Annotated in this window: 110 protein-coding genes, 1 pseudogene and 2 riboswitches (1 of these 113 running past the window's edge); of the genes and pseudogenes, 54 read left to right on the top strand and 57 right to left on the bottom strand. The window is 72.0% G+C overall.

The features are described from left to right. The 5 genes from QFW77_RS14165 to QFW77_RS14145 all read left to right on the top strand — a co-directional run. Positions 1-304 carry the 3' end of a Na/Pi cotransporter family protein gene (locus tag QFW77_RS14165; protein ID WP_280575419.1) on the top strand. It extends 1352 nt beyond the left edge of the window, so only the last 304 of its 1656 coding nucleotides appear in the window; its start codon lies off the left edge, out of view; it ends in the stop codon at positions 302-304. A 94-nt stretch (positions 305-398) separates the two neighbouring features. Continuing rightward, positions 399-761 carry a DUF1304 domain-containing protein gene (locus tag QFW77_RS14160; RefSeq protein ID WP_280575418.1) on the top strand — a complete coding sequence of 121 codons (363 nt, stop codon included), beginning with the start codon at positions 399-401 and terminating at the stop codon, positions 759-761. Between the two features lie 67 nt (positions 762-828). Further along, positions 829-1353 (top strand): SixA phosphatase family protein, encoded by a 525-nt coding sequence (locus QFW77_RS14155; protein WP_280575417.1) that lies wholly within the window; start codon positions 829-831, stop codon positions 1351-1353. A 175-nt stretch (positions 1354-1528) separates the two neighbouring features. After that, entirely contained in the window at positions 1529-1990 is a 462-nt protein-coding gene (locus QFW77_RS14150; RefSeq protein ID WP_280575416.1) for a hypothetical protein, read from the top strand. 117 nt (positions 1991-2107) lie between these two features. Next, positions 2108-3004 carry an MBL fold metallo-hydrolase gene (locus tag QFW77_RS14145; RefSeq protein ID WP_280575415.1) on the top strand — a complete coding sequence of 299 codons (897 nt, stop codon included), beginning with the start codon at positions 2108-2110 and terminating at the stop codon, positions 3002-3004. A gap of 15 nt (positions 3005-3019) precedes the next feature. On the opposite strand, the gene QFW77_RS14140 is transcribed toward QFW77_RS14145, so the two are convergent. The 3 genes from QFW77_RS14140 to QFW77_RS14130 form a co-directional block, all read right to left on the bottom strand. Further along, entirely contained in the window at positions 3020-3880 is an 861-nt protein-coding gene (locus QFW77_RS14140; RefSeq protein ID WP_280575414.1) for a pirin family protein, read from the bottom strand. A 91-nt stretch (positions 3881-3971) separates the two neighbouring features. Next, on the bottom strand, positions 3972-6314 hold the full coding sequence (gene rlmKL / locus QFW77_RS14135) for a bifunctional 23S rRNA (guanine(2069)-N(7))-methyltransferase RlmK/23S rRNA (guanine(2445)-N(2))-methyltransferase RlmL (protein ID WP_280575413.1): 2343 nt from the start codon (positions 6312-6314) through the stop codon (positions 3972-3974). 22 nt (positions 6315-6336) lie between these two features. After that, positions 6337-6867, bottom strand: coding sequence for an alpha/beta family hydrolase (locus QFW77_RS14130; protein ID WP_280575412.1), 531 nt, complete (start codon positions 6865-6867; stop codon positions 6337-6339). Positions 6868-6949: 82 nt separating this feature from the next. Between QFW77_RS14130 and QFW77_RS14125 the strand changes: the two genes are divergently transcribed. The 6 genes from QFW77_RS14125 (at position 6950) to QFW77_RS14100 (ending at position 11714) form a co-directional block, all read left to right on the top strand. After that, positions 6950-7528 (top strand): N-acetylmuramoyl-L-alanine amidase, encoded by a 579-nt coding sequence (locus tag QFW77_RS14125; RefSeq protein ID WP_280575411.1) that lies wholly within the window; start codon positions 6950-6952, stop codon positions 7526-7528. Positions 7529-7612: 84 nt separating this feature from the next. Next, positions 7613-8524, top strand: a complete 912-nt coding sequence (locus QFW77_RS14120) for an acyl-CoA thioesterase (protein WP_280575410.1) — start codon at positions 7613-7615, stop codon at positions 8522-8524. Next, positions 8521-8937 (top strand): putative signal transducing protein, encoded by a 417-nt coding sequence (locus tag QFW77_RS19170; RefSeq protein WP_425603336.1) that lies wholly within the window; start codon positions 8521-8523, stop codon positions 8935-8937. The genes QFW77_RS14120 and QFW77_RS19170 overlap by 4 nt, the downstream gene beginning before the upstream one ends. Before the next feature lie 158 nt (positions 8938-9095). Then, positions 9096-10259, top strand: coding sequence for an RNA polymerase sigma factor (locus QFW77_RS14110; RefSeq protein ID WP_280575408.1), 1164 nt, complete (start codon positions 9096-9098; stop codon positions 10257-10259). Between the two features lie 76 nt (positions 10260-10335). Continuing rightward, complete coding sequence (locus QFW77_RS14105) at positions 10336-10938, top strand: hypothetical protein (protein ID WP_280575406.1); 603 nt, start codon at positions 10336-10338, stop codon at positions 10936-10938. Then, positions 10935-11714 carry a hypothetical protein gene (locus tag QFW77_RS14100; protein ID WP_280575405.1) on the top strand — a complete coding sequence of 260 codons (780 nt, stop codon included), beginning with the start codon at positions 10935-10937 and terminating at the stop codon, positions 11712-11714. The genes QFW77_RS14105 and QFW77_RS14100 overlap by 4 nt, the downstream gene beginning before the upstream one ends. Before the next feature lie 87 nt (positions 11715-11801). On the opposite strand, the gene QFW77_RS14095 is transcribed toward QFW77_RS14100, so the two are convergent. Next, a complete protein-coding gene (locus tag QFW77_RS14095) occupies positions 11802-12506 on the bottom strand; it encodes an EF-hand domain-containing protein (protein WP_280575404.1) in 705 nt (234 codons plus the stop codon). Between the two features lie 139 nt (positions 12507-12645). On the opposite strand from QFW77_RS14095, the gene QFW77_RS14090 reads away from it, so the two are divergent. From QFW77_RS14090 to QFW77_RS14080, 3 genes are all read left to right on the top strand, one after another. After that, positions 12646-13224 carry a phosphatase PAP2 family protein gene (locus tag QFW77_RS14090; protein ID WP_280575403.1) on the top strand — a complete coding sequence of 193 codons (579 nt, stop codon included), beginning with the start codon at positions 12646-12648 and terminating at the stop codon, positions 13222-13224. Next, the gene (locus QFW77_RS14085) at positions 13221-13943 is read left to right on the top strand and encodes an arginyltransferase (RefSeq protein WP_280575402.1); all 723 of its coding nucleotides are present in this window, start codon (positions 13221-13223) and stop codon (positions 13941-13943) included. Before QFW77_RS14090 ends, QFW77_RS14085 begins: the two co-directional genes overlap by 4 nt. A gap of 64 nt (positions 13944-14007) precedes the next feature. Next, positions 14008-15258 (top strand): endonuclease/exonuclease/phosphatase family protein, encoded by a 1251-nt coding sequence (locus tag QFW77_RS14080; RefSeq protein ID WP_280575401.1) that lies wholly within the window; start codon positions 14008-14010, stop codon positions 15256-15258. Between the two features lie 51 nt (positions 15259-15309). Here the strand turns inward: QFW77_RS14080 and QFW77_RS14075 are convergent, their stop codons facing one another. Beyond that, positions 15310-15630 carry a hypothetical protein gene (locus tag QFW77_RS14075; RefSeq protein ID WP_280575400.1) on the bottom strand — a complete coding sequence of 107 codons (321 nt, stop codon included), beginning with the start codon at positions 15628-15630 and terminating at the stop codon, positions 15310-15312. 119 nt (positions 15631-15749) lie between these two features. Then, positions 15750-16949 carry a formate-dependent phosphoribosylglycinamide formyltransferase gene (gene purT, locus QFW77_RS14070; RefSeq protein ID WP_280575399.1) on the bottom strand — a complete coding sequence of 400 codons (1200 nt, stop codon included), beginning with the start codon at positions 16947-16949 and terminating at the stop codon, positions 15750-15752. Between the two features lie 135 nt (positions 16950-17084). Between purT and QFW77_RS14065 the strand changes: the two genes are divergently transcribed. From QFW77_RS14065 to QFW77_RS14040, 6 genes are all read left to right on the top strand, one after another. Then, the gene (locus QFW77_RS14065) at positions 17085-17954 is read left to right on the top strand and encodes an SPFH domain-containing protein (RefSeq protein WP_280575398.1); all 870 of its coding nucleotides are present in this window, start codon (positions 17085-17087) and stop codon (positions 17952-17954) included. 7 nt (positions 17955-17961) lie between these two features. Next, the gene (locus QFW77_RS14060) at positions 17962-18240 is read left to right on the top strand and encodes a hypothetical protein (RefSeq protein ID WP_280575396.1); all 279 of its coding nucleotides are present in this window, start codon (positions 17962-17964) and stop codon (positions 18238-18240) included. Continuing rightward, positions 18237-18422 (top strand): type II toxin-antitoxin system antitoxin, encoded by a 186-nt coding sequence (locus QFW77_RS14055; RefSeq protein ID WP_280575395.1) that lies wholly within the window; start codon positions 18237-18239, stop codon positions 18420-18422. Before QFW77_RS14060 ends, QFW77_RS14055 begins: the two co-directional genes overlap by 4 nt. A 101-nt stretch (positions 18423-18523) precedes the next feature. Then, positions 18524-18655, top strand: a complete 132-nt coding sequence (locus QFW77_RS14050; protein ID WP_280575394.1) for a hypothetical protein — start codon at positions 18524-18526, stop codon at positions 18653-18655. Then, entirely contained in the window at positions 18655-19236 is a 582-nt protein-coding gene (locus QFW77_RS14045) for a hypothetical protein (protein WP_280575393.1), read from the top strand. The genes QFW77_RS14050 and QFW77_RS14045 overlap by 1 nt, the downstream gene beginning before the upstream one ends. Positions 19237-19245: 9 nt before the next feature. After that, positions 19246-20040: a M15 family metallopeptidase gene (locus tag QFW77_RS14040; RefSeq protein WP_280575392.1), complete on the top strand. Its 795-nt coding sequence runs from the start codon at positions 19246-19248 to the stop codon at positions 20038-20040. Between the two features lie 26 nt (positions 20041-20066). On the opposite strand, the gene QFW77_RS14035 is transcribed toward QFW77_RS14040, so the two are convergent. The 5 genes from QFW77_RS14035 to QFW77_RS14015 all read right to left on the bottom strand — a co-directional run bounded on the left by QFW77_RS14035 (position 20067) and on the right by QFW77_RS14015 (position 24542). After that, positions 20067-20741 (bottom strand): DNA-3-methyladenine glycosylase family protein, encoded by a 675-nt coding sequence (locus tag QFW77_RS14035; RefSeq protein ID WP_280575391.1) that lies wholly within the window; start codon positions 20739-20741, stop codon positions 20067-20069. Next, on the bottom strand, positions 20741-21115 hold the full coding sequence (locus tag QFW77_RS14030) for a DUF423 domain-containing protein (RefSeq protein ID WP_280575390.1): 375 nt from the start codon (positions 21113-21115) through the stop codon (positions 20741-20743). Before QFW77_RS14030 ends, QFW77_RS14035 begins: the two co-directional genes overlap by 1 nt. Before the next feature lie 85 nt (positions 21116-21200). After that, the gene (locus QFW77_RS14025; protein WP_280575389.1) at positions 21201-22409 is read right to left on the bottom strand and encodes a polyketide cyclase; all 1209 of its coding nucleotides are present in this window, start codon (positions 22407-22409) and stop codon (positions 21201-21203) included. 254 nt (positions 22410-22663) lie between these two features. Further along, a complete protein-coding gene (locus QFW77_RS14020) occupies positions 22664-23305 on the bottom strand; it encodes a response regulator (protein ID WP_280575388.1) in 642 nt (213 codons plus the stop codon). A 37-nt stretch (positions 23306-23342) separates the two neighbouring features. Next, positions 23343-24542 (bottom strand): sensor histidine kinase, encoded by a 1200-nt coding sequence (locus QFW77_RS14015; protein ID WP_280575387.1) that lies wholly within the window; start codon positions 24540-24542, stop codon positions 23343-23345. Positions 24543-24790: 248 nt separating this feature from the next. Here QFW77_RS14015 and QFW77_RS14010 point away from each other — a divergent pair, with 248 nt between their 5' ends. The 6 genes from QFW77_RS14010 (at position 24791) to QFW77_RS13985 (ending at position 30065) form a co-directional block, all read left to right on the top strand. Further along, a complete protein-coding gene (locus tag QFW77_RS14010; protein ID WP_280575386.1) occupies positions 24791-25387 on the top strand; it encodes a GNAT family N-acetyltransferase in 597 nt (198 codons plus the stop codon). Positions 25388-25389: 2 nt separating this feature from the next. Further along, the gene (minC, locus tag QFW77_RS14005) at positions 25390-26163 is read left to right on the top strand and encodes a septum site-determining protein MinC (RefSeq protein WP_280575385.1); all 774 of its coding nucleotides are present in this window, start codon (positions 25390-25392) and stop codon (positions 26161-26163) included. A gap of 123 nt (positions 26164-26286) precedes the next feature. Continuing rightward, positions 26287-27096, top strand: coding sequence for a septum site-determining protein MinD (minD, locus tag QFW77_RS14000; RefSeq protein WP_280575384.1), 810 nt, complete (start codon positions 26287-26289; stop codon positions 27094-27096). A 4-nt stretch (positions 27097-27100) separates the two neighbouring features. Further along, positions 27101-27364: a cell division topological specificity factor MinE gene (gene minE / locus QFW77_RS13995; protein WP_280575383.1), complete on the top strand. Its 264-nt coding sequence runs from the start codon at positions 27101-27103 to the stop codon at positions 27362-27364. 160 nt (positions 27365-27524) lie between these two features. Beyond that, the gene (locus tag QFW77_RS13990; RefSeq protein ID WP_425603353.1) at positions 27525-27983 is read left to right on the top strand and encodes a hypothetical protein; all 459 of its coding nucleotides are present in this window, start codon (positions 27525-27527) and stop codon (positions 27981-27983) included. A gap of 132 nt (positions 27984-28115) precedes the next feature. Beyond that, the gene (locus QFW77_RS13985; protein ID WP_280575597.1) at positions 28116-30065 is read left to right on the top strand and encodes a M2 family metallopeptidase; all 1950 of its coding nucleotides are present in this window, start codon (positions 28116-28118) and stop codon (positions 30063-30065) included. A gap of 184 nt (positions 30066-30249) precedes the next feature. On the opposite strand, the gene QFW77_RS13980 is transcribed toward QFW77_RS13985, so the two are convergent. From QFW77_RS13980 to QFW77_RS13970, 3 genes are all read right to left on the bottom strand, one after another. Next, positions 30250-31509 carry a multidrug effflux MFS transporter gene (locus tag QFW77_RS13980; RefSeq protein WP_331487960.1) on the bottom strand — a complete coding sequence of 420 codons (1260 nt, stop codon included), beginning with the start codon at positions 31507-31509 and terminating at the stop codon, positions 30250-30252. Continuing rightward, entirely contained in the window at positions 31506-31628 is a 123-nt protein-coding gene (locus QFW77_RS13975) for a hypothetical protein (protein ID WP_280575382.1), read from the bottom strand. Before QFW77_RS13975 ends, QFW77_RS13980 begins: the two co-directional genes overlap by 4 nt. A 213-nt stretch (positions 31629-31841) precedes the next feature. Then, a complete protein-coding gene (locus tag QFW77_RS13970; protein ID WP_280575381.1) occupies positions 31842-33170 on the bottom strand; it encodes an alpha/beta hydrolase family protein in 1329 nt (442 codons plus the stop codon). 421 nt (positions 33171-33591) lie between these two features. Further along, positions 33592-33668, top strand: a riboswitch (glycine riboswitch). A 10-nt stretch (positions 33669-33678) separates the two neighbouring features. Continuing rightward, positions 33679-33770, top strand: a riboswitch (glycine riboswitch). A 52-nt stretch (positions 33771-33822) separates the two neighbouring features. On the opposite strand from QFW77_RS13970, the gene gcvP reads away from it, so the two are divergent. Continuing rightward, positions 33823-36708, top strand: coding sequence for an aminomethyl-transferring glycine dehydrogenase (gene gcvP / locus QFW77_RS13965; protein WP_280575380.1), 2886 nt, complete (start codon positions 33823-33825; stop codon positions 36706-36708). Between the two features lie 55 nt (positions 36709-36763). Here gcvP and QFW77_RS13960 read toward each other — a convergent pair whose 3' ends face one another. From QFW77_RS13960 to QFW77_RS13940, 5 genes are read right to left on the bottom strand one after another with little or no spacing between them, the layout of a single operon-like run. Further along, entirely contained in the window at positions 36764-37462 is a 699-nt protein-coding gene (locus QFW77_RS13960; RefSeq protein WP_280575379.1) for a glycosyltransferase family 2 protein, read from the bottom strand. Beyond that, on the bottom strand, positions 37459-38055 hold the full coding sequence (locus QFW77_RS13955; protein WP_280575378.1) for an SAM-dependent methyltransferase: 597 nt from the start codon (positions 38053-38055) through the stop codon (positions 37459-37461). Before QFW77_RS13955 ends, QFW77_RS13960 begins: the two co-directional genes overlap by 4 nt. After that, complete coding sequence (locus QFW77_RS13950; RefSeq protein WP_280575377.1) at positions 38052-38816, bottom strand: PIG-L deacetylase family protein; 765 nt, start codon at positions 38814-38816, stop codon at positions 38052-38054. Before QFW77_RS13950 ends, QFW77_RS13955 begins: the two co-directional genes overlap by 4 nt. Further along, complete coding sequence (locus QFW77_RS13945; protein WP_280575376.1) at positions 38804-39862, bottom strand: acyl-CoA dehydrogenase; 1059 nt, start codon at positions 39860-39862, stop codon at positions 38804-38806. The genes QFW77_RS13950 and QFW77_RS13945 overlap by 13 nt, the downstream gene beginning before the upstream one ends. A 37-nt stretch (positions 39863-39899) precedes the next feature. After that, positions 39900-40895 (bottom strand): helix-turn-helix transcriptional regulator, encoded by a 996-nt coding sequence (locus QFW77_RS13940; protein ID WP_280575375.1) that lies wholly within the window; start codon positions 40893-40895, stop codon positions 39900-39902. 119 nt (positions 40896-41014) lie between these two features. On the opposite strand from QFW77_RS13940, the gene QFW77_RS13935 reads away from it, so the two are divergent. Continuing rightward, positions 41015-41650 (top strand): glutathione S-transferase family protein, encoded by a 636-nt coding sequence (locus QFW77_RS13935; RefSeq protein WP_280575374.1) that lies wholly within the window; start codon positions 41015-41017, stop codon positions 41648-41650. A gap of 23 nt (positions 41651-41673) precedes the next feature. Here the strand turns inward: QFW77_RS13935 and QFW77_RS13930 are convergent, their stop codons facing one another. Then, on the bottom strand, positions 41674-42840 hold the full coding sequence (locus QFW77_RS13930; RefSeq protein WP_280575373.1) for a zinc-dependent alcohol dehydrogenase: 1167 nt from the start codon (positions 42838-42840) through the stop codon (positions 41674-41676). Positions 42841-42970: 130 nt separating this feature from the next. Between QFW77_RS13930 and QFW77_RS13925 the strand changes: the two genes are divergently transcribed. Further along, a complete protein-coding gene (locus QFW77_RS13925) occupies positions 42971-43522 on the top strand; it encodes an NADPH-dependent FMN reductase (protein ID WP_280575372.1) in 552 nt (183 codons plus the stop codon). 12 nt (positions 43523-43534) lie between these two features. Beyond that, positions 43535-44386, top strand: a pseudogene (gene xth / locus QFW77_RS13920) (exodeoxyribonuclease III); the annotation flags it as partial. A 190-nt stretch (positions 44387-44576) separates the two neighbouring features. On the opposite strand, the gene QFW77_RS13915 reads toward xth, so the two are convergent. Continuing rightward, positions 44577-46007, bottom strand: a complete 1431-nt coding sequence (locus QFW77_RS13915) for an MFS transporter (RefSeq protein ID WP_280575371.1) — start codon at positions 46005-46007, stop codon at positions 44577-44579. A gap of 154 nt (positions 46008-46161) precedes the next feature. Here QFW77_RS13915 and QFW77_RS13910 point away from each other — a divergent pair, with 154 nt between their 5' ends. Further along, a complete protein-coding gene (locus QFW77_RS13910; RefSeq protein WP_280575370.1) occupies positions 46162-46560 on the top strand; it encodes a hypothetical protein in 399 nt (132 codons plus the stop codon). Positions 46561-46573: 13 nt separating this feature from the next. Here the strand turns inward: QFW77_RS13910 and QFW77_RS13905 are convergent, their stop codons facing one another. From QFW77_RS13905 to ssb, 21 genes are all read right to left on the bottom strand, one after another. Next, positions 46574-46783 (bottom strand): hypothetical protein, encoded by a 210-nt coding sequence (locus QFW77_RS13905; protein WP_280575369.1) that lies wholly within the window; start codon positions 46781-46783, stop codon positions 46574-46576. A 77-nt stretch (positions 46784-46860) separates the two neighbouring features. Continuing rightward, positions 46861-47727 carry an Nmad3 family putative nucleotide modification protein gene (locus tag QFW77_RS13900; protein WP_280575368.1) on the bottom strand — a complete coding sequence of 289 codons (867 nt, stop codon included), beginning with the start codon at positions 47725-47727 and terminating at the stop codon, positions 46861-46863. An 85-nt stretch (positions 47728-47812) separates the two neighbouring features. Continuing rightward, positions 47813-48400, bottom strand: a complete 588-nt coding sequence (locus tag QFW77_RS13895; protein WP_280575596.1) for an alpha-ketoglutarate-dependent dioxygenase AlkB family protein — start codon at positions 48398-48400, stop codon at positions 47813-47815. A gap of 215 nt (positions 48401-48615) precedes the next feature. After that, complete coding sequence (locus QFW77_RS13890) at positions 48616-48786, bottom strand: hypothetical protein (protein WP_280575367.1); 171 nt, start codon at positions 48784-48786, stop codon at positions 48616-48618. Between the two features lie 63 nt (positions 48787-48849). After that, on the bottom strand, positions 48850-49461 hold the full coding sequence (locus QFW77_RS13885; protein ID WP_280575366.1) for a DUF1989 domain-containing protein: 612 nt from the start codon (positions 49459-49461) through the stop codon (positions 48850-48852). Beyond that, the gene (gene gntA, locus QFW77_RS13880; protein WP_280575365.1) at positions 49458-50216 is read right to left on the bottom strand and encodes a guanitoxin biosynthesis heme-dependent pre-guanitoxin N-hydroxylase GntA; all 759 of its coding nucleotides are present in this window, start codon (positions 50214-50216) and stop codon (positions 49458-49460) included. Before gntA ends, QFW77_RS13885 begins: the two co-directional genes overlap by 4 nt. A 129-nt stretch (positions 50217-50345) precedes the next feature. Then, positions 50346-51083, bottom strand: coding sequence for a hypothetical protein (locus QFW77_RS13875; protein WP_280575364.1), 738 nt, complete (start codon positions 51081-51083; stop codon positions 50346-50348). Positions 51084-51094: 11 nt separating this feature from the next. Then, positions 51095-52387, bottom strand: coding sequence for an adenylosuccinate synthase (locus QFW77_RS13870; RefSeq protein WP_280575363.1), 1293 nt, complete (start codon positions 52385-52387; stop codon positions 51095-51097). Positions 52388-52765: 378 nt separating this feature from the next. Next, positions 52766-52954, bottom strand: coding sequence for a DUF2065 domain-containing protein (locus QFW77_RS13865; RefSeq protein ID WP_280575362.1), 189 nt, complete (start codon positions 52952-52954; stop codon positions 52766-52768). After that, positions 52951-53817, bottom strand: coding sequence for a protease modulator HflC (hflC, locus tag QFW77_RS13860; RefSeq protein WP_280575361.1), 867 nt, complete (start codon positions 53815-53817; stop codon positions 52951-52953). The genes QFW77_RS13865 and hflC overlap by 4 nt, the downstream gene beginning before the upstream one ends. Beyond that, positions 53814-54938, bottom strand: a complete 1125-nt coding sequence (hflK, locus tag QFW77_RS13855) for an FtsH protease activity modulator HflK (RefSeq protein ID WP_280575360.1) — start codon at positions 54936-54938, stop codon at positions 53814-53816. Before hflK ends, hflC begins: the two co-directional genes overlap by 4 nt. Before the next feature lie 174 nt (positions 54939-55112). Then, positions 55113-56564 (bottom strand): ribosome rescue GTPase HflX, encoded by a 1452-nt coding sequence (gene hflX / locus QFW77_RS13850; protein WP_280575359.1) that lies wholly within the window; start codon positions 56562-56564, stop codon positions 55113-55115. A 118-nt stretch (positions 56565-56682) separates the two neighbouring features. Continuing rightward, positions 56683-56970, bottom strand: coding sequence for an RNA chaperone Hfq (hfq, locus tag QFW77_RS13845; RefSeq protein WP_180678215.1), 288 nt, complete (start codon positions 56968-56970; stop codon positions 56683-56685). A gap of 160 nt (positions 56971-57130) precedes the next feature. After that, positions 57131-58105: a tRNA (adenosine(37)-N6)-dimethylallyltransferase MiaA gene (miaA, locus tag QFW77_RS13840; RefSeq protein WP_280575358.1), complete on the bottom strand. Its 975-nt coding sequence runs from the start codon at positions 58103-58105 to the stop codon at positions 57131-57133. Positions 58106-58165: 60 nt separating this feature from the next. Further along, positions 58166-59710: an AbgT family transporter gene (locus QFW77_RS13835; protein WP_280575357.1), complete on the bottom strand. Its 1545-nt coding sequence runs from the start codon at positions 59708-59710 to the stop codon at positions 58166-58168. A gap of 179 nt (positions 59711-59889) precedes the next feature. Next, entirely contained in the window at positions 59890-60393 is a 504-nt protein-coding gene (locus QFW77_RS13830) for a DUF4019 domain-containing protein (protein WP_280575356.1), read from the bottom strand. Positions 60394-60498: 105 nt separating this feature from the next. Beyond that, complete coding sequence (gene rfbD / locus QFW77_RS13825; protein WP_280575355.1) at positions 60499-61419, bottom strand: dTDP-4-dehydrorhamnose reductase; 921 nt, start codon at positions 61417-61419, stop codon at positions 60499-60501. After that, positions 61416-62006 carry a dTDP-4-dehydrorhamnose 3,5-epimerase gene (gene rfbC / locus QFW77_RS13820; protein WP_280575354.1) on the bottom strand — a complete coding sequence of 197 codons (591 nt, stop codon included), beginning with the start codon at positions 62004-62006 and terminating at the stop codon, positions 61416-61418. The genes rfbD and rfbC overlap by 4 nt, the downstream gene beginning before the upstream one ends. Continuing rightward, positions 62003-62890: a glucose-1-phosphate thymidylyltransferase RfbA gene (gene rfbA, locus QFW77_RS13815; RefSeq protein ID WP_280575353.1), complete on the bottom strand. Its 888-nt coding sequence runs from the start codon at positions 62888-62890 to the stop codon at positions 62003-62005. Before rfbA ends, rfbC begins: the two co-directional genes overlap by 4 nt. After that, positions 62887-63942, bottom strand: a complete 1056-nt coding sequence (gene rfbB, locus QFW77_RS13810; protein WP_280575352.1) for a dTDP-glucose 4,6-dehydratase — start codon at positions 63940-63942, stop codon at positions 62887-62889. The genes rfbA and rfbB overlap by 4 nt, the downstream gene beginning before the upstream one ends. Positions 63943-63979: 37 nt before the next feature. Beyond that, positions 63980-64453: a single-stranded DNA-binding protein gene (gene ssb / locus QFW77_RS13805; RefSeq protein ID WP_280575351.1), complete on the bottom strand. Its 474-nt coding sequence runs from the start codon at positions 64451-64453 to the stop codon at positions 63980-63982. A gap of 170 nt (positions 64454-64623) precedes the next feature. Here ssb and QFW77_RS13800 point away from each other — a divergent pair, with 170 nt between their 5' ends. After that, on the top strand, positions 64624-65619 hold the full coding sequence (locus QFW77_RS13800; protein WP_280575350.1) for a polyprenyl synthetase family protein: 996 nt from the start codon (positions 64624-64626) through the stop codon (positions 65617-65619). 35 nt (positions 65620-65654) lie between these two features. On the opposite strand, the gene QFW77_RS13795 is transcribed toward QFW77_RS13800, so the two are convergent. The 4 genes from QFW77_RS13795 to QFW77_RS13780 all read right to left on the bottom strand — a co-directional run bounded on the left by QFW77_RS13795 (position 65655) and on the right by QFW77_RS13780 (position 71991). Beyond that, positions 65655-66467 carry a dienelactone hydrolase family protein gene (locus QFW77_RS13795; RefSeq protein WP_280575349.1) on the bottom strand — a complete coding sequence of 271 codons (813 nt, stop codon included), beginning with the start codon at positions 66465-66467 and terminating at the stop codon, positions 65655-65657. A 121-nt stretch (positions 66468-66588) separates the two neighbouring features. Further along, positions 66589-68010 (bottom strand): UDP-N-acetylmuramoyl-L-alanine--D-glutamate ligase, encoded by a 1422-nt coding sequence (murD, locus tag QFW77_RS13790; RefSeq protein WP_280575348.1) that lies wholly within the window; start codon positions 68008-68010, stop codon positions 66589-66591. Beyond that, the gene (murL, locus tag QFW77_RS13785; RefSeq protein ID WP_280575346.1) at positions 67991-69397 is read right to left on the bottom strand and encodes a UDP-N-acetyl-alpha-D-muramoyl-L-alanyl-L-glutamate epimerase; all 1407 of its coding nucleotides are present in this window, start codon (positions 69395-69397) and stop codon (positions 67991-67993) included. Before murL ends, murD begins: the two co-directional genes overlap by 20 nt. Then, complete coding sequence (locus QFW77_RS13780; protein ID WP_280575345.1) at positions 69394-71991, bottom strand: bifunctional aspartate kinase/diaminopimelate decarboxylase; 2598 nt, start codon at positions 71989-71991, stop codon at positions 69394-69396. Before QFW77_RS13780 ends, murL begins: the two co-directional genes overlap by 4 nt. A 243-nt stretch (positions 71992-72234) precedes the next feature. Between QFW77_RS13780 and QFW77_RS13775 the strand changes: the two genes are divergently transcribed. Then, on the top strand, positions 72235-73149 hold the full coding sequence (locus QFW77_RS13775; protein ID WP_280575344.1) for a PhzF family phenazine biosynthesis protein: 915 nt from the start codon (positions 72235-72237) through the stop codon (positions 73147-73149). On the opposite strand, the gene QFW77_RS13770 is transcribed toward QFW77_RS13775, so the two are convergent. Continuing rightward, positions 73134-74807, bottom strand: coding sequence for an amidohydrolase (locus tag QFW77_RS13770; protein WP_280575343.1), 1674 nt, complete (start codon positions 74805-74807; stop codon positions 73134-73136). The two genes, QFW77_RS13775 and QFW77_RS13770, sit on opposite strands and share 16 nt — an antisense overlap. A 127-nt stretch (positions 74808-74934) precedes the next feature. After that, on the bottom strand, positions 74935-75369 hold the full coding sequence (locus QFW77_RS13765; protein ID WP_280575342.1) for an OsmC family protein: 435 nt from the start codon (positions 75367-75369) through the stop codon (positions 74935-74937). A gap of 245 nt (positions 75370-75614) precedes the next feature. Here QFW77_RS13765 and fusA point away from each other — a divergent pair, with 245 nt between their 5' ends. Further along, the gene (gene fusA / locus QFW77_RS13760) at positions 75615-77678 is read left to right on the top strand and encodes an elongation factor G (protein ID WP_280575341.1); all 2064 of its coding nucleotides are present in this window, start codon (positions 75615-75617) and stop codon (positions 77676-77678) included. 19 nt (positions 77679-77697) lie between these two features. Here fusA and QFW77_RS13755 read toward each other — a convergent pair whose 3' ends face one another. After that, the gene (locus tag QFW77_RS13755; RefSeq protein WP_280575340.1) at positions 77698-80466 is read right to left on the bottom strand and encodes a putative bifunctional diguanylate cyclase/phosphodiesterase; all 2769 of its coding nucleotides are present in this window, start codon (positions 80464-80466) and stop codon (positions 77698-77700) included. Positions 80467-80494: 28 nt separating this feature from the next. Then, a complete protein-coding gene (locus tag QFW77_RS13750; protein ID WP_280575339.1) occupies positions 80495-80989 on the bottom strand; it encodes a hypothetical protein in 495 nt (164 codons plus the stop codon). 299 nt (positions 80990-81288) lie between these two features. Here QFW77_RS13750 and QFW77_RS13745 point away from each other — a divergent pair, with 299 nt between their 5' ends. From QFW77_RS13745 to QFW77_RS13720, 6 genes are all read left to right on the top strand, one after another. Next, positions 81289-81729: a DUF2784 domain-containing protein gene (locus tag QFW77_RS13745; RefSeq protein WP_280575338.1), complete on the top strand. Its 441-nt coding sequence runs from the start codon at positions 81289-81291 to the stop codon at positions 81727-81729. Between the two features lie 103 nt (positions 81730-81832). After that, on the top strand, positions 81833-82222 hold the full coding sequence (locus tag QFW77_RS13740) for an HU family DNA-binding protein (protein ID WP_280575336.1): 390 nt from the start codon (positions 81833-81835) through the stop codon (positions 82220-82222). Positions 82223-82356: 134 nt separating this feature from the next. Then, entirely contained in the window at positions 82357-82992 is a 636-nt protein-coding gene (locus QFW77_RS13735; RefSeq protein ID WP_280575335.1) for a tellurite resistance TerB family protein, read from the top strand. A gap of 98 nt (positions 82993-83090) precedes the next feature. Then, positions 83091-83654, top strand: coding sequence for a M23 family metallopeptidase (locus QFW77_RS13730; RefSeq protein WP_280575595.1), 564 nt, complete (start codon positions 83091-83093; stop codon positions 83652-83654). Positions 83655-83779: 125 nt separating this feature from the next. Continuing rightward, positions 83780-84220 carry a hypothetical protein gene (locus QFW77_RS13725; RefSeq protein WP_280575334.1) on the top strand — a complete coding sequence of 147 codons (441 nt, stop codon included), beginning with the start codon at positions 83780-83782 and terminating at the stop codon, positions 84218-84220. Between the two features lie 61 nt (positions 84221-84281). Continuing rightward, positions 84282-85037 carry a hypothetical protein gene (locus tag QFW77_RS13720; RefSeq protein ID WP_280575333.1) on the top strand — a complete coding sequence of 252 codons (756 nt, stop codon included), beginning with the start codon at positions 84282-84284 and terminating at the stop codon, positions 85035-85037. 39 nt (positions 85038-85076) lie between these two features. Here QFW77_RS13720 and QFW77_RS13715 read toward each other — a convergent pair whose 3' ends face one another. Next, a complete protein-coding gene (locus QFW77_RS13715; RefSeq protein WP_280575332.1) occupies positions 85077-87308 on the bottom strand; it encodes a DUF5916 domain-containing protein in 2232 nt (743 codons plus the stop codon). A gap of 162 nt (positions 87309-87470) precedes the next feature. After that, positions 87471-87956 (bottom strand): SET domain-containing protein, encoded by a 486-nt coding sequence (locus tag QFW77_RS13710; RefSeq protein ID WP_280575331.1) that lies wholly within the window; start codon positions 87954-87956, stop codon positions 87471-87473. An 869-nt stretch (positions 87957-88825) separates the two neighbouring features. Here QFW77_RS13710 and QFW77_RS13705 point away from each other — a divergent pair. From QFW77_RS13705 to QFW77_RS13675, 7 genes are all read left to right on the top strand, one after another. Further along, a complete protein-coding gene (locus tag QFW77_RS13705) occupies positions 88826-89293 on the top strand; it encodes an SUF system Fe-S cluster assembly regulator (RefSeq protein WP_280575330.1) in 468 nt (155 codons plus the stop codon). A 97-nt stretch (positions 89294-89390) separates the two neighbouring features. After that, complete coding sequence (sufB, locus tag QFW77_RS13700) at positions 89391-90851, top strand: Fe-S cluster assembly protein SufB (RefSeq protein WP_280575594.1); 1461 nt, start codon at positions 89391-89393, stop codon at positions 90849-90851. Positions 90852-90988: 137 nt separating this feature from the next. Then, positions 90989-91750, top strand: coding sequence for a Fe-S cluster assembly ATPase SufC (gene sufC, locus QFW77_RS13695; protein ID WP_280575329.1), 762 nt, complete (start codon positions 90989-90991; stop codon positions 91748-91750). Continuing rightward, positions 91747-92985 (top strand): Fe-S cluster assembly protein SufD, encoded by a 1239-nt coding sequence (gene sufD / locus QFW77_RS13690; RefSeq protein ID WP_280575328.1) that lies wholly within the window; start codon positions 91747-91749, stop codon positions 92983-92985. The genes sufC and sufD overlap by 4 nt, the downstream gene beginning before the upstream one ends. Then, positions 92982-94244, top strand: a complete 1263-nt coding sequence (locus tag QFW77_RS13685) for a cysteine desulfurase (RefSeq protein ID WP_280575327.1) — start codon at positions 92982-92984, stop codon at positions 94242-94244. The genes sufD and QFW77_RS13685 overlap by 4 nt, the downstream gene beginning before the upstream one ends. Before the next feature lie 15 nt (positions 94245-94259). Then, entirely contained in the window at positions 94260-94790 is a 531-nt protein-coding gene (locus QFW77_RS13680; RefSeq protein ID WP_280575326.1) for a GNAT family N-acetyltransferase, read from the top strand. Positions 94791-95188: 398 nt separating this feature from the next. Then, positions 95189-95524 carry a non-heme iron oxygenase ferredoxin subunit gene (locus QFW77_RS13675; protein ID WP_280575325.1) on the top strand — a complete coding sequence of 112 codons (336 nt, stop codon included), beginning with the start codon at positions 95189-95191 and terminating at the stop codon, positions 95522-95524. Positions 95525-95631: 107 nt separating this feature from the next. Here the strand turns inward: QFW77_RS13675 and QFW77_RS13670 are convergent, their stop codons facing one another. Both QFW77_RS13670 and QFW77_RS13665 read right to left on the bottom strand, forming a co-directional pair. Beyond that, a complete protein-coding gene (locus tag QFW77_RS13670; RefSeq protein WP_280575324.1) occupies positions 95632-96225 on the bottom strand; it encodes a HutD/Ves family protein in 594 nt (197 codons plus the stop codon). A gap of 191 nt (positions 96226-96416) precedes the next feature. Next, the gene (locus QFW77_RS13665; protein ID WP_280575323.1) at positions 96417-96752 is read right to left on the bottom strand and encodes a ComEA family DNA-binding protein; all 336 of its coding nucleotides are present in this window, start codon (positions 96750-96752) and stop codon (positions 96417-96419) included. 213 nt (positions 96753-96965) lie between these two features. On the opposite strand from QFW77_RS13665, the gene QFW77_RS13660 reads away from it, so the two are divergent. Beyond that, positions 96966-98423, top strand: a complete 1458-nt coding sequence (locus QFW77_RS13660) for a M20 family metallopeptidase (RefSeq protein ID WP_280575322.1) — start codon at positions 96966-96968, stop codon at positions 98421-98423. Between the two features lie 151 nt (positions 98424-98574). Beyond that, positions 98575-98838 carry a GlsB/YeaQ/YmgE family stress response membrane protein gene (locus QFW77_RS13655; protein WP_280575321.1) on the top strand — a complete coding sequence of 88 codons (264 nt, stop codon included), beginning with the start codon at positions 98575-98577 and terminating at the stop codon, positions 98836-98838. A gap of 39 nt (positions 98839-98877) precedes the next feature. On the opposite strand, the gene cysC is transcribed toward QFW77_RS13655, so the two are convergent. Further along, a complete protein-coding gene (gene cysC, locus QFW77_RS13650) occupies positions 98878-100794 on the bottom strand; it encodes an adenylyl-sulfate kinase (protein WP_280575320.1) in 1917 nt (638 codons plus the stop codon). A gap of 44 nt (positions 100795-100838) precedes the next feature. Beyond that, positions 100839-101750: a sulfate adenylyltransferase subunit CysD gene (cysD, locus tag QFW77_RS13645; RefSeq protein ID WP_280575319.1), complete on the bottom strand. Its 912-nt coding sequence runs from the start codon at positions 101748-101750 to the stop codon at positions 100839-100841. 170 nt (positions 101751-101920) lie between these two features. On the opposite strand from cysD, the gene QFW77_RS13640 reads away from it, so the two are divergent. From QFW77_RS13640 to QFW77_RS13630, 3 genes are read left to right on the top strand one after another with little or no spacing between them, the layout of a single operon-like run. Continuing rightward, positions 101921-103750, top strand: a complete 1830-nt coding sequence (locus QFW77_RS13640; protein WP_280575318.1) for an assimilatory sulfite reductase (NADPH) flavoprotein subunit — start codon at positions 101921-101923, stop codon at positions 103748-103750. Positions 103751-103778: 28 nt separating this feature from the next. Further along, entirely contained in the window at positions 103779-105530 is a 1752-nt protein-coding gene (gene cysI, locus QFW77_RS13635) for an assimilatory sulfite reductase (NADPH) hemoprotein subunit (protein WP_280575317.1), read from the top strand. Next, entirely contained in the window at positions 105527-106264 is a 738-nt protein-coding gene (locus QFW77_RS13630) for a phosphoadenylyl-sulfate reductase (RefSeq protein ID WP_280575316.1), read from the top strand. The genes cysI and QFW77_RS13630 overlap by 4 nt, the downstream gene beginning before the upstream one ends. A 12-nt stretch (positions 106265-106276) precedes the next feature. Here the strand turns inward: QFW77_RS13630 and QFW77_RS13625 are convergent, their stop codons facing one another. Next, positions 106277-107266, bottom strand: a complete 990-nt coding sequence (locus QFW77_RS13625) for a LysR family transcriptional regulator (RefSeq protein ID WP_280575315.1) — start codon at positions 107264-107266, stop codon at positions 106277-106279. 207 nt (positions 107267-107473) lie between these two features. Here QFW77_RS13625 and cysG point away from each other — a divergent pair, with 207 nt between their 5' ends. Both cysG and cysK read left to right on the top strand, forming a co-directional pair. After that, on the top strand, positions 107474-108982 hold the full coding sequence (gene cysG, locus QFW77_RS13620; protein ID WP_280575314.1) for a siroheme synthase CysG: 1509 nt from the start codon (positions 107474-107476) through the stop codon (positions 108980-108982). 157 nt (positions 108983-109139) lie between these two features. Continuing rightward, entirely contained in the window at positions 109140-110132 is a 993-nt protein-coding gene (gene cysK, locus QFW77_RS13615) for a cysteine synthase A (protein ID WP_280575313.1), read from the top strand. Positions 110133-110333: the final 201 nt, after the last annotated feature.

Here is a 110333-nt window from a genome sequence, read left to right as displayed (position 1 = left end):
GGCGGCGCTGGCCGATGCCGACCCCGGCGTAGCGCACGATGCCGACCATCTCGCCCTGTCGATCGACGCGTTCGAGGCCGCCTACCAGCACGCCAAGTCGGAGCTGCTGCGTGCGGGCAGCCGCGGCACGCTGCCGTCCACCGCGCTGGTCGGGGCGCTGGACCGTATCAGCATCCTGCGGCGGATCGTCGAGCAGGCGGGCAAGGCAGCGCGGTTCATCGCCCATCTGGCCCCGGCGTCCGTCCCGACCCCGCCCGCGGCGGCCGCCACCGACGCCGGCCCGCCCGACCGCTCCACGCCCTGACCGCAGTCTCCGGACCGCACGGCGCCCGCGCGGCCCCATCGCCCGGCCGGCCCTGCTAGGCTGGAATCCAATTCCGCACGGGAACGCACCTCCGGTGACCACCGCCGCCAATCTGCTGATCGCGTTGATCGCGCTGCTGCACATCTGGTTCCTGGTGCTGGAGATGTTCCTGTGGACGCGGCCGCTGGGGCGGCGCACCTTCGGCACCAGCGCGGAGTTCGCTGCTGCGTCGCGGGTGCTGGCCGCCAACCAGGGGCTGTACAACGGGTTCCTGGCGGCCGGGCTGGCCTGGGGGTTGTGGCCGGGCCCCGGGAGCGGCGCGGTGAAGCTGTTCTTCCTCGGCTGCGTGCTGGTGGCCGGGCTCTACGGCGGCGCCACGGTGGGCCGCCGGATCCTGTTGGTCCAGGCATTGCCGGCCGCGCTCGCCCTGCTCCTGCTGGCGTGGGGGCGTGGATGACCTCCGGCCCTTTTCGCGGCCGCCGCGGCTGCGCATGCTCCGTCTCCCACCGAACCCGGAGTGCCCGATGCGGATCACGATGACGGCGCTGCTGCTGCTGTTCCTGGCCGCCTGCAGCGGCGGCGCGCCCGAGCGCCGCGCCACGGCTCCCGAACCCATCGAGACCACCTTCATCGTGGTGCGGCACGCGGAGAAATCGGCGGAGGATCCGCGCGATCCGTCGCTCGACGCCAGCGGCGGGCGCCGCGCTTCGGCGCTGGCGGCGCAGTTGGCGGAGCGGCCGCTTTCCGCGATCTACGCCAGCACCACCCGCCGCGCACGCCAGACCGCGGCGCCGACCGCGGAGCGGCAAGGCCTGGAGATACGCCAGTACGACCCGGCCCGGCCGGTCTCGGAACTGGCCACGGTGCTGCATACCCGCCACGCCGGCGGCACGGTGCTGGTGGTCGGGCACAGCAATACCGTTCCCGGCATCGTGGCCGCGCTGTGCGCGTGCCAGGTGGCGCCGCTGGACGAGGACGACTACGGCGACCTCTACGAGGTCCGGATCGGCGCCGACGGCGGCGCGGAACTGCGCCACCTCGACTACTGAGGAGGATCGCCCGGGCTCGCCGGGTTGACCGCCATCGGCCGGGGCGCCGCCCTGCACGCCAAAAGAGTGACGAAGATCACAATTTGAAGTGGGCGCCACAGCTATCGTCGAAACCGGGAGGGCCATCGCGCGGTCCAAATGCGCGCCGCCACCGGACCTTAGGGGAATGTCGTCCATGAAACGCAGCAACCATCATCTGGCGCCATTGGCCGCGCTGGCATTGTCGCTTGCGGCCGTCGCGCCGGCCTGGGCGCAGACGATCGACGCCTGCCCGCGCCTGCCCGGCGATTCCACGCTGACCTGGACCGAACGAAGCAGCGACAGCTTCGTCATCTGCCGCGCCGTCACCGAGGATGGCCGGGAGGTCTTCGGCCTGTACCTGGCGGGCGACTCGCCGTTCCAGCCCCGACGCGCCAATCGCGAGGAAGCGGGTGTGATCAACGGCCAGGACATCCGCTGGTACCGCAGCGAGGTCGCGGGCGACCCGGACAAGCTGGTCCGCGAGACCCTGCTGGAGCTCGATCGCGATCGGGTGGTGCACATCTGGCTGCATGCCGACAGCGAAGACGAGATGCGCCAGAGCATGGGCATGGTCGAGGCGCTCCGCTTCGAGGAAACGCGCTTCAGCAGCAACTGAAGCGCGGCACGGCTGGGGCCGATCGCAGGATCGGCCCAACCCGGCGCCGCGGCCGGCCGAACTGGAACCGCGGCGTCCGCTCGGTCAAGCTGGGGGCAGCCTGCCAGGAGCTCCGCGATGAAGATCCACGAGCGCCCCGATGCCGTCGTCGCCTCGCTGTACGACGAGAAGACCGGCAGCTTCCAGTATGTCGTCTCCGATCCGGCCACCCGCGCCGCCGCGGTGATCGATCCGGTGCTCGACTTCGACGAGAAGGCGGCCGCCACCGCCACCGCGAACGCCGACCGGTTGCTCGACTACATCGCCGGCGAACGGCTCGACGTGGCCTGGGTGCTCGACACGCATCCCCATGCCGACCATTTCTCGGCGGCGCCGTACCTGGCGGACAAGCTCGGCGCGCGCACCGCGATCGGCGAGAAGGTCGTGGAGGTGCAGCAGCTCTGGAAGGACATCTACGGCCTGGAGGATTTCCCCGCCGACGGCCGGCAGTGGGACCGGCTGTTCGCCGATGGCGACGGCTTCCAGATCGGCCGGCTGCCGGTGCGGGTGATGTTCTCGCCCGGGCACACCCTCGCTTCGATCACCTACGCCGCCGGCAGCAGCGCCTTCGTCCACGACACGCTGATGATGCCCGACGCCGGAAGCTCGCGCGCCGACTTTCCCGGCGGCGACGCGCACCAGCTCTACCACAGCATCCGCGGCCTGCTCGCGCTGCCGCCCGACACCGCGCTGTTCGTCGGCCACGACTACGGCAAGGACGGCCGCGAACCGGCCTGCGTGGCGACCGTCGCCGAGCACCGCGCGTCCAACATCCACGTCAGGGACGGCCTGGACGAGGCGCATTACGTCGCCACGCGCGAGAAGCGCGACGCCACCCTGCCCCTGCCGATGCTGATGCTCTATGCCCTGCAGGTGAACATCCGCGGCGGCCGGCTGCCAGAACCCGATGCGGCCGGCCGGGTGTACTTCCGCATTCCCGCCAACCGCTTCGAGCCGCCCGCCGGCGTCGCCTAGGACCTGCCGACAGCCCTAGAAGCGGCCTTCTTGGAAATCGACGAAGGCCTGCATCAGTTCCTGGCGGGTGTTCATCACGAACGGACCGTGGCGCGCCACCGGCTCGCGGAGCGGACGCCCGGCCACCACCAGCACCCGGGCGCCGGCCTCGCCGGCGCGCAGGGCCAGCAGCTCGCCGCCGCCGATCACCGCCAGCTCGGGCGCCGCGAGCGCGCGCGCATCGGCGCCGTCGCCGATCCCGAGCGCGCCCTCGAATGCGTACACGAACGCGTTGTGGCCCTCGGTCAGCGCGTGGGTCCAGCCCGCGCCCGGCGCCAGGGCGACGTCCAGGTACAGCGGGTCGGTGGCGGGCTGGGCGATCGCCCCGCGCACCTCGCCTACGGCTCCTGCGATCACCTTGACCGTCACGCCCTTCGCCGGCGACACCACCGGAACCGCCTCCGGACCGAACTCCTGGTAGCGCGGCTCGGTCATCTTGTCCTTCGCCGGCAGGTTGACCCACAGCTGGAAGCCGCGCATCAGGCCCTGCTGCTGCTCGGGCATCTCCGAATGCACCAGGCCGCGCCCCGCGGTCATCCACTGCACCGCGCCGGGTACCAGCAGCCCTTCGTTGCCATGGTTGTCGCGGTGGCGCATGCGCCCGTCGAGCATGTAGGTGACGGTTTCGAACCCGCGGTGCGGGTGGTCCGGAAACCCGGCCAGGTAGTCCTCGGCGCGGTCCGTGCCGAATTCGTCCAGCAGCAGGAAAGGATCGAGATCGGGCAGCTCGCGACCGCCGATCACCCGGGTCAGGCGGACCCCGGCGCCGTCCGAGGCGGCGCTGCCGCGGACCTTGCGGACGACGTGGGCGCGGCGGGGCGGATCGATGGCGTTCATGGCGGTTCCTGCGGGAGTGTGATCCCTGGGTGGGGCCGCACGCAGCCCGGACGAGGTGCGCGGATGGAACGCAGGGTGTGAAAAACGGGGCCTACGCCTGCAGCCGCCAGGCGCGGTGGATGCGGGGGTTGCGGGCGAAGTCGGCGGGGATGGTGGCGGCGCCGATGTCCTCGCAGTGCGCGAACGCCGCCACGGCGTCGTCATCCAGGCGGAAGCGCCGGAAATTGTTGCTGAAATAGAGCACGCCGCCGGGCGCCAGCCTGGCAACCGCGGCGCGCAGCAGGCGCACGTGCTCGCGCTGCACGTCGAAATCCTTCGCCCGCGCCGAATTGGAGAAGGTCGGCGGATCGCAGAACACCACGTCGAACCGGCCGCGTTCGGCCTCCAGCCATTGCAGCGCGTCCGCCTGCACCAGGCGATGGGCGGTGCCGCCGATCGCGTTCTCGCGCAGGTTGTCGGCCAGCCACTGCAGATAGGTGGCCGAGAGGTCCACGCTGGTGGTGTGCGCCGCACCGCCCACCGCCGCGAGCACCGTCGCCGCACCGGTGTAGCAGAACAGGTTGAGAAACCGCGCGCCACGCGCCTCGGCGGCCATCCGTGCGCGCAGCGGACGATGGTCGAGGAACAGCCCGGTGTCGAGATGGTCGAACAGGTTGACCCGCAGCCGCGCCTGGCCCTCGCGCACCACCAGGAACTCGCCGCGCGTGGCAAGGCGCCCGTACTTGCTGCCGCCCTTGCCGCGGGTGCGGGTCTTGGTGGCGATCCGCTCCTGCGGGAGCGCGAAGGTCTCGCGCGCGGCGGCGAGCAGTTCGCCGAGCCGGCGCCGCGTTGTCGCTTCCGGGATCTCGGCCGGAGCCGCGTACTCCTGGACGTGCAGCCAGCGGCGCTCCGGGGCATCCGCCTCGGCGTAGACGTCGATCGCGGCGGCGTATTCCGGCAGGTCGGCATCGTAGGCGCGAAAGCACTCTACGCCTTCGCGCGCGAGCCAGGGCTTGAGCGCGCGAAGGTTCCGGCGCAGGCGGTTGGCGACCATCCGCGCGCCTTCCGACAGCGGCGGGGGCGTCGCGGCGGTCGCGGCGCGGGAGGGCGCGACCGGATCGCAGACGATCAGCGCGCACTCCAGCGCACCGTTGAACACCCGGTAGCGCTTGCGCGCGCGCAGCCCGGTGGCGAACGCCAGCTCGTCGCCGCCGCACAGCAGGCTGGCCCGCCAATCGGGCACGGTGGCCGCGAGCATCGCGCCGAGCGCGCGATACAGTGCCGGGTCGGCGGCCAGGCGCGCATCGTAGGGTGGATTGCAGACCACCAGGCCCGGCGGCTCCCGGCGCTCCGCGGCGGACCCGGTATCTGCGCCTTCGGCGGTGTCGGCCGGCACCGCCGCGCGGAGCTTCTCCGCGGCGCGCGCCCAGGGGTCTCCGGCAGGCGCCGCCTCCCGGGTCTGCTCGGACTCGGCAGCGCCCACGCGGCGCGCCGGTGCGGTCCGCAGCGCCGCGATGTCGGCCGTCTCCAGCACCACCGCATCGAGTACGCCGGCGGCGGCGGCGTTGGCGCGGGCCGCATCGATCGCAAGCGGATCGCGGTCGCTGCCGAAACATACCCGCGCCAGCGCAGCGCGGCCGCGCTGCCCGCGTTCCCGCGCCTCCCGCCACGATTCCGCCCAGGCCGCGCCATCGAACCCGCGCCAGCGCGTCGGCAGCGGGATCGATCCCTCGTCGTCCTCCGCGCCCGCTTCACCGCGCCCTGCGTCACCGGCTGCGCCGCGCAGCCGCTGCAGCCCCGGTGCGACGTCGGCCGCCATCAGCGCTCCCTCGATCAACAGGGTGCCGCTTCCGCACATCGGGTCCCAGAGCACACCACCCTCGGCATGCCGACGGGGCCAGCCGCCGCGCAGCAGCACCGCCGCGGCCAGGGTCTCCTTGAGCGGCGCCTCGCCCTGCGCGCGGCGCCAGCCGCGCCGGTGCAGCGGGCCCCCGCCGAGATCGACCGCCAGCAGCGCCCTGCCCTTGCGCACCACCAGGTTCAGGCGCAGGTCGGGTGCAGCGAGATCGACGTCCGGCCGGCCGCCGCCGTCGGCGCGCATCGTATCCACCACCGCGTCCTTGATGCGCTGCGCGGCGTAGCGGGCGTGGGTGATGGCCTCGCCCGAGACGTGGGCGTCGACCGCCAGGGTCATCGAGGCCTCCAGGTGGCTCGGCCAGGGAAGCCCGCGCGCGCCGGCGTACAGGGCGTGTTCGTCGGGACAGTCGTACTCGGCCAGCGGCCAGAGCACCCGGCTGGCCAGGCGCGACCACAGCACCGCCCGCTGCGCATCGCCCATCGTGCCCTCGGCGTTCGCCCCGGCCACCGCGGCGGTGACGCGCGCGCATCCGAGCGCGAGCAGCTCGTCGGCGAGCAGGTACTCGAGACCCTTGGCGCAGGAGACGAAGAACTTCATGCGCGACCCGGAGCCGGGCGGCTCAGAGGCTTTCCAGCAGCTGGGCGAACGCCTGCGCCGAGGCCTCCACGTGGCGGGAGAGCCGGTGCGAGTCGTCGACAAGCAGCAGCCGCGCCTTGCGCGCCTGCGCCCAGGCGACCACCTCGGCCGCCGGGATCAGTTCGTCGTCCCAGCCGTGCACCAGCGAGGTCGGGACCTGCGCCGCCTCCAACGGCGGGGCGCCGCGCATGCGGGTGGGCGGCGCCATCAGGAACAGCCCCGCAACCCCCACCTGCAGCGACACGTGCCCCGAGATCCACGCCCCGAGGCTGGAGCCGGCCAGCACCAGCGGCCCGCGCGCCGCGGCCTCGCGGGCGCGCACAAGCAGGCGCTGGACCCGGGCGGGCACGTCGCCGTGTCCGCCGACCTCGCGGCGCGCGTCCAGGTCGGTGTAGTCGGGGCGCTCGTGGCTCCAGCCCAGGCGCTCTGCGGCTTCCGCCAGCGCGGTGACCTTGGTGGCGTCGGGGCCGCTCTCGAAGCCGTGCGAGAGGATGCAGTGCCCGCGCGCGCTCATGCCGCCCGGCGCCCTGCAGGGGCGGGCTGAACCACGGATGCGGGCGAAGGCCGAGCCATCGGCGAATGCTAGCATCCGGCGCATGTCGCACGGCTCCGCCACCGCACCCCCGATCGCGTCGCAGCCGCTGGCGTACGTGGCCAGGCTGCCGTCGCGGCCGCTGACGGACATCGACCTGGTGGTGATCCACTGCACCGAGCTGCCGGACCTGGCGGCGGCGCGCCAGTACGGCGAACGCGTGCTCTATCCCGAGGCCGGCACCGGCGCCAGCGGCCACTGGTACGTCGACCGCGACGGGGCGATCGTCGAGTACGTGCCCGCCGAGCGGATCGCCCACCACGTGCGCGGCTGGAACCACCGCTCGGTCGGCATCGAACTGGTGAACCGCGGGCGTTTCCCGCACTGGTACGACTCCCGGCACCAGGCGATGGAGGAACCGTATCCCGCGGCGCAGCTCGACGCACTCGCGGAGTTGCTCCTGCACCTGCGGCGGTCGCTGCCGGCGCTCCGGCTGATCGCGGGACACGAGGACCTGGACACCGAGCGGGTCGCGGCCAGCGACGACCCGACCCTGGACGTGGCGCGCAAGTGCGATCCCGGCCCGCTGTTCCCCTGGGCGCGGCTCCTGGAGGCGGTACCGCTGGAACGCTACCGCCGTTGAGCTCCTGCCGGGCTGGCGGCGGCCCGGGCGGGCCGCGCCCACGTACCGTCTATAATCGGCCGTTCCCCGTCGCGTCGCGTTCCCATGCAATCGCCCGTTTCCGAATTGATCGAGCTGCTGTCGCTGGAGCGGCTTGAGCAGAACCTGTTCCGCGGCCAGAGCCGCGACATCGGCACCCGCTACGTGTTCGGCGGGCAGGTGCTGGGGCAGGCGCTGTCGGCGGCGCAGGCGACCATGAGCCATCCACGCGCGGCGCATTCGCTGCATGCCTACTTTCTGCGCGCGGGCGACGTCGACCACCCGATCGTCTACGAGGTCGACCGGACCCGCGACGGCGGCACCTTCTCGGTGCGCCGGGTCACCGCGGTGCAGCACGGCAAGGTGATCTTCTTCTGCGCGGCGTCGTTCCAGCAGGCCGAAACCGGCGCCGAGCACCAGCTGCCGATGCCCGAAGTGCCCGCGCCCGAGGACACGCCCGCGGCCGCGCCGGTGCCGGCGGACGTGCTGGCGACGCTGCCGACCAAGATCCAGCGGTGGCTGGACCGGACCGGGCCGTTCGAGTTCCGTCACGTCGGCAACACCGGCGGCGACTGGCGCGACAAGCTCCACCCGCCGCGGCGGTCGCCGCTGCAGCAGGTCTGGTTCCGGCTCGCCGAACGCGTCGGCGACGCGCCGGAACTGCACCGGGCGCTGCTCGCCTACGCCTCGGACTTCCACCTGCTCGGCACCGCCACCTTCCCCCACGGGATCAGCTACTACCAGCCGGACGTGCAGATGGCCTCGCTCGACCACGGGCTGTGGTTCCACCGTCCGTTCCGCGCCGACGAGTGGCTGCTCTACGCCATCGACAGTCCCAGCGCGCACGCGGCGCGCGGCCTCGCGCGCGGGCTGATCTACGATCGCCAGGGCCACCTGGTCGCCAGCACCTGCCAGGAGGGCCTGATCCGCACCGCCGCGACCGCGGGCGCCGCGCCGGCCACGGAGCACACGCCATGAGGCAGATCTTCAGCAGCCAGCGCCTCGAGAACGTCGAAAAGGTCGCACAACTGCTGCGCGAGGAGGGCATCGAGGTGCGCATCACCAACGGCCGCTCCTACAAGAGCGGCCGCCGCCGCACCTTCAGCTACCGCGAGGGCGCCAACAGCGGCCCCCAGCCGGCGGTCTGGGTCACCCACTCGGAAGACCAGCCGCGCGCACGCGAGCTCATGCGAGCCAGCGGCCTGAGCGGCCCGACCACCCGGCCGGTGACCGACAGCTATCTCGCCACGGCCTACACGCCCGGCCGGATCCCGGGCGCCCGTGCAACGCCCGCGCCGACCGGACAGAAGATCGTCCGCTACCGGCGGATGCTGCTGGTCGGCATCGCGGTGCTGGTGGCGCTGGTGCTGGCGCGCTCGTTGGGAACCTGAGGGCACGCCCCAGGCTTGCCGGCGAGGCACCGGCCGGGCCACCCCACCGAGCGCGCCGCGCCCGGGCGCGGTAGGCTCAGGATCGGGGCGCCCCTCCGGCCCGGTCACATCCACCGACCGGCGAGCGTCCTGACCGCAGACCCGCACCGGATACCGCCATGTCCGCAGTCCCCGCAGAGGCCCTGGAAGCGCCCATCGAGCGGCTGATCGGCCGCGAACTGCCGGCCGCCGCTTCCGGCTGCCCGCACGCCTACGGCCGCATCGTCGCGGCCAGCCAGAACACCGTCACCGCGGTGGCGCTGGCGATCACCCGCGACGTACCGGCCAGCGAGGACATCGCCCAGGAGGCGTTCCTGAAGGCGTGGCAGCAACTGGGCCGGCTCAACAGCCCGAGCAGCTTCCTGCCCTGGCTCCGGCAGATCACCCGCAATCTGGCGCACGACCATCTCCGGGCCAGCCGACGGCGCCCGCTCGATGGCGAGGTCGCGGAGCTGGCGATCTCGCGCGCCGCCGACCCGGCCGGTACCCCGGTGCGACAGCTGATCGATGCCGAGCGCCAGGCGGTCGCCGCGGAGCTGATCTCCGAGCTGCCCGAGGACAGCCGCGAGGTGCTGTTGCTGTACTACCGCGAGGGCCAGAACTCGCGCCAGGTCGCCGAGCTGCTGGGGCTGTCGGATGCCGCGGTGCGCAAGCGGCTGTCGCGGGCGCGGCGCTGCCTGCGCACCGAACTGGTGGAACGCTTCCGCGAGTTCGCCAGCGGCAGCGCTCCGGGCACCGCCTTCGCACTGACCGTGGTCGCCGCCCTGGGGGGCTTCACCAAGCCGGCCGCGGCCGCCGGGCTCACCACCGCCGGCTCTACCGTGGCCGGCGGCATCCTCGGCAAGCTGCTGCTGGGCGGCAGCGCCGCGGCCGCCGGCGGCGGGCTGCTGAGCGGCCTGCTCACCGCCTGGCTGTGCCGCCGGTTCCTGGCCCGCTACGCCGACAACGCGCAGGAGCGCCGGGCGATCCTGCGCTGCTACAACACCTATCTCTGGACCTGCCTGGCGATGCTCGCCGCGGCGGTGGCCCTGGCCTTCGCGTTCACCAGCCGCATTCCCGCCTACGCGGCGGTGCTGGCGACACTGGCGGTCGCTACCTATCAGCTGCTCGGTCCGCTGGCACGGTTGATGGCTCCGCTCGTGCGCCGCGACTCGGCGCGCAACCCCGACGGCGCGTGGAAGCGCGAACTCGCCTACCGGCTGACCTTCGGGCCCAGTGGTGCGGTGATCAGCAACCTCTGCGTGCTCGGCCTGCTGGCGATCATGCACCTCCAGGGCGCCTGAGCCGCCCCGGCCGGCGGCTGGCCACTTCGCGCCCGCAATCGCGTATGCCTGGGAGAAGCCACTGCCAGGAGGCGCCATGTCAACCCGTCCACTGCGCAGGCGTCCGCGCCGCGCGCCCGCACCGGCGCTCGCGCTCGCGCTGCTATCGATGGCAGCCTCCGCCCCGGCCCAGGACGGCGGCGCGCCGCGGGTGTTCCGCCTGCAGCCCGAGCCGATGCGCGGCGTCGACCACGGCCGCGTCGAGGTGGTGCGCGGCGAGGCGGTGCCGGAGGGTCACCGTTTCTTCCTCGACGGACTGAACGTGCTGACCCCGGTGTCGGTCACGCTGATGGGCGCCGACGCCGCCGCCCCCGTGGAGCTCCTGCTGACCAAGTACGCCTGGGACCAGCCGGTCCGGCGCGGCCGCACCGGCGACGACGGCGAGGGGCTGCTCAACTTCCGCTTCCGGACCGAGGGCGAGTTCCAGGCCACGGTGCGCGCCGACAGCGCGGGCGCGCCGTACCAGCTGGTGGTCTGGGTGGGCGAGGAGGTCGAGCCGCAGCTGCGCCCGGTGGTGGTGCCGGCCAGCGAGTACGCGGCCGCCCCTGGGCCGCGCTGGTGGCTGTGGTCCGGCCTGGTGCTGGCCCTGCTGGCGCTCGCGCTGACGGCAGCACTGGTGCTGCGGAGGAAACGGGCATGACCGCCTTGCGACCGGTGTTCGCCCTGATTCTGGCCGCCTGCTGGTGCGCGAGCGCCGGCGCCAATGGACCGACATCGCCGGCGGGGCTGGAGGCGAGCGATGTGGAGGACTGGCGCGAGTGGCGGCGCATGAACGACCGCAACGACCTGGAACGGGACACCCGCGGCCAGCGCGCGACCGACGACTCGAGGCGCCGCACCCGGGAAGCGGAGTACCGGACCGCCGTGGACAGGGGCGTGCAGGCAGGCGTCCGCAACGCCCTGTGGGCGCTCAAGACCTACGATTCCTACGTCGACTTCCGCCGCGCGTTCGACGCCCTGGACGATGGCGACGGCGCCTACGATCCCGATCTCGGCGAAGGGCCCACCGTGCCTTCGGGCTGCGCCGAATCGGACGAATGCAACGCCTGCTACGCGCGCGCCGTGGAACGCATCGACTTCAACCGGTTCTGGCTGCACCGCGCCTGGTCGATCACCCACTCTCACCTCACCATGGCGAAGAAAGCCACCGCCTTCGGCGACAGCGCCTCCGGGTTCCACGGCATGTCCGGCCTGGCCTGGCAACTGGGCGGCAAGCCGCAGATCGAGCAGGCCACCGGCAGCCTGCGCAACACCTACCGCAGCAAGTCGCGCGAATACCTCGACAACCTCGAAAGCGCGATGCGCCAGCTCGGCGAATGCGAGGCGGAACATTTCGACGAGCGCGACTGGTACGGGCGCTTCGGCTTCCTCTACGTCAGCTTCATGCGCGGCCGCTACGAGAGCGCGGACCCCTGAGCCAGGGCAAAAAAGAGCCCGCGTGCGACGAGCACGCGGGCGGAGACTGCCGACTTTAGACAACCATTTTCCTGCAACGCTCTCGATTCAACGCATCGGCTGCGGCTCCAGCTCCGCGCGCGAGAGAAAGCCGTCGCGGTCCTCGTCCATCCATGCGTAGCCCGCGGCCATCCGCGGCATCTTCTCCTCGACCTCGACGCGGCTGAGCTTGCCGTCGCCATTGAGATCGGCCGCCTTGAAGCGTTCGTCGAAGCGATTCGCCATGGCCGCATGGCGCTGCGGACGCTGCGCCCGGTGCCAGGCGCGCAGCTCGGAGCGCACGATGTGGCCATCGTTGTCGGCGTCGATGGCCGCGAAGTTCTGCAGCAGATGCTGCCGACCGCCATGGCCGCCATGGCCACGCGAACCGTCGGCTCCGGCAGCCGCGGGGGCCGTTTCGATCTCGGCGCGGCCGATGCGGCCGTCACCGTCGGTGTCCAGGCGAGCGATGCCTCCGCGGCCCATGCCGCCCATCCGGCCCGGATGCCCGCGCTCGCCACGCTTGCCGTTGCCTCGATGGGCCGGGCGCTCGCCCGCATCGAGGCGGCCGTCACCGTTGCGGTCGAGCTGGTCGAAACGGGCCGCCAGGCGCGGGTGCGCAGCCGCCTCGGTGCGGTCGATCGCGCCGTCGCCATTGGCGTCCGGCTTCATCCGCGCCTGGCCGGGCGCGTCAGTGGCGGCGTGCGCCGCGGCGGCGGCGCCGAACGCGGTCAGCGCCAGCAGGGTGGCCGTGAACAGGATGGTGGATTTCATCGGGGTCTCCGTGGCCGCGGCAGCGCGCCGCATGTGCAAGGGACAACGCCGGAGCCGTCCGAGCCGTTGACAGCCGGATGGTCCTGTTCAGGGGGCCGACAGTCGCGGCCGCCGCGATCGCCGGGGGTATGCTGGCGCGGTGAAGCACGCCCTCGCCCGTCCCGTCTCGATCCTCGGCCACCCCTTGCTGATGCTGCCCCTGGCGCTGCTGTTGCCGGCGGTCGCGAGCGGCATGCCGGGGGCCGCGACGACCGCGGCGGGCTTCGCCGCTGCGGCCGCGCTGGTCATGGGCTGGTCCTGGCGCAGAGTGCGCACCGGGCGCTGGGCCCACGTCGACGCCAGCGACACCGCGGAGCGACGTTCGTTGAACCTGTTCCTGCTGCCGGTGCTGGCGGTCGCCGCGCTGCTGGCACTGCACGCGGCGCCGAACGTGGCGCTGTACCTCGCGCTGTCGGCATCGATCGTCGCCGCGGCGATCCTGTCTTCGCGCTGGTGCAAGCTGTCGCTGCACGCGGCGTTCGCGGTGTTCTGCGGGGCGATGCTGCTGCGCTGGTCGGCCTGGGCGGGGGCCGCCGTGCTGGCGTTCGCCATCGCCGTGCTGTGGTCGCGGCTGGCACTGGCGCGCCACCTTCCCCGCGACCTGGTCGCAGGAGCCGCCGCGGGCGCCGCGGCCGCCGTACTTTCCTGGCCACTGGCTCCCGACTGGCCGGCGCCATGAGCATCGGCGACCCGGATTCCCTGCGGCTGTTCCACACCGGGTTGCACCCATGCGGCTACTGGCCCGACCGGGTCGCCCGCGACCTGGTGCTCGACCCGCGCGATCCGCGCCTTCCGCAGTTCTACCCGCAGGCGCTGCAGTGGGGCTTTCGCCGCTCCGGCGATATCGTCTACCGGCCGCACTGCCAGGGCTGCCGCGCCTGCGTCGCGGTGCGCATTCCGGTCGCGCGCTTCACCCCCGACCGCGGCCAGCGCCGCTGCCTGGCGCGCAACGCCGACGTCGAGGCGCGCGTGGTCCCGGCCGAACGCAGCGACGAGCGGCTGGCGCTGTACCGGCGCTACCTGCGCGCCCGCCATCCCGCTGGCGGCATGGACGACCATGGGGCGGCCGAATTCGACCAGTTCCTGCTCGGCAGCTGGACCAGTGGCCGCTTCCTCGAACTGCGCCTCGGCGGGCGGCTGCTCGCGCTGGCCGCTACCGACCTCGCCGGGGACGCGCTTTCGGCGGTCTACACCTTCTACGATCCCGACGAAGCCGCGCGCAGCCCCGGTACCCTGGCGATCCTGCAGCAGATCCAGTGGGCGCGGCGCGAGCGCATCGACCATCTTTACCTCGGCTACTGGATCGACGGCCATCGCAAGATGGACTACAAGCGCAGGTTCCGCCCGCTGGAGGCGTTCGACGGCCGCCGCTGGGCTCCGCTGGAGAGCGTTCCCTAGCGGTTCCGATCCGCGCCGCGCGACGGCCCGGCCGCCCCACCCCACTCCTCCCGCTTCCGTGCCCATGAACCCATCTTTCCGCCTGTGCGCCACCCTGATCGTCTCGGCCGCCCTGCTCGCCGGCGCCGGATGCCTGCGCGTCAAGGTGCACGGCGATCCCCACAGCTACCGCGAAGCCATGTCCGAACCCGAACTGCGCCTGGCCACCTACAACGTCTCGCTCTACTCCGAGCAGCCCGGCGGGCTGTTGCGCCGCCTGCAGGCGAACGACGCCGAGGCCCGCAAGGTGGCGGCGGTGCTGCAGCGGGTGCGCCCGGACGTGGTGCTGCTCAACGAGTTCGACCACGACGCCGAAGGGCGCGCCGCCGACCTGTTCCAGCGCGGCTACCTGGAGGCGCCGCAGCCGGGCGGCGGCGACCCGCTGCAGTACCGCTACCGGTACTTCGCCCCGGTCAACACCGGCGTGCCCAGCGGCCTGGACCTGGACGGCGACGGCGGGGTCGGCGCCGAGGGACGCGCCCGCGGCAACGACGCCTGGGGCTATGGGCTGCACCCCGGCCAGTACGGGATGCTGCTGCTGTCGAAGTATCCGATCGACCACGCCGCGGCCCGCACCTTCCAGCGCCTGCGCTGGGCCGCGATGCCCGGGGCGCGCCGGCCCGTCGATCCGGTGTCGGGCACGCCCTGGCACCCGGATGCGGTGTGGGCGCAGCTGCGGCTGTCGTCCAAGTCGCACTGGGACGTGCCGGTGCGGACCCCGGCGGGGCGGCTGCACGTGCTCGCCTCGCACCCCACCCCGCCGGTGTTCGACGGTCCGGAAGACCGCAACGGCGCGCGCAATGCCGACGAGATCCGGCTATGGAGCGAGTATCTCTCGCACGGCGAGCGGCCGTGGCTCTGCGACGATGCCGGGCGCTGCGGCGGGCTGGAGCAGGCTGCGCGCTTCGTGATCCTGGGCGATCTCAACAACGACCCGGCCGACGGCGACGGCCGCCACGAGGCGATCCTGGAGCTGCTGCGGCATCCGCGCGTTCTGCCCCACGCCGCGCCCTCCAGCGAGGGCGCCGTGGCGGCCGCGCGGAACGCCCCGGCAGTCGCCGGGATGCGCCGCGGCGATCCGGCCAGCGCGACCGGCGATTTCGGTCCGGTCGGCCCGCTGCGGCTCGACTACGTGCTGCCGTCGACCGGCTGGGCGGTGGTGCGCAGCGGGGTGTTCTGGCCCGCGCCCGGCGCGCCGGCAGCGGCGATCGTCGACGGCACCGACCACCGCCTGGTGTGGGTGGACGTCAGGCCGCTCGCGGTCGGGACGGACTAGCGCACAGCGCGCGACCGGCGGCGGCCGCCTTCAGTCCAAGCGCCCGGCCGGCTATGCCTCCCCGGCGGTCGGCGCCCCCGCGACGGCGGCTGGCGCGGCGGTGCGCGGCCCGAAGCCGAAGCTGCCGTCGCTCTGGGTGGAGACGATCATCCGCACCATGCTGCCGGGCACCATGAGCTCGACGGTGACTTCACCGCCCTGCTCTGTGCGCCCGCGCAGGGTCATCTCGATCATCGCGCCGCCGGTGTCGATCTCGTCGCAGGCCACGTGCGCGCCCATCCCGCTCTCGCGCAGGTAGGGTTTGATCGCCTCGCCCAGCGCTTCGAGCGCCTGCGGGTAGAAGAACACGGCATAGCCGTGGTGTGCGTTCATGCGAGCTCCCGGTTCGTGGTTCGATGCCGCCGGCGCGACGCCGCGCGCGCGATCGACGCAATGATGGCGTGGACGGGTCGCGCGGGCCGCGACCGCCGCCTGGCGGCTTGCGACACGCCCTAGCGCAGCGCGATCGAGATCGCCGCGGCGGCCTCGCGGGCGAGCCGACGAGCGTGGTCGATGTCGTCGCCGCGCGCCAGGGTCACGCCGACCCGGCGCTGGCCTTCGACCCGCGGCTTGCCGAACAGGCGCAGCGCCGAGTCCGGCGCGCGCAGCGCCGCCTCCACGTTGCCGAACACCGGCACCCCGCTGCCCTCGGCCAGCAGCGCGCAGGAGGCGGCGGGGCCGAGCTGGCGGATCGACGGCACCGGCAGGCCGAGGATCGCGCGCGCGTGCAGCGCGAACTGGCTCAGCTCCTGGGAGGCCAGGGTGACCAGGCCGGTGTCGTGCGGGCGCGGCGAGACCTCGGAGAACCAGACCTCGTCGCCGCCGACGAACAGCTCGACGCCGAACAGGCCCCAGCCGCCCAGGTCGTCGGTGATGCGGCGGGCGATCTCCTGGGCACGGGCCAGCGCCACGGCCGACATCGGCTGCGGCTGCCAGCTCTCGCGGTAGTCGCCATCGCGCTGCAGGTGGCCCACCGGTGCGCAGAAATCGGTGCCGCCGGCATGGCGCAGGGTGAGCAGGGTGATCTCGTAGTCGAAGTCGATGAAGCCCTCGACGATGGCGCGCCCCGCGCCGGCGCGGCCTCCGGTCTGGGCGTAGTCCCAGGCCCGGTCGACGTCGGCCTCGCCGCGGACCACCGACTGGCCCTTGCCTGAGGACGACATCACCGGCTTGACCACGCACGGCAGGCCGATCTCCCCCACCGCGGCGCGGTACTGCTCGCGGGTGTCGACGAACCGGTAGGGCGAGGTCGGCAGGCCGAGCGTTTCCGCCGCCAGCCGGCGGATGCCCTCGCGGTCCATGGTCAGCCAGGCCGCGCGCGCCGTGGGGATCACCCGGGTCCGGCTGCCGGCGGCGGCGAGCTCGCGCTCCAGCTCGACCAGGGTCGGGGTGTGGATGGCCTCGATCTCGGGGACCACCAGCGCCGGCCGCTCCTCGGCCACCAGCGCGCGCAGCGCGGCCCCGTCGAGCATGTCGAGCACGTGGCTGCGGTGCGCCACCTGCATGGCCGGGGCATCGGCGTAGCGGTCGGCGGCGATCACCTCCACGCCCAGGCGCTGCAGCTCGATCGCCACCTCCTTGCCCAACTCGCCCGAGCCCAGCAGCAGCACGCGGGTGGCGCCGGGGGACAGCGGGGTGCCGAGGTCGACCATGCGGGGCTCCGTCGCGAAGGGGCGGCCATTGTATTCGGGGTGGCCGCCCGGCCCCGGCTGCGCGCTGGGCACTTTACTGTCAGATATCATTCTGATATCAATATATCGACGCCCATGGGGGGCAGGAGAGTTCCGATGAAAGAGAACCCGATCCGTTCGCTGCCCGGCATCCCGGTGCTGCTGGCGCTGCTGGCCGTGCTGCTGGCGTGCGCCTATGCCATCTTCACCGTCGTGGTTCTCGGGGACGGCGGCGGACCCCGGGTCGCCGGCGCCGTCCTGGCCGGTGCGATCGCGGCGGCGTGCCTGGCCGGCCTGTACATGGTCGAGCCCAACCAGTCGGCCGTGCTGAGCCTGTTCGGCAAGTACGTGGGCACGGTGCACGACAACGGACTGCGCTGGAACAACCCCTTCTTCAGCAAGCGCAAGGTGTCGTTGCGGGTACGCAACTTCGAGAGCGGCAAGCTGAAGGTCAACGAGCTCGACGGCAGCCCGATCGAGATCGCCGCGGTGGTCGTGTGGAAGGTGGTCGATTCGGCCGAGGCGGTGTTCAACGTCGACGACTACGAGAGCTTCGTGCACATCCAGTCCGAAGCCGCGCTGAGGGCGATGGCGACCAGCTATCCCTACGACCAACACGAAGACGGCCAGATCTCGCTGCGCAGCCATCCGGCCGAGATCTCCGACCGCCTCAAGGAGCACCTGGACGAGCGCCTGACCTCGGCCGGGGTGGACGTGCTGGACGCGCGCATCAGCCACCTCGCCTACGCGCCGGAGATCGCCCACGCCATGCTGCAGCGGCAGCAGGCGAACGCGGTGGTCGCGGCGCGCGCGCGGATCGTCGCCGGCGCCTGCGGCATGGTCGAGATGGCGCTGGCCGAACTGCAGAAGAGCGGCGTGGTGGCGCTCGACGAGGAGCGCAAGGCGGCGATGGTCAGCAACCTGCTGGTGGTGCTGTGCGGAGACCGCGGCACCCAGCCGGTGGTCAACGCCGGATCGCTGTACTGAGCCGGCGATGCCCGACGGCCTGCTCCTGCCGATGATCGTCGCCGCCAGCAGCCTGCCGGCTTTCCTGGCCGCGCGTGCGTTCGGCGCCGACCGCCCGCGGCTCGCCAGGCTGATGCGGCTGGTCGGGGTGGCGATTCTCGCCGGGGCGGTCGGCCTGGCCTGGGCCGGCGGCGACCGCGGCCGGGTCGTGGCCGTCGCCGTGGTCCTGGCGCTGGCGGTCAATGGCCTCGGCCTGGCGGTGCTGGTCGACGCGCTGCGCTCCAGGCGGGGAGGCGGGCGGCATTGAGCCTGAAGAAGAGCTATCCGCTGCGCATCAACGCGGAGATCCTCGCGGCGGTGCAGCGCTGGTCCGACGACGAGCTGCGCAGCCTCAATGCACAGATCGAGTACGTGCTGCGCGAGGCGCTGCGCAGGGAAGGACGCCTGCCGCGCCCCTCGGAACCGGCCGACCCCGGCGACCGGCGCTGACGGTCGCTCGCCCGCCGCGGGACGGCCGCAGGGAAACCCGACCAAAGGAGCATCGAAATGACTCGTTGGGATCACCAAGCCATCGAGACGGAGGACGCCCCATGCTGCACATCGTTGCCCTGATCGAGCGGCGCTTTCCGCGCCACGCCCGGGCCATCGTCGCCTCGCTGCTGCTGGCCTGCGCGCTGGCGCTCGCCGCCGGCCTGCTGCTGGCGACGCAGGGCGCCGGCTGATGGACCCCGCCCTGCAGCTCGAACCGGCGTCGGCGCGCACCCGCCAATGGTGGAACGTCCTGGCGCTGGCGCTGCCGCTGGCGGCGATCGGGGTGGCGGTGGCCCTGGCCGCGACCGTCGATCCGCCCGAGCGGCTGATCGGCGGCAGCGTCCCGCTCACCGCGGCCCTGGTGGGCGGCGGGGCGGCGCTGGTCACCGTGGCGGTCTGGTGGGGGATCGGCCGAAGGCTGCGCCGCCATTGCCTGCGCGTGGGCCCGGATGGGCTGGAGATCCTCACCACGTTCTATCGACAGCACCTGGGCCTGGAGGAACTGGAACTCGAGCAGGCGCGCGTCGTGGACCTCGGGGAACGCGGCGAGTTCAGGCCGATGCTCAAGACCAATGGCACCGCCCTGCCCGGTTTCCAGAGCGGCTGGTTCCGGCTGCGCAACCGCGACAAGGCGTTCGTCGCGCGTGCGGGCGGGGGCCGCGTGCTGCTGCTCCCGACCACCCGCGGCCATGTCCTGCTGCTGCAGCCGCGCCAGCCCCGCGCGCTGCTGGAACGGCTGCGTGAACTGGCCGCCGGCGCCCGGCACGGATAGGCTGCGCCGATGCGCCCACCACCGGACCTGCTGCTCAACACCCCGGACATCGAGCTGTGGCCGGCGCGGCTGCTGCGCCCCGGCGACAGCCGCGAGGCGCGCATCCTCGCCCGCGCGCGCCGGGTGCTGCGCCGCAAGCGCGACGGCCGCCCCCTCGCCGCGGAGCTGGCGGAGGGCATGACCGGCCTGATGCCGGGCTGGCACCGCGAAGCGGGCGTCGCGCAGGCGCTGGCCGCGCTCGAGCCGGCGCCGCGCCGCGGCGGCGGCGCCGGGCGCGTCCCGACGCTGCCGATGCGCCGCCTGCGCGAGCGCCTGGCGCGGCTCGGCATCGATCCCGACGCCTACGCCACCCGCACCGGGCTGGAGCTGGTCGCGGAGCCCGCCTGGCTGCGGTTCGCCGGCCTCGACGGATTCCGCCGGCCGCTGTGGCTGCACGAGGCGGCGGCGCGCGCCNNNATGCGCGATGCGGCCAGGCGCGACGGGGTGGCGCTGGAGGCGATCTCCGGCTATCGCAGCCACGACTACCAGCTCGGCATCTTCGAGCGCAAGCGCGCCCGCGGGCAGCACGTGACTGAGATCCTGCGGGTCAACGCGGCGCCCGGCTACAGCGAGCACCATTCCGGGTTGGCCCTCGATCTCGGCACCCCGGGCGCGCCCCCGGCGGAGGAGTCGTTCGAGCGCACCGCGGCGTTCGCCTGGCTGCGTGCCCATGCCGCCGCCCATGGCTTCGCGATGAGCTACCCGCGCGACAACCCCCACGGCATCGTCTACGAACCCTGGCACTGGCGGCTGTTGCCGCCCTGACGCGCCCGCGGCCGCGGGTTCCGAGGCTACTCCTGGGAGCGTTTCGTCGGCGCGCCGGCACCGGCGGCCGAATCGGCGATCTTCCACAGGTACAGGCTGGCGTAGGTGCGGTACGGCGCCCAGCGTTCGCCGCGCGCCAGCAGTTCCTTCGGCGTCGGCATCGTTTCCCGACGGTCGACGATCTGCGCGCCCTTGCGCACGCCCAGGTCGTCGACCGGCAGCACGTCGGGGCGCCCGAGCCGGAACATCAGCATCATTTCCACGGTCCAACGGCCGATCCCGCGGACCGGCACCAGCGCGGCGACGATCTCGTCCTGGTGCAGCACCGACATCCGCCGCAGCGTGGGAATTTCCCCCCGCAGCTCGCGTGCCGCCAGGTCGCGCAGCGCGAGCGTCTTGTTGCCGGACACGCCGCAGGCGCGCAGCGTGGCGTCGTCGATCCCCGCCAGGGTGTCGGCGTGCAGGCGCCGGCTGCCGATCGCCGCCTCCACCCTGCCGACGATGGTCGCCGCGGCCTTGCCGCTCAGCTGCTGGTAGAGGATCGCGCGCGCCAGCGCATCGACCGGATCGAACGGCCGGCGCCAGCGCGGCTCGGGTTCGAGATAGCCGATCCTCTCCATCCAGCGTCCCAGCCGGCGGTCGCGCGCCGACAGGTGCGCGTGCGCGGCAGCGGTATCGAACCCGCGCCGATGGCGGGGCATCAGCCGGGACTCCGCTGGCGCAGGAAATCCGCGGCCAGCAGCAGCCAGCCGGCGATCATCAGCATGCCGCCCAACGGGGCGGCCGGGGTCGGCCAGCGAAACAGGACCGCTCCGGCCAGGCTGCCGCAGAACAGCGACACCCCGGCCAGCAGCAGCGCCAGCGCGGCGCTGCCGGCGCGCCCGCGCCGCCGCGGCGCGAGCGCCGCGAGCGCGACGCCGTGACCGAACGCGTACAGCGCCGCGGTCTGCATCCGTACCTGATCGGCCCCCTCCAGCCCGTGCGCCGCCCAGGCCGACAGGCCGACGGCCATCGCCGCGGCGGCGGCACCGGCGGCGGCGAGCGGAGATCGGCTGGCCGCGTGCACCCGGCTCATGGCGTCAGGAGCCCCAACGCGGCACGCCGCACCCCGGGGGTGCGGCGTGCCGTGGTCCGGAACGCAAGCGACGGCAAGCGCCGTCCTACTGCTTGAGGTTCCAGAACACCTCGTACTCGCCATCCTGGGTGAACGCCGCGTCGATGCCGTCGATGTAGATCTCGTAGGGACGGCCGACCGCCTCGTGGCCCTGGGTCATCGCCCAGGCCCGCAGCGCGTTGCGCACGTTCTCCAGCTCGGCCATGTAGCCGGTGTAGCGGCCCTTGGCGACTAGGCTCGGCTCGCTGCGAACGTACTCGACCGGGCCGAGCAGCTCCAGATCCTGCAGCTCCTCGCCCTCGGCGGCGACCACCGGGACCGGGGTGTTGTCGAGCACGCGCTCGCCCTCCGCCTCGCCGTCCTCGCTCTGCGCGGCGTCTTCATCGGCGGCCTCGTCGTCCTGGGTCTCGGCCTGGTCCTCGCCGTTCCCGTCGTCGCCATCGCGCTGGCGGCGCACCGGCTGCACCACGTCGAAGGTGTAGGTTTCGCGGCCGAGCTCGGTGGAGACGATCCGCATCGGACCGGCCGCCTCCAGGTCGTTGGCGGCCATGGTGCGGTTGATCCACTCCATGTTGGCTTCCATCGAATCCTGGATCTTCTGGTTGTTGCGCTCGATCGCGCCGGCCTTGACCACCAGCAGGTCCTCGGCGGGGCGCTCCTCGGTGGTCATCCCGCGCAGGGTGGTGCCCTCGGTCGCGTAGTCCACGTTGGGCACCGAGGCGAGCATGTTGGACAGCCGGCGCAGCCCCAGCTGCATGTTGTCGCCGACGTTGCGGCTGACGTACAGGCCGGCGTAGCGGCCGATCAGGTCCCAGCCGTACTCGACGTGGTAGGTCTGGGTGATCTCCATGTTGCGGCCGCCGCGCCCGGTGGGACGCAGGGTGAACACCGTTCTCTTGTCGCTGCCGCGGTGCTCGTCGGTGATGGCGATCTCGACGCGCTCGCGCGGCTCGGAGGCGACGATCTCCCAGCTGCCGTCGCCGATGTTGCGATTGTCCGAGCTGAAGTCGAGGCGGGCGCCCACGCCCTCGTCCGGGCCGGAGCGGTTGAGCTCGATGGCCGGGTCCTGGAGCACCATCGGATGCCAGTCGTCGAACCGGCGGAAGCTGTTGATCGTGTCGAAGACGATCGTCTGGCGGCGGTTGGTCTCCACCTGTTCCACCAGGTTGCGCTCGGACGGCAGCAGCACGCCGACCACCACGAAAAGCACCGCCACAATCACCAGCGAAATCAGAAGCTCAAGCAAACGGGTCATTCAGGGTTCTCCAGGACCGGACCCGACCTTGCCGGGCGCAGGTCGGCAATCGTAGCAACTTGTGCCGTCACGGGCGAGCAAGCCGCGCACGGTAGCACGGCCCACGCGAAGCGCCCATCCCCGCATGGCCCGATGACGCGGCGGTGACGGCGCACCGACGCATTCGCCGCGGCCCATCCGCCGTCCCGCCTGCGCTCGCGGCTCGCCCCGCCCCCGGCGATCCCGGGCGGCAGGTGTCCGCGGGACAATGCCGCTCAGACCAGCTTGAGCTCGAACGCCTTGAGCACCGCACGGGTCCGGTCGCGGACCCCGAGCTTGGACAGGATGTTCGACACGTGGTTCTTGATCGTGCCCTCGGCGACCCCGAGGGAATTGGCGATCTCCTTGTTGGAGAAGCCCCCCGCCATCAGCCGCAGGATCTCGGTCTCGCGGTCGGTCAGCGGATCCGGGCGGTCGAGGCTGACGAACTCGTTGCGCATGTGCTCCAGACCGGAGAGCAGCCGCTGGGTCATCGCCGGCTGCACCAGCGATCCGCCGCCGGCCACGGTGCGGATCGCCCCCACCAGCTGCTCCAGCGACACGTCCTTGAGCAGGTACCCCTTGGCCCCCGCCTTCAGCCCGGCCAGTACCAGCTGGTCGTCGTCGAAGGTGGTGAGGATGATGGTCGGCGGCAGCTGCCCGAGCCGCGACAGGTTCTGCAGCGCCTCCAGCCCCGACATCACCGGCATGCGCATGTCCATCAGCACCACGTCCGGCGCGGCCTGGGGTACGACCTCCATCGCCTGCTTGCCGTCGCCGGCTTCGGCCACCACCTCGATGCCGTCGTCGAGCGCCAGCAGCGAGCGGATGCCCTGCCGCACCAGCGTTTGGTCGTCCACCAGACATACGCGGATCATCGCCTTCTCCCGTTGCTCGTCACTCGCCTCGCGGCGTTCATTGTCCTGCCGCCAGCGCCAGCGGCTCGGCCGGCTCGCGTAGCGGCATCAGGATGTGCAGTGCGAAGCCCTGCCCCGGCGCGGTTTCTATCTCCACGCTGCCGCCATAGGCCGCGAGCCGCTCGCGCATGCCGCGCAGGCCGTTGCCGATGGCGGCGATCTCGGCGCCGCGCCCGTCGTCGCGCGCGTCCAGCCGCAGCATCCCGCGGGTCACACTGTAGCCGAGCCACAGCCGGCCGGCCTCGGCGTGGCGCACGGTGTTGGTGATGATCTCCTGGGTGCAGCGCAACAGCACGTGCGCGCGCTCGGCGTCGTCGATCAGGAACGGCTCCGGCAGATCCATGTCCACCCGCAGGCCCGGCACGTTCTCGGCCAGCGGGCGAAGCGTGGCCACCATGTCGATGGCGTCGTCGTCGCGCAGCTGGCTCACCGCCTCGCGAACGTCGCTGAGCAGCAGCTTGGCCAGGGTATGGGCCTGGCTCACGTGCTCCTGCGCCGCGCCGCCGGTCAGGTGGTTGGCGACTTCCAGGTTGAGGCTGAGCGCGGTCAGGTGGTGGCCCAGCAGGTCGTGCAGCTCGCGCGAGATGCGGGTGCGCTCGTTGACGCGGACGCTCTCGGCCAGCAGCGCGCGGGTGGCGCGCAGCTCCGAGTTGAGCCGGCGCTGCTCGTCGCGAGCCTGGGTCTGCTGCCTCGCCACCAGCCCGGTGACGAAGGCGAAGCCGGTGAAGCCGACGTACAGGCCGGCCTGCAGCACCGCTTCGCCCCAGGAGAAGTCGAAGCCGCGCACGTACACCGGCACGATCACCAGCTCGCACAGCACCAGCAGCGCGACCCCGGCCCACAGCGGCAGCAGCCACGGAAGCACGCAGGCCACCACCATCAGCAGGATGCTGCCCAGCCCGCTCTGGCTGTAATAGCTGATCGCGATCGCGCTGGCGGCGAGCAGCAGCACCAGGCCGTGGTCGACCGCGGTGATGCGGCGTTCGCCCAGGCTGCGGGTCAGCCAGGCGTAGCAGAAGCCGAACATGGCCCAGGCCACCCACACCCGCCAGCGCCCGATCGCCAGCGCCGACTCCTCCGCCACCGTCACCTGGTCCACCGGCAGCAGGGTCAGCATCACCAGCGGAAGCCCGATGACGCCCCAGGTGAACATGCCGGCGTAGCGCAGCAGACGGTTGTGGTTCAGGTGCGCGATCATGGCGGGGCGTGTGGAGACCTGGGCGGCGCGAACGCGGGACGGACCCCGGGGGGCCGGCACGGCAGGCTGCGCGCGCCGCCCCGATGGTAGGCGCAAATGCACCCTCGCGGGCCCACCAGAAGTCATGCCGGCAAGTCGCCGAGGCCCGCCCGGCATGCGATAATCCCCGTTCCGCAGGCGCGCCCGGACGGCCCGGCCGCGGCGAGCCGCGGCCACCCCCGTGTGCATGCAAGCGAGGAAGTCAGGCAATGTCGATCGTCATCCGCGACGTGCGCGAGCACGAGCTGGATTCCATCCTCGCCCTCAACAACGCCGCTGGCCCGACCATCCTGCCGCTGGACGCTTCCCGCCTGAAGCGTTTCTTCGATACCGCCGAGTACTTCAGGGTCGCCGAGCGCGACGGCAACCTGACCGGCTTCCTGGTCGGTTTCGGCTCCGATTCTAGCCACGACAGCAGCAATTTCCGCTGGTTCGCCCGCCAGTACGGGGCGTTCTTCTACATCGACCGCATCGTGGTCGCCAGCCGCCGCCGCGGCGGCGGCGTCGGCCGGGCGTTCTACGCCGACGTCCAGAGCTATGCCGAGGTGCGCTACCCGCTGCTGGCCTGCGAGGTCTTCATCGAGCACGACAACGATCCGGCGCGGCTGTTCCACGGCGCTTTCGGCTTCCACGAGGTCGGCCAGCACGTCATGCCCGAGACCGCCGTGCGCGCCTCGATGCTCACCAAGGAGCTGTGCAGCTACGCCTGGGTGCGCGAACGCTACGGCGATGCGCTTCCCGATACCCCCTGGCTGCGGCGCACCCGGCACCTGCCCGGTCCGGCGCAGCGCTCGACGGGGACCTGAGCGTGGCGGCCAGTCCGGATTACGAGCCCGCGGGGGAACTGAAGTTCGGCCAGGTCGGCATCGCCAACCTGCGGGTGCGCACCCTCGATCCCGACCGGCTGGCCGCGGAGATGCGCGACCGGGTCAGGCGCGCCCCCAACCTGTTCGCCCGGGCCGCGGTGGTGATCGACTTCGGCGGCCTGGCCGCCACTCCGGACGCCGCCAGCGCCCGCGCCCTGCTCGAGGCCCTGCGCGGAGCAGGGGTGCTGCCGGTGGCGCTCGCCTGGGGGAGCAACGACAACGGCCGCCTGGCCGAGGAGATCGGGCTGCCGCTGCTGGCCAAGTTCCGCGCCCAGTACGAGCGCGACGGCGGCGCCGCCCCGGCCCCTGCGCCCGAGCCCGCCCGCCCCGCAGCGTCAGCACCCGCCGCCCCGGGCCCGGTCGCGCCCGCCGCGGCGGGCACCCCGCAGCCGGGCCTGGTGCAGGCCGGCGCGGTCCGCTCCGGCCAGCAGATCTACGCCGACAGCCGCGACCTGACCGTGCTGGGCGCGGTCGGCGCCGGCGCCGAGGTGCTCGCCGACGGCTCGATCCACATCTACGGCCCGCTGCGCGGGCGCGCCCTGGCGGGCGCGCAGGGCAATCCCCGGGCGCGCATCTTCTGCCGCGTGTTCCAGGCCGAGCTGGTCGCCGTCGCCGGGCACTACAAGGTGCTCGAAGACATTCCCCGCGAACTGCACGGCAAGGCGGTGCAGGTCTGGCTGGAAGCCGAAGAACTCAGGATCGCCGCGCTGGACTGAAGGACGTGATTCGTGATTGGTGATTCGTGATTTGATGGAAGCCCAGCCTCCGCAGCGAATCGTCAGCTCCCGAGCCCAAGCTGCGAATCACCAATCACCAATCACGAATAACGGAGAAAGACATTGGCCGAAATCATCGTAGTCACGTCCGGCAAGGGCGGCGTCGGCAAGACCACCACCAGCGCCAGCCTCGCCAGCGGCCTCGCCCGGCGCGGCAAGAAGGTCGCGGTGATCGATTTCGACGTCGGGTTGCGCAACCTCGACCTGATCATGGGCTGCGAGCGCCGGGTGGTCTACGACTTCGTCAACGTCGTCACCGGCGAGGCTTCGCTGCGCCAGGCGCTGATCAAGGACAAGCGCTTCGACAACCTGCACGTGCTGGCCGCCTCGCAGACCCGCGACAAGGACGCGCTGACCAAGGAGGGCGTGGAGCGCGTGCTGAAGGAACTGGGCGACGACGGCTTCGACTACATCGTCTGCGACTCGCCGGCCGGCATCGAGAAGGGTGCGTTCCTGGCGATGTACTTCGCCGACCAGGCGGTGGTGGTGGTCAACCCCGAAGTGTCGTCGGTGCGCGATTCGGACCGGATCCTCGGCCTGCTGGCGTCGAAGACCCGCCGCGCCGAGAACGGCGAGCGGGTCAAGGAGTTCCTGCTGCTGACCCGCTACAGCCCATCCCGCGTGGGCACCGGCGAGATGCTCTCGATCGGCGACGTGGAGGAGGTGCTGGGCCTGAAGACCATCGGGGTGATTCCCGAATCGCCGGACGTGCTCAACGCCTCCAACAAGGGCGAGCCGGTGATCCTCGACATGGAATCCAACGCCGGCCAGGCCTACGACGACGCCGTCGCCCGGCTGATGGGCGAGGAACGCCCGATGCGCTTCACCCAGCCGGAAAAGAAGGGATTCTTCAACAAGATCTTCGGGGGCTGAGGGCATGGGGCTTTTCGACTTCCTCAAGACCAAGAAGAACACCGCGTCGATCGCCAAGGAGCGCTTGCGCATCATCGTCGCGCAGGAGCGCAGCAGCCGCGGCGCGCCCGACTACCTGCCGATGCTCCAGCGCGAGCTGCTCGAGGTGATCCGCAAGTACGTCAGCGTCGACGCCGAGGCGGTGAAGGTGGATCTGGTGAAGGACGGCGCCCACGACGTGCTCGACATCTCGGTGTCGCTGCCGGACGAACGCGCCTCCACGGCCTGAACGCGGCCGCCCCCGACCCGCGCCTCCCCGGACGCACCGCAACGTGACCATCGCGCATCGCATCCCGGCCGAAGCCGCGGACACCCCGGCCGCCGCGCCGCAGGCGAGTTCCGGTTCCGCCGTGCTGGCGAGCCGGTCCGAGGCGGCCCCGCCGGTACCGGTGCTGCGCCTGGCCGACCTCGGCTTCGAGGCCGCCGCGGCGCTGCTGCGGCGCCACGGGCTGGTCCTGCACCTCGTTGCCGACGGCGCTCCGATCCCGGGCAGCTACTGGGGCGAGCCGGAGGCCGGCGTGATCGCCAGCCAGGTCCACGCCCGCGCCGACACGCCGCTGCACTCGCTGCTGCACGAGGCCTGCCACCTGCTCGTGCTGCCGCCCGAACGCCGCGCCCTGGTGCACACCGACGCCACCGACTCGGTGGCCGAGGAGGACGCCGCCTGTTACCTGCAGATCCTGCTCGCCGACGCGCTGCCCGGTGTCGGGCGCGCGCGGCTGATGGCCGACATGGATGCCTGGGGATACAGCTTCCGCCTCGGCAGCGCGCGCGCCTGGTTCGAGCGGGACGCCGAGGACGCGCGCCTCTGGCTGCAACAGCGCGGCCTGCTGCCGGGAGCGGCCTGAGCGCAGCCGCGCACGGCTCCGCAAGGCGATCACAGGCGGGAAAGCAAGGGCCGCTGCGCACTTGCGGGCGCCACGGCAGCGCTCTAGCCTGCCCGTTCCGCCTCTCGCCGCCCCGTTCAGGAATTCGCCGTGCTGAATCCGCGCAGACTCTGGGTCCTCGCCATCGCCGCCTGCCTGGCGCTCTCCGCCTGCAAGCGCGAGGCCGCCCCCGCTACCGATCCGTCGGTCCCCGAGAACGAGACCGCCGACGAGTTCATCGCCCGGGTCAACGACGAGTTGCGCGCGATGTATCCGGAGTTGAGCGCGGCCCAGTGGCTCTCCTCCACGTACATCAACGACGACAGCCAGCTGCTCGCCGCCAAGGCCAACGAGCGCTGGCTGACCGCGCTCAACGGCTGGATCGCGCAGGCGCGGCGCTTCGAGGGCCAGGACATGTCGCCGGCCACCGCGCGCGCGATCAACCTGCTGAAGCTGAGCACCGCGATGCCGGCGCCGCGCGACCCGGAGCGGCTGGCCGAGCTGACCCGCATCGCCACCCGCATGGAGGGCATGTACGGCGCCGGTGCGTATTGCGTGGGCGAAGGCGAGGACGAGCGCTGCCGTCAGCTGGGCGAACTCGAGGAGGTGCTGCGCAGCAGCCGCGACCACGACGAGCAGCTGGACGCCTGGCGCGGCTGGCACTCGATCGCGCAGCCGATGCGCAAGGACTACGTGCGCTTCGTCGAACTGGTGAACGAGGGCGCACGCGACATGGGCTTCGCCGACGCCGGCGAGATGTGGCGCTCCGGTTACGACATGAGCCCGGGCGAGATCGCCGCCGAGACCGATCGCCTCTGGGGCCAGGTGAAGCCGCTCTACGAGCAGCTGCATTGCTACGCCCGCACCCGCCTGGAAGCCGAGTACCCGGATCGCGGCTCGATCGACGGACTGCTGCCGGCGCACCTGATGGGCAACATGTGGCAACAGGACTGGAGCAACCTCTGGGACATCCTGCAGCCTTACGGCAACGCCGGCAGCCTCGACGTGAGCGGCGCCCTGGACGCACGGTTCCGCGAGGGTCTGAACCGGCGCCTGGCGGCCGCGCAGGGGCTGCCGGACGCCGCCGCCCGGGTCGAGATCGACCGTCGCGCCCAGGCCGACATCGCCGCGTCCATGACCCGCCGCGCCGAGGACTTCTACACCTCGCTCGGGATGCCCGAACTGCCTGCCTCCTTCTGGGAGAAGAGCATGCTGATCAAGCCGCGCGACCGCGACGTGGTCTGCCATGCCAGCGCCTGGCCGATGGACATGGCCGACGACGTGCGCATCAAGATGTGCATCCAGCCCAACGAGGAGGACTTCACCACCGTCTACCACGAGCTGGGCCACGTCTATTACTACATGGCCTACAAGGACCAACCGCCGCTGTTCCAGAATGGCGCCCACGACGGTTTCCACGAGGCCATCGGCGACACCATCGTGCTGGCGATGACCCCGCAGTACCTGTCCACCATCGGCCTGGTCGAGGAGCAGCAGCAGAGCCAGGCCGCGCTGATCAACTCGCAGATGCGCATGGCGCTGTCGAAGGTGGCGTTCCTGCCGTTCGGGCTGATGATCGACCGCTGGCGCTGGGGCGTATTCGACGGCTCGATCCCCCCGGAGCACTACAATAGCGCCTGGTGGAACCTCAAGGCGCAGTACCAGGGCGTGGCCCCGATGGAGGCGCGCGGCGAGGAGTTCTTCGATCCGGGCGCCAAGTACCACGTGCCGGGCAACACCCCGTACACCCGCTATTTCCTCTCGCACATCCTGCAGTTCCAGTTCTACAAGGCGCTGTGCGACGCCTCCGGGTTCGACGGTCCGCTGTACGAGTGCAGCTTCTACGGCGACGAGGCCGCGGGGGAGAAGTTCTGGTCGATGCTGGGCAAGGGCGCCAGCCAGCCCTGGCAGCAGACGCTCGAGGAGCTGACCGGCACCCGTTCCATGGACGCCGCCGCGGTGCTCGAGTATTTCGCGCCGCTGCAGGCCTGGCTGGAATCGCAGAACGAGGGCCAGGCCTGCGGCTGGCCGGCTCCCGCGCCAGCGACCGCGCAAACCCCGTAGCGGGGCGCGCCGCGCGGCCCGGGGTCGGCCGGCGCGCCGGCAGGAGCGCCGGCCGCGGCCGCGAAGGCCGCGGGTCGCCCCGGCCGGCCGGCAGCGGTTCCCGGCGTGCCGAGCCCGCCGGCCTTCGCGTGCATGGCACGCTCCTGTGGCGCGCGGGCGTCGTCCCGAAGCGACTCCGCGCCGCCTACATGTGGTCGGTCGGCTCCAGGCCCGCGGGCGATTTCGCGCAGGCCGGGCGGGTCCGGTCGCGACGGAGCTCCCAGCGCCAGAACAGCCAGCCCACCGCCAGGAACAGCGCCGCGGTGAGCGCCAGCGACATGCCGCTGCCGCTCACCAGCGGCGACAGCATCCCGGCGACGATGGCGTTGAGCACCAGCCCGGTGAACGCCTGCAGCGACGAGGCCGAGCCGCGCTGGCGCGGGTACATGTCCAGGATCGCCAGGGTCACGATCGGGAACACCAGCGCGATGCCGAACGCATTGAGGATCATCGGCAGCACCGCCCAGGGGACGGTCGGCGCGTCCACCAGCATGTAGTAGCCGATGTTGGCGGCGATCGCCACGCCGCTGCAGGCGAAGCCGATGTTGGCCAGCCGGGTGCCGCTGATGCGCCCGGCCGCCCGCCCCGCCACCCACGACCCCACCAGCATGCCGCTGATCATCGGAATGAAGAACCAGCCGAACTGGTCCTCGCGCAGCCCCAGCAGGTCCATCACGAACGCCGGCGCCGAGGCGATGAACAGGAACAGCGCCGAGAAGTTGAACGCCCCCGCCGCCGCCAGCCGCTGGAAGCGCGGATTGGTGAAGATCGCCACATAGTCGCGCAGCAGCCGGCGCGGCACCAGCGTGCCGCGCGCCTCGCGCGGATGGGTCTCCGGCAGCCACGCCCAGGTCGCCGCCAGCAATGCCAGCGAGAACAGCACCAGGAACCAGAAGATCGCCGGCCAGCGCTCCCAGCCCAGGATCCAGCCGCCGATCACCGGCGCGATCGCCGGGGCGATGCTGAAGATCATCATCACCTGGCTCATCAGCCGCTGCGCGTCGTCGCCCTGGTAGACGTCGCGGATCACCGCCCTGCCGACGATCAGCCCCACCCCGGCCGACAGCCCCTGCAGCGCGCGAAACGCCAGCAGCGTGCCCAGGTCCGTGGCCAGCGCGCAGCCCACCGAGGCGCCCGTGAACACCACCAGCCCGCCAAGGATCACGCTGCGCCGGCCCACCGCGTCGGACAGCGGCCCATGCACGATGCTCATCAGCGCATACGCCACCAGGTAAACACTGATGGTCTGCTGCATCGCCAGCTTGTCGGCGCCGAAATCCCCGCCGATCTGCGCGAAGGCCGGGAAGATGGTGTCGATCGAGAACGGCCCGAACATCGCCAGCCCGGCCAGCAGCCAGGCCAGGCGGCGCCCCGGCCTGGACGGTTCGCGCGCGGCGCCGGTCACGCCGTCGCCCGCGGCGCGCGGGGCGAGCCCTTCGGCTCGACCGCCCGCATGCGCTCGGCCTGGCGCACGCGCACCACCACGCGGTCGCGGCGCAGGAGGTGAAGCGGCGGTGCGGTCATGGGCGACTCATCGTGCGGGCCGGAGTGGCGCAGTTTAAGCCTTGGGGTGCATGGACGCCGGATGGGCGCCGCCGCCGCCGGCGCTGCGCCATGTCCCAGCGGCCCATCGCGGCGAAAGCCTCGGCCGGGGCGCGCCGGCGATCGACCTCCCGCATCGTGCAGGACCGCGCCGGCCTTCGCGGCCTTCGCGTCCCTGGCTCCTGGGGGATCGTCTCACGGCGGCAGCGAGAGCTCCGCATTCCCGTACTGCGAGCGCAGCGGCCGGCCGAGGATGAAGTCCGCCATCAGTCGGAAATAGCCCGCAGGCTGGCGGGTCGACAGCCGCTCGCCGTCGGCGCCGGTCTCGAATTCGTACATCCCGTGGTCGGCGTGTGGAAACAGCGCGGTGACAATGGGCTTGCCGTCGCGCTGCAGCCGTGCCAGCCGGTGCAATGTCTCGCCGGGCGGCGCATCGCGGTCCTGGCCGCCCAGCGCCCAGAGTTGCGGAACGTCCAGCGTCTCCAGCACCGGCATGGGGTCGTACTGCGCGGGAATGCCGTACACCAGCTGCGGGGCTTGCCTGCGGACGGTGGCTTCGTCGTTGCCGAGCAGGTACCAGGTGAAGTTGCCGCGCACCGCCGGGTACCAGGATTCCTCGCCGTATTTCGCCTTCGCCGCTTCCAGCTGCTCGAAACCTTCGGTGAACCCACTCTCGATCACCCGCGCGGTGGCGTCGGCGACCTCCATGGCGCCGGCTGTGGCCTCGGGGCCGAAGCCGCCGCGTTGCATGTCGAAGGCGATCGCCTCGCGGTCCTCCTCGAGCGGCGAGACCGCCAGGCCGAAGCTGACGATGACGAAGTCCACCGGTTCGATGCGCGCCGCCAGCGGCGCCACCCAGCCGCCCTGGCTGCCGCCCTGGTAGCCGACGCGCCCGGCGCGCGCCCCGGCCAGGCGCCGCGCCTCGCGCATCGCGTGGATGGCGTCGATCGCCAGGGTCAGGTAGTCCTGCGTGTAGCGACCCTCCGAGGCACCGGTGCCGCGCTTGTCGTAGGCGAACACGCCGATGCCGGCGCTGGCGAATTCGCGCTGCAGGGAATAGCGCTGCAGTGCCGAGTCGCGCTCGGCGCCATGCACCAGTACCACCAGCGGCACCGTGTCCTCGCCGGGCGGTAGTGTCAGCCGTCCGGCGAGGGCGACGCCGCTGCCCCGGAAGCGGGTGTCGATGTGCTCCAGCGGTACCCGGTGCCCGGCCGTCTTGTCGAAACGGACGCCGCCGCGCTCGCAATCGCTGAACGACACGCGGTGTCCGTCCGGCCGCTCCGTCCACCCCAGGGTGCTGGTCCAGGTGCCATCGTCCTGCGGCGCGAGCGCGCCGGTGCGGCCGTCCGTGGTGCGCCACCGCAGCTGGCCCCCGGCGCCGGGGCCGATGTCGAGCATCTCGCCGTTGTCCAGCCGGTAGCTGCCCACTTCGCACTGCAGCGGCGGGTCCGAGGCCAGCGCCTGCGCGGCCAGCAGCGCGCCTGCGAGCGCGAGGGCGCCCAGCCATGATCCCGCCGAACGCATCCGTCCTTTCAAGTCCACAGCCTCTGCTTCAGTCGCGATGGCCGCAGCCTCGCATGCCTGCCGATACCGCACCACCGGCAGCCGACCAATGCCCCGGATGCGGCGCCGAAGCGCGACCAGGCGGGCGCGAACGCCGTGGACACGGTTCGCCGGCCGTGCATGCAAGACGCGGCGGCGCCGTTCGCCGAGAATCGAGCCGCCCGCGAAAGCGGTCCATGGCCGCCAAGGCCGCGGGTGGCTCCGGGCGAGATGGCGATGAGTCCGGGCATGGGTGGCCGCGCGGGCTTGCGCGTGCATGCCACGCTCCTCCCCGGGTACGCCCCTCGTTTTTCGGTTGCGGGGCAGCCGCTGAACACGGGGGCGGGAGAGCCGGCGCGGCGGGCGCCGGAACGCCTATAATCGTCCCCGCTACACCCCCCGACGGGAGAAGCGGGCCCCGCCCACCGGGCGCCCGCTGCCGAAGGCGCAACGCCCGTAATCGCTCAGGCCCACGTACCGCCGGCGGGGACAACTCTGGAGAGACCGGTCGAATCCGGCGCCGAAGGTGCATGGGAGGGGCTCGAAGCCCGTCCCGAACTCTCAGGCAAAAGGACAGAGGGGCGTCCTGCGTGCAGCCGCACGCGGCCCTTCCGCGCCCGCCAGAGTCCGAACCATGCCCGAAGCCACCTCCCTGCGCTCGCTCGAGCAGCACGACGCGTTCATCGCCCGCCACATCGGTCCCAACGATGCCGAGATCGCGCACATGCTCGGGGCGGTCGGCTTCGATTCGCTGGAGTCGCTCACCGACGCGATCGTGCCGGGCTCGATCCGCACCCGCGAGCCGCTGGATCTGCCCGAATCGGTGACCGAGGAGGAGGCGCTGGCGCGGATCCGCCAGCTGGCCTCGCGCAACCGGGTGTTCCGCAGCTTCATCGGCCAGGGCTACTACGGCACCCACGTGCCCAACGTCATCCTCCGCAACATTCTCGAAAACCCGGCCTGGTACACCGCCTACACCCCCTACCAGGCGGAGATCTCGCAGGGCCGGCTGGAGGCGCTGATCAATTTCCAGACCATGTGCGCGGACCTGACCGGCATGGAGATCGCCAACGCCTCGCTGCTGGACGAGGCGACCGCCGCGGCCGAGGCGATGACCCTGGCGCGGCGCATGTCGAAGGCGAAGTCGCAGCTGTTCTTCGTCTCGGCCGGGGTGCACCCGCAGACCATCGAGGTGCTGCGCACCCGCGCCGAGCCGCTCGGCATCGAGCTGCTGATCGGCGAGGACGACCGCGCCGTGGAGGCCGATGCCTTCGGCGTGCTGCTGCAGTACCCGGATACCCTCGGCCGCGCCGGCGACCATGCCGCCCTGGCCGAGGCCGTGCACGCGCGCCACGGGGTGGTCTGCGTCGCGGTGGACCTGCTGGCGCTCACCCTGCTCAGGCCGCCGGGCGAGTGGGGTGCAGACATCGTGGTCGGCAACACCCAGCGCTTCGGCGTGCCGTTCGGCTTCGGCGGGCCGCACGCGGCCTTCATGGCCTGCCGCGACGCCTACAAGCGCTCGATGCCCGGCCGGCTGATCGGCGTCTCGATCGACGCCGCGGGCAATCCGGCCTACCGCCTCGCCCTGCAGACCCGCGAGCAGCACATCCGCCGCGAGAAGGCCACCTCGAACATCTGTACCGCACAGGTGCTGCTGGCGGTGATGGCCTCGATGTACGCGGTCTACCACGGCCCGGACGGGCTGGTGCGCATCGCCCGCCGCGTGCACCGCTTCGCCGCCATCCTGGCCGCGGCGCTGCGCGAGGCCGGCGTCGCCGTCGGCGGCGACTTCTTCGACACCCTGCACGTGACCGGCATCGACGCCGGCCAGGTGCACGCGCGCGCCGCCGAGGGACACATCAACCTGCGCCACATCGACGCCGACAGCCTCGGCATCAGCCTGGACGAAACCACCACCCGCGAGGACCTCATCCGCCTGGCCGGACTGTTCGGGATCGAGCTGGGCGACCTGGACGCGCTGGACGCTGTCACCCCCGACGCGCTGCCGGCGGCGCTGCTGCGCAGCTCGGAATTCCTCGCCCACCCGGTCTTCAACACCCACCACTCCGAGCACGAGCTGCTGCGCTACCTGCGCATGCTGGCCGACCGCGACCTGGCGCTGGACCGCACCATGATCCCGCTCGGCTCGTGCACCATGAAGCTCAACGCCACCGCCGAGATGATCCCGGTCACCTGGCCGGAGTTCGCCGAGATCCACCCGCTGGCGCCGCCGGAGCAGGCCGAGGGCTACCGCGAGCTGATCGAGGGCCTGGAACAGATGCTGGTGGCCTGCACCGGCTACGACCACGTCAGCCTGCAGCCGAACTCCGGCGCGCAGGGCGAGTACGCCGGGCTGCTGGCGATCCGCGCCTGGCACCAGGCCCGCGGCGAGGACCAGCGCGACATCTGCCTGATCCCCGAATCCGCGCACGGCACCAACCCCGCCTCGGCGCAGCTGTGCGGCATGAAGGTGGTGGTGACCCGCTGCGACAAGGACGGCAACGTCGACGTCGAGGACATCCGCGCCAAGGCCGCGCAGTACGCCGACCGGCTGGCCGCGATCATGATGACCTACCCGTCCACGCACGGCGTGTTCGAGGAGGACGTGGTCGAGATCTGCGAGGTGGTTCACGCCCACGGCGGCCAGGTCTACACCGACGGCGCCAACCTCAACGCGATCCTCGGCCTGGCGCAGCCGGGGCGGTGGGGGTCCGACGTCAGCCATCTGAACCTGCACAAGACCTTCTGCATCCCGCACGGCGGCGGCGGCCCCGGGGTCGGGCCGTGCGCGGTGAAGTCGCACCTGGCGCCATACCTGCCTGGGGCGTTCGGCACCGCGGGCGCACGGACCGGCGGCGTGGGCAACGGTGGCATGGTCAGTGCGGCCACCTACGGCAGCGCCAGCATCCTGCCGATCAGCTGGATGTACATCACCATGATGGGCCGCGAGGGCCTGCGCAAGGCCAGCCAGGTGGCGATGCTCAACGCCAACTACGTGTCGCGGCGCCTGGCCGAGCACTACCCGACCCTCTACAGCGGCCGCAACGGCCTGGTCGCGCACGAGTGCATCCTCGACCTGCGCCCGATCAAGGACGCTACCGGTATCAGCGCCGAGGACGTGGCCAAGCGCCTGATCGACTTCGGCTTCCATGCCCCCACGCTGAGCTTCCCGGTGGCCGGCACGCTGATGGTCGAGCCGACCGAGAGCGAATCGCTTCACGAACTGGATCGCTTCTGCGACGCGATGATCGAGATCCGCGAGGAGATCCGCGCGATCGAGGACGGGCGCCTCGACCGCGACGACAACCCGCTCAAGCACGCCCCGCACACCGCCGCCATGGTGGCCGCCAGCGAGTGGACGCATGCGTATCCGCGCGAGCTGGCCGCGTTTCCTCTGGCGGTGCTGAGGCAGGTCAAGTACTGGCCGCCGGTGGCGCGCGTGGACAACGTGTACGGCGACAAGAACGTGATGTGCGCGTGCATTCCGGTGGACGCGTATCGCGAGGACGCCGAGGCCTGAGGACGCAGCGGAGGGGACGTTTCCGACTTCGGCCGCGCCCGCCAATCCGGAGGCGCTAGGACCTGGCGCCGGCCGCCAGCGGCCCGCCAGCGGCCCCGCACACCCGCCGTTCGAGCGCTCCGAGGTAGGCCGCGAATCCGCCCGCGGCGCGCGCCAGCCGGCGCGCGCTGGTCGCCACCGCCGGGGTGGCGCGACGGGCGATGCGCGCACCCTGGCGCGCCAGCGCATCCACCAACGCCACGTCCTCGTGCGCCGGTAGCGGGGGAAAGCCCCCGCAGCGCAGGTACAGGTCGGCACGCACCCCCAGGTTGGCGCCATGCACATGGGGGTGGTCGTCGCAACGCAGCTGGGCGCGTCCGAACGCGTCGGCCACGCCATCGGCATAGCCGCCCCAGTCGCGCACCTCCACCACCCCGCAGAACGCATCGCAGGCGAAACCGAGCTGGCGGTGCAGCCAGTCGGGCGGCACCACCGAATCGGCGTCCGTGGACGCTATCCAGCGCGCCCCGAGCGCGATCGCCGCGGCCGCGGCGGCACCCCGGGCGCGGCCGACGTTGCCGCGCTCGGGCACCACCGCATGGGCGCCATGGCGCGCCGCGATCGCCGCGCTGCCGTCGCTGCAGCGGTCCAACGCCACCACGATCCGCACCGGCTCGCCGCCGAGCGCCGGGTGCGCCGCCGCGCGCCGCACCGCGGCCAGGCACGCGTCGAGGTGCGCTTCCTCGTCGTGGACCGGCACGATCGCCCCGATCACCGCAGCCCCTCGCGCTGGGCCACCGAGCCAGGCGCCACGCTCCAGCCCTCGAGCAGCACGTCGCCGTCCTCGTAGCCGAACGAGGCCGCGCGGTCGAATCCGCGCGCGATGCGCGCGTGCACGCTGCGGCCATCCAGCGGCGCGGCATCGAACGGCGCCAGCCAGTGGCAGGCGATCAGCACACCGTCGTGGTCGAGGCTGTCGCGCAACCGGGCGACGGTGAGGTCGAGCGCCTCCGCGTCGAGGTAGTACCCGACCTCGCCGAACACGATCAGATCGAAACGCCCGGCCGGCCACTGCCTCGGGTGCGCGGCCTGGCGCACCTCGACCTGGGGCAGCGCGCCGGTGCGCACGCGTGCGGCCGCCACCGCGCGCGCGCTCAGGTCGGTGGCGAGCAGCGTCGCGCAACGCGGCGCCAGCGCCGCGGTCAGTTCGCCATTGGCGCAGCCGAGCTCCCAGCCCCGCGCGAACCGCTCTCGCGGGAGGCTCGCCAGCAGCAGCGCGCGCTTGCGCGCCTCGTACCAGCGACTGCGATAGCCCCAGGGGTCGTCGTGGGCGTGGAGCGCCTCGAAATAGGGCTGGGGCGTGCTCACCCGAGCACCACCTCGAAGGATCGAGCGAAACGGGCGAGCACATGCGGCGGCAGGACAGGTTCGGCGGTCCGCAGCTCGCCGGTTCCGGTCTGCGAGGCGAAGCACGCGAGCGCCGCCGCCTTGGCGCGGCGTGCCGCGCCCGACAGGCGCAGCCGCCGCGCCTGCCGCCGGGGCAACGCAGGGGTGGCGTGCGGATCCATCCAGTGCCAGGCCCAGACCGGGAATTCCCCCATCCGCGCGCCGCACCGCGCGGTCGCGAAGCGCACCGCGCGGGCGGTCGCCTCGTGGTCCGGGTGGCCGTCGCCGGACCAGGTGGTCAGCACCCGGTCGCCGCGGCCCAGCAGCGGCAGCAGGGCCCGGCACAGCGCGTCCTCGCGCCCTGCCAGGCGGCCGTCGCCGAGATCGAGATGGCGGATGTCGCCGGCCCCTACGCCCAGCGCCGCGGCGGCGCGCGCGAGTTCGGCGCGGCGCACCCGCCGCAGGCGCGCCGGCGACCAGCGCGGGTCGCCCGGGTAGCAGGCTTCGCCGTCGGTCGCCGCCACGATCGAGACCTCGATCGATGCCGCGCGCGCATGCGCGATCAGGCCGCCGCAGCCGAGCGCCTCGTCGTCTGGATGCGGCGACACCACCACCAGCCGGCTCGCACCGGACAGCCAGTCGTCTGCGCCTTCCCGGCGAAGCGCTGCCAGCCAAGGCGAGCGCCGCCATGCGGACTCGCTGGTGCCGCGGCCGTGGATCCGCGGACGCGCTACAGCGTCCATGCGCCATCCCGCTCCGCTGCCGCGCGCCCCAGCGCCGCCCAGTCGTGTTCGGCATGGCTCTGGCGGACGAACGTGGCCAGGTCGGCGCAGCGCAGGGCATGGGTGCGGTCGCCGCACAGGGGCGCGGGGCCGAGCGCGCGCCCGACCCGGTCGACGACCGCACCGCAGGCGCGCTCCACCACCGAGCGCGCCCGGATCGTGTCCTCAGCGTGCGCGAGCGCGGGCTCGGCATCGATGCGTGCGGCGAGTTCGCGCAGCAGCGCCGCCGCGCCGCCCAGCGCCATGTCCACCGCGCCCAGGTGCGCGGCGGCGTGCGCGTCGCCGGCGATCTTCGGATGGGTCCGCAGGGTCTGGCCGATCGCCGCCGCGCCGCCGTACCAGCACGCCGCGATCCCGGCGCCGCCGTGCCAGAAACCGGGGCGCGAAAGATAGTCGCCCGGCGCACCGAGCATCCGCGCCGGAACCGACTCGAAGCGCACCCGGCCGCTCGTCACCCGGCCCATGCCGACCGCCTGCCAGGCGGCGGGATCGTGGACGATGCCGCGCTGGCGCAGGTCCACGCGTACCAGGCAGCGCCGCCCGCCGCAGTGCGCGGTGACCAGCGCGGCATCGACCAGGTCCGCGCCCGAGCACCAGGCCTTTTCGCCGGACAGGGTGCCGCGCCCGTCTTCGCCGGCCTCGAATCCGAGCCGGGCATCGGGCGGCTCGGCCGCCCAGACCGCCAGCAGTTCACCGGCTGGCGGCGCCGACCCACCGAGCTCGGCGAGGATCGCGACCGCGTCGTAATGAGCTTCCATCACCTTCACCAGACACAGGTCGGTGGCGGCGATCGCGGCCAGCGCGCGCCAGCGCTGCAGGGTGCGGCCACTGCCCGGTAGCGGCAGCTCCGGCGCCGCCAGGGCGCGGCGCGCGGCGGCCGCGAGCGCGGCGGCGTCCGAACGGGCGTCGGCGCGGGGGACTGCCGGGGACAGGGCTGGACTGGAAATGGCGCGCGCTCCTGCGGATCTTCGACAGACGCTAGGCGTCGCGTCGTGAAGAACGCGCAAGCCGCCACGACCGCTCCGGCCGCGGCGCGCCTCGCCGCTAGCGCTTCGCTGCCGCTGGCGCCCGCTCCGGGATGGCCTGCGCGCGCGCCGCGCGCGTCAGCCGCCCGGCCATCGCGGCCACGTGAGCCATCAGTTCCGGCGGTTCCAGCACCTCGAACTCGACCCCGAGCATCGCCAGGTGATACGTCAGGGTTTCCGGCGACTGCGCACCCGCCTCGAGCAGGCAGCGGCCGTCGTCGAGCGGTTCCAGCCGCGCCACCAGCGGCGGAATCGCAGCCGTCATCCGCGCATGCGGCGCATGCAGCACCACGCGCGCGCGCATCGGGTACGGCGCCGACGCGATATTCCTCGACACGTAGGCGGCCAGGTCGCCGCCGGGGACCGGCCGCGGCAGGAAGCGCTGGCCGGTGGCGATCCGCGGGTCGATCCGGTCGACCCGGAAGGTGCGCCAGTCCTGTCGCTGCAGGTCCCAGCCGACCAGGTACCAGCGCCCGGACGCGCAGACCAGCCCCTGCGGCTCCACCTCGCGCGCGCTCGCCCTGCCCTGGTGGTCGCGATAGCGGAACTCGACCCGTTGCTCCCCGCGGCAGGCGCCACCCAGCATGGTCAGCACCTCCGGCTGCACCAGCGGACCGCCCATCGCCAGCGGCGCCACCGCCGAATGCAGTGCGCGCACCCGCCGCCGCAGGCGTGCAGGCAGCACCTGCTCCAGCTTGGTGAGCGCCCCGACCGCGCTCTCCTCCATGCCCGCCACGCTGCCGGTGGTGGCCATGCGCAAGCCCAGCGCCACCGCCAGGGCCTCGTCGTCTTCGAGCAGCAGCGGCGGCAGGGTGCTGCCGGCCCCCAGCTGATAGCCGCCGGCGACCCCGCCGCTAGAACGCACCGGGTAGCCGAGGCTGCGCAGCTTGTCGGCATCGCGGCGCACCGTGCGCGGCGTCACCCCCAGCCGTTCCGCCAGCGCAGGACCGCTCCAGAAGCGCCGCGCCTGCAGCAAGGAGAGCAGGCGCAGCAGGCGGGCCGAGGTTTCGAGCATGGCGCCATGATGCAGCAGATCGAGGACGAAAGCTGTCCTCGATGCCACGTAGCCTGATTGCACGGGCCGCAGGCACTCGCGCCGGGCCGGATTCCAGCCAACCCAGAAGGAGCCGAAGCATGTCCCTGACCCTGTATGCAGCCCCCATGTCCAGCGCCACCCCCGTGGTCCACGCCGTCGCCGAGCTCGGCGTTCCGCACGAGCTGGTGATGCTCGACCTGTCCGCCGGCGACCAGAAGCAGTCCGACTATCTCGCCATCAATCCGAACGGCGTGGTCCCCACCCTGGTGGTGGACGGCACCCCGCTGTTCGAGGCGGTGGCGATCATGCAGTGGCTGGGCGAGACCTACGGCGTCGAACGCGGCCTGTGGCCCGCCGCCGGCACGCCGGATCGCCTGCAGGCGCTGTCCTGGACCACCTGGGCCTACGTGACCTACGGCGGCGCGGTGCAGCGCCTCAACCTGGCGCAGAGCGACCGCGTCGACCCGGCGGTGCGCCACGCGCCGATGGCCGAGCACTGCCGCGGCGAACTGGACGCGATGCTGGCGATCCTGGACGCACGCCTGGCCGGTCGCCACTGGCTGCTCGGCGGGGAATTCTCGCTGGCCGACCTGATCGTCGCCAGCGTGGTGATCTACAGCAGCTACTGCGGGGTGCAGCTCGACGGCCATGCCAACGTCGCGGCCTGGGCCCGGCGCTTCCAGCAGCGCGAGGCGTTCGGCAAGACCTGGCACCAGGACGGCCAGCCCGGCTGAGCGGCCGCCCGTGCGCCCCGGCGTCAGTCCGGGGTCAGCACCACCTTGCGGCAGTCCTGCTCCTTCTGGTCGAAGATGCGGTAGCCCTCGGCGGCCTCGGCGAGCTTCATGCGATGGCTGATGATGACCGCAGGATCCAGGCGGCCCTCGCCGATGTGCTCGAGCAGTTCCGGCATGTACTTCTGCACGTGGGTCTGGCCCATCTTGAAGGTCAGGCCCTTGTCGAAGGCGTCGCCGAACATGAAGGCATGGATGAAGCCGGCGTACACCCCGGGCACGCTCACCGTGCCGCAGCGCCGGGTGGCGGCGATGCACTGGCGCAGCGCCTTGCCACTGCTGCCCTCGAGCTTGAGGTTGGTCATCACCGTTTCCACCGCGCTGCCCTTGGCCTCGAACCCCACCGCGTCGATGCTGGCGTCGACCCCGCGCCCGCGGGTCTGCTCGACGATCGTCTGGGCCGGATCGTCGTTCTCGTCGAAGTCGATCGGCACCGCGCCGTAGGTCCGGCGCGCGAATTCCAGCCGATACGGGTGGTGGTCGACCATGTAGATGGTCGACGCACCGAGCATCCGGCAGCAGGCCGCCGCCATCAGCCCCACCGGGCCGGCGCCGAAGATCGCGACCGTCGAGCCCTCGCCGACGCCGGCGTCGACCGCCGCCTGGTAGCCAGTCGGCAGGATGTCGGAGAGGAACAGGACCTGATCGTCGGGCAGTGCATCGGGCACCGCGATCGGGCCCACGTTGGCCTTCGGCACGCGCACGTACTCCGCCTGGCCGCCGGGCACGCCGCCGTAGAGCGCGCTGTAGCCGAACAGCGCCGCCGGGGGCTTCATGCCCTTGCGGTTCATCGCCGCGCCAGCGCCCGTGTTGGTGGTCTCGCAGGCCGAGTACTCGGCCAGCTGGCAGTGGAAGCACTGTCCGCAGGCGATCACGAAGGGGATCACCACGCGGTCGCCGCGCCTGATCCGGGTCACGCCGGCGCCGGCCTCCTCGACCACCCCCATGAACTCGTGGCCGAGGATGTCGCCATCGTTCATGCCGGGGATCTTGCCGCGGTACAGGTGCAGGTCGGAGCCGCAGATCGCGGTGGCGGTGACCCGCAGCAGGATGTCGTCTTCCTCCTGCAAGACCGGATCGGGGACTTCTTCCACGCGCACGTCGTGGGTGCCTTGCCAGGTGAGTGCTTTCATCGTCGCGGTCTTCGGGCGGGCGGCCAGTGATGCCACGCCCGGTGTGAGCCCGGCGCCAAGGAGGCCGCGACCGGCCGTTAACGCCCACGGCGCGACGATACCGCTCCACCCGCCGTCTCCGGAGGCCGCCATGGCCAGCCTCACCATCGCCGTGCTCGTCGGCAGCCTGCGCAAGGCATCCTTCAATGCCCGCCTCGCCGGCGCGATGGCGCGACTCGCGCCCGGTGACGTCGAATTCCAGCGTCAGCGCCTCGACGACCTGCCGCCCTACGACCAGGACGACGACGACGACCAGCCGGCACCGGCAAGACGCCTCAAGCAGGCGATCTCCGCCGCCGACGGCGTGCTGTTCGTCACGCCGGAATACAACCGCTCGGTTCCCGGCGTGCTGAAGAACGCGATCGACCACGCCTCCCGCCCTTACGGCAAGAGCGCATTCGCCGGCAAGCCCGCGGGCGTGCTGGGCGTCTCGATCGGCGCCATCGGCACCGCCTGCGCGCAGCAGCACCTGCGCACCATCCTCGCCTACCTCGACATGCCCACGCTCGGGCAGCCGGAGGTGTTCCTGAAGGCGGACGACGGCCTGTTCGACGACGACGGCGGCATCGGCGCCGACAGCCGCGAGTTCCTGCAGGGCTGGATGGACCGCTACCTGGCCTGGGTGCGCGCGCACGCCGCCTGAGCGCGGGCGCCCATGCCCAGCCACCTGAAGATCGCCAGCTTCAACGTCAACGGCATCCGCACCCGGCTGCCGCACCTGCTGCAGTGGCTGGAAAAGGAGAAGCCGGACGTGGCCTGCCTGCAGGAACTCAAGGCGGCTGACGAAGGATTCCCCGGAGACGAACTGGAGCGCGCCGGCTATGGCGCGCTCTGGGTGGGGCAGCGCTCGTGGAACGGCGTCGCGGTGCTGACGCGCGGCACCGAGCCGGTGGAAAGCCGCCGCTCGCTCCCCGGCGACCGCGCCGACCTCCAGAGCCGCTATCTGGAAGTCGCCGCGCACGGGGTGATGGTCGGCTGCCTGTACCTGCCCAACGGCAATCCGCAGCCGGGCCCGAAGTTCGACTACAAACTGCGCTGGTTCGAACGCCTGATCCGCCATGCCCGCGGCCTGCACGACAGCGGCCATCCGGTGGTGCTGGCCGGCGACTTCAACGTGGTGCCCACCGACGAGGACATCTACGACCCGAAACACTGGCGCAAGGACGCCCTGCTGCAGCCCGAGACGCGAGAGTGCTACCGGCGCCTGCTGGCGCAGGACTGGACCGACGCGCTGCGCGCCGCGCACCCGCAAGCGCGGATCTACACCTTCTGGGACTACTTCCGGCAGCACTGGCAGCGCGATGCCGGCCTGCGCATCGATCACCTGCTGCTCAATCCGCAGCTGCAGCCGCGCCTGGCCGATGCCGGCGTCGACCGCTGGGTCCGAGGCCTGGACAAGGCCAGCGACCACGCCCCGGTGTGGGTGAAGCTGCGCCGCGCGCCGGCGAAGACGACGACCAAAGCCAAGGCGAAGGCAACGGCACGATCTGCGAAGTCGGAACCCGGTTAGGCCGCGACCGGAAGCACGCCCGTCGTTTCAAGGACCCGCTCTTCGTCGGAGCGTGCCATGCGCGCGAAAGCCGGCACGCTCGCCCACGTCCGAGAACGCCGCCAACCCGAGCGGCGCCTCCCGCGGCTTTCGCGGCCATCGGCCGCTCCGAGGGAGGTGGGCCGCTCCTACGGGGTTGGCCGCGCCATCAGGTTCCCGGCCGCGCCATCGGCTTGGGTTCGGAGACCTCCTCGCCCGCGCGCGCGCGGCCCGACATCTCCGCGCCGGCATCGGGCGCCAGCCGCCACATCGCCACCACCGAGGTGGCCGAGATCAGCCCGACGGTCAGGAAGGCGAAGCCGAAATTCGTGACCGTCTCCAGCGGGTCGCCGGTGACGGCGCTGGCCAGGGTGAGCGCGTAGCCGCCGATGGTGATGCCGATCGCCAGCGAGACCTGCTGCGCCATCGCCGCCAGGCTGCTGGCCTGGCTCATCCGCTCCGGTTCCACGTCGGCGTAGACGATCGCGTTGAGGCTGGTGAACTGCAGCGAGCGGAAACAGCCGCTGACCAGCAGCACGCCCACCATCAGCGGATAGGGAGTATCGGCGCGGAACAGCCCGAACCCGCACAGCAGCACCGAGGCGATCAGCGCGTTGGCGATCAGTACCGGGCGGAAGCCGAAACGCTTCAGGATCCCCGCCGCCAGGGTCTTCATGAACATCGCGCCGGCCGCCGAGGTGAAGGTGATCAGGCCCGACTGCAGCGGGTTGAGCCCGAACCCCATCTGCAGCATCAGCGGCAGCAGAAACGGCGTGGCGCCGATGCCGATGCGGAACAGCGAGCCGCCGATCACGCCGTTGCGGAAGGTCGACAGCCGGAACAGGTCCAGCCGCAGCAGCGGATGCGGATGGCGCCCGGAATGCAGCCAGTACAGCGCCAGCAGCACGCTGCCCAGGAGCGTGCAGGCCAGCGCCAGCGGCGTGCTCACCAGGTGCCGGCCCATCGAGGCGAAGCCGAAGATGGTCAGCGCCAGTCCCACGCTGATCAGCGCGAACCCGCGCCAGTCCAGCGGCCCGACCGCCGAGCGCAGCAGCGGAATGTGGCGCCACGCCAGCCAGATCCCCAGCAGCCCCATCGGAATATTGATGAGGAAGATGAATCGCCAGTGGCCGTAGGTGGTGATCAGCCCGCCCAGCACCGGGCCGAGCATCGGACCGAGCAGTGCCGGGATGGTCAACCAGCTCAGCGCGCGCACCAGCTCGGACTTGGGCACGCTGCGCAGCAGCACCAGCCGCCCGACCGGGACCATCATCGCCCCGCCCGTGCCCTGCAGGAATCGCGCGGCCACCAGTTCCCCCAGCGAGCCCGAGGCCGCGCAGCCCAGCGAGCCGAGCAGGAACACCCCGATCGCCACCATGAAGGTCGGTCGCGCGCCAAACCGGTCCGCCACCCAGCCGCTGACCGGGATGAACACCGCCAGCGCCAGCATGTAGGTCGTCAGCGCCAGCTTCAGCGCCACCGGCTCCACCCCGAGGTCGGCGGCGATCTGCGGCAGCGAGGTCGCGATCGCGGTGGAATCCATGTTCTCGATGAACAGCGCGGTAGCGACGATCAGCGGCAGCAGGCGTTCGGGTCTCAAGGCGGGCTGGGTTCCGTGCGGGGTCGCCATTGTCGCCCAGCGGCCGTGCGCGCCATGGAGGGGCGCCGCGGGCGCGGCTCCACCTGCGCCGGCCGTCACGTCGTTATCCCCCGGCGGACCCCACGCTTCGCGCACTCTTGCCAACGAGCGCACCATGCCCCGCCGCCACCGCTCCACCCTGCATCAGCTGACCGCACTGTCGCTCGTGGCGCCCGGCGTGGCCGCCACCCGCCTGCTCGACATGGCCACCACCCTCGGTCCGCCCACGGCGGCGCAGCTTCGGGAGCACGGCCGCATGGGCATCGAGAAACTCGCTGCCACACAGGAAGGGTGGTTCGCAATGGGCACCACGCTGCTGCAGATCCAGCTGCGCCTCGCCGGCCAGGCGATGCGGTCGGCGTGGACTCCCTGGTGGCCGGCTGGCGGCTCGACAGCGTATCGGCCGCACCAGGCGCTGCGCGACGCCGACGCGGTGCTGGCAGCCGGCCTGGCCCCGGTGAGCCGTACCGTGGCCGCCAACGCCCGTCGCCAGAAGCGCGCGCGCCGCGGCTGACTCCAGCCCCGCCTCAGCCCCCGATCAGCCCGCCCCCGGCCGCACCCGGCAGCCCGGTGGGCGCCTTCCTGCGAATCTCCTCGGCGCCCTCGCGCGCCTCGTCATCGGCCGGCGGGGCGCCGCCGCCGGACCGACGGCCGCGGGGCGGTGCGGATGGCTTCCCCTTCTCCACCTCCTCGTTCGGCTCCTGCTGCGGTGCTTCGTTCTGCTGCTGACTGGTCATCACTCGTCTCCGCTGCGGCATCGACCGCCAGCCTGCCGCCACTGCCGTGAACTCCCGGCGATGGACCCTTCGCCAGTTCAGCAGGCGCCGGCGACCAGGTTCCGCAGCCACGTTTCCGCTTCGGACTCGCAGCCGCCCACGTCCATCACGAACTCCTGGCCCTTGGGCACGCTGTGCAGCCGGCACCCGGCGCCGGTGATGCGCCAGCGCGAGGGCCGGCCGTGGTAGCTCAGCGCGGCGCGCCCCGGCGCCGGGTGGAACCACGACGGCAGCGTCCAGATGCTGCGGCTCTCGCCTTCGGCGGTGAGGCGGAGCTCGGGCCGGTAGCGGGGAAACACGCCCCCGCCGGCCCGGCGCGGCGCCAGGCGCGAGCGCGCCCGCGCCACGTAGAGGGTGTTGCTGGGACTGGCATAGTGCTCCGGATTGGCCACGTGCGGGTGATCGGCGATCCACGGGTACCGCGCAAGGCAGGCCTCGCGCCGCAGCACCACCGGCAGAACCGCGCCGACTTCGAGCCAGCCGAACAGGACATGCAGGTCCGGCGCGCGCGGCACGAATCGCCATCCGCACGGCCCGTTCTCCACCTCGCGAAACCAGCCGAAGAACAGGAACACGTCGCCGGCCCCGACGCCCTGCGTCCGCAGGTGCGACTGCGCGCCGCCGGCCTGCCCCAGCGCCGGACGCCAGCCGGGCAGCCGCCGCCCCGGCGGCCGTGCGAGGTCCGGGTCCAGGTGGACCTGGGTCGCCAGGGTGATCCTGCCGCGGCTGAGTTCCGCCAGCAGCCTGGCGTGGTCCTCGCCCGCGCCCACCGCGTCGGCAAGCGTGAACGCGTCGTGCCGTCCCGGGATCGGCAGCGGCAGCAGCCGCCCGTCGGGCAGGATCGGACTCGGCATGCCGCCGTAGCCGGCATCGAAGCCCTTCCGCGACAGGATCAGGCGACGCATCGGCCACCGCACCCGTCCGGGTCCGCGGCGCCCGGCACCCGCTGAGCCGGCGCGCGGCACGGCTTCCGGGCGGCGCGGGCACCGCTCATCTTTCGTCCAGCTGCGCGAGGGGCCGCACCCGGAACACCACGCTCATGCGCGGCCCGACCGGCCTCGCGGTCTTGGGGATGCCGTGTTCGTGGGTCAGCTGGGAGGCGTGGCTCATGCTGAGCAGGCTGCCGTGGCCGAGCTCCACCGCGACGCGCCCGCGCTCGCCGGCCTTGGCGCGGATCAGCATGCGCCGCGGATGGCCGAGGCTGAGCAGGGCGATCGGATGGCCGGGCACGATGGTATGCAGCTTGTCGTTGTGCATCGCCACGCTGTCGGCGCCGTCGCGATAGAGATTGAGGCCCACCGCGTTGTAGGGGGCCGGCACCGTCGCCCGGACCCGGGCGAGGATGGCGGCCAGCGGCAGCTCCGGCGGCAGCGCGACGGTGCGGTAGGCCGCGAGCAGGCGCGGCACGTCGACCACGCGGTCGTACATCCGGCGCCGCGAGGTGGTCCAGCCCGCCAGGCGCTGCAGCTCGGCGAACCAGACGTCGGCCTCCCGGGATCCGGCGAAGCCGGGCCAGTAGCGGATCCCGCCCTCGGCGTCTTCCAGCAAGGTCTGGGGCGGGGAGTCGAACAGGTCCATGTGCCTGCACATGGGGGCGCTCGGGGCTCGCCTCCAGCGAGCGTGCGCCATCTTCCCGACTCTGTTCAACGCCCCTGGGCTGCGGTGGCGGGGCCTCTTCGACGCCTCGCATTGTCGGCACGGCCGGCCACCGTGCCGGCTGGACGGCCATGCGTCTGGGCGATGGCGCCCCCGGGCAGACGCCTGGCCGAACGGCGGCACCGCGGCCCCACGGCTCAGTAACCCTTGCCGACGCCCCCGGCGGTGCCGTCGTTTTTCTTCCCCGGCTTCTCCAGATCCGGGCGCACCCCGGAGGTGGGGCCGGGCTGTCCGTCGGTCTCGTTGCTCTTGCGCTCGGGATTGCCTTCTGGCTGGTTGGCTTCGGTGCGTTCGCGTTCGCCGATCATGGCGTACTCCTGTCGTGGGTGTGAGGAAGAGCCGGTTCCGGGCGGTGCTGCGCCAGCGCTCGCTCAGGCACTGCGCGCCCGGTCGATGCGGAAGTCGATGGGCTTGTATCGGAAGTTGTTGGACTGCCCGGCCGAACAGGCGGTCAGGGCAACCACCAGCGGCATTTCGGCGCGCAGCCGGATGCTGTCTCCCGGGACGCTGCGCGGCGGCAGCACCGCGATCGTTCCGGTCTCCGCATCCACCGAAACATGCATGAACACGTTGAAGGCGATCGGGATCCGGTCCACCCCGATCCCATACGGCGCCAGCGCCTGCGCCAGGTTGCCCTCGCATCCGGGCCGGCCGTCGGTCTCGCCGTAGATGATGGCGAAGGTGTCCTTGGAGCACGGCGTCAGTGTGAAGTCGTGCCGGCCGCAGCTGTCCTCGACGATGGTGAACATCGGTCTGCTGCGGTTGGAATACAGCTGGTCGCCTGCACTGAGCCAGAGTTTGGAGGCGTAGTCGATCGAGCGGCCGGACGACAGGTACTCGGCCAGGTCGTCGCGCGAGAACGCGACCAGGTCGCTGACCTGCTGGCCCTCCGGATCGATCACGACCAGCTCGTCTCCGCGCTCCAGCTCGAAGGCGCGCGCCGAGCACGGCGCGATGCGCTCGGTCTCCGCCGCAGCGCTCATGCCGCCCTCCGGGCATGGAACGGGCAGCGCCAATCCTGTTCCACCGCGCGGCCGCTGTACTGGCGCGCCTCCGAGGCCTCGCCGTAATCGCTGAGATTGGGATTGATCGAGCCCTGCAGTTTGCGATCGCGGGCCCGGGTGGCGCCCTGCATCTTCGCGAACCGGCCGTCGCCACGAAGCCGCTCGAACTGGCGATGCGAATTGAACACCAGCGTCGGCCAGGGGAAGCGCCGCGCGATCCGCGACGCGCCCGCGTGCAGGCCGATCACGAAGAACGGATGGCCGCCCAGGCTCATGCTGAACTTCGAACTGTCCGGATCGCTGCTGACATCGGGCGCCCACCGGCGGCCCCGATCCGCATCGAGCTCGTGCAGGCGCTGAAGCTGCCCCCACAGCAGCGCTTCGAAGCGCGGTTCGTCGGTGGCCGCCGGACCGCGGAACAGCGCGACGAGCGAATGCACGGCGGGGTCTTCGGGGTCGCCCGCATCCACCATCTCCGCGAACCGTTCCAGCCGGTCGAGCAATGGCGCATCGTTGCGCGCGCTGCCGAGCGTGCCGAGCTCGAGCGTGGCGATGGTGTCCTGCGCCAGCGCCAGCCGCGACCCCACGCAGGGAAAGCGGTCGCTGCCGATGAATTCCAGGAACTTCCCGGCCGGCCCGACGGCTGCGCCAGCGCCGTCGACGTCCTGTCGCCCTGCGGCCTGCAGCGGGCAGCCGTCGCGGGGATACCCGGGTGCCGCGTGTGAACCATCCATTCCTGCTCCACGGCGCGGATGCGCCTCCGATAGGATGGATCCACGGTATCGACGGGCCGCGCTACGCGATGTGGAGAAACCGCGATTCGCGGAGAGCTGGTTCAGGTTCCTGTCCCGGACGGGAGCGGTTCAGTCCGCCTCGACGGGCGGGCGGTATTCGAACCCGTTGCCGACCTCGCCGATGCAGACCACCGGATTGGGATCCAAGCGCGACCAGCGCCGCGGCCCGGCGGCGGCGTGTTCCATCGAGCCGGTCTCGACCCAGGCGCGTCCGGTCAGGTAGTTGACGCTGGTCTCGCGCCGCTCCATCGAGCCGCGGTGCATCTCGTGGTCGTCGTAGCCGACCAGGCGGAAGCACCCGTCCTGGTGGCGGAAGGTGAACCGCACCTGGCGGGTCTGCCAGGAGCCGGCGCTGGCCCAGCTGTGCAGGCGCACCGAGACCGAACGGTTCGGGTGGATCTCGATCGCGGCGGCCGGGTCATCCTGCAGGTAGTCGTCGAAGACCGGAACTTCGGGCCGCGGAATCAGGGCGTGGTCGACCAGCGCGCGGCGGTAGCCCCCCTCCACCGCGAACGCCGCCACCAGCATGCGCGGATTGGTGTCGAACCGGTCGGGGCCGAAACCTTCGTTCTGCACGATATTGCCGTGGTTCTCCATGCGCAGCACCAGCAGCGCGTCGTCACGGTCGTCGGCATCCAGGCGCCCGTGCGCGGCGTGCTCGAGGCGCCAACCCGCGGGCACGAAGTCCACGATCCGCTGCGCGACTTCCGGAATCGGCGGATAGGCCACCGGCGGCAGTCCGGGCGGCTGCGCGGAGGCGTCGGGCGCCAGGGCCGCAACCAGGACCAACACGGCGCAAGTCCTCATGCACCGCCTCCTCAGGCGAACGGATCCTGCAGCACGATGTTGGCGTCCCGGTCCGGGCCGGTGCTGACCATCGCCAGCGGGCTGCCGGACAGTTCCTCCAGCGCGCGCAGGTAGGCGCGCGCGGCGGGCGGGAGCTTGTCCCACTGGGTGATTCCGTGGGTGCTCTCCTGCCAGCCGGGAAACTCCAGGTACACCGGTTCGCACTCGTCCCAGCCGCCCGCGTCGAGCGGGGCGTATTCGGTCTCCTTGCCGCGGTAGCGGTAGGCGATGCAGACCTTCAGGCTGGGCAGGCCGTCGAGCACGTCGAGCTTGGTGATGCACAGGCCGCTGATGCCGTTGATGGCGACCGCGCGCTTGAGCGCGACCAGGTCGATCCAGCCGCAGCGGCGCGCCCGGCCGGTGGTGGCGCCGAACTCCTGGCCGCGTTCGGCGATCTTCTTGCCGGTGTCGTCGTGCAGTTCGGTCGGGAACGGCCCGCCGCCGACGCGGGTCGCGTAGGCCTTGGCGATGCCGAGCACGTAGTCGATCGCGTCCGCACCGACGCCGCTGCCGGCGAGCGCACCGCCGATGGTGGTGTTCGACGAGGTGACGTAGGGATAGGTGCCGTGGTCGATGTCGAGCAGCGAGCCCTGCGCACCCTCGAACAGCACGCGCTGGCCCTGCTTGCGCAGGTCGTGGAGGATGCCGGCGACATCGGACTTCATCGGCTGCACGTACTCGCCGAACTCCAGCGCCTCGTCCAGGGTCCGCTGGTAGTCCACCGCGTCCACGCCCAGGAACCTGGTGAGGACGAAGTTGTGGTAATCCATGGTCGTGCGCAGCTTCTCGGCCAGTTGCTCCGGATAGTGCAGGTCCGCCACGCGGATGCCGCGGCGCGCGGCCTTGTCCTCGTAGGCGGGGCCGATGCCGCGCCCGGTGGTACCGATGGCCGCGCCGCCGGCGGCCTTCTCGCGGGCCTGGTCCAGGGCGATGTGGTACGGCATGATCAGCGGCGTCGCCGGGCTGATCTTCAGCCGCGAGCGCACGTCCACGCCTTCGGCTTCCAGCTCGCCGATCTCCTTGCGCAGCGCAGCGGGGCTGAGCACCACGCCGTTGCCGATCAGGCACAGCGCGTCCTTGCGCAGGATGCCCGACGGGATCAGGTGCAGCACGGTCTTCTTGCCGCCGATGACCAGGGTGTGACCGGCGTTGTGGCCGCCCTGGAAGCGCACCACCGCGCCGATCCGCTCGGTGAGCAGATCGACGATCTTGCCCTTGCCCTCGTCGCCCCACTGGGCACCGAGAACGACGACTGACTGACCCATGGGGGAACTCCTGGCTGGCTGCAGTTGCGGACCATGCCGGCAACGGCGTGAACGGAAGGCGCGGGCGATTCGCGGTGGCGGCCGCGGCCCCGACTGCTGGCCGAGTCGCTGCGGACACGGAAAAAGCCGGCGGGCAAAGGGCCCGTCCGGCTTTTGTGCATTATCCGGGATTGGCGGGCGAATGCCAGCCTTGCGCACGCGGCTGCGCCGCTGGTGGCTCCGGCCGGGACGCGGCGATTCCGCGAGCGGTCGACCGCGCCGGCTTTCGCGTGCATGGCACGCGCCTACGCGAACCCGACGCCGGCGCCCCCCTGCAGGAGCGGCCCGTGGCCGCGAAAACCGCGGATGCCTCCGGCCACCGGCATCGGAAACCCCGGATCAACCACCGCGGACCAGGAACAGGGCCAGCGCGCCGGCCGCCAGCACGACGCCGCCGACGATCCGCAGCTGGCGGTCGGGCATCGCCAGCATCTGCTCGGCGGCGCGCTTCCAGCCGCGCGGCGCGACGAACAGCACCAGGCCCTCCAGCACCGCCACCAGGCAGAGGGCGGCCCACAGGTCGCTCATCGATCGCTGCGCATGTACTGCAGGAACGGATCGTCGCGCTCGAGCACGATCACCGCATTGCCGTCCTCGAAGGAGGCGCGGTACGCCTCCAGGCTGCGCTGGAAGGCGAAGAACGCCGGGTCGCGGTTGGCGGCCTCGCCGTAGATGCGGGTGGCCTCGGCATCGCCCTCGCCGCGCAGGGTCTGCGCGTCGCGCTCGGCCTCGGCCAGGATCACCGCCTGGTCGCGGTCGGCGGTGGCGCGGATCTGCCGCGCCTGTTCCTCGCCCTCGGCGCGCAGGCGCGCTGCCACCTGGTTGCGTTCGGCGCGCATGCGGTTGTAGACCTGGCTGATCACTTCGCTGTCGGTCGGCAGGTCGATCTGCTTGAGGCGGATGTCGATGATGCGCATGCCGAGGTTCTCGGCGCCCTTGTTGATCGACTCGAGCTGCCGGGCGATCACCTCGCTGCGGTCGCCCGAGACCAGCTGGGTCAGGGTGCGGGCATTGATCTCGTTGCGCAACGAGTCCTTGATGATCGGCGCCAGGCGGTCGCTGGCATTGGCCTCGTCGCCCGCGGTGGCGCGGTAGAAGTCGCCGACGTCCTCGATGTAGACGATCGCCACGAAGTCGACGCTGACGTCCTTGCGCTCCGAGGTCAGGTAGCGCTCGGGCGAGAAATCCAGGGCGTTGAAACGGCGGTCGAACACCCGCGCACTCTCGATCAGCGGCCATTTGAAATGCAGCCCCGGGCCGATGTCGGTGCGGGCGACGCGGCCCAGGTGCAGCACCAGGCCGACCTGGCCCTCGCGCACCACGTACACCGAACCCATCAGGCCCAGCAAGAGCAGGACGACCAGCACCGGAATCAGGGTGGCGGGTCTCATCGCGTACCTCCTTCGCCACGGGTGGGCCGCGGGGTCGTCTGGGTGCGGCTGGGCTGCTCGCGGGTGGCGCCGACGCTCGGCGAGAGCACCTCGGCAGGCAGCACCGGCGGGTTGCCGCCACCGTTGCCCTGCCCGGCCATGGGCACGTAGATCAGCTGGCGGCCGTCGCCGCCGACGACCTTGCGGTTGTCGGCCAGCACCTGCTCCAGCGTCTGCAGCCACAGGCGCTTGCGGGTCACCTCGGGCGCATTGCGGTATTCGTCCAGCAGCAGCGTGAAACGCGCGGCATCGCCGCTGGCGCGGGCGATCGACGCGGTCTTGTAGCCCTCGGCCACGGTGCGGGTGCGGGCGGCCTCGCCGCGCGCCTCCGGCACGATCTTGGCGGCGTAGGCGCGCGCCTCGTTGACCAGGCTCTCCTGCACCTGCTGGGCGCTGTTGACGGCGTCGAAGGCGGGCTTGACCTCCTCGGGCGGACGCGCGTCCTGGAGATTGAGCTCGGTGACGATCAGTCCGGTGCGGTAGATGTCCAGCGAATCCTGCAGCTGCTTCTTCGCGATCGCCGAAAGCGGGCCGCGGGCGCCGAGCACGGTGTCCAGGTCGGAGCGGCCGACCTGCTCGCGCACCACCCCCTGCGCCACCTGCTCGAGCACGCGCTCGGCGTCGCGGGTACCGAACAAGTACACCTCGGGATCGCCGACGCGGTACTGCACGTTGAGCGAGACCACCACGATGTTCTCGTCGCGGGTCAGCACCGGCACCGTGTTGCTGAAGGTGCGGATGCTGGTGGCGTTGACCTTGATCACCCGCTCGATCGGCCACGGCGCCTTGAAATTCGGACCGGGCTGCATCACCCGCGCGGCCTGGCCGAAGCGCAGCACCACACCGCGCTGCTGTTCGCCGATCAGCACGAAGGAGCTGAAGAGCAGCCACACCACCAGGGCGATGGCGATCCAGCGCAGCGGACCGCCGCCGCCACCGCCGGGCAGGCGCCGGAGCAGGTCGAGGATGCCGTCGAAGGCGCCGCCTCCGCCGCCGCGACCGCCGCCGGTCGGCTTCCAGGGACTGCGGCCGCCGCCGCCCGACCCACCGTTGTTCTTCTTGCCGGGAATGTTCCAGGCCATGCCTGCTCCAATCTGGGAATCGCCCCGCGCGGCGGCCGGGGCCGGCGTGGGGACGCACATTCTACAAGGTGCGGGCCGTGGTGCCCGAAGGCAAGCGCGCCGGGCCTCCGGGGTGGCGCTCGGCGGCGCATCCGCCTGCCGCGCCGGCCGGTGCGACGATGGCGCAGCCGGCGCTCAGGCAGGGGCGTCGAGGAGCGGGCGCAGCGGCGCCCCGTCGGCCTGCGCCGCCAGCCGCGCGGCATCGGCGTGCGCCAGATCGATGCGCAGCCGCCAGCCATGCTCGTCCTGGGTCTCGCCGCGCACCGCGTCCAGCTCGTGCAGGCGGGCGCGCAGACGCCCGGCACTGGAGGGTAGCGCCAGCTCGGCGACCAGCCGGCGCAGCCCGAGGTGCGCGGTCAGCGCGTCGCGCAACAGCTCCAGGCCTGCGCCGTCGCGGGCCGAGATCCAGACCCGTTCGCGGCCCGGCTCGTCCACGGCGGCACCGTGGGGGCGGTCGTGGCGCGGAGCCATGGAGCCGCCCTCGCCGTGCGGGCCGGCGTCCGTGGCGGCGGAGCCGGACGGCGCCTCGCCGGGACGCTCGACGGCGCGCGCTCGCTTCGCGACCGGTCCATCCCAGGGAGCGCCGTCGCCGGGGCCTCCGGCGCCGCCGCGCGCCACCGGCAGACGATCGATCTTGTTGTACACCAGCAGCTGGGGGATCTCCCCCGCGCCGATCTCGGCCAGGACCGCGTCGACCTGGCCGATGCGTTCCGAGCGCAGCGGGTCGGCGGCATCGACCACGTGCAGCAGCAGGTCGGCCTCGCGCGCCTCGGACAGGGTGGAGCGGAACGCCGCCACCAGTTCGTGCGGCAGGTCGCGGACGAAGCCGACCGTGTCGGCCAGCACCGCGTTGCCGCCGGGCAACGCGATCTTGCGCACGGTCGGGTCGAGGGTCGCGAACAGCTGGTCCGCGGCATAGGCGCCGGCGCCGGTCAGAGCGTTGAACAGCGTGGACTTGCCGGCATTGGTATAGCCGACCAGGGCCACCCGCGGCATCTCGCTGCGCACCCGCGCGCGGCGCATCTGGGTGCGCTGCACTTCGACCTTGTCGAGGCGCCGCTGGAGTTGCTCGACGCGCTTCTGCAGCAGCCGACGGTCGGTCTCGAGCTGGGTCTCGCCGGGCCCCCGCAGGCCGATCGAGCCGCCGCGCTGGCGCTCCAGGTGGGTCCAGCCGCGCACCAGGCGCGTGGACATGTGGCGCAGCTGCGCAAGCTCGACCTGCAGCTTGCCCTCGTGGCTGCGGGCGCGCATCGCGAAGATGTCGAGGATCAGGCCGGTCCTGTCGACCACCCGCCGCTCCAGCGCCTTCTCGAGGTTGCGCTCCTGCACCGGACTGAGCGGATGGTTGATGAGGACCAGGTCGGCGCCGCTGGCATCGGCCGCGGCCTTCACTTCCTCGAGCTTGCCGCTGCCGATCAGGGTGGCGGGGTTGGGCCTGTCGATGCGGGCGGTCATGAGGGTCGCCACGGCGGCGCCGGCCGAACGCGCCAGATCGGCGAATTCCTCCAGCGCGTCCTGGTCAGGCGGGCCACCGGCATGGGGTTGGATCAGCAGGGCGTGTTCGCCCTTGCGGCTGCGTTCGAACACGCGGCGGCGCCTCCTGCGGCACGATGTGAACCCTCGACATGCGGGCCGCAGGCGGAGTTATCAAGCAGCGGCGCGCGCCGGACGGGCGCCGCCGGGGGTCAGGCGCCGGCGGACGCGTTCAGGCGTCCGCTTCCTCGTCCTGTTCGGCCGGCTCGCCGTTGGCCGGCGTCGCCTGCACGTGGCCGCCGCCCGGCCCCACGCGCACGTTGCGCGCCGGCACCACGGTGGAGATGGCGTGCTTGTAGACCATCTGGCTGACGGTATTGCGCAGCAGCACCACGAACTGGTCGAAGGACTCGATGGTCCCCTGCAGCTTGATGCCGTTGACCAGGTAGATCGAAACCGGCACACGCTCGCGCCGCAACGCATTCAGGAAAGGATCCTGCAAGGACTGCCCCTTGGACATCGTGTTTCCCCAGCTTGGTTATTGTTGTGGGCGGCCCTGGGGGCCGCGTCGCCCGGCCCGTTTCCCCGTGGCGGCGACTTGCCGATGGTACACAAAACCGGCGCGCGCGCTGCGCGCGCCATGCGCAAAACCGTGGCGGCGTCGCGTTTTGGCGCGCAACTCAGCGGCACCGGCCGTGCTCGTGGCCCAGGAAGGCGGCGATCGCCCGCTGCAGCCGGCCCGCGTCCGCTTCCGGATCGAACCAGCGCAGGTCGAGCTGTCCCCGCAGCCAGGTGAACTGGCGCTTGGCCAGCTGGCGGGTGGCGAAGATCGCGCGATCGCGAAAAGCGGCGCGATCGGCGGCGCCGTCGAGGTGCTCCCAGGCCTGGCGATAGCCGACCGCACGCAGCGCCGGCAACTCGAGGGGCGCCGGATGCGCCTGGAGTTCGGGCAGCGCGCGCAGCCGCCTCACTTCTTCCAGGAAGCCCGCGGCGAGCATGGCATCGAAGCGCTGCTCGATGCGAGCGTGCAGCAGCCGGCGCTCGCGCGGCGCGATCGCGAGCTTCAGGACCCTGCAGGGCAGCCGCACCCGCGGCCGCGGCTGGCGTTGCCAGTCGCTGATGCCGCGCCCGCTGATCCGGTGGACCTCCAACGCCCGCTGGACGCGTTGGGCGTCGCCGGGGCGGATCCGCGCCGCGGCGGCCGGATCGACTTCCGCCAGTCGCGCGTGCAGGACGGGCCATCCGTGCGCGGCGGCCTCGGCGGCGATCGCGGCGCGCACCGCCGGATCGGCCGCGGGCATCGGCGACAGGCCCTGCAGCAGCGCCCGGAAGTACAGGCCGGTGCCGCCGGCGAGGATCGGCACCCGGCCGCGCGCGAGGATGGCCACGACCTCCGCATGCGCACGTTCGGCGAACTCCGCCGCCGAATAGGTCTGCCACGGATCGCGTAGATCGAGCATATGGTGGGGGATCCGTGCCCGTTCGGCCGGGTCCGGCTTGGCGGCCCCGATGTCGAGGCCGCGGTAGACCAGCGCCGAGTCCACGCTGACGATCTCCCCGCCCAGGCGCTCCGCCCAGGCCAGCGCCAGGGCGGTCTTGCCGGAGGCGGTCGGCCCCATCAGGGCGATGGCGGGCGGACGCTGGTCGGTGGCCATCGGACGCAGGCGGCGTCGGGCAGGAGCGCTGCGGCTGGCAGCCCGAAGCGCTCGCGCCGGTCAGCCCGCCGGGATGTACTCCAGCGGCGAACCCGGGCCGATCGGCGCGCCGATCGCCATCCAGATGGAAAACAGGATGGTCCAGCCGATCAGGAACGTCACCGAGTAGGGGAGCATCACCGCCACCACCGTCCCGATGCCGGCCTTCGGCTCGTAGCGCTGCAGGAACGCGATGATCAGGGCGAAGTAGCTCATCATCGGCGAAATGATGTTGGTGGTGGAGTCGCCGATGCGGTACCCGATCTGGGTCAGCTCCGGCGAATAGCCGAGCAGCATGAACATCGGGATGAACACCGGCGCCATCAGCGCCCACTTGGCGGACGCCGAGCCCATGAACAGGTTTGCGGCGGCGGTGAGCAGGATGAATCCGGCGAACAGCACGATGCCCGGCAGCTGCATCTGCGCCAGCAGCCCGGCACCGTTGACGGCGAAGATCAACCCCAGCTGGGTCCAGTTGAAGAACGCCACGAATTGCGCGGCGAAGAACACCAGCACCAGGTACACGCCCAGGGTGCTCATGCTCTGGCCCATGCCCTTGATGACGTCGGCGTCGCTCCTGATGGTGCCGGCGCCAATGCCGTAGGCCACGCCGGCGACCACGCCGTAGGCGAAGATCAGCGCGACGATGCCCTGCAGGAACGGCGAGTTGAGCAGGTCGCCGTCCTCCGGATTGCGCAGGAAGCCGTCGGCCGGCACCGTGCCCCACAGCACCAGCGCGGTGAGCGCCCCGGCCGCCACCACCGCGAACAGCAGGCCGCGGCGTTCCTCGCGCGACATCGGCTCGATCTCGCCGCCACCGTCTTGCTGTGGCGCATCCGGGAAGCGGCGCGCGACGATCCGTTCGGTCACCCACCAGCCCAGTCCGGTGACCAGGAACGTCGAGACGATCATGAAGTACCAGTTCGCCGCCGGGCTCACCGTGTAGTCGGGATCGATGATCCGCGCCGCCTCCTGCGACAGCCCCGCCAGCAGCGGGTCGATGGTGCCCAGCAGCAGATTGGCCGAGTAGCCCCCGGAGACGCCGGCGAACGCCGCCGCCATGCCCAGGATCGGATGCCGGCCCGCGGCGACGAACACCAGGCCGGCCAGCGGCACCAGCAGGACATAGCCGATCTCGCTCGCCATGTTGGACATCACCCCCGCGAACACCATCACCGGGGTGAGCAGGAAGCGCGGCGCGGCCAGTACCAGCTGCCGCAGCGCGGCGCCGATGAGCCCCGAATGCTCGGCCACACCGATGCCGATCAGCGAAACCAGCACGGTGCCCAGCGGCGCGAAGCTGGTGAAGTTGGTGACCAGGCCGGTGAGGATGCGGTGCAGTCCGGCCACGCTCATCAGGTTGACCGGGGTGATGAGATCGCCGGTGGTCGGATGCTGCACCGAGAGGTCGAACTGCGAGAACACCCAGGACAGCAGGACCACCACCATCGCCAGGATCGCGAACAGCGTGGCCGGATGCGGCAGCGCGTTGCCGCCGGCCTCGACGACGTTGAGGAATCGGTCGATCGCCGATCGGCGGGGGGCTGCTGCGGGCGTGTCGGTCATCGGCTCTCCGGAGTCGGGATTCGGGGGCGGTGATGGGGCGCGGGCGGGCGCGAGCGGGCGTGGTGGAGGGGCCAGCGACGGCCGCCGGCCCGGGCGCGGCCTGCCCGCCGCGACGCCGTTCCGGACACGAAGACGGGATCCCGGCGGATCCCGTCAGGCCCGTCCCGGCAGGCGGACGCTCAGCGCAGGCTGTAGCCGGAGACCCGCCAGACGCGGTCCTCGTCGAGACGGAACGACACCAGCTCGCGCACCGGTTCGGCGTTGTTGGCGAAGGTGGTCGGGAAGGCGACGTTGATGTAAAGCCCTTCGGGCACTTCGCCGCCGGCCTGGAACTGCGAGCGGGAGACCACTGCGTTGCCGCGGGTGGCCGGCGCGCCCAGGCGCGCGCGGTCGGCAGTGATTTGCTGCACGAAACTGTCGCGCGGCACCATGCGCTTGACCTGCTCGGTCGACATGTCCCAGACCTCGCCGACGCGGTTGGCATCGATCATCTGCACGACCTGCTGCGCCGCGCGGGTCATCTCCGCGTCCTGGCGCTGCAGCTGCTGCTGCTGCTCGGGGCTGAGCTGCGGCGGCTGCTGTTGCTGCGCGGACTGCTGCGGTTGCGCGGGCTGCTGCTGCGCGGCGACGGCGCCGATGCTGGCCGCCAATGCGATCGCCAGTGCGATGCGCTGGAATTTCATGCTTGCCTCCGGTCTGGACCCTGGAAAGGGGCCTAGTGTATGACAGCGGTCACGGAGCTGGGCAAGCCGGCCGCCGGACCGGGACCGGCGAAGGCGGCGCCGCATTCACCCTGGCCGGGCGCCGCGCCCCGCGGCGATCGCGTCCAGCACCGAGGCGAGTGCCTCGCGCCACTGCGGCGCCCGGATCCCGAAATCCGCCTCCATCCGCGCGGTATCCAGGCAGGAGCACGCGGGGCGGCGGGCCGCCGCGGGATAGCCCGCCGTGGTCACGGCCTGCAGGTCCGGCAGCCGCTTCAGCAGGCCGCGCGGCACGGCCAGCTCGAAGATCGCCGCGGCGAAGCCGTACCAGCTGGTGCAGCCGGTAGCGGCGGCATGCCAGAGCCCGGATCGGGACGGCGGGGCGGCCAGCAGCCGCGCGGTGGCGTCGGCGAGCCAGGCGGCCGGGGTCGGGGCCCCGAACTGGTCGTCGACCACGCGCAGCGGCGCGCCCTCCTCCGCCAGCCGCAGCATCGTGCGCAGGAAATTGCGGCCATGCCCCGCATACACCCAGGAAGTGCGCAATACCAGATGGCGGGCTCCACTGCCGCGGACCGCCTGTTCTCCGGCGAGCTTGCTGGCGCCGTAGACGTTGAGCGGCGCGACCGGATCGTCCTCGCGCCAGGCGTCGCGGGTGTCGCCGTCGAAAACGTAGTCGGTCGAATAGTGCAGCAGCAGAGCGCCGTGCCCGCGACAGGCCGCGGCCAGCGCGGCGGGCGCGGCTGCGTTGACGCGGTAGGCGGACTCCGGCTCGGCCTCGGCGCGATCGACCGCGGTGTAGGCCGCGGCGTTGACGACCACGTCCGGGGCGAGTCCGGCGACCAGGCCGGCCGCGGCGGAGGCGTCTTCCAGGTCGATGCGCTCGCACGGCCTTCCGTCCGGAAGCGCGCCGCTGCGCGTCGCGCACACGAGTTCGCCCAGCCGCGGAAGGCTGCGGCGCAGCTCGGTCCCCAGCTGCCCGCCGGCGCCGAGCAGCAGGATCCGCGTCACCCAGGCTCGCCCGTCAGCGCTCGCGCGCCCGCCGCGTCGTAGCGCGGCAGGCGGTCTTCTGCGATCTCGGCCAGCAGCGGCGCGCGAGCGTCCTTCTCGGACAGTCGCGGCGCGGCGACCGGCCAGTCGATCGCCAGGTCCGGGTCGTCCCAGCGGATCGCGGCGTCGGCTTCGGCGTCGTACGGGGACGTGCACAGATAGGTGAACACCACGTGCTCGGCGAGTGCCACGAAGCCATGCGCGAACCCTTCCGGGATCCAGAACTGCCGCCGGTTGCCCGCGCTCAGCAGCACCGCGGTCCAGCGCCCGAACGTGGGCGAACCTCGGCGGATGTCGACCGCCACGTCCCACGCTTCGCCCTGCAGCACCGAGACGTACTTGCCCTGCGCTCCGGGCCATTGGTAATGCAGGCCCCGCAGCACGCCTTCGCTCGAGGTCGAGACGTTGCCCTGGACGAACGCAAGTCCCAGACCTTGCGCCGCCAGTGCGTCGAGGTTGAAAGCCTCGTGGAAACTGCCGCGCGCGTCCTCGAACACCCTGGGCTCGATGACCAAGCATCCCGGCAATCCCGTCTCGACCAGTTTCACGAAACCGGTCCGCGTTCGGCCAGCTCCAGCAGATACGCGCCGTAGCCACTCTTCGCGAGCGGTACCGCCAGGGCGCGCAGCTGCTCCGTCCCGATCCAGCCGTTGCGCCAGGCGATCTCCTCGGGCGCGCACACGCGCAGGCCCTGGCGTGCCTCGATGGTTCCGATGTAGTTCGCCGCCTCCAGCAGGGAACGGGGCGTACCGGTGTCCAGCCACGCGTAGCCGCGCCCCAGTTTCTCCAGGTGCAGCGAGCCTTCTTCCAGGTAGCAGCGGCTCAGATCGGTAATCTCTAGTTCCCCGCGCGCGGATGGCTGGAGCGTCGCGGCGAAATCGCTGGCGCGTTCGTCGTAGAAGTACAGCCCCGTCACCGCATAGTTCGATCGCGGCGCTGCAGGCTTCTCTTCGAGTCCGATGACGCGCCCCTCGCCATCGAATTCGGCGACGCCGTAGCGCTCCGGATCGCTGACCCAGTAGCCGAACAGCGAAGCGCCGGCCCCTCGCTCGTCCGCCCGGCGCAGCAGCGCGGTCAGGCCGGGACCGTGGAAGACGTTGTCCCCGAGCACCAGGCAGCTCGGGCGCCCGGCGAGGAACTCGCGCCCGATCAGATAGGCCTGCGCCAGCCCGTCCGGATTCGGCTGCAGTGCGTATTCGATCTGCATGCCCCACTGCGAGCCATCGCCCAGCAGTGCCTTGAACAGGGCCTGCTCGTGCGGTGCATTGATGACCAGCACCTCGCGGATGCCGGCCAGCATCAACACGCCGAGCGGATAGTAGATCATCGGCTTGTCGTAGACCGGCAGCAGCTGTTTGCTGATCGAGGTGGTCATCGGATACAGGCGCGTGCCAGCGCCACCGGCCAGAATGATGCCGCGCCTTCGGGTCATGCCGGGCTCCCGATCCGCTCCATGCGATAGCTGCCGTCGAGGACCCGGTGGATCCAGGCCTGATGGCCAAGGTACCAGTCGACCGTGCGCGCGAGGCCCTGTTCGAAGGTCACCGCGGCACGCCATCCGAGTTCGTCCCTGAGCCTGGATGCGTCGATGGCATAGCGCCGGTCATGACCGGGACGATCGCCGACGAAGACGATCAGATCCCGGTGGCTGCGGCCCCCGTCCAGCGGGCGGCGCTGGTCGAGCAGGTCGCAGACGGACCCCACCACCTCGATGTTCTCGCGCTCCGCGTCGCCGCCCACGTTGTAGACCTCGCCTACTGCGCCCCGCTCCAGCACCCGGCGGATCGCAGCGCAATGGTCCTCGACGTACAGCCAGTCGCGAACGTTGCGCCCGTCTCCGTAGACGGGCAGGGATTGCGCCGCCAGGGCCCTGCCGATCATCAGCGGAATCAGCTTCTCGGGAAACTGGTACGGACCGTAGTTGTTGGAGCAGTTCGTGGTGAGCGTGGGCAGCCCGTAGGTGTGGTGGAACGCTCGGACCAGGTGGTCGGACGCGGCCTTGGATGCCGCGTAGGGGGAGTTGGGTGAGTACGGCGTGGCCTCGGTGAACCGGCCGGTGTCGCCGAGCGAACCGTACACTTCGTCGGTGGAGACGTGCAGGAAGCGGAAGGCCTCCCGCTCCGCCGTTTCCAGCCCCTGCCAGTGGTCGCGAACCGCCTCCAGCAATCGCAGGGTTCCCACGACATTGGTCTGCACGAAGGCCGCCGGGCCGTCGATGGAGCGGTCGACGTGGCTTTCGGCGGCCAGGTGGATCACCGCGTCGGGTCGATACTCCGCGAGCAACCGGGCCACCAGCGCGTGGTCGGCGATGTCGCCACGGACGAATACGTGACCCGGATGGGCATCGACGGCAGCCAGCGTGTCAAGGTTGCCGGCATAGGTGAGTGCGTCGAGATTGACCACGCGCACGCCGGAGGCGACCGCCCCCAGCACGAGGTTGCCCCCGATGAACCCGGCACCGCCGGTGACCAGCCAGGTGGGCATCTTGAGTCCGCTTCGCGCAGCAGGCCGCTAGAGTCCGTCAGAACGGAATGTCGTCGTCCGAGAAGTCGTCCGCCGGGGGCGGCGACGACTGCGAGGAAGGCTGCCGGCGCGGCGCGGCCGACTCCTGGCGCTGCGGGCGCGACGGCCTGTCGCCACCGCCTCCGCCACCGCCCTCCCCCCGGCCACCGAGCATCTGCATCTCGTTGGCGACGATCTCGGTGAAGTACTTCTCCACCCCGTCCTGGCCGGTGTACTTGTCGTAGCGGATCTCGCCCTCGACGTAGACCTGCGAGCCCTTGCGCAGGTACTCGGCCGCGATCTCGCCGAGCTTGCCGAAGAAGGTGACCCGGTGCCACTGGGTGTTCTCCTGCGGATTGCCGTCGCGGTCCTTGCGCACGCTGGTGGTGGCGAGGCTGATCTTGGTGATGGCCATGCCGCCCTGGGTGTATTTGGTTTCCGGGTCGTTGCCGAGATTGCCGACCAGGATCGCCTTGTTGATGCCACGGGCCATGAAGGATTCCTTGGGATTGCTTGCCGGAAGCGGCAGGGGATCATTGGATTATAGCTTCCGGCGCCCCGCCGTCGGTTCCCGCCGCGCCGCGGCGTCGGGGGAAGCCGTACCGCCGGGTCGGGGCGTCCACGCGGCCCGTATAATCCCGGTTCCCAAGCCACGACGACCCGATGGACCAGGCCCTGCCAGCGACGATCCCCGACCTGCCGGCCATCCAGGCCCTCGCCGCCCCGGACATGGCCGCGATCGACGCCCTCGTCCGCCGCCGCCTGGCCTCCGATGTGGTCCTGATCAACCAGGTCGCCGAGCACATCGTCACGGCCGGCGGCAAGCGGCTGCGGCCGATGCTGGTGGCGCTGGCCGGGCGTGCCTGCGGCGGTGCCGGGCCGGAGCACCACCAGCTGGCCGCGATCGTCGAATTCATCCACACCTCCACCCTGCTCCACGACGACGTGGTCGACGAGTCGGACCTGCGCCGCGGCCGCAGGACCGCCAACGCCATCTGGGGCAATGCCGCGAGCGTGCTGGTGGGCGACTTCCTCTACTCGCGCAGCTTCCAGCTGATGGTCGAACTGGACTGCATGGAGGTGATGCGGGTCCTCGCCGACACCACCAACCGCATCGCCGAGGGCGAAGTGCTGCAACTGCTGCACGTACGCAATCCCGACGTCGACGAGGCCGCCTACCTGGGGGTGATAGAACGCAAGACCGCGGTCCTGTTCGCCGCCGGCACCCGGCTGGGGGCGCTGGCCTCCGGGGCCGGTGCGCAGATCCAGCAGGCGCTGCACGACTACGGCCTGCAGCTGGGCTACGCGTTCCAGATCGCCGACGACGTGCTCGACTACAGCGCGGATGCCGGCGAACTGGGCAAGAACCTCGGCGACGACCTGGCCGAAGGCAAGGCGACGCTGCCGCTGATCCACGCGATGGCCCAGGCCGGCGCTTCCACCCGCGATCGGCTGCGCGGCATCGTCGAACAGGGCGATGCCGACGCGATGGGCGAGGTGATGGCGGCGATCCATGCCAGCGGCAGCCTGGACTACAGCCGGGCGCGGGCACGCGAATTCGCCGCCGCCGCGGTCGCGGCCCTCGCCCGCCTGCCGGACAACGCCGCGGTCGCCGCGCTGCGCGGGCTCGCCCGCCACGCGGTCGAGCGCCGCAGCTGACGGCATCGGCCGCGCGACGCACCGAGCTGGCGCGGTCAGCGCGGTCCCGCTTCGAAGATCTCCTCGAAGAACGCATCGATCATCACGAAGGCGCGCCTGGCGGCGCGCGCGTCGTAGCGGCAATTGTCCTGCGGGTCCGCGCCGGCGTCCTCCTCCTGGCTGAAACAGTGCCGCGCACCGCCGAAATCGACGAACTGCCAATCGGCGCCGGCGGCGTCCATCTCCTGTCCGAACGCGGCGATGTGCGCGTCGGAGACCGAGGCGTCCTCGGCGCCGTTGAGCACCAGCACCGGGGCCGTGATCCGGTTGCCCTCGGTCGGCAGGTGGGTCTCGAGGCCGCCGTGGACGCTGACGACGCCGGCCACATCGGTACCGGACCGCGCCAGCTCGAGCACCGCCGAACCTCCGAAGCAGAACCCGATCGCCGCGATCCTGCCGGGATCCACCGGCACCCGGTCCGCCTGGCGCGCCAGCGCCTCCACCGCCGCCGCGACGCGCCTGCGCAGGGTCGCGCCGCCGTCCGAATACACCTGCATGACCTGCTGCCGGGCCTCGTCGCGGCTTCCGGGGCGCACCCCCTTGCCGTAGACATCGGCCACCAGCACCACGCGGCCGTCGCCGGCCAGGGCGCGCGCCCGCGAGAGCGCATGTTCGCCCACCCCCATCCAGTTCGGCACCATCAGCACGCCCGGGCGCGGGCCCGGATCGCCGGCGTCGTCGTACACCACCACGCCGCTGAAGGTGCGGCCGTCGAGCTCCCACTCGACCGGCTCGCTCCTCGGCGCCGCCCGGGCAGCGGTGGCGGCCGACAACAGCAGCAGCAGCGCCGCCGACTCGAATCGGATCATGGGACGGGCCCTCGCTAAGAATGGAATCGCAAGACTAGCGCCACCGCGGACCGGGCGGGATGCGGGAGATGTGCCGCGGTGCGCACGGAGATGGCCCCGCGCCGACGCCGGCGGACGCGGCTCAGGCGATGCCCAGCCCCGGGATCGCCGTGATCCGCTCCGGGTCGAACCCGGCCAGCGTCGCGAAGTGGCGCCCGCGCTCGGTGTAGTCGCGGTACGGGCCGAAGCTCGGCGCCCCTGGCGACAACAGCACCACGCCTCCCGCCTCCCCCAGCGCGGCGCGCGCGGCGGCCACGGCGGCCGGCAGGTCCTCCGCGGCGCGCAGCGCGAATCCGCCACCGGCGGCGATACCGGCCAGCGCCGCGTGGATGCGCGGCCCGTTGGCGCCCATCGTGACCACCGCGCGCGGAGGCGCGGTGCGCATGCGGATGGCGAACGCGGCCCAGTCCAGGCCGCGGTCGTGCCCGCCGACCAGGATGGCCACCCGTGACCCGGCGCAGGCGTCGAGAGCGGCGAGCGCCGCCTGCGGCGTGGTGCTGATCGAGTCGTTCACCCAGACCAGGCCGCTGCGTTCGCCGAGCGTCTGCAGCCGGTGCGGCAGCGGAACGAACCCGGCCGCGTGCGCCGCCAGCGGCGCGGCATCGACGCCGATGGCCTCGATCGCAGCCAGCGCGGCGCAGAGATTGCGACGGTTGTGCGCCCCCGGCAGCGGCAGCGCGGCAGTGTCGATGACGGCGGTGTCGCCACGGTGCAGCCACGTGCCGCGCAGGTGCCAGCCGTCGTCGCGGTTGAACCAGCGCAGTTCGCTGTGCGGCAGTTCCAGCGCCGCCAGCCTTGGATCGAGCGCGTCCAGCACCGCGATCCGCGGCCGCGCCTGGGTGAGCAGCGCGAGCTTGTCCTCGACGTAGCGCGTCTCGCTGCCGTGCCAGTCGAGATGCTCGGGGTGGACGTTGGTGACCACGGCCACGTGCGGCGACACGCCCGCCGCGGCCACGTCGCGGGTCTGGTAGCTCGACAGTTCGATCACCCAGGCCTCGGCCTCGGCCCCGAGCAATTCCAACAGCGGCAGCCCGATGTTCCCCGCCAGCGCCGTGCGTACGCCGGCGGCGCGAAGCAGGTGCGCGGCCAGCGCGCTGGTGGTGCTCTTGCCCTTGGTGCCGGTCACGCAGAGGGTGCGCGCGTCGGGCCGTTCGGCGAACCAGAGCGCGGTGCCGCCGATGAACCTCGTGCCGCGCGCGGCGGCCACCTCGGCTTCGGCCGAATACGGGCTGATCCCCGGGGACTTGATCACCACGTCGAACGCCGAGAGCCGTGCCGCGGTGGCCTGCGTCTCCACGGCCAGGTTCGCGTCGCCGAGCGCCCGCACCTGCTCCGCCTCGCCGGGTTGGCAGAACAGCGTGAGCGACATCGGCGGTACGGCGCGCCCCGGATGCCGACCGCCGGTTTGCGATTCCCGATCCCGCAGCGCGCGCCACGCCGCCTGGCCTTCGCGGCCCCAGCCCCACAGCGCGACGCGCAGGCCATCAAGCTCCGAAATGCGCATGCAGCCGTTCCCACAGCGGCGCCGGAATGCGGTGCTCGCCGTCGATACCCAGCAGCGGCTCCAGCGCCAGGTCCGCCGGGTTGAGCTGCGGGGCGATGTCGCGCGCGAAGCGCCGCACCACCGCGTCTTCGCGCCATTCCGGGCGTTGCGCCAGCGCCGCCATCGCTGCGCGCGATTCGCGGCCCTCGCCGACGCACTCGAAGGGCTTGTGGTCGCGATACTCGAGCAGCGCGTCGTAGCCGGGGATCTGCGCGGCGTCGTCGAGCAGGTTGCGGCCGAAGATCGCCACCAGCCGCGGCTTGGGCATGAACGGCGCCAGCGCCAGGAACACGAAATGGCACTTCGGGCAGATCCCGCACCAGCGGTTCACCGGCCGCTCGCCGAGCAGGTGGAAGTTGCGGTTGCAGCTGGAGAAGTGCGCGTCGTAGCGGTCGCTCCGGGCGAACTGCCGCGCCACCGCGAGTTCCGAGAACGGGCGCAGCAGCGAGTAATAGTGCAGCGCGCTAATCCGCCCCGCCCCCGTGTCGCCGGCGGCGTGGCGCTGCAGCCAGGCGCCGAACCCGCGCTCGAACGCCCAGCCCTTCGACCACTGGTGGTTCACCTCGCCGGTGCCCTCGATCAGGCTGCCGTAGCTGGCGGAGCGCTCGTTCGAGAACACCACCTGGTCGGCGCCGACCAGCACCGCGGCGAAGGCCAAGATCGCCGAGTTGATCGCGGTCACCGGGATGTGGCCGTTCCAGGCGCCCTGGCGGTTGAACTCGAACAGTTCCGCCGCCAGCTGGCGACCGATGTTGAGCGTCGGCAGGCCGGTGCGCTCGGCGCAGGCCCGGATCAGCTGGGAACCGCCGATCCAGCTGACGGTCTGCGCGACCCCGGCGGCGCGCAGCGCCTCGATCGACACCAGCGAGTCCTTGCCGCCGCCGATGGCGACCAGCGCGTGCGCGCCCGGGCCGGCGGCAGTGCCGACCCCGGCCTCGAACTCCGCCACGGGAGCGCCATCGTCACGGGCCGGAAACCGGATCCGCCCGTGCAGGTCCAGCCCGTTGCGGTAGGCGAACTCGCCCAGGCCGTTGACGTAGATGTCCTCCAGCAGCGCCGCGGTGTCGGCGCCGATCGCGTCGCCCTCGATGCGGATCTCGCCCGGCACCGCCGCCTTGTAGTAGCTCACCCCGGCGATGAGGTGCAGCAGCCGCAACACCCGCATCGCCGCGGCGGCGCGCGCATCGTCGAGCGCGAACGGGGCGCCCGGCACGGTGACCGTCTCGATCATCTCCGGGCCGTCGTCGAAGGCATAGGCCAGCCGCGCCACGCCGGTTCGCGCATCGAAACCGCAGTGCACGAAGCGGAACGTCCGGATCGCGTCGCGATCGAAACGCCAGCCGCTCATGCCAGCACCTGCTCGTGCGGAAGCGCGCGCAGGTTGTAGCGGTTGGCCATGACGAACCCGTAAGCGCCCGCATCCGCCACCAGCAGCACATCGCCCTCTGCGGTCGCACCCGGCAGGCGGCGCTGTTTGCCGAACACGTCGCCGGACTCGCAGATGGGCCCGACCACGTCGAACGGGGTATCGGCGGACTCTTCCAGGCGGCTGAGGTTGTGGATGCCGTGGTAGGCCTCGTACAGCGCCGGGCGCATCAGCGCGTTCATGCCGGCGTCGGCGCCGACCCGGCGGATCCCGCCCTTCTCCACCACCTGGGTGGCCGTCATGAGCAGCACCCCGGCCTCGGCGACGAGGTAGCGGCCCGGCTCGATCGCCAGCCGGTAGGCGGGATAGGCCGCCTTCACCTCGGCCAGGCCGGCGCTCCAGGCGTCGAGGTCGAACGGCTCGTCGTCCTCCTGGTACGGGATCGGCAGCCCGCCGCCGATGTCGATCGTCTCGACGCTGCCGATCCGCTCGGCGATGCCGCCCAGTTCGTCGCAGACCGAGCGCCAGTGCTGGGCGGTCTCGACGCCGCTGCCAAGGTGCGCGTGCAACCCGGTGATAGTCACTTCCAGGGTCCGGGCGGCGGCGAGGAACTCCTCGATGCGCGACACCGGCAGCCCGAACTTGGAGGCCAGGCCGCCGGTGCGCACCTTCTCGTGGTGTCCTTCGCCCCGGCCGAGATCGACACGCAGCCACAGCGCGCGGCCGCGGAAGACCTCCGGCCAGCGCTGCAGGGCCTCGACGTTGTCCAGGGTGACGGTCACGCCGAGCGCGAGCGCCGCCTCGTACTCGGCGCGCGGCGCGAAGCTCGGGGTGAAGAGCACCTGGCCCGCCTGCAGGCCCTCGACCGTCTCGAACACCCGGTGCAGCTCGGCCAGCGAGACGCATTCCAGGCCGAAGCCCTCCTCCACCAGGGTGCGCAGGATCGCCGGATGCGAGTTGGCCTTGATCGCGTAGAAGCGACGGTCGACGGGCGCGATCGCCGCCAGCGCCCGGGCGCGGGCGCGCACCGTGTCCAGGTGGTAGACGTAGCGGGGCGCGTCCGGGGCGGCCAGCGCGAGCAGCCGCGCCCGCTCCCCGCGCCACCACGGCGTCTCCCGCGGCCGCACCGCGCCCGCGATCTCGCGCCAGCGCGGCCCGAACACGTCGGCGTTGCGCACCGGCATCGCGCCGCTGGCGATCAGCAGCGCGTGCAGCTGCGGCAGCAGGCCCTCGGCGTCGGCCTCGTCGATGACGAAGGTGAGGTTGAGATCGTTGGAGGACTGCGAGATCAGGTGCACCCGCTCGCGACCGAACGCGGCCCAGATGTCCGAGAGCCTGTGCAGCAGCGAGCGCATGCCGCAGCCGACCAGGGTGACCGCCGCGCACGGCGCGATCACCTTCACCCGGCAGAACCGCGCCAGGTCGTCGGACAGGCGCGCGAGCACGTCGGTGCTGACCAGGTTGTCGCTGGGGTCGAGGGAGACGGTGATGTTGGTCTCGGACGAACCGATCAGGTCGACCGACAGGCCGTGTGCGCGGAAACGGTCGAACACCTCGGCCAGGAAGCCGACCTGCTGCCACATGCCCACGGTTTCCATCGACACCAGCACGATGCCGTTGCGGCGGCTGATCGCCTTGACCCCGGGCACCGCCGCCGCACTGGCGTCGATGCTGGTGCCGGGCAGGTCGGGCCGCGCGGTATCGAGGATCGCCAGCGGTACGCCGGCGTCGCGGCACGGGCCGAGCGCGCGCGGGTGCAGCACCTTGGCGCCGGTGGTGGCGATCTCCTGGGCCTCGGCGTAGTCGAGGCGGGTGAGCAGGCGGGCGTCCGGCACCTCGCGCGGGTTGGCGCTGAACATGCCGGGCACGTCGGTCCAGATCTCCACGCGCCGCGCGCGCAGCAGCGCGCCGAACAGGGCGGCCGAGGTGTCCGAACCGCCGCGGCCGAGCACCGCGGTGGCGCCATCGCCGTGCCGGGCGATGAAGCCCTGGGTGAGCAGCAGCCGCGGCCCCTGCTCGGCGAAGCGCGCGCGCCAGGCGTCGTCGGCCTCGCGCCGGCAGCTGGCCGACAGGCGCCGCGACCAGTCGCTCTGGTTCGGCAGCTCCACCGCATCGAGCCAGTCGCGCGCATCGCACCAGCCGAAATCGAGGCCCTCGCCGCCCAGGTAGGCGGCGCCGAGGGTGGAGGACAGCAGCTCCCCCTGGGCGAGCACTTCGGCCTGCCAGTCCAGCGGCCGCGTCGCAGCGCGCGGATCCGTGCCCAGCGCGCGAAGCGCCGCCGAGCGCTCGCTCAGCACCGCGTCCGGCTCGAGGCCCAGTTCCGCGGCGAAGTCGCAGTGCCGCCGCAGCAGGGCCTCGAGCCGTTGCGGGAGATCCTCGCCGCCGTCCGCGATCGCCTGCAGCGCGTTGGTCACGCCGGCGAGGGCCGAGACCACCACCAGCACGCGCGCCTCATGCTGCTCCGCGCGGGCCTTGGCGAGCCTGCCGATGGTGTCCCAGCGGCTGCGCTGCGACACGCTGGTGCCACCGAACTTCAGGACGATCCAGCGGTGTTCCGGTGAGTCTTGGAGGGCCATCGGCACGGTACTGTCCGGGCGCGCCCGGGGCGGACGCGCGAAGCCCGGCATTGTAGACGCAGCCGCGCCCCCCGGCCCCATCCGTCGCGGCATCGCGCCGCCGCGGCCGCGGCAGCCCCACCGGCCAGCCGCGTTCCGCATTCGATCCTGCGCCAACGGTTCCGGTCGCCGCGCGGACCGCGAAGCCGTGATGCGCGCCGCTCCGATTGCTAAGCTGCGCGATCCCCACCGCTCCCCTCCCCCATGACCTCACGTCGCTTCGTGCAGCTGGACGTGTTCGCCGACCGCCCCGGCGCCGGCAATCCGCTCGCGGTCGTGTTCGATGCCGATGGCATGGACGACGACACCATGCAGGCCGTCGCCCGATGGACGCGCCTGCCCGAGACCACCTTCGTGTTCGCGCCGACCAGCGCCGACGCCGACTATCGCATCCGCATGTTCAGCCCGCGCCGCGAGGTGCCGTTCGCCGGCCATCCCAGCGTCGGCACCGCGCATGCGTTGCTCGAGGCGGGACGCATCGCACCGCGCGATGGCCTGCTGCGCCAGGAAGGCCTCGCCGGCGTGCTGCCGCTGCGGGTGGCCGGCCAGGGTGCCGCGCGCACGATCGCCGTGCGCACGCCGCGCGCACGCGTGCTCGAGACCAGCAACCGCGGCGACCGGCGCCTGCGCCATGTGCTCGATGGCCTGCTGCCGGGCCGGCTGCCGCCGGTGCTGATGGACGGCGGCCGACGCTGGTGGCTGGCGGAACTGGCCGACGAGGCGACCCTGCGGCGCGCGACGCCGGACTGGGACGCGATCGGCCTGCTGGCCGAGTCGACCGCGAGCATGGGCCTGTGCGTGTTCGCCCGCGCCGACGAGGGCGCCGCCTACGAGCTCGCGGTGCGCGCCTGGGTGGGCGCGCCGGCACGCTTCGAGGACGCCGCCTCCGGTGCCGCCAACGCCACCCTCGCCGCATGGCTGGCCGCGCGCGACGCGCTGCCCGGCAGCGGCGGGCGCTACCGCGCCAGCCAGGGCCGCGAGGTCGGCTACGACGCCACCCTGGAGCTGCAGGTCGATCCCGACGGCGAGATCTGGTCCGGCGGCCACGCGGTCAGCGTGGTGCACGGCGAGATCGACTGGTCGCCCGCCGACAGGCGCGGGCGCTACTCCGCCTCGTAGACCGGGGTCCCGTCGACCCAGGTGGAGAGGATCCGCACCTCGTCCAGTGCCGCAGGCGCCAGCGCCAGCGGGTCGGCGGCGAGGACCACGAAATCTGCGCGCATGCCGGGGGCGAGGCGGCCCACCTCTTGCTCCGCGCGGCCCGCGTGCGCGGCCGCGGCGGTGAAGCCGTGCAGCGCCTCGCCCGCTTCGAGCTTCTGGTCCGCGAGCCAGCCGCCGGGCGGACGGCCGTCGCGGTCCTGGCGCGTCACCGCCGCGTACAGGCCGAGCCGCGGGTCGACCGACTCCACCGGGAAGTCCGAACCCAGCGCCAGCGGTACTCCGGCATCCAGGAATCGGCGCCAGGCGTAGGCGCCGGCCAGGCGGTCCGGACCGACGCGGTCTTCCGCCCAGGGCATGTCCGACGTGGCGTGGGTCGGCTGCATCGAGGCGATCAGGCCGAGCTCGGCGAATCTCGGAATGTCGCCGGCCGCCACCACCTGGGCGTGTTCGACGCGCCAGCGGTGGTCGCCGCCGGCGCGGCCGCCGAGCGCGGCCGCGTAGGTGTCCAGGACGATGCGGTTGCCGCGGTCGCCGATCGCGTGGGTGGCGACCTGCACGCCGCAGTCGCGCGCCTTGTTCACCACCGCGGCGAGCGCCGCAGGCTCGGTGAGCAGCAGGCCGTCGTTGCCGGGCTCGTCGCTGTAGTCCTCCAGCAGCGCGGCGCCACGGCTGCCGAGCGCGCCATCCATGTACAGCTTCACGCCCTCCATCCGCAGGCGGCCCTGCGGGTGCCGGTACAGTCCGTCCGTGCACAGGTCGTCCAGTGCGGGACCGTCGCCGTCGGCGTAGGCGCTGATCCGCAGCGGCAGGCGGCCGGCGTCGGCGAAGCGCCGGAACAGCGCGAGTTCCTCGCGCGAAACGCCCATGTCGTGCACGCCGGTCAGGCCGTTGCGCACCGCCGCCGCCAGCGCACGCTGCAGCGCCTCCTCGGCGCTCGCGCCGCCGTCGGCCGGCACCGCCGCCTCCACCAGCGCCATCGCCGCGTCGACGAAGACCCCGGTCGGTTCGCCGTCCGTGCGCACGATGCGGCCACCGTCGGGCTGCCAGTCGCCGCGCAGGTCCCGGGCGCCCTCGCGCGCGGCGGCGGCGCGCAGCGCCGCGCCGTTGGCCCAGCCGGCATGGCCGTCCACCCGGTCCAGCCACACCGGCCGGTCCGGGAACGCCTGGTCCAGGTCGGCCGCGGTCGGGAAGGCCTTGTCCGGCCACAGGTTCTGGTCCCAGCCTCGCCCGCGCAGCCATGCGCCCTCCGGCAGGTCGGCGGCATAGGCGCGCAGCCGCTCGATCACCTCGTCCTTGCTGCGGGCGCCGGCCAGGTCCGCGCTCAGCAGGGCCCGCCCGAGGTTCATCAGGTGGGCATGCGCGTCGATCAGGCCGGGCACCACCACGGCGTCGCCGAGATCCAGCACTTCCGCATCCGGATGCTGGCTGCGCAGCGCCTCCGCGCGTCCCACCGCCACGATCCGACCGTCACCGTCCCAGACCATCGCATTCGCGTCGGCCAGCGCCGGATCGGAGGTGTGGACCTTCGCGGCCGCGAGCAGGCGCAGGTCCGCGGCTTGCGCGGTCGCCGCGGTCAGACCGGCGGCCACGGCCAGGGCGGTCAGCGTATGGCGCATGCGAGTTCCCCGTGTCCGAAAACGACCACTATGCCGACCGCCGCCACTACCGGCAATCGCGTGCAGGACGGGCCCGCCACCTCGCATCGACCCTCAGCGGAGGATCCGCCGCTCGGGCCGGCCTGGTTCAGCCCAGCAGCTCCGCCTCCAGTTCGATCGGCACCGCGGACAGCGCCTTGGACACCGGGCAGTTCTGCTTGGCGTCGTCGGCGATGGCGCGGAACCGGGTGGCGTCGATGCCGGGCACGGTCGCCCTGGTCTTCAGCCGGATCGCGGTCAGCGTGGGGCCGCCGTCCATGGACAGGTCGACCTGCGCGCTGGTGTCGATGCTGTCCGGCGGGTGGCCGGCCTCGGTGAGCGCCGCCGCCAGCGCCATGCTGAAGCAGCCGGCGTGCGCCGCGGCGATCAGTTCCTCGGGGTTGGTGCCCTTCTCGTCGCCGAAGCGGCTGTTGAACCCGTACCGGGTGCCGTCCATCAGCCCGCTCTGCGGGGTGCTGAGGCTGCCCCGGCCGGACTTGAGATCGCCTTCCCAGCGTGCGGTGGCCTTGCGCGAAATGCCCATCGTGTTCTCCATCGGTCGATGCGGAAACGCGGCCCGGTGGATCCCCGAGCCGTTCACGGCAGGGTAGCGACCCGCGCGTTAGCCCCGCGTCTGGTTTGCTGCGATGCAACGGGACGCTGCGTTCGGGCAGGCGTTACTGTGCCTTCCCGCCATGACCGCCCGCCGAGCGCCGCTCGGACGGCAGCGCTCCCCCGCGGACAGCCATGACGGCCACTTCCAGCACCCAGCCAGGGAGGAACGGCCACATGCCGTATTCGACAGCGCAGATCCGCAACATCGCCCTCGCCGGGCACCCGGGCGCCGGCAAGACCACCCTCTTCGAGGCGCTGCTGCACGCCGGCGGGGCCATGCAGGCGGCAGGCAGCATCGAGCGCGGCAACACCGTCTCCGACCACGATCCGCTGGAGAAGGCGCGCGGCCACTCCATCGACGCCGCCATCGCCAGCGTCGACCACGCGCCTGGCGGCGGCCAGCAGGTGCACCTCAACCTCATCGACACCCCCGGCTACCCGGACTTCCGCGGCCCGGCCCTGGCGGCCCTGGCCGCGGTGGAGACCGTGGCGATCGTGGTCGATGCCGCGGCCGGGGTCGAATACGGCACCCGCAGGCTGATGGAGCGGGCCGCCGAACGCGGGCGCTGCCGGGCGCTGGTGATCAACCGCATCGACGCCGAGGACGCGGACTGCGCCCGGGTCCTCGCCGACCTGCGCGAGGAGTTCGGAGCGGAGGTGCTGCCGCTCAACCTGCCGGCGGGCGGCGCTACCAGGGTGGTCGACTGCTTCGGCCGGGACGGCGGCGACAGCGACCTCGGCGCGGTGGCCGACTGGCACCAGCGGATCCTCGACCAGGTGGTGGAGATCGACGAGTCTGTGATGGACCGCTATCTCGACCAGGGCGAGCAGGCGCTGTCCGGGGAGCAGCTGCACGACGCATTCGAGCAGTGCCTGCGCGAGGGCCACCTGATCCCGGTCTGCTTCGTCTCCGCGCGAACCGGCACCGGCGTGCGCGATCTGCTCGACGCCGCGGCGAAGCTGTTCCCGCATCCGGGCGAGGCGAACCCGCCGCAGTTCCTCAAGGGCAGCGGTGCGGACGCCGCCCCGCTCGTGCTCTCGCCCGATCCGGACGCCCACGTGGTCGCCGACGTGTTCCGCATCGTCCACGATCCGTTCGTCGGCAAGCTCGGCATCTTCCGCGTCTACCAGGGCACGGTGCGCAGGGAGACGCAGCTGTTCGTCGACGATGGCCGCAAGCCTTTCAGGGTCGGCCACCTGTTCCGGGTGCACGGCAAGGACCACATCGAGATCGAGCATGCGGTGCCCGGTGACATCGCCGCGGTCGCCAAGGTGGACGAACTGCACTTCGACGCGGTGCTGCACGACAGCCACGACGAAGACCACATTCACCTGGCGCCGCTGGAGTTCCCGCGGCCGATGTTCGGCCTGGCGATCGAGGCCGGCAGCCGCGGCCAGGAGCAGAAGCTCGCCAACGCGCTGCACAAGATGGCCGAGGAGGATCCCTGTTTCCGGGTCGAACACGAGGTCGAGACCAACGAGACGGTGATCCACGGCCTGTCCGACCTGCACCTGCGCATCCACCTGGAGCGCCTGCGCGAGCGCCACGGCATCGCGGTGGAGACCCGGCCGCCGCGGATCGCGTACCGCGAGACCGTGGGCGCCGCCGCCGAGGGCCATCATCGCCACAAGAAGCAGACCGGCGGCGCCGGGCAGTTCGGCGAGGTGTTCCTGCGGGTAGAACCGCTGCCGCGCGGCGCCGGTTTCGAGTTCGCCGACGAGGTCAAGGGCGGGGTGATCCCGGGGCAGCTGATCCCGGCGGTCGAGAAGGGGGTGCGCGAGGTGCTGCGCAGCGGCGCGGTGGCCGGCTATCCGATACAGGACCTGCGGGTGACGGTGCATGACGGCAAGCACCATCCGGTCGACAGCAAGGAAGTGGCGTTCGTCGCCGCCGGCCGCAAGGCGTTCCTGGATGCGGTGGCCAGGGCCCGGCCGCAGGTGCTCGAGCCGATCGTCGACCTCGAGGTGCACGCGCCGGAAGAACACATGGGCGACATCAGCGGCGGCCTGGCCGGCAAGCGCGCGCGCATCAACGGCACCGACGCGACCCGGGGCGGCGAGATCGTGGTCAAGGCCCAGGTGCCGCTGTCGGAGCTGGAAGGCTACGCGGCCGAGCTGAAGTCCGTCACCGCCGGGCGCGGGCGTTACGCGATCGATTTCAGCCACTACGAACCGGTGCCGCCGCAGGTGCAGCAGCGGCTGACCGAGGGCTGGCGGCCGCGGCAGGAGGAGGATTGAGCAGCGTCGGTCGCGCCGCTCAGGCGCCCGGCATCGCGACCGATTCCAGCGTTCCGGCCGGGGTGACGATCCCGCCGTTGAGCAGGATCCCGGTGATTCCGTTCGCGGTCAGCGGGCGGGCGTACACGTAGCCCTGGATCACGTGGCAGCCCCACGCGCCCAGCATGCGCACCTGCTCCATCGATTCCAGGCCTTCTGCCACCACGCCCTTGCCCAGGTCGCGGGCGATGGCGATGATCGAGCGCACCACGGCCTCCACCGCAGGATCGCCCTCCAGCAGGTCGATCACGAACGCGCGATCGATCTTGAGGGTGTCGCTGGGCAGGCGGGTCAGGTACGCCAGCGACGAATAGCCGGTGCCGAAATCGTCGATCGCCACCTTCACCCCGAGCTCGCGGATCGCCTGCAGCTGCGCCATTCCCGAATCGCTGTCCAGCACCAGCATGGTCTCGGTGACCTCCAGCTCCAGGCGTGCGGGGGCGATCCCGTTGGCCGCGATCGCTTCGCGAACGTAGTCGCGCAGGCGCCCGGAGCGCAGCTGGTGGCCGGAGATGTTGACGCCCACCACCCCCAGATCGAAGCCCATGCGCTGCCACTCGGCCATCTGCCGGCAGGCCTTGTCGAGCACCAGCTTGCCCAGCGGCTCGATCAGCCCGCATTCCTCCGCCAGGCCGATGAACTCGTCGGGCGGGACGATGCCGCGGTTCGGGTGCATCCAGCGCGCCAGCGCCTCGACCCCGATGATGCGGTCGTCGCGGCTGTCCACGCGCGGCTGGTAGTGCAGCTCGATCTGTCCCTCCTGGATCGCCACGCGCAGCTCGTTCTCCATCTGCACGCGCGCTTCCGCGCGCCGGTTCATCTCGGTCTCGAAGAACGCGGTGCGTGCGCCGCCGGTCTGCTTGGCCCGGTACATCGCCACGTCGGCATTGCGTACCAGTACGCCGGCGTCCACCCCGTCGCGCGGGAAGAACGCAACCCCGGCGCTGAAGCGCTGGTGGAATTCGCGATGGCCGACCACGATCGGCCGCGCGAACGCCTCGTCCACCCGCGCCATCGCCGCGACCACCGCGTCCGGCCGCGACGCGCCCCGCAGGATCAGGAAGAACTCGTCGCCCCCGAACCGGCCGACGAAATCCCCGGGGCCCAGGCTGGCGCGGATCCGCTCCCCGCTCTGGACCAGGATGTCGTCGCCCAGCGCGTGGCCCAGGCCGTCGTTGATCGCCTTGAAGCGGTCGAGGTCGACGAAGGCCACGGCGAAGGCCTGGGCCGACGGCCGCGCCGCCTCGATGGCTTCGGCGAGCGCCTCGAAGGTGGCCAGCCGGTTGGGCAGCCCGGTGAGCAGGTCGTGCCTGGCCTGGTAGAGCAGCAGGTCCTGGTGCTTCACGAACGCGGCCGCAACGGCGATGCGTTCGGCCAGGTCGCGCACCTGCCCCTGCAGATGTTCCGCCAGCCGGCTATCGTCCTGGCGACCGAGCAGCAGCCAGATGCGGGTTTCGCCCTCGCCGCCGAGGGCGATCGCCCACACATGCGATTCGGCGCGCCCGGCATCGCCTTCGCGCAGCGGCGCGGCAGGTCCGAGTTCCCCCGCTTCCAGCACCGCTCCGGGGGCCCCGGCCCGCGGCGACATGCGTCGCAGCGCCGGCGGCACCTCCGCCACCGGAACCTCCGTGCTCCGGTCCGCGCCGCGCGCGCGCCCATGGCACCTGCCGCCCTGGCCATCCTCGGGTCGAGACAGCAGCACGCAGACACCGGCGCCGTCGGTGACCTCCGCGATCCTGGCGATCACGAGCTCGATCACCTCCTCGAGCGGGACCCGGGCCAGGATCAGATGGTCGATTTCCGACAGGATCCTCAGGGTGTCCAGTTGCTGGGTAATGCGGGCGCGCATGTCGTCGAAGGTATCCGACAGCAGCCCGAACTCGTCCTTCTCCGCGGCGCCGATGCGCGGCCCGCCCCCGCCGAACGCGCGGATCCTGCCGAGCAGCACTTCCAGCGGGCCGACCACGCGACGGATCTGCAGCGAACTGAGCAGCATCGCCAACAGCAGGATCCCCACCATGACCGGCGCCACCAGCCGCCGATAGTGCGCGAGCGCACCCGGCGCCTCGGTGGTGGCGGTGAAGATCCAGTCGGGCGCGTCGAACTGCGGCTTGATGAACAGGGTCCATTCGGTTTCGACGCGGCGCGCGCCGTCACCCCCGGGTTCGCGCTCACCGCCGCAGAACAGCCGTGCCCCGCCCGCTGCCTCCACGCAGATGCGCACCGCGTTGCCGATCTCCTCGGGATTTCCCCATAGGTAGGCGCGGTCCAGGCGCCCGGCGATCACGGTGCCCTGCCCGCTGCCGGGAATACGCCTGAGCAGGACCACGTCGTGCGCACGGCCGGCCACCTCCGGCGCGAGCACCATCACTTCGGAACGCGGCGGGATGCCGGCGTCGCGCAGCCCTTGCCGGAACCGGCCGGACGGGAGCAGGAGCCCGTGGTCGGGCGCTTCGAACACCACCACGTCGCTGAAGAACATCGACAGCACTTCGCCGCCTTCCCCCTCCCCCAGCACCTCCGGTTCGGCCGCGGCCAGCGCCTGGCGCGCGGTATACAGACGCTGGAACACGCCCAGGGCGTAGCTCTTGTTGGCCTGGTGCAATCCGCGCATCGCGGACGCCTCGGCGTTGGCGGTCGAGGCGCGCCAGGTCATCCAGAACACGGCGACCGCCGGCACCAGCGCCGCCAGGCAGAACATCAGGAAGATGCGCCGGCCGAAGCGCGTGGCCAGGAAGACGCGCTTCATCCGCGGGCCGGACGGCGGGTGCATGGGCTCAGAACTTTTCCGCCAGGTCGATGAACGAGCCGTCGCGCGCGCGGATGACGTCGTCTAGGCTGTCCTTGTTGTCGACCTGGGTCTTGAACACGCCGTCCTTGCCGGCGCTGAAGAGGTCGAAGTCGGAATTGAGCGGATTGAGCCGTTTATCTTTCCGCGCCTTGCCCTTGGCGCCCTTGCCGGTGAGATCTTGGTAGTGGTAGGGGTTCTTCCATGGATCCAGATAACCGCCACGGCCTACATCCACCAGCGAGCCCGGCAGGGTCCCGTGGTCGTTGCGATAGCGCTGGATGTCCATGGAGATCATCAGGATATCCGCCTTGGCTGCCTCGACCCTCGAATGCTCGATGTGCTCGGTGAATTGACCAATCGCCAGCATTGAGATCACTACGGCAATGGACACGGCAAACATCAGCTCCACCAGCGTGAAGCCAACGGCCCGGCCGCGCCCGTGGAGGCGGCCACCCGCTGCCGTTTGCCGGTACCTGCTCATCTGTGCCCATCCCCCCCGTGGTGAATGGCGGGACCTCATTGTTCACCATCCGGGGGAAACGATCGTGAACGCTGCCCCCGGGATAACGGCGGCAGTCGCCCAAACTGTAGTCCGGGGCCGCTGCCGCGATGCGGCCCAGTTCCCGGCGAAGGTCTTCGATCGGGCGATAATGCGCCGGTGACGACCCTCGGCTTCCCAGGCGATCCGCCGACCTCGGCAAGCGCCGCAACGGCGTTCCACCCGCTCCTCCGCTTCCAGGCGCAGGCGGCGGCTCGTCGCGGCCGGGCGCCGGTGCGGGCATGAGCGCCGGGTTCGCCGCACTGCTCGCCGATGCGGTCCTGGCCGCGCACGCGGCCATCGTCGCCTTCGTGGTGGTCGGCGCGTTGGGGATCCTGGCCGGCGGGCCGCTCGGCTGGCGCTGGGTGCGCCATCGCGGATTCCGGATCGTGCATCTGGCACTGATGGTCGGGATCGCCGCGCAAGCCTGGCTGGGGCGGCTGTGTCCGCTGACCGTCTGGGAGCAGGCGCTGCGAAGCCATGCGGGGCAGGTCAGCTACGGCGAGTCCTTCGTCCAGCACTGGCTGTCGAGGCTGATCTTCTTCGAGGCGCAGTGGTGGGTGTTCGTGGCCGCCTACAGCGCGTTCGCGCTCCTGCTCGCGGGCTGCTGGTGGCGCTGGCCGCCTCGCCGCCCGGGGCCGGGCATGGATCCTGCAGGTCGGCCGCAGGCGAAAAAACCCTAGTTTTTTTGCGTTTTCCTATTGGCGGCAGCGCGCGCATGCCCTACATTCCGTGTGCCGGGCGATGTCCGGCCCACCTACATTCATCCATCACGGAACAGGAAACATGGCGAAGAAAGCGAAAAAGGCGGTCAAGAAAGCCGCTGCCCCGAAGAAGGCGGCTGCCAAGCCGACCGCCCAGAAGCCGATCAAGGAGTCCCTGAGCAAGTCCGGCCTTGTGGCCCACATTGCCGACACCTCCGGCGTCGCCGCCAAGGACGTGCGCGCCGTGATGGCCGCGCTCGAAGGCACCATCGCCGCCTCGGTCAGCAAGAAGGGCGCCGGCACCTTTACCCTGCCGGGCGTGCTGAAGATCACCGCCGTCAAGGTTCCCGCCAAGGCCAAGCGCAAGGGCATCAACCCCTTCACGAAGGAAGAGCAGTGGTTCGCCGCCAAGCCGGCCTCGGTGAAGGTCAAGGTGCGCCCGCTGAAGAAGCTCAAGGACGCCGCCGCCTGATCGCGGCGAGGCCCGGAACGCTCCGCTTCCGGGCATGATCGAAAGGGCCGGTCCGCTCCGCAGGAGCGCCCGGCCTTTTCTTTGAACCCTTCCGTCCCGTTTCGCGGGATACGACAACCCCTCCGGATACGACGATGCAACTCCAGGGATTTCTCGACCATCTGCTCAAATCCAACCTGCCCGGCGGCTCCAGCGGCGACCGCAAGGGCGTGCTCGAATCCGACTTCGGCAAGGGCGCCGTCAGCGGCGGCATGCTCGGGCTGCTGCTCGGCCGCAACCGCACCACCCGCAAGCTGGCCACCTACGGCGGGCTGGCGGCGATCGGGGTGATGGCCTATCGCGCCTACGGCGAGTACCAGCGCCAGCAGCAGACCTCCGCGCCGGAACCGCAGACCGTGGACCGGCTGCCGCCGCCGCAGGCCGAGGTACACAGCGAGGCGATCCTCAAGGCCGTGGTGGCCGCGGCCAAGGCCGATGGCCACATCGACGCGCGCGAACGCGAGACCATCGAGGGCGAGTTCCGCCGCCTCGCCGGCGACGCCGACCTGCAGCGCTGGATGCATGCCGAGCTCGAGAAGCCGCTCGACCCGGCCGAGGTCGCGCGCGCCGGCGCCACCCCCGAGATCGCCTCGGAAATGTATCTGGCCAGCCTGATGGTGGCGGACGAGCAGAACTACATGGAACGCGCCTATCTCGACGAACTGGCCCGCCAGCTCGGGCTGGACGAGTCGCTGAAGGCCGGGCTCGAACGCCAGTTGCGGGCCGGCTGAAGGCCTTCTCCGCGACGGCCGGTTCACCGCCGGGCCGCTAGCCTCGGCGAGTGACCGGCCCGACAGCAGCACCGAAGCACGACTACCGCGCGGCGGCCATGCGCCTGTCGATCTGGGCGCTGCTGCTGGTCGCCGCCGCATACGCCGGCGCCTGGGCCTGGCAGCAGCCGTTCATGGAGCGCGCAAGGATGGGCTGGAGGCTGGCGCGGATGCCGCCACCGGCGTCGCTGGCGATGCCGGTGCGCGGCGTGGCGGCGGCACGCGTGGCCGACACGTTCGGCGCCCCGCGCGGCGCGGACCGCCGCCACGAAGGGGTGGACATCTTCGCGCCGCGCGGGACCGAGGTGCTCAGCGCGACCCCCGGCATCGTCGGCGCAGTGCGCCAGAGCGGGCTCGGCGGGCGCCAGGTCTGGGTGCTGGGGCCGGCGCGCGAGCGCCACTACTACGCCCACCTCGACGCCTGGGCGCCGGCCCTGGCCCCGGGCGAGGTGGTCTGGCCCGGCAGCGTGCTCGGCACGGTCGGCGATACCGGCAATGCGCGCGGCACCTCCCCGCATCTGCACTACGGGATCTACGGGGCCGGCGGCGCCTACGACCCGCTGCCGTTGCTGCGTGCCGCGGCGGCCGACACGCCCGCCGGCGCGGCCACCGACGGCGACTGAGCGAAGCGGCGAGCCGGCCCGGCGCACGGCCGCGAACGCCGCGCGGCCGGCCGCGGCATCGACCCGTCACCGGCCCGGCGTTAGCATGGGACCAGGGCGCGGCGGCGCATCCCGCGGAGCGGCAGATGGACAAGCGTTTCTGGGTCTGCGGACTGGTGGTGGCGATGGCCGCGCTGCTGTCGGGGTTCCTGGTCCATGGCGTGGTGCTGCGCGGGGACTACCTGGCGCTCGCGCCGCTCTACCGCAGCCAGCCCGAGGCCAATGCGCGCTTCGGCTGGATCGTGGCCGCCTACCTGCTGATCGGCTTTTCGATGACCTGGCTGTATCGGCGCCTCCACGACACCGAAGAGGTGCGATTCGGGACAGGCCTGCGCTTCGGCATCGCCGTGGCGCTGGTGTCGTTCGTCCCTTGGCACCTGCTCGCCTATGTGGGCCAGCCGCTGCCGCTGTCGCTGATGCTGCGCCAGGTCGCCTTCGATTTCGTCGCCATGGCCACGCTCGGGATGCTGCTGGCGTGGCTGCGCCCCGGCCGGGTGGCGCTGACGCTGCCCTCCGGGGAACGCTAACCGCGCGTTCATCGCCGCCGGGTAGGCTCCCGCAGGCCTCCCGCTCGACCCGGTCCACGCCATGCGCCGCATCGCCCTGACGATCGCTCCCGCCGTGTGCTTCGCAGTGCTGCTGGGCTGCAGCGACGGCAGCGAACCCGCCCCGCCCGGCACCGGCCCCGCTTCCCCGGCCGGTGAGCCGTTGCCGGCACCCGCCAGCGCCGCGGGCGGCGTCACCGGCATGCCCGACCAACCCGGCCCGGGGGCGTCGGCGACCATCGGCCAGCCGGCGCCCGCCGCGATCGAGCCGCTGCGACCGGGGGACGCGACATCGCTGCTTCCGCCGCTGGAGGACAATCCCGAGACCGGGTTGGCGCAGGCCGGTACCGACACCGGAGTGATCTTCCCCGACACCGCCGCCGAAGCGGTGGCTGGCCGCCGGGAGGACGCCGCCGCCACGCCGCCGATGGAAGCGGAAGCGGCGACCGCGGTACTGCGGGACTATTACGCCGCGCTCGACGCGCGGGATTACGCGCGCGCCTATGCGCTCTGGTCCGATGGCGGCCGCAGCAGCGGTCAGACGCCCGAGCAGTTCGCCAGCGCCTTCGCCGGGGCCGCGCGGATCAGCGTGAGTGTCGGTGCACCCGGTCCGGTGGAAGGCGCGGCGGGCTCGCGCTACGTCGAGATCCCGGTCAGCGTGACGACCCGCGACGCCGGCGGCGCCGTCACCCGTCAGGTCGGCGCCTACACCCTGCGCCGCGCGGTCGTCGACGGCGCGAGCGCGCAACAGCGATCCTGGCGGATCGCCTCGGCGCAGCTGCGCGAACTGCAGCCCTGAGCGGGCCTCGGGCCGAACCGACGCCCGCGCACCGCCACATCATCGCGCGAAGCGATAGCTGAACTTGACCAGCAGCTGCTCGTCGTCGCGCAGCCGGAAGGCGTCGCCGAGCAGCCCGCCGACGTCTTCGGCGTGCGGCAGTTGCTCGTAGCCCCCGCGCGCATAGACCACGTACAGGTACGAGAGCGGCGCGATCTCGTAGCGATAGCGCACCTGGAATCCCAGCGTGCGCACGGCGAAATCGTCGACCGGATCCTCGCTGGCCAGGGCGCGGCCGCCCTCGACCCTGTACGCCTGGCGCAGCCGCGCGTCCAGCGCCAGCGCCTGCAGCTTCACCCGCAGCTCCTGGCGCTCGGCGAGGGTCCAGTTCACTCCCGCCTCCAGCTCCAGGCTGCGCTCCGAGAAGCTGCCCACCAGGTTCTCGCGCTGCCACACCAGCCAGTCCGGCATGCGCTCGATGGCCAGGCCTGCGACCAGATTCAGGCGGTCGTTGACGTGCAGGGTCGGCGCGTAGCTCAGGAAATGCCCGAGCCGGCGGTTGCCTGACAGCCCACCGCCGAACACCTCGACCTCGACCTCGTGCGCCCAGGCACCGCGGCGCGGCCGCGAGTACTCGTAGTAGGCGGTGGCCCGCGGCGGCAGCCGCAGCGAACCGTGGCCGCGGGTCAGCAGGTCGTCGACCCCGGCACCGTTGACGTTGATCTGGGCGTACTCTTCGCTGCCGTCGCGCAGCCTGCTGCTGCGGATGATCCGCAGCTGGTCGTACAGCCGCTCGCCGCCGTCGTTGCGGGTGGTCGAGACACGCGCGCGCCAGTCGTGCGCGGAGTAGCGCGAGGCCGCCGGCAGCGAGGCCAGGCGCCGCGAGACCTGCCAGTGGGCGTAGTTGAGGTCGTTGCGCGAGAGATAGCCGAAATCGTTGATCTGCAGCTCGTCGGAGAAGTGCATCGCCATCCACTGCTGGCGCCAGCCGCCGTGCATCTCGTAGTCGGCGTAGGAAGTGATGCCGCCGCCACGCGTGGTCGCGCCATCCTGGTCGATGCGGCTGCCCAGCAGGCGGGTGCGCACGCTCAGGCTGGCGGTGGGGCGCCAGTCCTGGTCGACGCCCAGCACCGTGGCCTGGCGATCCAGGAACGGCCGCTCGACCCTGGTCAGCATCAGCCCGAGGTTCTGCCGCTCCAGATCGTGGGTGAGCCGCAGCGCACCGAACGTGCGGCCGACCGCGCCGGACTCGTCGGCCAGGAACAGGCCGTAGCGCGACGTTCCGGCGTTGCCGTTGAGCTTGAGCGCCGCGGTGATGTCGCCGGCCCCGGAGCCGTCGTCGGCCGGTCCGCCGACCCGGCGCGTGTACAGCAGCTGGCTGTCGTCGGACGGGGTGGCGAAATCGAACAGGCCCTGGTTCTCGGTGAAGAAAGGGCGCTTGTCGCTGAAGAAGGTCTCGGTGGCGCTGAAGTTCACCACCAGATCGTCGCTTTCCACCTGGCCGAAGTCCGGATTCACCGTGGCGGTGAGCTGGAACTGCCCGCTGGGTTTCCAGAACAGGTCGGCGCCGGCCTCGAGATCTCCGCGTCCGGCGACGTTGTCGTAGACCAGCGACGAGTACGGGGTGATCGCCAGCAGCGACTGGCTGAAGCGGGGCACCTCGACGGGAGCGAACTCGGTGAGGAACCGCGGTCGCTCGAAGCTCGCCTCCGGCCATGCGACGCGTTCGCCGCTGGCGCCGATCACGCGGTCGAGGTAGACGTGCAGGGTGCGGGTCTCGCCCTCCCCGCCGCGCATCGGCGCGACGTGCCAGGGCACCAGCATCTCGACCTCCCAGCCTTCGGCATGCTCGGTGACGGCGCTGCGCCAGCTACCGTCCCAATCGCTGTTGAAGCCGCCACCGGCGGTGATCACGGCGTCGTAGACATCGCCGGTTGCGCTGACGGTGAAGTTGTAGCCGGTGCGGCCGCCGCCGTCGAAGTCGACCATCAGGTTGACGCGATCGACCTGGGCCTGGAAATCGCGCGGCAGCCGCTCGCGGGAGCGGGGCACCCCGGCCGGCTGGACGTTGCGGAAGGCCACCGCCAGGCCATCGGGAACGGCGAGGACCCAGGCTTCGGTCGGATGCGAGGCGGGTTCGCCATTGAGCGGCTGAACCTTGCGGAAATCGGTGACGCGGTGGGCGCCCTCCCACTCTCCGGGGGCGACGCGGCCGTCGATCTCGACGGCACCGGCCGGCAGGGCGGCACCGGCCAGCGACAGGAAGACGGCGGCCAGGCGCGCACAGGGCATGAATGGGGTCCTTTCGGGAAGCGCATCGCGCTTCGATGCCGCGCACGATACCGGCGCCCCGGCGCCGGTCCGACTGATATTAGTCATGGCAACCTTTTTGCGCCTTCGCGCACCGCCGGGCCGCGACGGCGGCGGCTCCGGCAGGGGCGGGCGCGCGGGCGCTCAGCGCTTGGGCTGCAGCATCGTCCCGGTGCAGGTCTTCGCGCCGCAGCGGCAACCCCAGAGCTTCTTGAGCTTCGGGGTGTGGCGTTCGTCCAGGGTGATGCCGTAGTTGTAAGTGAGTTCCTCGCCGGCGCGGATGTCGCGGATGGCCTCGATGAACACCTTGTCCTTGTGCGGCCGGGACTCGTCGTCCTCCTCGACCACCGCCTCGCAGTTGGGCTCGCAACTGTGGTTGATCCAGCGCGCGACGTTGCCCTCGACGTTGGCGTCGATGACGTAGTCGTCGTTGAGGGTGAAGAGGAAGGTATGGCCGTCCTCGTCGATGTCGCCGTACTCCGCATCGACCTCCTCGTGGGTGCGCAGCTTGCCCTTGTAGCGGATCACCCGCTCGCCCTTGGCGATCGCCTCGGTGGCGAAGACGCCGTTGCCGTGGATCGGCGAGAGGCGGGCTTCGATCTTCTTCCTTGCCTTCTTCTGCTTGGGCATCGGTTGCGACAGTCTGCGAAAGAAGCCGGCATTGTGGTGCAAGCGCGGCCGGTTCGCCAATGCGAGTGTCCGGACTTCGGGAGGGTCGCCCCCGGGCGGCGCCCGTTGGAGAGGTTCTCCACCGTCGCCACGGGGCACGGCATCGATCGGCTGCTCGAGGGAAGTTTCGCGGAGCGCGAGCCGTGCCGGGGACGCCAGGCGCTCCACCCGATGAAGGGGTCCGTCACCGTCGCCACGGGCCAGCGACAGCGAACAGCCGCTCCTGGGGTTGGGTTCTTCAAGAGCGCCTTCGCCCTGCTGTGCGGGGCGCCAGCCGCGCCGGGGGTATTGCTCCGCCCTTCCGTCCGGCCATCCATGGCCGGAGTCAGGGCCGCAGGCCATCCATGGCCTGCTCTGCGCAACGCCCCCGGCACGTCTCCGGCTTTCGCGTCGATGGGCTTCGGAGGAAATGGATACCAGGCATCCGACAGTGAATCGCCAACGCGGCGTCCGGGCCGGAGGCGGACAGCAGGCCATGGGTGAGCACGGGCCCCTTGCGCGGCACTGCCGCGCGGCCCGTGCGAACGCCCGGCGCGCTGCGCCGGGCCGGACCGGGCCGCGTAGCGGCACGGGCCTGCGGCGGCGGATCGGCCCATGGATGGCCCGACTCCGCCGGGGAGCCTTCCCCGGCCCGGGCGCCGCTGGCTCCGAAGCCCACGCGCCCATCCACGCCGTTCCCAGCGCATTCGTGCGACCGAGGCCCAAGAGAGGCGCGGATCTGAACGAACCGGCCGAGCAGCTCCAGATCGGCGCGTTGTCCCGGCATCATGGCTTGGCCGCCGGCGCAGGAAAGCGTACAATTTCGGTACGTTTTCAGGACCGCCCCCGCCATGCTGCGCGTCACCCGCCTCACCGACTACGCCACCGTCGTCCTGACCGTGCTCGCCGCACGGCCAGACGCCGTGCTCAGCGCGTCCGAGCTGGCCGAGCGGGCGGGGCTGGAGACCCCTACCGTCAGCAAGCTGCTCAAGCCGCTGGCGCAGGCCGGCCTGGTGGAGGGTTTCCGCGGCGCCCACGGCGGCTATCGGCTGTCGCGCGCGGCTGCGGCGATCAGCCTGATCGAGATCGTCGAGGCGATGGAAGGGCCCCTGGCGATGACCGAATGCAGCCTCGACGGCGACCAGTGCGGCATTTCCCACCAATGCGGCGTGCGCGCCAACTGGCGCCGGATCAACGACGTGGTCGCCGAGGCCCTGCGCGGCGTCAGCCTGGCGCAGATGCTCGACGGCGCCGGGGTCCCTCCCCCTCCCAACATCGGGGCGAGGCGCATCGCCGCCCGCCTCGCACCTCCCACATAGCGCGGAGCCGGCTCCAGCACCGGCGCCGGCCGGCGCGCGGATCCAGCCGGACGCGCCCGCTCCCATGAGACACGAACACGTAGGCAGCCCCGACACCATGGCCACCGAAATCATCGAACCCGTCAGCAATCGCGAGATCCACGAACAGCTCGGCCGCGGCTACGCCGCGGGCTTCGTTACCGACATCGAGTCCGACTCGCTGCCGCCGGGGCTGGACGAGGACGTGATCCGTGCCCTTTCGGCCAAGAAGAACGAGCCGGAGTGGATGACCGAATGGCGCCTGGCCGCCTACCGGCACTGGCTGACCATGCCGGTCCCGCGCTGGGCCAAGCTGCGCATCGCCCCGATCGACTTCCAGTCGATCAGCTACTACGCCGCGCCGAAGGGGCCGAAGTACGCGTCCCTGGACGACGTGCCGCAGGAATTGCTGGACACCTACGACAAGCTGGGCGTGCCGCTGCACGAGCGCGCGAAACTCGCGGGCGTGGCGGTGGACGCGGTGTTCGATTCGGTCTCGGTCGGCACCACCTTCAAGAAGGAGCTGGCCGAAAAGGGCGTGATCTTCTGCTCGATGTCCGAGGCGATCCAGGAGCATCCCGAGCTGGTGAGGAAGTACCTGGGCAGCGTGGTGCCCACCGGCGACAACTACTTCGCCGCGCTCAACTCCGCGGTGTTCTCCGACGGCAGCTTCGTGTTCATTCCCAAGGGCGTGCGCTGCCCGATGGAGCTGTCGACCTATTTCCGGATCAACGCCGGCCATACCGGCCAGTTCGAGCGCACCCTGATCGTCGCCGAGGAACGCTCCCACGTTTCCTACCTCGAAGGCTGCACCGCGCCGATGCGCGACGAGAACCAGCTGCACGCCGCGGTGGTCGAGCTGGTCGCGCTCGAGGACGCCGAGATCAAGTACTCGACCGTGCAGAACTGGTACCCCGGCGACGAGGAGGGCCGCGGCGGGATCTACAACTTCGTCACCAAGCGCGCCGAGTGCCGCGGGGCGCGCAGCAAGGTGGTGTGGACCCAGGTCGAGACCGGCTCCGCGATCACCTGGAAGTACCCGAGCTGCGTGCTGATCGGCGACGACTCGACCGGAGAATTCCACTCGGTCGCGCTCACCCACCACCGCCAGCAGGCCGATACCGGCACCAAGATGATCCACATCGGCAGGCGCACCAAGTCGAAGATCGTCAGCAAGGGCATCAGCGCGGGGCGCGGCCAGAACACCTACCGCGGCCTGGTCAAGGTGGAGCGCAACGCCCACGGCGCGCGCAACCACACCCAGTGCGACAGCCTGCTGATCGGCAAGCAGTGCGGTGCCCACACCTTCCCCTACATCGAGGTGAAGCACCCCGGCGCCACCGTCGAGCACGAGGCCACCACCTCCAAGATCTCCGACGACCAGATGTTCTACTGCCGCGCGCGCGGCATCTCCCAGGAAGATGCGGTGAGCCTGATCGTCGACGGCTTCTGCAAGCAGGTCTTCCGCGAGTTGCCGATGGAGTTCGCGGTCGAGGCGAAGAAGCTGCTGGAAGTCAGCCTCGAGGGCAGCGTGGGCTAGGCGTCGTCACTGGGGATTGGTGATTGGTGATTCGCAGAGCCTCCCCTCCCCCCGCCGTCCGATCCATCCGCGAATCACCAATTTCGAGTCATCGCGAAACACTTCCCCAATCACCATTCAAACGACAGCGAACCCCCATGCTCAAGATCGACAACCTCCACGTCCGGATCGGCGAACGGGACATCCTCAAGGGCCTCTCGCTCGACGTGCGGCCCGGCCAGGTGCACGCCATCATGGGCCCGAACGGCGCCGGCAAGTCCACGCTGGGCAACGTGCTGGCGGGGCGCGAGGGCTACCAGATCGTCTCCGGCAGCGTGCAGTTCGAGGGTCGCGACCTGCTCGAACTGGCGCCGGAGGAGCGCGCCGCAGCGGGCGTCTTCCTCGCCTTCCAGTACCCGGTGGAGATCCCCGGGGTGAACAACACCTACTTCCTGCGCAGCGCGCTCAACGCCCAGCGCAAGGTGCGCGGCGAGGGAGAGCTCGATTCGATGCAGTTCCTCAAGCTGGTCCGCGAGAAGCTCGCCACCCTGCACCTGGACGACCGGCTGCTGCACCGCGGGGTCAACGAAGGCTTCTCCGGGGGCGAGAAGAAGCGCAACGAGATCTTCCAGCTGGCGGTGCTGGAGCCGAAGCTGGCGATCCTCGACGAGACCGACTCGGGCCTCGACATCGACGCGCTGAAGAACGTCGCCGAAGGCGTCAACGCGCTGCGCTCCGCCGACCGCGCGTTCCTGGTGATCACCCACTACCAGCGGCTGCTCGACTACATCGAGCCGGACCTGGTCCACGTGCTGGCCGACGGCCGCATCGTCGAGAGCGGCGGCCCGGAACTGGCGCTGCGCCTGGAAGAGCACGGCTACGCTTGGCTCGAGAACCGGATCGCGCCGGAGGCCGCATGAGCGCCTTGCTCGACTCGCTGGCCACCGGTTTCGATGGCGACGGCGCCCGCCGGGCCATGCTAGACGCCGCGTTGCGCGACGGCCTGCCCGGGCCGCGCAGCGAGGCCTGGAAATACACGCCGCTGCGTGCGCTGGAGCGGCGCCGGTTCGACACCGGCGCGGCCGCGCCGGCGGTCGACCCCGCGGTGCTGGCCGGAATCCCCGCGCCGCGGCTGGTGTTCGTCAACGGCCGTCACGACCAGGCCCTGTCCGATCTGTCGGCGCTGCCGGCGGGAGTGTCCCTGGCCACCGGCGCTGCAGACGCGGCGGACGAGGGCGGCCGGTTCCAGCGCAGCGACGCGGTCTTCGCCCGGCTCGCGCTGGCGCTGGCGGAGGACGGGCTGACGCTCGAAGTCGCCGCGGGCGCGCGCCCGGACTCGCCGGTGCACCTGGTGTTCGTTGGCGCGCCGCAGGGCGACCGCGAGCTGGCCTGGCACCTGCGCCACGCCATCCGCCTGGGCGATGGCGCGCAACTGCGCATGGTCGAGCACCACCTCTCCGCCGGGGCCCACCGGCATCTCGACAACGCGCTCCTGGCCCTGGAGCTCGGCGAAGGCGCGAGCCTGCAGCATGCGCGCATCCAGGCCGGGGCCGACGGCGCCAGCTCGTTCCTGCGCACCGGCGCCACCCTGGCCGCCGCGGCGCACTACGCGCGCGTCGACCTCGAACTCGGCGGCGCGCTGTCGCGCCACGAACTCGATGTCAGGCTGGTCGGCGCGGGCGCGCGCCTCGCCGCCAACGGCGTGTTGCTGGCCGGGGGCCGCCGGCACCTGGATACCCGGCTGGGCATCGAACACCTGGCCCGCGACACCTCCTGCGCCCTGCTGTGGCGAGGCATCGGCACCGGCCGTGGACGCGCCGTGTTCCATGGCGGGATCACCATCCACGCCGGGGCCGACGGTACCGACGCGCGGCTGTCGAACAAGAACCTGCTGCTGTCCGAGGGTGCCGAGATCGACACCCAACCGGTGCTGGTGATCCATGCCGACGAGGTGCAGGCAGCCCATGGCGCCACCGTCGGCCGGCTCGATGAGGACGCGCTGTTCTACCTGCGCAGCCGCGGCCTGCCCGCCGCGGAGGCGCGGACCCTGCTGACCGCCGCGTTCGCGCGCGAGCCGCTGGCGGCGGTCGAAGGCGCCGGCGATGCGCTCGAGGCCCACCTGGACCGCGCCCTGGCCGCGCTGGCGGCGCCGTGAACGCGCCGCAGCCCGCTGCTGCCGTCGCGCCGACGGACGCCGGCTCCATCGACTGGGCCCGGGTGCGCGCCGACTTCCCGCTGCTGCACCGTGCGGTGCACGACCGACCCCTGGTGTATTTCGACAACGCCAACACCTCGCAGAAGCCCGCCGCGGTGATCGAGGCGATGGACGGCTACTACCGCCGCTACAACGCCAACGTCAGCCGCGCGGTGCACCAGCTCGGCAGCGAGGCCACCGAAGCCTACGAGGACGTCCGCCGCAGGCTGGCGCGGTTCCTCAACGTGCGCGCCGACGAGCTGGTGCTGTGCAGCGGCACCACCTTCGCCATCAACCTGGTCGCCTATTCCTGGGCGCTACCGCGGCTCGGGCCGGGCGACGCGATCCTGGTCTCGCGGATGGAGCACCATGCCAACATCGTGCCCTGGCAGCTGGTGGCCGAACGCACCGGCGCCACCGTGCGGGTCGCCGAGATCCGGCCGGACGGCACCCTGGACCTCGATGCGCTGCACGCGGCGATGACCCCGGAGGTGAAGCTGCTGGCGGTGGCCCACGTCTCCAACCTGCTCGGCACCGTGAACCCGGTGCGGGCGATCTGCCGCGAGGCGGCCAGGCGCGGCATCGTCACCGTGGTCGACGGCTCGCAGGCGGTCCCGCACCGCAGGGTCGACATCGCGGCGCTCGGTTGCGACTTCTACGCTTTCACCGGTCACAAGATGTGCGGACCGACCGGCACCGGCGCGCTGTGGGCGCGGCGCGAACACCTCGAAGCGATGCCGCCGTTCATCGGCGGCGGCGAGATGATCCGCGAGGTGAGCTTCGAGGGCACCGTGTTCAACGATCCGCCGCACAAGTTCGAGGCCGGCACCCCGAACATCGCCGGCTTCGTCGGCCTGGGCGCCGCGGTCGACTACCTGGCCGCGCTGGGCATGGACGCGGTGGAAGCGCGCGAGGGGGAGCTGCTGGCGCACCTGACCGAGGCGCTCGGCGACATCGATGGCCTGCGCATCCTCGGCAGCGCACCGGACAAGGCGGCGGTGGTCGCGTTCCTGGTCGATGGCGCCCACGCGCACGACCTGGCGACCCTGCTCGACCTGGAAGGCATCGCCATCCGTTCCGGCCAGCACTGCGCCCATCCGCTGCTGCAGTTCTATGGCGTCGCGGCGACCTGCCGCGCCTCGCTCGCGTTCTACAACACCCACGACGAGATCGACGCCTTCGCGGCCGCGCTGCGCAAGGTGCGTGGTCTGCTGGGCTGAGCGCGGCCGGTTCCCATGTCCGCACCGGTGTTCCGCCACGCCAGCCTCGACGACGTCGACACGATCGTCGCCCTGGTCACCTCGGCCTACCGCGGCGAGTCGAGCCGCGCCGGCTGGACCACCGAAGCAGACCTGCTCGACGGCAACCGCGTCGACCCGGAACTGCTGCGCGACGACATCCGGCGGCCCCGCAGCCTGGTGGTGCTGGCCACCGAGCCCGGCGCCATGGCGCCGATCGCGTGCGCGCACGTCGCCGAGGATGCCGGCGCCGGATACTTCGGCATGTTCGCGGTGCGTCCGGACCGCCAGGGTGCGGGGCTGGGCCATGCCCTGCTGGCCGAAGCCGAGCGCATCGCGCGCGAGGACTGGCGCCTGTCGGCGATGCGCATGACCGTGCTCGACGTGCGCGACGAGTTGATCGCCTGGTACCTGCGCCGCGGCTACCGCCGCACCGGCACGTTCCGGCCCTTCCCTTACGGCGACGCACGCTTCGGCCTGCCGCGGCGCGACGACCTGCGCTTCGAGGTGCTGGAAAAGGCCCTGTAGGCGCGGTTGCGCTGGGCCGCTCGCGTCGCCGCCACTACAATCGCGTCTCCGCCGACGCCATCCGAGCCAATGGACGAAGATCTCGACAGCATGTCCCGCGACCAGCTCGTCGCCGAGGTCCAGCGCCTTCGCGAGGGCATCCGCGCCCACCGCACCAGCAGCGGCCACGCGCTGTGCTGGCGCCGCCCGGGGCTTTGGGGGCTGCTGCCCGACGGGGAAACGCCGCAGCCGGTCGTCCCGGCCTGGCCGCGGTTTTCTCCGCGGCTGCATCCGCTGTCGGGAGAGCCTGGACGAGCAGCTTCCCGACGCTCCGCGCAGCGCCGCCCCGTATCGCGAATGAGGCGCCCGACCCGCCCGCTCGGCGCGTACGCGCTGGCATACCGGCCGCGGCGCCGCTGATGGCCGACGGCCTGCCGGGCTGGACCCGCGTCTGCGCAACCGCCGAGCTGCTGCCCGGCGAGATGCGCGTGGCCTGGGACGGCGATACCCCGATCCTGGTGGTGAACCACGAGGGCGACCTCTACGCCATGGAGGATCGCTGCAGCCACGAGGATTTCGAGCTCTCCGCCGGCGCGTTCGACCCGGAGCACGCCACCATCGAATGCGTGCTCCATGGGGCCAGGTTCGATGTTCGCGACGGCAGGCCGCTGTGCCCGCCCGCCTACGAGCCGGTGGTGCGGTTTCCGGTGAAGGTGGTCGACGGCGCGGTCTGGACCCGCGACGACCGCGGCTGAGCGGTCCCGATGGAGCGGAGGCGGGCAGAGAGCCAGCCCAGCGGCTCGATCTCGCAGTTTTCCACCACCCTCCGGGCCGCCACTGGCAGGACCGGTCGTGCGCGGCGCTAATCCAGTTCCTGCAGCCGGATCACCAGCAGCTCGCCGCCGCCGTCGAGCAGGAAGCGCCGCCGCCGCGGCGCCGACAGCAGCGCGGTGTCGCCCTGCGCCAGTGCGGGCAGCGCGGCATCGCGATCGAATCGCGCCTGGCCGCCGAGCAGGTGCAGCGCCCACTGCTCGCCCGGGTCGGCGAAGAACAGCATCGGCCCGACCAGCGGTCGCCGCCAGAGTTCGGCCCGCACCGCATCCCGGCGCCACATCAGGTTGAACACGGTGGCCAGCCCCTCCACCGGCCCGCCGGCGACCGCGCGCTCTCCGCAGTAGCGCGCGGTCCCATGCGGGGGCGCAAGCAACTGCCGGTGGCCGTCGTCGAACCGCAATCGCAGGCCTTCGCCCGCCAGCAGCACCTGAACCCGCTCGACACCCGGGTACCGGGAAAACGCCGAGTCCTGCTCGACCTCGGCGATCGACAACCGCCAGAGCCACTCGGCGTCTTCCGGCACCGCGACGATCTGCCGGGTCCAGCCGGCGCCGTTGCGCCAGCGCTCGCGCCGGTACTCGTTGGCCGGGATCACCTGCACCGGTAGCGCGACGGAAGCCATCGCCGCAGTGTAGCCGGCGACCGCCGCGCAGGCGCGGCCGGAGGACCGGGTGCCGGAAAAGGTGTCGCCCGCCCGCACATCGTGCGCGGGCGGGCGACGGTACGTCCCTGTAACGGCATCCTGCCGGATTCCGCGGGGCCTCCCTGCCCCTCCCCCGGGCCCGCACGTCCCCTGCGCGGTCCCGGTGGTCGTCAGCGCGCCGGCGCGGCGGCGGTCGCCGCAGTGGCCCCGCTTGCCGCGGCGCGGCGCGGGGCGGGGCTGCCCAGTTCGATGCGGTCGCGGTTGCGCTCCACGGTCTTCAGCCCGATCCCCTTGACCGTCGCCAACTCGTCGAGGCTGCGGAAGGCGCCGTGGGCCTTGCGGTGCTCGACGATCGCCTGGGCCTTGGCGGCACCGACGTTGACCAGCACCTGCTCCAGCGCGGCGGCATCCGCGGTGTTGATGTTGACCTTCTCCGCGGCCAGCGCGCTGCCGAGCATCAGCAGCGAGAGCAGCAGCGAGGCGAACCCGGTCTTGAAAGCGTTCATGCGTGTGACTCCTTGAGATTGGTGGGTGACTTCCTTGCCTTCCCGCCGGCGCACTGCACGGTGCCGGCAGGTACAGTCTGTCCGCGGCGCAGGCCGGGCCCTATCGCCGGATCGTCCACCGCGACGCAGGCCGATGCCGCACCTGCGGCTAGGAAAAGTCCTACACCGGGCCAGGGGCGCTAAAATGACCGCTTCCCCCGACAGGAGCGCGCGATGGACACCGCGAAGGTGGACCGGTTCATCTCCGGCAAGTGGGACGACGAGATCGTCCCGCAGCTGGTCGAGTACATCCGCATTCCCAACAAGTCGCCGATGTTCGACGCCGACTGGGCGGCCAACGGCTACATGGAGGATGCGGTCCGGCTGATGGAGGGGTGGGCGAAGGCGCAGCCGATCCCGGGCATGCAGGTGGAGACCGTGCGCCTGGAAGGCCGCACGCCGCTGATCTTCATCGACATCCCCGCCGCCCATGGCGGCAGCGAAGAGGACTGCGTGCTGCTCTACGGCCACCTGGACAAGCAGCCCGAGATGACCGGCTGGGACGACGATCTCGGCCCGTGGAAGCCGGTGCTGCGCGACGGCAGGCTGTACGGCCGCGGCGGCGCCGACGACGGCTACGCGATCTACGGTTCGCTCGCCGCGATCCTCGCCCTGCACGAGCAGCGGCTGCCGCACGCGCGCTGCGTGGTCCTGATCGAGGCCTGCGAGGAATCGGGCAGCTACGATCTTCCCGCCTACGTCGACCACCTGGCGGACCGCATCGGCAGCCCCTCGCTGGTGGTCTGCCTGGACTCCGGCTGCGGCAACTACGACCAGCTGTGGTGCACCACCTCGCTGCGCGGGCTCGCCGGCGGCAACCTGACGGTGAAGGTGCTGGAGGAAGGCGTGCATTCCGGCGATGCCTCCGGCGTGGTGCCTTCGAGCTTCCGGCTGCTGCGGCAGCTGCTGTCGAGGATCGAGGACGAGGCCACCGGGCGGATCCTGCTCGATGGCCTGCATGCGCAGGTGCCCGCGGAGCGGCTGGAGCAGGCGCGCCGCGCGGCCGAGGTGCTGGGAGACGCGGTGTACGACAAGTTCCCGCTGCTGCCGGGCCTGGTGCCGATGCACGCCGAGCTGGCCGAGCTGGTGCTCAACCGCACCTGGCGCCCGGCGCTGTCGATCACCGGTATCGGCGGCGTGCCCTCGCTGGACGCGGCCGGCAACGTGCTGCGTCCGCATACCGCGGTGAAGCTGTCGCTGCGGCTGCCGCCCACCGTCGACGGCCGCCGCGCCGGCGAACTGCTGCAGGCGGAGCTGCTGCGCGACCCGCCGAACGGTGCCACCGTCACCCTGGAGCTGGAAAAGGCCGCGACGGGATGGAACGCTCCGGCGCTCTCGCCCTGGCTCGAGCAGGCGATCGACGGCGCCAGCCGCGCCTTCTACGGTCAACCCGCGATGTACATGGGCGAAGGCGGCTCGATCCCGTTCATGGGCATGCTCGGCGAGAAGTTCCCCGATGCCCAGTTCATGATCACCGGGGTGCTGGGGCCGCACTCGAATGCGCACGGACCGAACGAATTCCTGCACATCGCCATGGGCAAGCGGGTGACCGCCTGCGTCGCGCAGGTGATCGCGGAGCACCACCGCGCCTCCGAGCGCGGCGAGACCGGGCGCCGCGCGCGGCCCTCGTAGGCCTCCGCGCCGCTTCCCGGCGCAAGGCGGCGCCCGCCGTGCTCGGGCGGGCGCCCCGGACCCCGCTCGCGCTGCCGGGCGTGGCGGGGCCGCCCTCGCCGGTGTCCGGGGCATGCGCTACGCTGCGCCCATCGAGATACCAGGGGGCTCCATGGAACCGTTCGGCACCAGCAACTGGCTCGCGATCATCGTGCTCGGCCTGGTGGCCGGGGTGTTGGCGCGGGTGGTGACGCCGGGCCGGCGGCGCCTGGGCCTCATCCCGACCGCGCTGCTCGGCATCGGCGGCGCGCTGCTCGCCAGCTGGATCGGCCAGCGGATGGGCTGGTACGCCAGCGGCGAGGCGGCCGGCTTCATCGGTGCCCTGCTCGGCGCGGTGCTGATCCTCGGCATCGCCCAGCTGTTCCGGGGTCGCTGATCGCACGCCGCCGGACGTTGCCGCGGCGCGCCGGGGCGATCAGGCGGGCGGCGAATCGTCCAGCAGGCGCTCGATCACCCGCTCGGCCAGCGCCTCGGCGCCCGCGGCGCTGGTGTCCAGGCGCATCTCCGGATGCTCCGGCGTCTCGTAGGGCGAGTCGATGCCGGTGAAATTGGGCAGCTCGCCGCGGCGCGCCTTGGCGTAGAGCCCCTTGACGTCGCGACGCTCCGCCTCGGCCAGCGGAGTGTCGACGTGCACCTCGACGAACTCGCCTTCAGCGAAGAGCGCCCGCGCCGCCGCGCGCTCGGCGCGAAACGGCGAGATGAAGCTCACCAGCACCACCAGCCCGGCATCGACCATCAGCTTCGCGACCTCGGCGACGCGACGCAGGTTCTCGACCCGGTCCTCGTCGGTGAAGCCGAGGTCGCGGTTCAGACCATGGCGGACGTTGTCGCCGTCGAGCAGGTAGGTATGCAGCCCGCGCGCCACCAGCCCCCGCTCCACCAGGTTGGCGATGGTCGACTTGCCGGCTCCGGACAGGCCGGTGAACCACACGCAGCGGGGGCGCTGGCCCTTGAGCGCTGCGCGCACGCCGCGGTCGACGTCGAGCGCCTGCCAGTGCAGGTTGTCGGCGCGGCGCAGGCCGTAGCGGATCATGCCCGCGCCGACCGTGGCGCGGGTCAGCGGGTCGATCAGGATGAACCCGCCGAGCGCCCGGTCCTCGGCGTATGGCGCGAAGGCCACCGGCGCGTCCAGCGAGAGGGTGACCTCGCCGATGTCGTTCTGCTCCAGCCGTTTGGCCGCCAGCGGCTGCAGGCTGGCCGGCTCGAGCCGGTGCTTGAGCTCGCCGATGCGCGCGCCGACGGCACGGCTTCCGAGCTTGACGTGATAGCGCCGCCCGGGCAGCAGCGGCGCCTGATCGAACCACAGCACGTCGGCCGCGAACTGGTCGCTGCTGGCGGGCGGGTCCTGGGGATCTGCGACGACGTCGCCTCGGCCGGCGTCCACCTCGTCGGCGAGGCGCAGTGCGACAGCCTGGCCGGCATGCGCCGCGTCGCGCTCGATCCCCGCCACCCGCAGCGCCGCGACGTGGGTTGCGATACCGGCCGGCTCCACCCGCACCCGGTCGCCCGCGCGCACGCCGCCGGCGGAGATCGTGCCGGCCAACCAGCGGGCGCCGGCGGCGTCGCGCAGCAGCGACTGCACCGGCAGCCGGAGCGGTCCAGCCCGCGGTGGACCCGCGGCATCCACCGTTTCCAGGTGCGCGAGCACGCTCGGTCCCTGGTACCAGTCGATCTCCGCCGCCGGTTCGACCACGTTGACGCCCAGCACCGCCGAGAGTGGAACGCAGGCGACGTCGACGATGCCGAGTCTCGCCGCATGCGCCCGGTATTCGCCTGCGATCCGCTCGAACACGGCGCGCTCGTAGCCCACACGGTCCATCTTGTTGACCGCCAGCAGCACGTGGCGCACCCCCAGCAGCGCGGCGATCGCGGTATGGCGGAAGGTCTGCGGCAGCAGCCCACGGGTGGCGTCGACCAGCATGACCGCCAGATCCGCGACCGAGGCCCCGGTGGCCATGTTTCTGGTGTACTGCACGTGGCCCGGGCAGTCGGCGATGAGGAAACGGCGCCGGGGCGTCTCCAGGTGCCGCCAGGCCACGTCGATGGTGATGCCCTGCTCGCGCTCGGCTTCCAGGCCGTCGAGCAGCAGCGCGTAGTCGATGTCGGCGCCACGGGTACCGTGCGCGGCGCTGGCGCGCTCGAGCGCGGCGCGCTCGTCGTCGGGCAGGCGGCCGGCGTTGAACAGCAGGCGCCCGATCAGCGTGCTCTTGCCGTCGTCGACGCTGCCGCAGGCGACGACGCGCAGGAACCCAGATCGGTCGCTCGTGATTGGTGACTCGGAAGAGACAGCGATCTCGTGTTCCCGCCCAGCCCCGATGGCTTCGTTGCCCATATGCACCATGCCCTTGCGAATCGCCAGTCGCCACTCAAGGCTCTTCAGAAATATCCCTCGCGCTTCTTCTTCTCCATCGAATCGCCGTCGACATGATCGATCAGCCGGCCCGCGCGCTCGGACTGCCGGCCCGTCTCCATCTCGGCGATGATCGCATCGAGATGCGCGGCATCGGACTCTATGGCGCCGGTCAGCGGATAGCAGCCGAGCGTCCGGAACCGGACCCGGCGCAGTTCCGGCGTCTCCCCGGCCCGCAGTTGCAGGCGCCCGTCGTCGACCATGATCCAGGCGCCGTCGCGCCGCACCATCGGGCGCTCGGCCGCGAAGTACAGCGGCACCACCGGGATCGCCTCGCGGCGGATGTAGCGCCAGACGTCGAGTTCCGTCCAGTTCGACAGCGGAAAAACCCGCACGCTCTCGCCGGCGCCGACGCGGGCGTTGTACAGGCTCCACAGCTCCGGGCGCTGGCGCCGGGGATCCCAGCGCTGGCGCGCGTCGCGGAACGAGAACACGCGCTCCTTTGCCCGCGACTTCTCCTCGTCGCGGCGCGCGCCGCCGATGGCCGCGTCGAATCCTCCGGCCGCCAGCGCCTGGCGCAGCGCCTGGGTCTTCATCACCTCGGTATGCATCGCCGCGCCGTGGGTCTGCGGACCGACGCCGTCGCGCAGACCGTCGGGATTCACGTGCACGCGCAGCTCGACGCCGGTCTCGGCCGCGCGGCGGTCGCGGAAGGCGATCATCTCGCGGAACTTCCAGGTGGTGTCGACGTGCAGCAGCGGGATCGGCGGCCGCGCCGGCGAGAACGCCTTGAGCAGCAGGTGCAGCAGGACCGAGCTGTCCTTGCCGATCGAGTACAGCAGCACCGGGTTCCGGCATTCGGCGGCGACTTCCCGCAGCACGTGCAGGCTTTCGGCTTCGAGGCGGTCGAGATCGGTGGAGGCTGCGGGCTGGCTCATCGGTCCGGCATGGCGGCCGCGGTGGGCGCGGGCCGATGTCGCGCATTCTAGCCGTGCTCCCCGCCACCGCCGTAAATGACCTGCGGGCATGTCCGCATAACCGGACTTCCTTTTTCAACGCCGGAGCGGGCGCCTAGGCTCGAGGCCGTCCTCCCTCGTGGCCGGTCCCGATGTCGCCTCCGCAAGCCCTTGCCGCGCCGCCGTTGTCTGCCGAGCGCACCGATGCGCTGCGTCGGCTGACCGACGGGCTGGACGGCGCCGGGCTGTGGTGGCTGTCGGGCTACGCGGCCGGGCTGGCGACGCACGCGGCGCCGTCGGCCGCCGAACCGGCTGCCGGCGGGCAGGCCGTGCCCGGCAACCGGATCACCGTGGTCCACGGCAGCCAGACCGGCAACGCCCGGCGCGTGGCCGAACGCCTCGCCGCGGACCTGGAAGGCGCGGGGCTGGCGGTGCGGCTGGTCAGCGCCGGCGCCTACCCGACACGCGAGCTGAAGCAGGAACGCTATCTTTATCTGGTCGTCAGCACCCAGGGCGACGGCGATCCGCCGGACGACGCCCGCGACCTGTGCGCCTTCCTCACCGGCAAGCGCGCGCCGGCCCTGCCGCAGCTGCGCTACGCGGTGCTGGGCCTGGGCGATTCCAGCTACCCGCGGTTCTGCGCCGTCGGCCAGCTCCTCGATGCACGCCTGGCCGAACTCGGCGCCACCCGCCTGCTCGAGCGCGGCGACGCGGACCTGGACATCGACGGCGTCGCGACGCCATGGCGCCGGCAGGCGCTCAGCGTCGCACGCGAGTCGCTCAAGCCAAGCGCCACGGTGACGCCGTTGCGACCGCTCGCGACAGCCGCGGCGCCGCACGACCGCGGGCGCCCGTTCGCGGCCGAGGTGCTGGTCGACCAGCGCATCACCGCCAGCGGCAGCGACCGCGACATTCGCCACTTCGAACTGTCTCTCGAGGGATCCGGACTCCACTACGAGCCCGGCGACGCACTCGGTGTCCTGCCGCGCAATTCGCCGGCGCTGGTCGAGGACGTGCTCGCGGCGCTGCGCCTGGACGGCGATACCACGGTCGCGCTGGGCGACGAAGCGCTGCCACTGCGCGAATGGCTGGAGCTCCGCCGCGAACTGACCCGGCTGGCACGCCCGTTGCTCGTCGCGCATGCGGCGCGCGCAGGCGATGGCGCCCTGGCGGCACTGCTCGCACCGGACCGCGCCGACGCGCTGGCGCATTGGATCGACCGGCGGCAGCTGATCGACCTGCTGCGGGAGGTGCCGGCCGACTGGGACGCCGCGGCGCTGGTGGCCGCGCTGCGGCCGCTCACCCCGCGCCTGTACTCGATCGCCTCCAGCCGCAAGGCGGTGGGCGACGAGGCCCATCTCACCGTCGCCCACCTCGCCTGGGCGCGCGGCGACGCGCCGCGCTTCGGCGTCGCCTCGCACTTCCTGGCCAGCGCGGGGGACGGGGCGGAAGTTCCGGTCTACGTGGAGCCGAACGAACGCTTCCGCCTGCCCGCCGACCCCGGCCGCGACCTGATCATGATCGGCGCCGGCACCGGGGTGGCCCCGTTCCGCGGCTTCCTGCAGGAGCGCGTGGCGGTCGGCGCGAGCGGTCGGCACTGGCTGTTCTTCGGCAATCCCCGTTTCCGCAGCGACTTCCTCTACCAGCTGGAATGGCAGCGCGCGTTGAAGCAAGGCCAGCTGCAGCGCATCGACCTGGCGTTCTCGCGGGACCCGGCCGCCGCGGGAACCGGCACCGCGGGCGCCGCCCCCGCGCCGCGCACCTACGTGCAACGGCGCATCCGCGAGCGCGGCCGCGAACTGTACGCCTGGCTGGAGGGCGGCGCGCACCTGTACGTCTGCGGCGCGCTGGCCATGGGGCGCGACGTGCACGCCGCGCTGGCGGAGGTGATCGCCACCCATGGCGGCCGCGACGCCGAATCCGCCGCCGGCTATCTGGACGCCCTGCGATCGGAGGGCCGCTACAGCCGCGACGTCTACTGAACCGGATGCCGCCGCAGCGCCGATCATCATGAGCACCCACTCCGTCGAAGACATCAAGGCCGACAGCGCCCGCCTGCGGGGCAGCCTGCTGGAGAGCCTGGCCGATCCGGTCACCGGCGCGCTGCGCGAGTCGGACCAGACCCTGATCAAGTACCACGGCAGCTACCAGCAGGACGACCGCGACGTCCGCGAGGAGCGCCGCCAGGCACTGCTCGAACCCGCCTACGCCTTCATGATCCGCACCCGCACGCCGGGTGGCGTGGTGACGCCTGCGCAGTGGCTGCAGTTGGACGCGATCGCGACCCGCTACGCGGAACGCGGCCTGCGCATCACCACCCGCCAGGCGTTCCAGCTGCACGGGGTGATCAAGACCGAGCTCAAGGCCACCATGCAGGCGATCAACGCGGCGCTGATCGACACCCTGGCCGCCTGCGGCGACGTCAACCGCAACATCGCCGTGGCCGCCGACCCGCAGCCGTCGGCCGCGCACGCGGCGGTACAGGTGCAGGCAGCGGCGCTGTCGGCGCGGCTGCTGCCCAGCACCCGTGCGTACTACGAGATCTGGCTGGACGAGGAGCGGGTCGCGTCCAGCGGCGGGGAGGAAGAACCGATCTACGGCGACCGCTACCTGCCGCGCAAGTTCAAGATCGGCTTCGCGGTGCCGCCGGTCAACGATGTCGACGTGTTCGCGCAGGATCTCGGTTTCATCGCCATCCTCGGCGAGGACGGCGCTCTGCTCGGCTACGACGTCAGCGTGGGCGGCGGCATGGGCGCAAGCCATGGCGATCCCGAGACTTATCCCCGCCTGGGCAGCCTCATCGGTTTCATCGGGCCGGACCAGGTGACCGCCGTCGCCGAGGCCGTGGTCACGACGCAGCGCGACCACGGCAATCGCGAGGTGCGCAAGCGCGCGCGCCTCAAGTACACCATCGACGATCGCGGTCTCGACTGGTTCCGGGCCGAGGTCGAACGGCGCGCCGGGTTCTCCCTCCCCCCGGCGCGGCCGTTCGTTTTTTCCCACACCGGCGACCGCTTCGGCTGGTCCGAAGGCGGCGGCGGCCGCCTGCAGCTGGGATTGCGGCTTCCGGCCGGTCGCATCGTCGACGGCCGCCTCGACGGTCGCGGCGAGCCGGTGCGCCATCTCGGCGGCCTGCGCGCCATCGCCACGCTGCTGCAGGCCGAGGGCGACGGCGCGGAGTTCAGGATGACGCCGAACCAGAACCTGGTGCTGGCGAACGTGCCCGCCGCACTGCGGGCGCGCGTCGATGTCCTTTGCGCCGAGCACGGCCTGGACGGTTGGCGCTCCGCCACGCCGCTGCGGCGCAACGCGCTGGCCTGCGTGGCGCTGCCGACCTGCGGGCTGGCGATGGCCGAGGCCGAGCGCTATCTCCCCGAGCTGCTCGACCGGGTGCAGGCGCTGCTGGACCGGCACGGCATCGGCGACGCGCCGATCCACCTGCGCGTCAGCGGCTGCCCCAACGGCTGCTCCCGCCCCTACCTGGGCGAGATCGCCCTGGTGGGCCGTGCCCCGGGCCGCTACAACCTGATGCTCGGCGCCGATCACCGCGGCCAGCGCCTCAACGCGCTGTACCGCGACAACATCGACGAGGCCGCGATCCTCGCCGCCCTCGATCCGCTGTTCGCCGGGTACGCCCGCGACCGGCACGAGGGAGAGGGGTTCGGCGACTACCTGCTGCGCAGCGGCGCGGTGTCGGTGCCCGAACGCGACATCCGCCGCGGCATTCCGCTTGCCAACCTCAGCGAGGACGCGTCCGCATGACTCCCCCCGATCCCGTCACCGCCGCCGAGTCCACCCGCGCCCTGGCCGAACTCAACCGCTGGCTCTCGCGCCGCAGCGCCGAGGCGCGCGTGGCGTGGGCGCTGGAGAACACCGCCGGCGGGCATGCGCTCTCTTCGAGCTTCGGCGCGCAGGCGGCGGTGTCGCTGCACATGGTCACCCGGCAGCGGCCGGACATCCCGGTGCTGCTGGTCGACACCGGCTACCTGTTCCCGGAAACCTACCGTTTCGTCGACCAGCTCACCGAGCGGCTCGCCCTCAACCTCAAGGTCTATCGGCCCGAGCCGGGCGGGCCGTGGGCCGAGGCCCGGCTCGGTCGGCTATGGGAACAGGGGGTGGAAGGGATCGACCGCTACAACCGCATCCACAAGGTCGAGCCGATGCAGCGCGCACTCGGCGAGCTCGGCGTACGCACCTGGATCGCCGGCCTGCGCAGGCAGCAGGCCAGCACCCGCGCCGGCATCGATTTCCTCGAGCTGCGCGGCGGCCGCTGGAAGCTGCACCCGATCGCCGACTGGAGCGACCGCGACGTCTGGCAGTACCTGCAACGGCACGACCTGCCCTACCACCCGCTCTGGCACCAGGGCTACGTCTCGATCGGCGACGTACACACCACGCGCAGGCTCGAGCCCGGGATGCGCGAGGAGGACACCCGCTTCTTCGGCCTCAGGCGCGAGTGCGGCCTCCATTCCGACGAGACCGACATCGCCGCCTGAGGCCGGCGCGCCTCACACCGAGATCGGCTGGCCGAGCTCGGTCCAGGTCGGCGGCGCCGGCCAGTCCGGCTGCAGGTTGCCCTCCAGCACCCGGCGCAGGTCGCGGCGATCGAGCTGCGGCGCAAGCGCGTGCAGCAGCGCGAGCGCGTATTCGCGCAGCACCCGGCCGCGCGGGATCACCGCCCAGGTGATGCATTCGGGCAGCGCCGCGGGGGCCGGGAGCAGGCGCAGGTCGCCGTCCTCGCGGGACCCGATCGCCATTTCCGCGAGCAGGCCGGCGCCGAGGCCGGCGCGCACGTAGGTCTTGATCAGGTTGGCGTCGCGGGCGGTCATCGCCACCTGCGGCGCGACGCCTTCGGCGGCGAAGGTGCGCTGCAGCGAGGAATCGGCGCGGGTGGAGGACTCGTAGCTGATCAGCGGGTGCTGGGCCAGTTCGGCCAGCGACGGCGCTCGCCCGAGACCGGCCAGCGGGTGCGCGCTGGGCACCAGCAGCACGCGTCGCCACCGGTACAGCGGCACCACCATGCCGCCGTCCTGGGGTGGCGGGCCGGCGGTGCTGATCAGGGCGAGGTCGGCCCCGTCCTGGGCCAGCTTCTGCAGCACCTCGGCGTCGGCGGCGGCGTGCAGGTCGACGTTGACCTGCGGGAATTCGCGCTTGATCGCGGCGATCACCGGCGGCAGCACGTAGCGCGCCTGGGTGTGGGTGGTGGCCAGCAGCAGCCGGCCGCTGTGCTCGCCGCGCGCGTTGGCGGCGTAGCTGCGGATGTTGGCGGCTTCTTCCAGGATCCGGCGCGCATGCTGCAGCACCTGTTCGCCCGCCGGCGCGATCCCCTCCAGGCTGCGCCCCTTGCGCACGAACAGCTGGAAGCCGAGTTCGTCCTCCAGCTGCCTCAACTGCTTGGACAAGCCCGGCTGGGTGGCGTGCACGCGCTCGGCGGCGAGCGTGATGTTGAGCCCGGCGTCGACGATGGCCACCAGATAGCGCAGCTGGGTGAGGGTCATGGCATGGCTCCGGGCCGGCGCGCCGGGGAACGCCCTATCGTTCGATCACGATGAAGCGATGGTCGAGCTTAGCCGCGGCTCGCCGGCATTGTCCATCGCCATGCGAGGGCGGCTTATGCCGAAATCGCATGTCGCCAGGCCGGCACGCCATTTCCGCGGCCGAGACGGCGGCGCTAGGTTCGTGGCGGCCGAGTTTCGCGAGCCACCATGTCCAACGACAACGCCCCGCCGCTGTATCCGCTGTTCGCCGACCTGCGCGGCCGCACCGTGCTGGTGGTCGGCGGCGGCGCCGTCGCACGGCGCAAGGCCTCGGCCCTGCTGCAGGCGGGCGCCCGCGTCGTGGTGGGTGCGCCAGCTCTGGAACCGGAACTGCGCGCGCTGGCGCAGGCGGGCCGCATCGCGCATCTGCCGGGCCGATTCCAGCCGGCCTGGCTGGACGACGCCTGGCTGGCGATCGCCGCCACCGACGACGACGCCGTCAACCGCGAGGTGGCGGCCGCCGGGCAGGCGCGGCGCATCTGGGTCAACGTGGTCGACGACGTCGCGCTGTCGCGTTTCCAGGTGCCGGCGCGGATCGAGCGCGGCCCGCTGCAGATCGCGATCTCCAGCGGCGGCGGCGCGCCGATGCTGGCGCGGCTGCTGCGCGAACGCCTGGAAGCCCAGCTCGACGACTCCTGGGCCGCGCTGGCCACGCTGCTGGCGCGGCAGCGCGGCCGCATCCGCGAGCGCTGGCCCGAACCGGGCGCGCGGCGGCGCGCGTTCGCGCGGCTGCTCGCCGGGCCGCTGCAGGGATTCCTGCGCCGCGGCCGCCACCGGGAAGCCGAACGGCTCCTCGACGCAGAGCTGGCGCCGGGTACCGGGAACGCGGCCGCGACCGCGGGATCGGTGGCGCTGGTGGGCGCCGGCCCCGGCGATCCCGGCCTGCTCACCCTGCGCGCGCTGCGCCTGCTCAACGAGGCGGACGTCATCCTCCACGACCGCCTGGTGGGCGAAGGCGTGCTGGCGTTGGCACGCCGCGACGCCGAGCTGGTCTGCGTCGGCAAACGTGCCGGCGACCATGGCACCACCCAGGCGCGCATCCACGCCTTGATGATCGAGCACGCCCGCGCCGGCCGGCGCGTGGTCCGGCTCAAGGGCGGCGACCCGTTCGTGTTCGGCCGCGGCGGCGAGGAACTCGAAGCCCTGCGCGCGCACGGCGTCGATTACGAAGTCGTTCCCGGCATCACCGCGGCGCTCGCCTGCGCCGCCTATGCCGGCGTCCCGCTGACCCACCGCGACCACGCCCAGTCCCTGCGCCTGGTCACCGCCCACTGCGCGGCCTCGCTCGACGGCCTCGACTGGCCGGCGCTGGCGCAGGAGCGCCAGACACTCGCCGTGTACATGGGCGTCGCGATGCTCGACACGCTGCGCACGCGGCTCATCCGCCACGGCCGCGACCCGGCGACCCCGTTCGCCCTGGTCGAGAACGGCTCGCGGCCCGACCAGCGCGTGGTCGTCGGCACGCTGCACGAGCTGCCGGCGCAGGCCCACCGCCATGCGGTCCGATCGCCGGCACTGCTGATCCTGGGCGAGGTCGCCGCCCTGGCCGACACGCTGCACTGGTTCGGCGATGGGCCGCTGTCGGCCGATTCGCCCGTCCACCGATCGACCGCGCCGCAGGCGGGCACCGCGAAGCCGGCGCCGGCGCCCGAGCCGGCGCTGGAGCGCGCCGCATGAGCCCGCCCCGGTCGCGCAGTCGCCCCGGCCGGCACCATGGCCCCGCTCCGCGCTCGGCGGCCGTGCCCGGATGGTGCCGTCCGCGGATCCCCCGAGGGCGTCCAGGGACCCGGCCGCATCCGTTCTTTCCAGATCCGCTCCCAGCGAGGACATCGCCATGACCATCCACGACAGCATCCTCGACACCATCGGCCACACGCCCGTGGTCAGACTGCACCGGCTGCCGCCCAAGCACGTTTCGCTGTACGCCAAGGTCGAGTCGTTCAACCCCGGCGGCTCGGTCAAGGACCGGCTGGCGCTGGCGATCGTGCTCGACGCCGAACGCAGCGGCGTCCTCAAGCCCGGCCAGACCATCGTCGAGGCCACCTCCGGCAACACCGGCGTGGCCCTGGCGATGGTGGCCGCGGCGCGCGGCTATCCGTTCGTCGCGGTGATGACAGAAACCTTCTCGATCGAGCGCCGCAAGCTGATGCGCGCCTACGGCGCGAAGGTCATCCTCACCCCCGCCGCCGAGCGCGGCACCGGCATGGTCCGCAGGGCGGCCGAGCTGGCCGAGGCGCACGGCTGGTTCCTGGCGCGGCAGTTCGAGAACCCCGCCAATCCCGCCTACCACCGCCAGAGCACCGCAGCGGAGATCCTGCGCGACTTCGCCGGGCGCCGGCTCGACTACTTCGTCAGCGGCTGGGGCACCGGCGGCACCCTGACCGGCGTCGGCCAGGTGCTGCGGGTGGCGCGGCCCGAGGTGCGCATCGTCACCTCGGAACCGGTCGGCGCGCCGCTGCTCGGCGGCAAGGACTGGCAGCCGCACAGGATCCAGGGCTGGACGCCCGACTTCGTCCCCGCGGTGCTCGACCGCAGCGTCTACCACGAGCGCCTGCCGGTCGACGACGTCACCGCCCGCGACACCGCCAGGCGCCTGGCCGCCGAGGAGGGCCTGTTCGTCGGCATCTCCGCCGGCGCCACCGTCGCCGCCGCCCTGCAGGTAGCCGACACCGCACCCGAAGGCTCGGTCATCCTCGCCACCCTGCCCGACACCGGTGAGCGCTACCTCTCCACGTTCCTGTTCGAGGGCATCAACGAGGGCTCCGACGACGAGTGGCTGGCCTCGCTAGAGACATCGAACGCCGAACCCGCCGCCGTCGCAGCGTAACCACCCGTCGGCACACCGAACGCCCGGCGCGCCCGCGAAGTCCCGCCAGCCAGCCATCGTTCCCAAGCCGCGCCCCACCCCACGACACCCACACAGGCAAAGGTCGCCCGAAGCACCCGCGCGGTTTCCAGGGCCGGCGCGGTGCCCCGGTGCGGGACCATCGATGCCATGGATGGCGTCGATGAGCCTCCATGGACGGAT

The sequence above is a fragment of the Luteimonas endophytica genome, assembly GCF_029887875.1.
In the GTDB taxonomy this organism is placed as follows: domain Bacteria; phylum Pseudomonadota; class Gammaproteobacteria; order Xanthomonadales; family Xanthomonadaceae; genus Luteimonas; species Luteimonas endophytica.
Note: the sequence above shows the minus strand (reverse complement) of the source record. Positions and strands in the feature narration are given on the sequence as shown.

Excerpts from the sequence above, each read along its gene's own strand:
- QFW77_RS14155 (WP_280575417.1), top strand. The coding sequence starts at position 829 with ATGCGGATCACGATGACGGCGCTGCTGCTGCTGTTCCTGGCCGCCTGC.
- QFW77_RS14150 (WP_280575416.1), top strand. The coding sequence starts at position 1,529 with ATGAAACGCAGCAACCATCATCTGGCGCCATTGGCCGCGCTGGCATTG.
- QFW77_RS14145 (WP_280575415.1), top strand. The coding sequence starts at position 2,108 with ATGAAGATCCACGAGCGCCCCGATGCCGTCGTCGCCTCGCTGTACGAC.
- QFW77_RS14140 (WP_280575414.1), bottom strand. The coding sequence starts at position 3,880 with ATGAACGCCATCGATCCGCCCCGCCGCGCCCACGTCGTCCGCAAGGTC.
- rlmKL (WP_280575413.1), bottom strand. The coding sequence starts at position 6,314 with ATGAAGTTCTTCGTCTCCTGCGCCAAGGGTCTCGAGTACCTGCTCGCC.
- QFW77_RS14130 (WP_280575412.1), bottom strand. The coding sequence starts at position 6,867 with ATGAGCGCGCGCGGGCACTGCATCCTCTCGCACGGCTTCGAGAGCGGC.
- QFW77_RS14125 (WP_280575411.1), top strand. The coding sequence starts at position 6,950 with ATGTCGCACGGCTCCGCCACCGCACCCCCGATCGCGTCGCAGCCGCTG.
- QFW77_RS14120 (WP_280575410.1), top strand. The coding sequence starts at position 7,613 with ATGCAATCGCCCGTTTCCGAATTGATCGAGCTGCTGTCGCTGGAGCGG.
- QFW77_RS19170 (WP_425603336.1), top strand. The coding sequence starts at position 8,521 with ATGAGGCAGATCTTCAGCAGCCAGCGCCTCGAGAACGTCGAAAAGGTC.
- QFW77_RS14110 (WP_280575408.1), top strand. The coding sequence starts at position 9,096 with ATGTCCGCAGTCCCCGCAGAGGCCCTGGAAGCGCCCATCGAGCGGCTG.
- QFW77_RS14105 (WP_280575406.1), top strand. The coding sequence starts at position 10,336 with ATGTCAACCCGTCCACTGCGCAGGCGTCCGCGCCGCGCGCCCGCACCG.
- QFW77_RS14100 (WP_280575405.1), top strand. The coding sequence starts at position 10,935 with ATGACCGCCTTGCGACCGGTGTTCGCCCTGATTCTGGCCGCCTGCTGG.
- QFW77_RS14095 (WP_280575404.1), bottom strand. The coding sequence starts at position 12,506 with ATGAAATCCACCATCCTGTTCACGGCCACCCTGCTGGCGCTGACCGCG.
- QFW77_RS14085 (WP_280575402.1), top strand. The coding sequence starts at position 13,221 with ATGAGCATCGGCGACCCGGATTCCCTGCGGCTGTTCCACACCGGGTTG.
- QFW77_RS14080 (WP_280575401.1), top strand. The coding sequence starts at position 14,008 with ATGAACCCATCTTTCCGCCTGTGCGCCACCCTGATCGTCTCGGCCGCC.
- QFW77_RS14075 (WP_280575400.1), bottom strand. The coding sequence starts at position 15,630 with ATGAACGCACACCACGGCTATGCCGTGTTCTTCTACCCGCAGGCGCTC.
- purT (WP_280575399.1), bottom strand. The coding sequence starts at position 16,949 with ATGGTCGACCTCGGCACCCCGCTGTCCCCCGGCGCCACCCGCGTGCTG.
- QFW77_RS14065 (WP_280575398.1), top strand. The coding sequence starts at position 17,085 with ATGAAAGAGAACCCGATCCGTTCGCTGCCCGGCATCCCGGTGCTGCTG.
- QFW77_RS14060 (WP_280575396.1), top strand. The coding sequence starts at position 17,962 with ATGCCCGACGGCCTGCTCCTGCCGATGATCGTCGCCGCCAGCAGCCTG.
- QFW77_RS14050 (WP_280575394.1), top strand. The coding sequence starts at position 18,524 with ATGCTGCACATCGTTGCCCTGATCGAGCGGCGCTTTCCGCGCCACGCC.
- QFW77_RS14045 (WP_280575393.1), top strand. The coding sequence starts at position 18,655 with ATGGACCCCGCCCTGCAGCTCGAACCGGCGTCGGCGCGCACCCGCCAA.
- QFW77_RS14035 (WP_280575391.1), bottom strand. The coding sequence starts at position 20,741 with ATGCCCCGCCATCGGCGCGGGTTCGATACCGCTGCCGCGCACGCGCAC.
- QFW77_RS14030 (WP_280575390.1), bottom strand. The coding sequence starts at position 21,115 with ATGAGCCGGGTGCACGCGGCCAGCCGATCTCCGCTCGCCGCCGCCGGT.
- QFW77_RS14025 (WP_280575389.1), bottom strand. The coding sequence starts at position 22,409 with ATGACCCGTTTGCTTGAGCTTCTGATTTCGCTGGTGATTGTGGCGGTG.
- QFW77_RS14020 (WP_280575388.1), bottom strand. The coding sequence starts at position 23,305 with ATGATCCGCGTATGTCTGGTGGACGACCAAACGCTGGTGCGGCAGGGC.
- QFW77_RS14015 (WP_280575387.1), bottom strand. The coding sequence starts at position 24,542 with ATGATCGCGCACCTGAACCACAACCGTCTGCTGCGCTACGCCGGCATG.
- QFW77_RS14010 (WP_280575386.1), top strand. The coding sequence starts at position 24,791 with ATGTCGATCGTCATCCGCGACGTGCGCGAGCACGAGCTGGATTCCATC.
- minE (WP_280575383.1), top strand. The coding sequence starts at position 27,101 with ATGGGGCTTTTCGACTTCCTCAAGACCAAGAAGAACACCGCGTCGATC.
- QFW77_RS13975 (WP_280575382.1), bottom strand. The coding sequence starts at position 31,628 with ATGACCGCACCGCCGCTTCACCTCCTGCGCCGCGACCGCGTGGTGGTG.
- QFW77_RS13970 (WP_280575381.1), bottom strand. The coding sequence starts at position 33,170 with ATGCGTTCGGCGGGATCATGGCTGGGCGCCCTCGCGCTCGCAGGCGCG.
- gcvP (WP_280575380.1), top strand. The coding sequence starts at position 33,823 with ATGCCCGAAGCCACCTCCCTGCGCTCGCTCGAGCAGCACGACGCGTTC.
- QFW77_RS13950 (WP_280575377.1), bottom strand. The coding sequence starts at position 38,816 with ATGGACGCTGTAGCGCGTCCGCGGATCCACGGCCGCGGCACCAGCGAG.
- QFW77_RS13940 (WP_280575375.1), bottom strand. The coding sequence starts at position 40,895 with ATGCTCGAAACCTCGGCCCGCCTGCTGCGCCTGCTCTCCTTGCTGCAG.
- QFW77_RS13935 (WP_280575374.1), top strand. The coding sequence starts at position 41,015 with ATGTCCCTGACCCTGTATGCAGCCCCCATGTCCAGCGCCACCCCCGTG.
- QFW77_RS13930 (WP_280575373.1), bottom strand. The coding sequence starts at position 42,840 with ATGAAAGCACTCACCTGGCAAGGCACCCACGACGTGCGCGTGGAAGAA.
- QFW77_RS13925 (WP_280575372.1), top strand. The coding sequence starts at position 42,971 with ATGGCCAGCCTCACCATCGCCGTGCTCGTCGGCAGCCTGCGCAAGGCA.
- QFW77_RS13910 (WP_280575370.1), top strand. The coding sequence starts at position 46,162 with ATGCCCCGCCGCCACCGCTCCACCCTGCATCAGCTGACCGCACTGTCG.
- QFW77_RS13905 (WP_280575369.1), bottom strand. The coding sequence starts at position 46,783 with ATGACCAGTCAGCAGCAGAACGAAGCACCGCAGCAGGAGCCGAACGAG.
- QFW77_RS13900 (WP_280575368.1), bottom strand. The coding sequence starts at position 47,727 with ATGCGTCGCCTGATCCTGTCGCGGAAGGGCTTCGATGCCGGCTACGGC.
- QFW77_RS13895 (WP_280575596.1), bottom strand. The coding sequence starts at position 48,400 with ATGGACCTGTTCGACTCCCCGCCCCAGACCTTGCTGGAAGACGCCGAG.
- QFW77_RS13890 (WP_280575367.1), bottom strand. The coding sequence starts at position 48,786 with ATGATCGGCGAACGCGAACGCACCGAAGCCAACCAGCCAGAAGGCAAT.
- QFW77_RS13885 (WP_280575366.1), bottom strand. The coding sequence starts at position 49,461 with ATGAGCGCTGCGGCGGAGACCGAGCGCATCGCGCCGTGCTCGGCGCGC.
- gntA (WP_280575365.1), bottom strand. The coding sequence starts at position 50,216 with ATGGATGGTTCACACGCGGCACCCGGGTATCCCCGCGACGGCTGCCCG.
- QFW77_RS13875 (WP_280575364.1), bottom strand. The coding sequence starts at position 51,083 with ATGAGGACTTGCGCCGTGTTGGTCCTGGTTGCGGCCCTGGCGCCCGAC.
- QFW77_RS13870 (WP_280575363.1), bottom strand. The coding sequence starts at position 52,387 with ATGGGTCAGTCAGTCGTCGTTCTCGGTGCCCAGTGGGGCGACGAGGGC.
- QFW77_RS13865 (WP_280575362.1), bottom strand. The coding sequence starts at position 52,954 with ATGAGCGACCTGTGGGCCGCCCTCTGCCTGGTGGCGGTGCTGGAGGGC.
- hflC (WP_280575361.1), bottom strand. The coding sequence starts at position 53,817 with ATGAGACCCGCCACCCTGATTCCGGTGCTGGTCGTCCTGCTCTTGCTG.
- hflK (WP_280575360.1), bottom strand. The coding sequence starts at position 54,938 with ATGGCCTGGAACATTCCCGGCAAGAAGAACAACGGTGGGTCGGGCGGC.
- hfq (WP_180678215.1), bottom strand. The coding sequence starts at position 56,970 with ATGTCCAAGGGGCAGTCCTTGCAGGATCCTTTCCTGAATGCGTTGCGG.
- miaA (WP_280575358.1), bottom strand. The coding sequence starts at position 58,105 with ATGGCCACCGACCAGCGTCCGCCCGCCATCGCCCTGATGGGGCCGACC.
- QFW77_RS13835 (WP_280575357.1), bottom strand. The coding sequence starts at position 59,710 with ATGACCGACACGCCCGCAGCAGCCCCCCGCCGATCGGCGATCGACCGA.
- QFW77_RS13830 (WP_280575356.1), bottom strand. The coding sequence starts at position 60,393 with ATGAAATTCCAGCGCATCGCACTGGCGATCGCATTGGCGGCCAGCATC.
- rfbA (WP_280575353.1), bottom strand. The coding sequence starts at position 62,890 with ATGACCCGAAGGCGCGGCATCATTCTGGCCGGTGGCGCTGGCACGCGC.
- rfbB (WP_280575352.1), bottom strand. The coding sequence starts at position 63,942 with ATGCCCACCTGGCTGGTCACCGGCGGTGCCGGGTTCATCGGGGGCAAC.
- ssb (WP_280575351.1), bottom strand. The coding sequence starts at position 64,453 with ATGGCCCGTGGCATCAACAAGGCGATCCTGGTCGGCAATCTCGGCAAC.
- QFW77_RS13800 (WP_280575350.1), top strand. The coding sequence starts at position 64,624 with ATGGACCAGGCCCTGCCAGCGACGATCCCCGACCTGCCGGCCATCCAG.
- QFW77_RS13795 (WP_280575349.1), bottom strand. The coding sequence starts at position 66,467 with ATGATCCGATTCGAGTCGGCGGCGCTGCTGCTGCTGTTGTCGGCCGCC.
- murD (WP_280575348.1), bottom strand. The coding sequence starts at position 68,010 with ATGCGCATTTCGGAGCTTGATGGCCTGCGCGTCGCGCTGTGGGGCTGG.
- murL (WP_280575346.1), bottom strand. The coding sequence starts at position 69,397 with ATGAGCGGCTGGCGTTTCGATCGCGACGCGATCCGGACGTTCCGCTTC.
- QFW77_RS13780 (WP_280575345.1), bottom strand. The coding sequence starts at position 71,991 with ATGGCCCTCCAAGACTCACCGGAACACCGCTGGATCGTCCTGAAGTTC.
- QFW77_RS13775 (WP_280575344.1), top strand. The coding sequence starts at position 72,235 with ATGACCTCACGTCGCTTCGTGCAGCTGGACGTGTTCGCCGACCGCCCC.
- QFW77_RS13770 (WP_280575343.1), bottom strand. The coding sequence starts at position 74,807 with ATGCGCCATACGCTGACCGCCCTGGCCGTGGCCGCCGGTCTGACCGCG.
- QFW77_RS13765 (WP_280575342.1), bottom strand. The coding sequence starts at position 75,369 with ATGGGCATTTCGCGCAAGGCCACCGCACGCTGGGAAGGCGATCTCAAG.
- fusA (WP_280575341.1), top strand. The coding sequence starts at position 75,615 with ATGCCGTATTCGACAGCGCAGATCCGCAACATCGCCCTCGCCGGGCAC.
- QFW77_RS13755 (WP_280575340.1), bottom strand. The coding sequence starts at position 80,466 with ATGAAGCGCGTCTTCCTGGCCACGCGCTTCGGCCGGCGCATCTTCCTG.
- QFW77_RS13750 (WP_280575339.1), bottom strand. The coding sequence starts at position 80,989 with ATGAGCAGGTACCGGCAAACGGCAGCGGGTGGCCGCCTCCACGGGCGC.
- QFW77_RS13745 (WP_280575338.1), top strand. The coding sequence starts at position 81,289 with ATGAGCGCCGGGTTCGCCGCACTGCTCGCCGATGCGGTCCTGGCCGCG.
- QFW77_RS13740 (WP_280575336.1), top strand. The coding sequence starts at position 81,833 with ATGGCGAAGAAAGCGAAAAAGGCGGTCAAGAAAGCCGCTGCCCCGAAG.
- QFW77_RS13735 (WP_280575335.1), top strand. The coding sequence starts at position 82,357 with ATGCAACTCCAGGGATTTCTCGACCATCTGCTCAAATCCAACCTGCCC.
- QFW77_RS13730 (WP_280575595.1), top strand. The coding sequence starts at position 83,091 with ATGCGCCTGTCGATCTGGGCGCTGCTGCTGGTCGCCGCCGCATACGCC.
- QFW77_RS13725 (WP_280575334.1), top strand. The coding sequence starts at position 83,780 with ATGGACAAGCGTTTCTGGGTCTGCGGACTGGTGGTGGCGATGGCCGCG.
- QFW77_RS13720 (WP_280575333.1), top strand. The coding sequence starts at position 84,282 with ATGCGCCGCATCGCCCTGACGATCGCTCCCGCCGTGTGCTTCGCAGTG.
- QFW77_RS13715 (WP_280575332.1), bottom strand. The coding sequence starts at position 87,308 with ATGCCCTGTGCGCGCCTGGCCGCCGTCTTCCTGTCGCTGGCCGGTGCC.
- QFW77_RS13710 (WP_280575331.1), bottom strand. The coding sequence starts at position 87,956 with ATGCCCAAGCAGAAGAAGGCAAGGAAGAAGATCGAAGCCCGCCTCTCG.
- QFW77_RS13705 (WP_280575330.1), top strand. The coding sequence starts at position 88,826 with ATGCTGCGCGTCACCCGCCTCACCGACTACGCCACCGTCGTCCTGACC.
- sufB (WP_280575594.1), top strand. The coding sequence starts at position 89,391 with ATGGCCACCGAAATCATCGAACCCGTCAGCAATCGCGAGATCCACGAA.
- sufC (WP_280575329.1), top strand. The coding sequence starts at position 90,989 with ATGCTCAAGATCGACAACCTCCACGTCCGGATCGGCGAACGGGACATC.
- sufD (WP_280575328.1), top strand. The coding sequence starts at position 91,747 with ATGAGCGCCTTGCTCGACTCGCTGGCCACCGGTTTCGATGGCGACGGC.
- QFW77_RS13680 (WP_280575326.1), top strand. The coding sequence starts at position 94,260 with ATGTCCGCACCGGTGTTCCGCCACGCCAGCCTCGACGACGTCGACACG.
- QFW77_RS13675 (WP_280575325.1), top strand. The coding sequence starts at position 95,189 with ATGGCCGACGGCCTGCCGGGCTGGACCCGCGTCTGCGCAACCGCCGAG.
- QFW77_RS13670 (WP_280575324.1), bottom strand. The coding sequence starts at position 96,225 with ATGGCTTCCGTCGCGCTACCGGTGCAGGTGATCCCGGCCAACGAGTAC.
- QFW77_RS13665 (WP_280575323.1), bottom strand. The coding sequence starts at position 96,752 with ATGAACGCTTTCAAGACCGGGTTCGCCTCGCTGCTGCTCTCGCTGCTG.
- QFW77_RS13660 (WP_280575322.1), top strand. The coding sequence starts at position 96,966 with ATGGACACCGCGAAGGTGGACCGGTTCATCTCCGGCAAGTGGGACGAC.
- QFW77_RS13655 (WP_280575321.1), top strand. The coding sequence starts at position 98,575 with ATGGAACCGTTCGGCACCAGCAACTGGCTCGCGATCATCGTGCTCGGC.
- cysC (WP_280575320.1), bottom strand. The coding sequence starts at position 100,794 with ATGGGCAACGAAGCCATCGGGGCTGGGCGGGAACACGAGATCGCTGTC.
- cysD (WP_280575319.1), bottom strand. The coding sequence starts at position 101,750 with ATGAGCCAGCCCGCAGCCTCCACCGATCTCGACCGCCTCGAAGCCGAA.
- QFW77_RS13640 (WP_280575318.1), top strand. The coding sequence starts at position 101,921 with ATGTCGCCTCCGCAAGCCCTTGCCGCGCCGCCGTTGTCTGCCGAGCGC.
- cysI (WP_280575317.1), top strand. The coding sequence starts at position 103,779 with ATGAGCACCCACTCCGTCGAAGACATCAAGGCCGACAGCGCCCGCCTG.
- QFW77_RS13630 (WP_280575316.1), top strand. The coding sequence starts at position 105,527 with ATGACTCCCCCCGATCCCGTCACCGCCGCCGAGTCCACCCGCGCCCTG.
- QFW77_RS13625 (WP_280575315.1), bottom strand. The coding sequence starts at position 107,266 with ATGACCCTCACCCAGCTGCGCTATCTGGTGGCCATCGTCGACGCCGGG.
- cysG (WP_280575314.1), top strand. The coding sequence starts at position 107,474 with ATGTCCAACGACAACGCCCCGCCGCTGTATCCGCTGTTCGCCGACCTG.
- cysK (WP_280575313.1), top strand. The coding sequence starts at position 109,140 with ATGACCATCCACGACAGCATCCTCGACACCATCGGCCACACGCCCGTG.